Annotated in this window: 104 protein-coding genes, 2 tRNA genes, 3 other RNA genes, 2 pseudogenes, 1 riboswitch and 1 other annotated feature (2 of these 113 only partly in view); of the genes and pseudogenes, 65 read left to right on the top strand and 46 right to left on the bottom strand. The window is 51.8% G+C overall.

From position 1 onward, the window contains the following. The 5 genes from acnA to topA form a co-directional block, all read right to left on the bottom strand. Positions 1-1,518 carry the 5' portion of an aconitate hydratase AcnA gene (gene acnA, locus HV041_RS07590; protein WP_048211499.1) on the bottom strand. Its footprint begins 1,158 nt before the window's first position, so only the first 1,518 of its 2,676 coding nucleotides appear in the window; its start codon is at positions 1,516-1,518; its stop codon lies beyond the left edge, outside the window. Between the two features lie 298 nt (positions 1,519-1,816). Then, on the bottom strand, positions 1,817-1,987 hold the full coding sequence (locus HV041_RS07585) for a hypothetical protein (protein ID WP_165712368.1): 171 nt from the start codon (positions 1,985-1,987) through the stop codon (positions 1,817-1,819). Between the two features lie 3 nt (positions 1,988-1,990). Next, positions 1,991-2,131, bottom strand: coding sequence for a YmiA family putative membrane protein (locus HV041_RS07580; protein WP_213083770.1), 141 nt, complete (start codon positions 2,129-2,131; stop codon positions 1,991-1,993). Between the two features lie 311 nt (positions 2,132-2,442). Then, complete coding sequence (cysB, locus tag HV041_RS07575; protein WP_005126442.1) at positions 2,443-3,417, bottom strand: HTH-type transcriptional regulator CysB; 975 nt, start codon at positions 3,415-3,417, stop codon at positions 2,443-2,445. A 208-nt stretch (positions 3,418-3,625) separates the two neighbouring features. Continuing rightward, complete coding sequence (gene topA, locus HV041_RS07570) at positions 3,626-6,223, bottom strand: type I DNA topoisomerase (protein WP_121584712.1); 2,598 nt, start codon at positions 6,221-6,223, stop codon at positions 3,626-3,628. A 398-nt stretch (positions 6,224-6,621) separates the two neighbouring features. On the opposite strand from topA, the gene HV041_RS07565 reads away from it, so the two are divergent. Then, positions 6,622-6,873: a YciN family protein gene (locus HV041_RS07565; RefSeq protein ID WP_003020616.1), complete on the top strand. Its 252-nt coding sequence runs from the start codon at positions 6,622-6,624 to the stop codon at positions 6,871-6,873. 108 nt (positions 6,874-6,981) lie between these two features. On the opposite strand, the gene sohB is transcribed toward HV041_RS07565, so the two are convergent. Beyond that, on the bottom strand, positions 6,982-8,028 hold the full coding sequence (gene sohB, locus HV041_RS07560; RefSeq protein WP_121584713.1) for a protease SohB: 1,047 nt from the start codon (positions 8,026-8,028) through the stop codon (positions 6,982-6,984). 220 nt (positions 8,029-8,248) lie between these two features. On the opposite strand from sohB, the gene HV041_RS07555 reads away from it, so the two are divergent. Next, positions 8,249-9,010 carry a YciK family oxidoreductase gene (locus HV041_RS07555; RefSeq protein ID WP_121584714.1) on the top strand — a complete coding sequence of 254 codons (762 nt, stop codon included), beginning with the start codon at positions 8,249-8,251 and terminating at the stop codon, positions 9,008-9,010. Beyond that, a complete protein-coding gene (gene cobO / locus HV041_RS07550) occupies positions 9,007-9,597 on the top strand; it encodes a cob(I)yrinic acid a,c-diamide adenosyltransferase (RefSeq protein WP_048211495.1) in 591 nt (196 codons plus the stop codon). Before HV041_RS07555 ends, cobO begins: the two co-directional genes overlap by 4 nt. An 83-nt stretch (positions 9,598-9,680) precedes the next feature. On the opposite strand, the gene rluB is transcribed toward cobO, so the two are convergent. The 3 genes from rluB to rnm all read right to left on the bottom strand — a co-directional run bounded on the left by rluB (position 9,681) and on the right by rnm (position 12,152). Continuing rightward, complete coding sequence (rluB, locus tag HV041_RS07545; protein WP_003020625.1) at positions 9,681-10,556, bottom strand: 23S rRNA pseudouridine(2605) synthase RluB; 876 nt, start codon at positions 10,554-10,556, stop codon at positions 9,681-9,683. 100 nt (positions 10,557-10,656) lie between these two features. Further along, positions 10,657-11,277 (bottom strand): L-threonylcarbamoyladenylate synthase, encoded by a 621-nt coding sequence (locus HV041_RS07540; protein ID WP_121584715.1) that lies wholly within the window; start codon positions 11,275-11,277, stop codon positions 10,657-10,659. Beyond that, the gene (gene rnm, locus HV041_RS07535; protein WP_048211492.1) at positions 11,274-12,152 is read right to left on the bottom strand and encodes an RNase AM; all 879 of its coding nucleotides are present in this window, start codon (positions 12,150-12,152) and stop codon (positions 11,274-11,276) included. The genes HV041_RS07540 and rnm overlap by 4 nt, the downstream gene beginning before the upstream one ends. Before the next feature lie 135 nt (positions 12,153-12,287). Here rnm and trpL point away from each other — a divergent pair, with 135 nt between their 5' ends. The 6 genes from trpL (at position 12,288) to trpA (ending at position 18,956) form a co-directional block, all read left to right on the top strand. Next, entirely contained in the window at positions 12,288-12,332 is a 45-nt protein-coding gene (gene trpL, locus HV041_RS07530) for a trp operon leader peptide (protein ID WP_133087228.1), read from the top strand. Next, positions 12,309-12,403: a sequence feature (Trp leader region), on the top strand. It overlaps the preceding gene by 24 nt. Before the next feature lie 23 nt (positions 12,404-12,426). Beyond that, a complete protein-coding gene (locus tag HV041_RS07525; RefSeq protein WP_121584716.1) occupies positions 12,427-13,989 on the top strand; it encodes an anthranilate synthase component 1 in 1,563 nt (520 codons plus the stop codon). Continuing rightward, positions 13,989-15,584 carry a bifunctional anthranilate synthase glutamate amidotransferase component TrpG/anthranilate phosphoribosyltransferase TrpD gene (gene trpD, locus HV041_RS07520; protein WP_003020639.1) on the top strand — a complete coding sequence of 532 codons (1,596 nt, stop codon included), beginning with the start codon at positions 13,989-13,991 and terminating at the stop codon, positions 15,582-15,584. The genes HV041_RS07525 and trpD overlap by 1 nt, the downstream gene beginning before the upstream one ends. A gap of 3 nt (positions 15,585-15,587) precedes the next feature. Beyond that, entirely contained in the window at positions 15,588-16,946 is a 1,359-nt protein-coding gene (gene trpCF / locus HV041_RS07515) for a bifunctional indole-3-glycerol-phosphate synthase TrpC/phosphoribosylanthranilate isomerase TrpF (protein WP_121585489.1), read from the top strand. Between the two features lie 10 nt (positions 16,947-16,956). Continuing rightward, positions 16,957-18,150, top strand: a complete 1,194-nt coding sequence (trpB, locus tag HV041_RS07510) for a tryptophan synthase subunit beta (RefSeq protein WP_003020645.1) — start codon at positions 16,957-16,959, stop codon at positions 18,148-18,150. Continuing rightward, positions 18,150-18,956, top strand: coding sequence for a tryptophan synthase subunit alpha (trpA, locus tag HV041_RS07505; protein ID WP_115643334.1), 807 nt, complete (start codon positions 18,150-18,152; stop codon positions 18,954-18,956). Before trpB ends, trpA begins: the two co-directional genes overlap by 1 nt. A gap of 32 nt (positions 18,957-18,988) precedes the next feature. Here trpA and HV041_RS07500 read toward each other — a convergent pair whose 3' ends face one another. The 3 genes from HV041_RS07500 to ompW form a co-directional block, all read right to left on the bottom strand. Further along, on the bottom strand, positions 18,989-20,458 hold the full coding sequence (locus HV041_RS07500; protein ID WP_061068011.1) for a GGDEF domain-containing protein: 1,470 nt from the start codon (positions 20,456-20,458) through the stop codon (positions 18,989-18,991). A gap of 187 nt (positions 20,459-20,645) precedes the next feature. Beyond that, the gene (locus tag HV041_RS07495; protein ID WP_048211488.1) at positions 20,646-20,921 is read right to left on the bottom strand and encodes a hypothetical protein; all 276 of its coding nucleotides are present in this window, start codon (positions 20,919-20,921) and stop codon (positions 20,646-20,648) included. Between the two features lie 130 nt (positions 20,922-21,051). After that, positions 21,052-21,690, bottom strand: a complete 639-nt coding sequence (gene ompW, locus HV041_RS07490) for an outer membrane protein OmpW (RefSeq protein ID WP_048211487.1) — start codon at positions 21,688-21,690, stop codon at positions 21,052-21,054. A 281-nt stretch (positions 21,691-21,971) separates the two neighbouring features. On the opposite strand from ompW, the pseudogene HV041_RS25020 reads away from it, so the two are divergent. The 4 genes and pseudogenes from HV041_RS25020 to yciA form a co-directional block, all read left to right on the top strand. Beyond that, a pseudogene (locus HV041_RS25020) lies at positions 21,972-22,058 on the top strand (YkgJ family cysteine cluster protein); the annotation flags it as partial. Positions 22,059-22,086: 28 nt separating this feature from the next. After that, complete coding sequence (locus HV041_RS07485) at positions 22,087-22,830, top strand: YciC family protein (protein ID WP_040233207.1); 744 nt, start codon at positions 22,087-22,089, stop codon at positions 22,828-22,830. A 56-nt stretch (positions 22,831-22,886) separates the two neighbouring features. Beyond that, positions 22,887-23,426, top strand: a complete 540-nt coding sequence (locus HV041_RS07480; protein ID WP_005126421.1) for a septation protein A — start codon at positions 22,887-22,889, stop codon at positions 23,424-23,426. Positions 23,427-23,591: 165 nt separating this feature from the next. Further along, positions 23,592-23,993 (top strand): acyl-CoA thioester hydrolase YciA, encoded by a 402-nt coding sequence (yciA, locus tag HV041_RS07475; protein WP_048211486.1) that lies wholly within the window; start codon positions 23,592-23,594, stop codon positions 23,991-23,993. A gap of 68 nt (positions 23,994-24,061) precedes the next feature. On the opposite strand, the gene tonB is transcribed toward yciA, so the two are convergent. Next, positions 24,062-24,790 (bottom strand): TonB system transport protein TonB, encoded by a 729-nt coding sequence (gene tonB, locus HV041_RS07470; protein ID WP_199981850.1) that lies wholly within the window; start codon positions 24,788-24,790, stop codon positions 24,062-24,064. Between the two features lie 214 nt (positions 24,791-25,004). Between tonB and HV041_RS07465 the strand changes: the two genes are divergently transcribed. Beyond that, positions 25,005-25,301: a YciI family protein gene (locus HV041_RS07465; RefSeq protein ID WP_048211485.1), complete on the top strand. Its 297-nt coding sequence runs from the start codon at positions 25,005-25,007 to the stop codon at positions 25,299-25,301. Positions 25,302-25,353: 52 nt separating this feature from the next. Here HV041_RS07465 and HV041_RS07460 read toward each other — a convergent pair whose 3' ends face one another. Next, the gene (locus HV041_RS07460; RefSeq protein ID WP_005126414.1) at positions 25,354-25,527 is read right to left on the bottom strand and encodes a YciY family protein; all 174 of its coding nucleotides are present in this window, start codon (positions 25,525-25,527) and stop codon (positions 25,354-25,356) included. A 142-nt stretch (positions 25,528-25,669) separates the two neighbouring features. Here HV041_RS07460 and cls point away from each other — a divergent pair, with 142 nt between their 5' ends. After that, positions 25,670-27,130, top strand: a complete 1,461-nt coding sequence (gene cls / locus HV041_RS07455; RefSeq protein ID WP_040233209.1) for a cardiolipin synthase — start codon at positions 25,670-25,672, stop codon at positions 27,128-27,130. A 34-nt stretch (positions 27,131-27,164) separates the two neighbouring features. After that, positions 27,165-27,494, top strand: a complete 330-nt coding sequence (locus HV041_RS07450; protein ID WP_040233211.1) for an HI1450 family dsDNA-mimic protein — start codon at positions 27,165-27,167, stop codon at positions 27,492-27,494. Between the two features lie 37 nt (positions 27,495-27,531). Here the strand turns inward: HV041_RS07450 and HV041_RS07445 are convergent, their stop codons facing one another. The 7 genes from HV041_RS07445 to ychE all read right to left on the bottom strand — a co-directional run bounded on the left by HV041_RS07445 (position 27,532) and on the right by ychE (position 35,570). Next, entirely contained in the window at positions 27,532-28,368 is an 837-nt protein-coding gene (locus HV041_RS07445; RefSeq protein ID WP_048211483.1) for an ion transporter, read from the bottom strand. A gap of 47 nt (positions 28,369-28,415) precedes the next feature. Next, positions 28,416-29,420 carry a murein tripeptide/oligopeptide ABC transporter ATP-binding protein OppF gene (oppF, locus tag HV041_RS07440; protein ID WP_048211482.1) on the bottom strand — a complete coding sequence of 335 codons (1,005 nt, stop codon included), beginning with the start codon at positions 29,418-29,420 and terminating at the stop codon, positions 28,416-28,418. After that, positions 29,417-30,430, bottom strand: a complete 1,014-nt coding sequence (oppD, locus tag HV041_RS07435) for a murein tripeptide/oligopeptide ABC transporter ATP-binding protein OppD (RefSeq protein ID WP_005126407.1) — start codon at positions 30,428-30,430, stop codon at positions 29,417-29,419. Before oppD ends, oppF begins: the two co-directional genes overlap by 4 nt. An 11-nt stretch (positions 30,431-30,441) precedes the next feature. Next, positions 30,442-31,350 carry an oligopeptide ABC transporter permease OppC gene (gene oppC, locus HV041_RS07430; RefSeq protein ID WP_048211481.1) on the bottom strand — a complete coding sequence of 303 codons (909 nt, stop codon included), beginning with the start codon at positions 31,348-31,350 and terminating at the stop codon, positions 30,442-30,444. A 14-nt stretch (positions 31,351-31,364) separates the two neighbouring features. Continuing rightward, positions 31,365-32,285, bottom strand: a complete 921-nt coding sequence (gene oppB / locus HV041_RS07425; protein ID WP_005126405.1) for an oligopeptide ABC transporter permease OppB — start codon at positions 32,283-32,285, stop codon at positions 31,365-31,367. Between the two features lie 233 nt (positions 32,286-32,518). Next, positions 32,519-34,150, bottom strand: a complete 1,632-nt coding sequence (gene oppA / locus HV041_RS07420; RefSeq protein ID WP_048211480.1) for an oligopeptide ABC transporter substrate-binding protein OppA — start codon at positions 34,148-34,150, stop codon at positions 32,519-32,521. A 772-nt stretch (positions 34,151-34,922) separates the two neighbouring features. After that, positions 34,923-35,570, bottom strand: a complete 648-nt coding sequence (gene ychE, locus HV041_RS07415; protein WP_048211478.1) for an NAAT family transporter YchE — start codon at positions 35,568-35,570, stop codon at positions 34,923-34,925. Between the two features lie 486 nt (positions 35,571-36,056). On the opposite strand from ychE, the gene adhE reads away from it, so the two are divergent. Then, the gene (gene adhE / locus HV041_RS07410; RefSeq protein ID WP_048211477.1) at positions 36,057-38,735 is read left to right on the top strand and encodes a bifunctional acetaldehyde-CoA/alcohol dehydrogenase; all 2,679 of its coding nucleotides are present in this window, start codon (positions 36,057-36,059) and stop codon (positions 38,733-38,735) included. A gap of 221 nt (positions 38,736-38,956) precedes the next feature. On the opposite strand, the gene tdk is transcribed toward adhE, so the two are convergent. Then, positions 38,957-39,574 (bottom strand): thymidine kinase, encoded by a 618-nt coding sequence (gene tdk / locus HV041_RS07405; RefSeq protein WP_005126397.1) that lies wholly within the window; start codon positions 39,572-39,574, stop codon positions 38,957-38,959. A 645-nt stretch (positions 39,575-40,219) separates the two neighbouring features. Here tdk and hns point away from each other — a divergent pair. Beyond that, positions 40,220-40,633, top strand: a complete 414-nt coding sequence (gene hns, locus HV041_RS07400; protein WP_003020723.1) for a histone-like nucleoid-structuring protein H-NS — start codon at positions 40,220-40,222, stop codon at positions 40,631-40,633. Positions 40,634-40,771: 138 nt separating this feature from the next. On the opposite strand, the gene galU is transcribed toward hns, so the two are convergent. From galU to rssA, 3 genes are all read right to left on the bottom strand, one after another. Beyond that, positions 40,772-41,680 carry a UTP--glucose-1-phosphate uridylyltransferase GalU gene (galU, locus tag HV041_RS07395; protein WP_121584717.1) on the bottom strand — a complete coding sequence of 303 codons (909 nt, stop codon included), beginning with the start codon at positions 41,678-41,680 and terminating at the stop codon, positions 40,772-40,774. A gap of 204 nt (positions 41,681-41,884) precedes the next feature. Further along, positions 41,885-42,898, bottom strand: a complete 1,014-nt coding sequence (rssB, locus tag HV041_RS07390) for a two-component system response regulator RssB (protein WP_048211476.1) — start codon at positions 42,896-42,898, stop codon at positions 41,885-41,887. A gap of 90 nt (positions 42,899-42,988) precedes the next feature. Next, positions 42,989-43,897 (bottom strand): patatin-like phospholipase RssA, encoded by a 909-nt coding sequence (gene rssA, locus HV041_RS07385; RefSeq protein WP_048211475.1) that lies wholly within the window; start codon positions 43,895-43,897, stop codon positions 42,989-42,991. Between the two features lie 111 nt (positions 43,898-44,008). Here rssA and HV041_RS07380 point away from each other — a divergent pair, with 111 nt between their 5' ends. From HV041_RS07380 to HV041_RS07350, 7 genes are all read left to right on the top strand, one after another. Beyond that, entirely contained in the window at positions 44,009-44,464 is a 456-nt protein-coding gene (locus tag HV041_RS07380) for a YchJ family protein (protein ID WP_061068013.1), read from the top strand. Positions 44,465-44,519: 55 nt separating this feature from the next. Continuing rightward, positions 44,520-45,362, top strand: a complete 843-nt coding sequence (purU, locus tag HV041_RS07375) for a formyltetrahydrofolate deformylase (protein WP_048211473.1) — start codon at positions 44,520-44,522, stop codon at positions 45,360-45,362. 157 nt (positions 45,363-45,519) lie between these two features. Further along, positions 45,520-45,604, top strand: a tRNA-Tyr gene (locus HV041_RS07370). Between the two features lie 43 nt (positions 45,605-45,647). After that, positions 45,648-45,779, top strand: a non-coding RNA gene (locus HV041_RS07365) — RtT sRNA. A 34-nt stretch (positions 45,780-45,813) separates the two neighbouring features. Next, positions 45,814-45,898, top strand: a tRNA-Tyr gene (locus tag HV041_RS07360). 43 nt (positions 45,899-45,941) lie between these two features. Then, positions 45,942-46,072: non-coding RNA, RtT sRNA (locus HV041_RS07355), on the top strand. Between the two features lie 43 nt (positions 46,073-46,115). Continuing rightward, a non-coding RNA gene (locus tag HV041_RS07350) (RtT sRNA) lies at positions 46,116-46,246 on the top strand. A gap of 210 nt (positions 46,247-46,456) precedes the next feature. Here HV041_RS07350 and narI read toward each other — a convergent pair. The 5 genes from narI to HV041_RS07325 all read right to left on the bottom strand — a co-directional run bounded on the left by narI (position 46,457) and on the right by HV041_RS07325 (position 55,026). After that, on the bottom strand, positions 46,457-47,134 hold the full coding sequence (gene narI / locus HV041_RS07345) for a respiratory nitrate reductase subunit gamma (RefSeq protein WP_048211472.1): 678 nt from the start codon (positions 47,132-47,134) through the stop codon (positions 46,457-46,459). Further along, positions 47,134-47,844 (bottom strand): nitrate reductase molybdenum cofactor assembly chaperone, encoded by a 711-nt coding sequence (gene narJ, locus HV041_RS07340; RefSeq protein WP_048211471.1) that lies wholly within the window; start codon positions 47,842-47,844, stop codon positions 47,134-47,136. Before narJ ends, narI begins: the two co-directional genes overlap by 1 nt. Further along, positions 47,841-49,379 carry a nitrate reductase subunit beta gene (narH, locus tag HV041_RS07335; RefSeq protein WP_101742308.1) on the bottom strand — a complete coding sequence of 513 codons (1,539 nt, stop codon included), beginning with the start codon at positions 49,377-49,379 and terminating at the stop codon, positions 47,841-47,843. The genes narJ and narH overlap by 4 nt, the downstream gene beginning before the upstream one ends. Next, entirely contained in the window at positions 49,376-53,119 is a 3,744-nt protein-coding gene (locus tag HV041_RS07330; RefSeq protein ID WP_182294115.1) for a nitrate reductase subunit alpha, read from the bottom strand. The genes narH and HV041_RS07330 overlap by 4 nt, the downstream gene beginning before the upstream one ends. Before the next feature lie 515 nt (positions 53,120-53,634). After that, positions 53,635-55,026, bottom strand: a complete 1,392-nt coding sequence (locus HV041_RS07325; protein ID WP_061068016.1) for a NarK family nitrate/nitrite MFS transporter — start codon at positions 55,024-55,026, stop codon at positions 53,635-53,637. Positions 55,027-55,365: 339 nt separating this feature from the next. Between HV041_RS07325 and narX the strand changes: the two genes are divergently transcribed. Both narX and narL read left to right on the top strand, forming a co-directional pair. Further along, on the top strand, positions 55,366-57,162 hold the full coding sequence (narX, locus tag HV041_RS07320; RefSeq protein ID WP_182294114.1) for a nitrate/nitrite two-component system sensor histidine kinase NarX: 1,797 nt from the start codon (positions 55,366-55,368) through the stop codon (positions 57,160-57,162). Further along, on the top strand, positions 57,155-57,805 hold the full coding sequence (gene narL, locus HV041_RS07315) for a two-component system response regulator NarL (RefSeq protein ID WP_061068018.1): 651 nt from the start codon (positions 57,155-57,157) through the stop codon (positions 57,803-57,805). The genes narX and narL overlap by 8 nt, the downstream gene beginning before the upstream one ends. Positions 57,806-57,816: 11 nt before the next feature. Here narL and HV041_RS07310 read toward each other — a convergent pair whose 3' ends face one another. Continuing rightward, complete coding sequence (locus HV041_RS07310) at positions 57,817-59,202, bottom strand: YchO/YchP family invasin (protein ID WP_121584721.1); 1,386 nt, start codon at positions 59,200-59,202, stop codon at positions 57,817-57,819. A gap of 175 nt (positions 59,203-59,377) precedes the next feature. Here HV041_RS07310 and HV041_RS07305 point away from each other — a divergent pair, with 175 nt between their 5' ends. Both HV041_RS07305 and HV041_RS07300 read left to right on the top strand, forming a co-directional pair. Next, complete coding sequence (locus tag HV041_RS07305) at positions 59,378-59,731, top strand: DsrE/DsrF/TusD sulfur relay family protein (RefSeq protein WP_005126372.1); 354 nt, start codon at positions 59,378-59,380, stop codon at positions 59,729-59,731. Between the two features lie 263 nt (positions 59,732-59,994). Then, a complete protein-coding gene (locus HV041_RS07300; protein ID WP_042318612.1) occupies positions 59,995-60,240 on the top strand; it encodes a DUF1883 domain-containing protein in 246 nt (81 codons plus the stop codon). Between the two features lie 60 nt (positions 60,241-60,300). Here the strand turns inward: HV041_RS07300 and HV041_RS07295 are convergent, their stop codons facing one another. Next, positions 60,301-60,996, bottom strand: coding sequence for a gamma-glutamylcyclotransferase (locus HV041_RS07295; protein ID WP_101743259.1), 696 nt, complete (start codon positions 60,994-60,996; stop codon positions 60,301-60,303). 403 nt (positions 60,997-61,399) lie between these two features. Here HV041_RS07295 and chaA point away from each other — a divergent pair, with 403 nt between their 5' ends. After that, positions 61,400-62,500, top strand: a complete 1,101-nt coding sequence (chaA, locus tag HV041_RS07290; protein WP_121584722.1) for a sodium-potassium/proton antiporter ChaA — start codon at positions 61,400-61,402, stop codon at positions 62,498-62,500. 98 nt (positions 62,501-62,598) lie between these two features. On the opposite strand, the gene kdsA is transcribed toward chaA, so the two are convergent. From kdsA to hemA, 6 genes are read right to left on the bottom strand one after another with little or no spacing between them, the layout of a single operon-like run. Then, the gene (kdsA, locus tag HV041_RS07285; protein ID WP_003020772.1) at positions 62,599-63,453 is read right to left on the bottom strand and encodes a 3-deoxy-8-phosphooctulonate synthase; all 855 of its coding nucleotides are present in this window, start codon (positions 63,451-63,453) and stop codon (positions 62,599-62,601) included. Between the two features lie 35 nt (positions 63,454-63,488). Next, on the bottom strand, positions 63,489-64,298 hold the full coding sequence (gene sirB1, locus HV041_RS07280; protein WP_048211462.1) for an invasion regulator SirB1: 810 nt from the start codon (positions 64,296-64,298) through the stop codon (positions 63,489-63,491). 3 nt (positions 64,299-64,301) lie between these two features. Beyond that, a complete protein-coding gene (gene sirB2, locus HV041_RS07275; RefSeq protein WP_061068025.1) occupies positions 64,302-64,694 on the bottom strand; it encodes an invasion regulator SirB2 in 393 nt (130 codons plus the stop codon). Then, positions 64,691-65,524, bottom strand: a complete 834-nt coding sequence (gene prmC / locus HV041_RS07270; RefSeq protein WP_048211461.1) for a peptide chain release factor N(5)-glutamine methyltransferase — start codon at positions 65,522-65,524, stop codon at positions 64,691-64,693. Before prmC ends, sirB2 begins: the two co-directional genes overlap by 4 nt. Next, complete coding sequence (prfA, locus tag HV041_RS07265) at positions 65,524-66,606, bottom strand: peptide chain release factor 1 (protein WP_061068026.1); 1,083 nt, start codon at positions 66,604-66,606, stop codon at positions 65,524-65,526. Before prfA ends, prmC begins: the two co-directional genes overlap by 1 nt. Before the next feature lie 41 nt (positions 66,607-66,647). Then, positions 66,648-67,904, bottom strand: coding sequence for a glutamyl-tRNA reductase (hemA, locus tag HV041_RS07260; RefSeq protein WP_040233235.1), 1,257 nt, complete (start codon positions 67,902-67,904; stop codon positions 66,648-66,650). Positions 67,905-68,208: 304 nt separating this feature from the next. On the opposite strand from hemA, the gene lolB reads away from it, so the two are divergent. From lolB to HV041_RS07200, 12 genes are all read left to right on the top strand, one after another. Beyond that, positions 68,209-68,832 (top strand): lipoprotein insertase outer membrane protein LolB, encoded by a 624-nt coding sequence (lolB, locus tag HV041_RS07255; protein WP_048211459.1) that lies wholly within the window; start codon positions 68,209-68,211, stop codon positions 68,830-68,832. Then, positions 68,829-69,680, top strand: a complete 852-nt coding sequence (gene ispE / locus HV041_RS07250; RefSeq protein WP_116359973.1) for a 4-(cytidine 5'-diphospho)-2-C-methyl-D-erythritol kinase — start codon at positions 68,829-68,831, stop codon at positions 69,678-69,680. Before lolB ends, ispE begins: the two co-directional genes overlap by 4 nt. Before the next feature lie 264 nt (positions 69,681-69,944). Next, on the top strand, positions 69,945-70,892 hold the full coding sequence (gene prs / locus HV041_RS07245) for a ribose-phosphate diphosphokinase (RefSeq protein WP_001518537.1): 948 nt from the start codon (positions 69,945-69,947) through the stop codon (positions 70,890-70,892). A 124-nt stretch (positions 70,893-71,016) separates the two neighbouring features. Beyond that, on the top strand, positions 71,017-72,696 hold the full coding sequence (gene dauA, locus HV041_RS07240) for a C4-dicarboxylic acid transporter DauA (RefSeq protein WP_121584723.1): 1,680 nt from the start codon (positions 71,017-71,019) through the stop codon (positions 72,694-72,696). 108 nt (positions 72,697-72,804) lie between these two features. Then, complete coding sequence (locus HV041_RS07235) at positions 72,805-73,320, top strand: GNAT family N-acetyltransferase (RefSeq protein WP_048211456.1); 516 nt, start codon at positions 72,805-72,807, stop codon at positions 73,318-73,320. Positions 73,321-73,562: 242 nt separating this feature from the next. Then, positions 73,563-73,793: riboswitch (cobalamin riboswitch) on the top strand. A gap of 210 nt (positions 73,794-74,003) precedes the next feature. Continuing rightward, on the top strand, positions 74,004-75,056 hold the full coding sequence (locus HV041_RS07230; RefSeq protein ID WP_061068831.1) for an ABC transporter substrate-binding protein: 1,053 nt from the start codon (positions 74,004-74,006) through the stop codon (positions 75,054-75,056). Between the two features lie 65 nt (positions 75,057-75,121). Beyond that, positions 75,122-76,186: an iron ABC transporter permease gene (locus HV041_RS07225; protein ID WP_061068030.1), complete on the top strand. Its 1,065-nt coding sequence runs from the start codon at positions 75,122-75,124 to the stop codon at positions 76,184-76,186. Beyond that, positions 76,183-76,962 (top strand): ABC transporter ATP-binding protein, encoded by a 780-nt coding sequence (locus HV041_RS07220; protein WP_048211454.1) that lies wholly within the window; start codon positions 76,183-76,185, stop codon positions 76,960-76,962. The genes HV041_RS07225 and HV041_RS07220 overlap by 4 nt, the downstream gene beginning before the upstream one ends. Positions 76,963-76,980: 18 nt before the next feature. Beyond that, the gene (locus tag HV041_RS07215; RefSeq protein ID WP_048211453.1) at positions 76,981-77,421 is read left to right on the top strand and encodes a pseudoazurin; all 441 of its coding nucleotides are present in this window, start codon (positions 76,981-76,983) and stop codon (positions 77,419-77,421) included. A gap of 21 nt (positions 77,422-77,442) precedes the next feature. Continuing rightward, positions 77,443-77,997, top strand: coding sequence for a ubiquinol-cytochrome c reductase iron-sulfur subunit (gene petA, locus HV041_RS07210; protein ID WP_071887352.1), 555 nt, complete (start codon positions 77,443-77,445; stop codon positions 77,995-77,997). A 1-nt stretch (position 77,998) separates the two neighbouring features. Beyond that, positions 77,999-79,171, top strand: a complete 1,173-nt coding sequence (locus HV041_RS07205) for a cytochrome b N-terminal domain-containing protein (RefSeq protein WP_101742648.1) — start codon at positions 77,999-78,001, stop codon at positions 79,169-79,171. 4 nt (positions 79,172-79,175) lie between these two features. After that, positions 79,176-79,985 (top strand): cytochrome c1, encoded by an 810-nt coding sequence (locus HV041_RS07200; protein WP_121584724.1) that lies wholly within the window; start codon positions 79,176-79,178, stop codon positions 79,983-79,985. A 46-nt stretch (positions 79,986-80,031) separates the two neighbouring features. On the opposite strand, the gene ychH is transcribed toward HV041_RS07200, so the two are convergent. After that, positions 80,032-80,310 carry a stress-induced protein YchH gene (gene ychH, locus HV041_RS07195; protein WP_048211449.1) on the bottom strand — a complete coding sequence of 93 codons (279 nt, stop codon included), beginning with the start codon at positions 80,308-80,310 and terminating at the stop codon, positions 80,032-80,034. Positions 80,311-80,584: 274 nt separating this feature from the next. Between ychH and pth the strand changes: the two genes are divergently transcribed. Then, positions 80,585-81,169 carry an aminoacyl-tRNA hydrolase gene (pth, locus tag HV041_RS07190; RefSeq protein WP_003020814.1) on the top strand — a complete coding sequence of 195 codons (585 nt, stop codon included), beginning with the start codon at positions 80,585-80,587 and terminating at the stop codon, positions 81,167-81,169. A 115-nt stretch (positions 81,170-81,284) separates the two neighbouring features. Further along, the gene (gene ychF, locus HV041_RS07185) at positions 81,285-82,379 is read left to right on the top strand and encodes a redox-regulated ATPase YchF (RefSeq protein WP_005122324.1); all 1,095 of its coding nucleotides are present in this window, start codon (positions 81,285-81,287) and stop codon (positions 82,377-82,379) included. Between the two features lie 168 nt (positions 82,380-82,547). On the opposite strand, the gene HV041_RS25015 is transcribed toward ychF, so the two are convergent. Continuing rightward, positions 82,548-82,661: an integrase core domain-containing protein gene (locus tag HV041_RS25015; protein WP_238788755.1), complete on the bottom strand. Its 114-nt coding sequence runs from the start codon at positions 82,659-82,661 to the stop codon at positions 82,548-82,550. Further along, positions 82,647-82,987, bottom strand: a pseudogene (locus tag HV041_RS25010) (transposase); the annotation flags it as partial. The pseudogene HV041_RS25010 and the gene HV041_RS25015, both read right to left, overlap by 15 nt. Positions 82,988-83,208: 221 nt before the next feature. On the opposite strand from HV041_RS25010, the gene HV041_RS07175 reads away from it, so the two are divergent. From HV041_RS07175 to HV041_RS07095, 17 genes are all read left to right on the top strand, one after another. Further along, the gene (locus tag HV041_RS07175) at positions 83,209-83,739 is read left to right on the top strand and encodes a spore coat protein U domain-containing protein (RefSeq protein ID WP_048211446.1); all 531 of its coding nucleotides are present in this window, start codon (positions 83,209-83,211) and stop codon (positions 83,737-83,739) included. A 14-nt stretch (positions 83,740-83,753) separates the two neighbouring features. Continuing rightward, positions 83,754-84,476, top strand: a complete 723-nt coding sequence (locus HV041_RS07170; RefSeq protein WP_048211445.1) for a molecular chaperone — start codon at positions 83,754-83,756, stop codon at positions 84,474-84,476. Positions 84,477-84,531: 55 nt separating this feature from the next. Continuing rightward, entirely contained in the window at positions 84,532-86,817 is a 2,286-nt protein-coding gene (locus HV041_RS07165) for a fimbria/pilus outer membrane usher protein (RefSeq protein ID WP_121584725.1), read from the top strand. Between the two features lie 13 nt (positions 86,818-86,830). Beyond that, positions 86,831-87,799 carry a spore coat protein U domain-containing protein gene (locus tag HV041_RS07160; RefSeq protein ID WP_101742645.1) on the top strand — a complete coding sequence of 323 codons (969 nt, stop codon included), beginning with the start codon at positions 86,831-86,833 and terminating at the stop codon, positions 87,797-87,799. Between the two features lie 322 nt (positions 87,800-88,121). Continuing rightward, entirely contained in the window at positions 88,122-89,396 is a 1,275-nt protein-coding gene (locus HV041_RS07155) for a Glu/Leu/Phe/Val dehydrogenase (protein ID WP_005122303.1), read from the top strand. Positions 89,397-89,791: 395 nt separating this feature from the next. Next, a complete protein-coding gene (locus HV041_RS07150) occupies positions 89,792-91,651 on the top strand; it encodes an STY4199 family HEPN domain-containing protein (protein WP_165712364.1) in 1,860 nt (619 codons plus the stop codon). Between the two features lie 38 nt (positions 91,652-91,689). Beyond that, positions 91,690-93,801 (top strand): hypothetical protein, encoded by a 2,112-nt coding sequence (locus HV041_RS07145; protein WP_121584727.1) that lies wholly within the window; start codon positions 91,690-91,692, stop codon positions 93,799-93,801. A 276-nt stretch (positions 93,802-94,077) separates the two neighbouring features. Then, positions 94,078-95,148 carry a dihydroxyacetone kinase subunit DhaK gene (gene dhaK, locus HV041_RS07140; protein ID WP_005122294.1) on the top strand — a complete coding sequence of 357 codons (1,071 nt, stop codon included), beginning with the start codon at positions 94,078-94,080 and terminating at the stop codon, positions 95,146-95,148. Between the two features lie 11 nt (positions 95,149-95,159). Next, positions 95,160-95,792, top strand: a complete 633-nt coding sequence (gene dhaL, locus HV041_RS07135) for a dihydroxyacetone kinase subunit DhaL (protein WP_005122292.1) — start codon at positions 95,160-95,162, stop codon at positions 95,790-95,792. Positions 95,793-95,802: 10 nt separating this feature from the next. Next, positions 95,803-97,233, top strand: coding sequence for a dihydroxyacetone kinase phosphoryl donor subunit DhaM (dhaM, locus tag HV041_RS07130; protein ID WP_121584728.1), 1,431 nt, complete (start codon positions 95,803-95,805; stop codon positions 97,231-97,233). Positions 97,234-97,405: 172 nt separating this feature from the next. Then, positions 97,406-99,118, top strand: a complete 1,713-nt coding sequence (locus HV041_RS07125) for an alpha,alpha-trehalase (RefSeq protein WP_048211437.1) — start codon at positions 97,406-97,408, stop codon at positions 99,116-99,118. A gap of 208 nt (positions 99,119-99,326) precedes the next feature. Then, entirely contained in the window at positions 99,327-100,349 is a 1,023-nt protein-coding gene (locus HV041_RS07120; RefSeq protein WP_048211436.1) for an ABC transporter substrate-binding protein, read from the top strand. Then, on the top strand, positions 100,349-101,335 hold the full coding sequence (locus HV041_RS07115) for an iron ABC transporter permease (RefSeq protein WP_121584729.1): 987 nt from the start codon (positions 100,349-100,351) through the stop codon (positions 101,333-101,335). The genes HV041_RS07120 and HV041_RS07115 overlap by 1 nt, the downstream gene beginning before the upstream one ends. Continuing rightward, on the top strand, positions 101,332-102,093 hold the full coding sequence (locus HV041_RS07110; protein ID WP_121584730.1) for an ABC transporter ATP-binding protein: 762 nt from the start codon (positions 101,332-101,334) through the stop codon (positions 102,091-102,093). Before HV041_RS07115 ends, HV041_RS07110 begins: the two co-directional genes overlap by 4 nt. Positions 102,094-102,102: 9 nt before the next feature. Then, positions 102,103-102,915, top strand: coding sequence for a class I SAM-dependent methyltransferase (locus tag HV041_RS07105; protein ID WP_121584731.1), 813 nt, complete (start codon positions 102,103-102,105; stop codon positions 102,913-102,915). Next, on the top strand, positions 102,912-103,769 hold the full coding sequence (gene modD / locus HV041_RS07100; RefSeq protein WP_121584732.1) for a ModD protein: 858 nt from the start codon (positions 102,912-102,914) through the stop codon (positions 103,767-103,769). Before HV041_RS07105 ends, modD begins: the two co-directional genes overlap by 4 nt. Positions 103,770-103,792: 23 nt before the next feature. Further along, positions 103,793-105,763, top strand: coding sequence for a TonB-dependent receptor (locus HV041_RS07095; protein WP_121584733.1), 1,971 nt, complete (start codon positions 103,793-103,795; stop codon positions 105,761-105,763). Positions 105,764-105,804: 41 nt separating this feature from the next. Here the strand turns inward: HV041_RS07095 and HV041_RS07090 are convergent, their stop codons facing one another. Then, the gene (locus HV041_RS07090) at positions 105,805-106,059 is read right to left on the bottom strand and encodes a GlsB/YeaQ/YmgE family stress response membrane protein (RefSeq protein WP_048212573.1); all 255 of its coding nucleotides are present in this window, start codon (positions 106,057-106,059) and stop codon (positions 105,805-105,807) included. Positions 106,060-106,260: 201 nt separating this feature from the next. Here HV041_RS07090 and ycgR point away from each other — a divergent pair, with 201 nt between their 5' ends. Beyond that, entirely contained in the window at positions 106,261-106,995 is a 735-nt protein-coding gene (gene ycgR, locus HV041_RS07085; RefSeq protein ID WP_005122265.1) for a flagellar brake protein YcgR, read from the top strand. 11 nt (positions 106,996-107,006) lie between these two features. Here ycgR and emtA read toward each other — a convergent pair whose 3' ends face one another. After that, on the bottom strand, positions 107,007-107,618 hold the full coding sequence (gene emtA, locus HV041_RS07080) for a membrane-bound lytic murein transglycosylase EmtA (protein ID WP_040232326.1): 612 nt from the start codon (positions 107,616-107,618) through the stop codon (positions 107,007-107,009). A 98-nt stretch (positions 107,619-107,716) separates the two neighbouring features. On the opposite strand from emtA, the gene ldcA reads away from it, so the two are divergent. Next, the gene (ldcA, locus tag HV041_RS07075) at positions 107,717-108,631 is read left to right on the top strand and encodes a muramoyltetrapeptide carboxypeptidase (protein ID WP_182294113.1); all 915 of its coding nucleotides are present in this window, start codon (positions 107,717-107,719) and stop codon (positions 108,629-108,631) included. A gap of 97 nt (positions 108,632-108,728) precedes the next feature. After that, the gene (locus tag HV041_RS07070) at positions 108,729-110,462 is read left to right on the top strand and encodes a potassium/proton antiporter (protein WP_040232328.1); all 1,734 of its coding nucleotides are present in this window, start codon (positions 108,729-108,731) and stop codon (positions 110,460-110,462) included. A 51-nt stretch (positions 110,463-110,513) separates the two neighbouring features. On the opposite strand, the gene dadX is transcribed toward HV041_RS07070, so the two are convergent. Beyond that, positions 110,514-111,584: a catabolic alanine racemase DadX gene (gene dadX / locus HV041_RS07065; protein WP_061068048.1), complete on the bottom strand. Its 1,071-nt coding sequence runs from the start codon at positions 111,582-111,584 to the stop codon at positions 110,514-110,516. A 12-nt stretch (positions 111,585-111,596) separates the two neighbouring features. After that, positions 111,597-112,895 carry a D-amino acid dehydrogenase gene (locus tag HV041_RS07060; RefSeq protein WP_048211426.1) on the bottom strand — a complete coding sequence of 433 codons (1,299 nt, stop codon included), beginning with the start codon at positions 112,893-112,895 and terminating at the stop codon, positions 111,597-111,599. Positions 112,896-113,217: 322 nt separating this feature from the next. On the opposite strand from HV041_RS07060, the gene HV041_RS07055 reads away from it, so the two are divergent. Beyond that, positions 113,218-114,750, top strand: coding sequence for a SpoVR family protein (locus HV041_RS07055; protein ID WP_048211425.1), 1,533 nt, complete (start codon positions 113,218-113,220; stop codon positions 114,748-114,750). A 102-nt stretch (positions 114,751-114,852) separates the two neighbouring features. Here the strand turns inward: HV041_RS07055 and fadR are convergent, their stop codons facing one another. Then, positions 114,853-115,343 carry the 3' portion of a fatty acid metabolism transcriptional regulator FadR gene (gene fadR, locus HV041_RS07050; protein WP_005122254.1) on the bottom strand. 229 nt of this gene lie beyond the right edge of the window, so the window shows 491 of its 720 coding nt (coding positions 230-720); its start codon lies off the right edge, out of view; the stop codon is at positions 114,853-114,855.

Raw genomic sequence — 115,343 nt, 5'->3', positions numbered from 1 at the left:
GCCGATACAGGTAGTACAGCCATAACCAACAAGGTTAAAACCCAGCTCATCAAGATACGGCGTCAGTTTTGCCTGCGCCAGGTAATCAGAGACGACTTTTGACCCAGGCGCCAGCGACGCTTTCACCCACGGTTGGCGCTTCAGACCAAGCGTCACTGCTTTTTTCGCCAGCAACCCAGCCGCCATCAGGACGCTGGGGTTGGAGGTGTTGGTACATGACGTGATCGCTGCAATCACCACAGCACCATCCGGTAACTGATATTGATGACCGCTCATGACATAGTCGACCGGTTGACGATCTTTTTGCGAGCTATTCACTTCAAGTTCATTACTCGCGGCGAATGCTTTCGGCACATCACCCAATGCGACACGATCCTGTGGACGCTTCGGCCCGGCCAGACTGGCTTCCACAGTGCCCATGTCCAGTTCCAGTGAGCTGGTAAACACAGGCTCATCACCTGGGTTACGCCACATCCCCTGTGCTTTAGCATACGCACCGACTAATTCAACCTGCTCTTCACTACGCCCACTCAGACGCATGTACTCAAGAGTTACCCCGTCAATCGGGAAAAAGCCGCAGGTTGCGCCGTATTCCGGCGACATGTTAGCAATGGTCGCCCGGTCAGCGAGCGGCAGGCTGTCCAGCCCATCACCATAGAACTCAACAAATTTACCGACCACACCGTGTTTACGCAGCATCTGCGTGACGGTCAGTACCAGATCGGTAGCGGTGATCCCTTCGCGAAGTTTACCAACAAGTTTGAAGCCCACGACATCCGGAATCAGCATTGAAACCGGTTGCCCCAGCATGGCGGCCTCAGCTTCAATCCCTCCGACACCCCAGCCCAGCACACCGAGACCATTAATCATCGTGGTATGGGAATCGGTACCGACCAGCGTGTCCGGGTAAGCGATCCACTCGCCGTTTTGCAGCTCACTCCACACCGCTTTACCCAGGTATTCGAGGTTTACCTGGTGGCAAATTCCTGTTCCCGGTGGAACGACACTGAATCGGCTAAACGCCTGCTGCCCCCATTTAAGGAACACATAGCGCTCATGGTTGCGCTCCATTTCCAGTCGAACGTTCTCTTCAAAAGCATCATCGTCACCAAAACGATCGACCGTAACGGAGTGATCAATAACCAGATCAACAGGTGAAAGCGGGTTCACTTTTGCTGTATCCCCGCCAAGGCGTTTAACCGCTTCGCGCATGGCAGCCAGATCGACCACTGCCGGAACGCCGGTAAAGTCCTGCATGAGAACGCGAGCGGGTCGGTAGGCAATTTCGCGCTCGGCATGCGCCGTTTTCAACCATTGCGCCAGAGCATGAATATCCTCTTCGGTAACAGAGTCACCGTCCTGCCAGCGAAGCAGGTTTTCCAGCAATACTTTTAGTGATTTAGGTAAACGGGTGATATCACCCAGTGATTTGGCAGCCAGGGGCAAACTGTAGTAGCGGTAGGTTTTATCTTTAACCTGCAATGTGTCCTTACTGGCTTCTCGTAGGGTAGACGACATAGCTCCTCCTTAAATGACAGGGTTGGATCCCCTGATTTTCATCAGGGTTAGTATTAAAGATAACACAAACAAAATGTAACGCTTTGATAACAACTCAAATTGATAAACGAGGAGAACGACAAAAAGGTAACGAACTATGCAAGTGGCGGGGAATAAGATTAAAGTGCGGTAAATGAAAGGACCCGATACATCGATGCAACCGACAATACGCTGTTTAGATGGCGTACTGCGATTGCGATGTGATTATTCATACTGAATTCAATAAGCATGTTAATACTTATTATAAAACACGTATTGCTTATTGTTCTTGCTTATCATCTTCAATAAACAGATCAATAAATGCCCGTTGCTCAGGTGAAAGATCCCACGAAGCGGGAATATCCTGCTTTTTTTCTATACCGGTTTCATTCTCTTGCTCATTATTATGATGAGCAGGTGTAACAGTAGACTGCTGTTCCTGCGTGGACATCAATTACCCCCACACTTTCCAGACCACCAGAGCAACCACGATCCAGAACACGGCGGAGCCCAGAAACACGATGAACCATGCTTTACGTTTCATCGCGGGATCTCTGCGCGCAGGCTGGTTTCCAGAAGGCATTGCTAACCTCATACTATCGAAATCACTTATCATTTAGGCACCAAACAATCGGTACAATTAATCATCAGATAAGAGGAATCCTAATAAAAACATCCTGAAAAAGCCAGATAATTTTCGAACCCAGCTTTATAAATAACTTAATTGTTTGATCGGTTATAAATATTTGAAAGGGATTTTGGCAGGGTTACTCAGTTGAAACTACTTTGGAGAATATTTTCCATAAATAATATAGGGATAATAGACAAATAAAAAATCATGAGTACATTCAACCGCCCCGCTGGTATGGCTGGAGAACCAGGATACCAACGAGGCAACTTCCGTTATTATTTCTCTGGCAATTTAATATCTTTGAACATAGCTTCAATATCATCGTTGGAACGCAACGCCACCGCCGTATCCACCACATCGCGTGTCAGATGCGGTGCGAAACGCTGAATAAAATCATACATGTAGCTGCGTAAAAACGTGCTGCGACGAAAACCAATTTTAGTGGTGCTGTGACTGAAAATATCATGAGCATCAACACGCACCAGATCCGGATCAGAGATAGGATCTACCGCCATGCTGGCAATCACGCCCACGCCCAGCCCCAGTCGGACATAGGTCTTAATAACATCGGCATCAGTCGCGGTAAAGACAATACGCGGCTCCAGCCCCGCACGGTTGAACGCAGTGTCCAACTCCGAGCGTCCGGTAAATCCAAACGTGTAGGTCACCAGCGGATATTGCGCCAGCTCTTCAATGGATACGGAGGCTTTGCCTGCCAACGGATGGTCTGGCGTAACAACAATCGAACGGTTCCAGTGATAGCATGGCAGCATCACCAGATCATCGTACAAATGCAGTGCTTCCGTCGCGATGGCAAAATCAGCATTCCCTTTCGAAACAGCCTCGGCAATTTGCGTCGGCGATCCCTGATGCATATGCAACGAGACGCGAGGATAACGCTCAATAAAACCTTTAATCACGTTGGGCAGCGCGTAACGCGCCTGGGTGTGCGTGGTGGCGATATACAACGAGCCTTTGTCGGGCCAGGTATGTTCACCTGCAACCGACTTAATAGCATCCACTTTAGACAAGACTTCGCGGGCAATACGAATAACTTCCTGCCCTGCCGGAGTCACCTGCGTCAGGTGCTTACCGCTACGGGCAAAAATCTGGATGCCAAGCTCATCTTCCAGCATACGAACTTGCTTACTGATCCCTGGCTGGGAGGTATAGAGTCCTTCGGCCGTTGAGGAGACATTAAGGTTGTGATTTACCACCTCAACGATATAGCGAAGCTGCTGTAATTTCATGTTAAGCCATCCAGAATTATGCCATCAGAACATCGTTTAAAAGCAGACTCACACGCGCTGCTAATACGATTTAATAATAAAAAGCCTGCCAACTATAACCACTATATCATTTCTATGTACGCTGTATAGGGATGACAAAAAATAATACGCCAGAAACAAAAAGGGCCGCTTACGCGACCCTTTGAGGAGAAATTCAGCCGGAATGCTGTTATTTCTTCCCTTCTACCCATTTGCCATCAACGAAAAATGCAGACCACCCGGTTGCTTTACCGTCTTTTTCCGCAGCGACATACTGCTGCTTAGTTTTACGGCTAAAGCGAACCATCGACTTATTACCATCGGGGTCCGTCTGCGGCGCATCGGCCAGATAGCGCAGTTTTTCCGGCAAACGATCGCGGAAGCGATACAACTCTTCCACTAACGGCGCACGGGTTTCACGTGATTTCGGGAAGGTGTTCGCAGCCAGGAAAATACCTGCTGCACCATCACGCAACACGAAATACGCGTCCGATTTTTCACACGGCAGTTCCGGCAACGGAACAGGATCTTCTTTCGGCGGAGCCACTTCGCCGTTACGCAGGATCTTACGGGTGTTTTTACACTCGTCGTTAGTACATGCCATGTATTTACCGAAACGCCCCATTTTCAGGTGCATTTCAGAACCACATTTCTCGCACTCAACGACAGGACCGTCATAACCCTTAATGCGGAACTCGCCCTCTTCGATCTCGTAGCCGTCGCAGGTTGGGTTATTACCACACACATGCAATTTACGCTTAGGATCGATAAGATAACTGTCCATTGCCGTACCGCACTTCTGGCAGCGGCGTTTGGCGCGCAATGCGTTCGTTTCCGCGTCGTCGCCTTCCAGCACGTTCAATACTTCGTTTTCCGGCACCAGGTTAATGGTGGTTTTGCAACGCTCTTTCGGGGAAAGTGCGTAGCCGGAGCAACCAAGGAAAACGCCGGTGCTGGCGGTACGAATACCCATCTTGCGCCCACATGTCGGACAATCAATGCTGGTCAGCACCATCTGGTTCGGACGCATACCGCCTTCTTCAGGATCTTTCTCGGCTTTATCCAGTTGCTGAGTAAAATCGCTGAAGAAGTTGTCGAGCACACCTTTCCACTCGGCTTCGTGGTTCGCCACCTGGTCAAGGCTGTCTTCCATCTGCGCGGTGAAATCGTAGTTCATCAGTTCGCGGAAGTTTTCTTCCAGACGATCGGTGACGATTTCACCCATTTTTTCTGCGTAGAAACGACGGTTCTCCACGCGAACATAACCGCGATCCTGAATCGTAGAAATGATCGACGCATAGGTAGATGGACGACCAATGCCACGCTTTTCAAGCTCTTTAACCAGCGAAGCCTCACTGAAGCGCGCAGGCGGTTTAGTAAAGTGCTGTGCTGGCGTCAGTTCGATAAGCGTCAGCATATCGCCTTTTTCTACCGCCGGTAAGATGCGATCTTCATCACCCTTACGCAGTGCAGGCATTACTTTCGTCCAGCCATCGAAGCGCAGAATACGACCGCGCGCCTTCAGACGGAAATCACCCGCGCCCACGGTCAGCGTGGTGGAATCATATTTAGCAGGGGTCATCTGACAGGCAACAAACTGGCGCCAGATCAACTGATACAGTTTTTGCGCATCGGCTTCCATATCTTTCAGCGATTCCGCCTGTACGGCGACATCGGAAGGACGGATAGCTTCGTGCGCTTCCTGCGAGTTCTCTTTGCTGGCGTACTGGTTCGCGCTCTCCGGCAGATATTTTTTACCAAAATTATCGCTGATGTAATCGCGAACCATAGTCACTGCATCCTGGCTCAGGTTGGTTGAGTCAGTACGCATGTAAGTGATGTAACCCGCTTCATACAAGCGCTGCGCCATCATCATGGTTTTCTTCACACCGAAGCCCAGACGCGTGCTCGCAGCCTGCTGTAGCGTGGAGGTGATGAACGGCGCGCCCGGCTTGCTGCTGGTCGGCTTATCTTCACGTTCCAGAACGCTGTAGCGCGCTTTTTCCAGCAGGCTTACTGCCGCGAGTGTTTGCTCGCGATTAACCGGACGGAACGGTTTATCGTTCTGATGCGTCACTTCGAGCGGTAACGCATCGCCGCCTGGCGTCGTGGTATTGGCATCAATTTCCCAGAACTCTTCGGGTACAAATGCCTTGATTTCGCGTTCACGCTCAACCACCAGACGCACGGCAACCGACTGTACGCGGCCAGCAGACAGGCCACGGGCAATTTTTTTCCACAGCAGCGGCGACACCATATAGCCCACAACACGGTCCATAAAGCGGCGAGCCTGTTGCGCATTAACACGATCGATGTTCAACTCGCCCGGTTTTTCAAACGCCTGACGAATAGCATTTTTAGTAATTTCGTTAAACACCACGCGGCTGTAGCGGGTGTCGTCGCCACCGATAACTTCCCGCAGGTGCCAGGCAATGGCTTCCCCTTCGCGGTCAAGGTCGGTTGCGAGATAGATGTGGTCGGCTTTTTCAGCCAGTTGTTTCAGCTCAGAGACAACTTTCTCTTTACCAGGCAGCACTTCATAGCGCGCATCCCAGTTGTGCCACGGGTCAACGCCCATGCGGTTGACGAGAGCGCCACGTTCATCCTTTTTGGGCTTTTTAGCCGTTTTGGTGGAGGTTGAGTCGGCGCTCTTTTTAGTTGCTGAGCCACTAGTCGGCAAATCACGGATATGACCGACGCTGGATTTCACCACGTAGTCATTACCCAGATACTTGTTGATCGTTTTGGCTTTTGCCGGGGACTCAACGATGACAAGAGCTTTACCCATATTCACCTTTACCTAATTTGATTCTTCCAGAATGCGTCGCACGTTGATTCACCTTCCACTGGCGACGAGACATTGATATGGTCTCTGCGTCGGCGGATATCAACCCTTTAAACTGATTCGCGCTTGTAATGTAACTCTCATGTAACTGAGTTAACAGGCTTTTTTTCTCACAAACGCTCTAGCACGACGAAGTATTGGTCGAATGTCAAGCAAATCTGTTGCCAGATTGACGAAAGCGTCACACTGTACCTGATAAAATGCGTTACGCAACTTTATTAGCATGCAAAAACAAATCTCGCCAGTTGTAACACTGTCGTAAAACCTTCATTTATGTCAGGGAATATTTGCCCATAAGGCGGGCTCAGCGTAGACTAATGTCCTTGTTTAAGGAGTAAATCATGCATAAAGACACTCAACCCATCGATCGCGAGACACTGCTGATTGAAGCCAACAAAATCATTCGTGAGCATGAGGACACGCTGGCGGGGATTGTCGCCACCGGCGTTACGCAGCGAAACGGCGTGCTGGTTTTCAGCGGAGATTACTTTTTAGACGAGCAGGGGCTGCCGACGCCCAAAAGTACGGCTGTGTTTAATATGTTTAAACACCTGGCGCACGTACTTTCTGAAAAGTATCACTTGATCGATTAACGCGAGAAATCATTTGCCGGATGGCGGCGCTGCCTTCTCCGGCCTACGATGCTCTGAACCTGTAGGCCGGATAAGATGCGTGGGCATCGCCATCCGGCAATTGCAATTTTACATCAGGGGCTTCTGTCCCCGCTGCCACCAACGCATGAGTAAGCGGTCTGCACTTTCTGCCGCGCTGCCAGTGAAACGGTCCATCAGTTTTTTACGCTGCATATAGCGGACGTTCAGCACTTCACGGCCATCCATCAACCCCAGAATCACTTCGTCACTGGTATTGATCTCATCGACCAACCCGTTTGCCAACGCCTGTTGCCCGAACCAGTGTTCACCGGTGGCAACCTGCTCAATGTCCAGAGTTGGACGCATACGCTGCACAAAATGTTTAAACAGATGATGGGTTTCATTCAAATCTTCACGGAATTTCTGTCGCCCTTCTTCCGTGTTTTCACCAAGCAGTGTCAGCGTGCGTTTGTACTGTCCTGCCGTGTGCAGTTCGATATCAATATCCTTGCTTTTCAGGAAACGGTTAAAGTTTGGGATCTGCGCGACGACGCCAATAGAGCCGACAATGGCAAACGGCGCTGAGACAATTTTATCCGCCACGCAGGCCATCATATATCCGCCGCTGGCAGCGACTTTATCTACCGTGACGGTTAGCGGGATCTGCTTATCGCGCAGGCGTTGTAACTGCGAAGCGGCCAGACCATAGCCATGTACCACACCGCCGGGGCTTTCCAGACGCACAACCACCTGATCTTGCGGTTTCACCACTGCCAGTACCGCCGTGACCTCTTCCCGTAATGCGCTGACCTCGTGGGCGTCCATACTGCCCTTAAAATCAAGCACCCAGACGCGAGGTTTTTCTGATGACGAACTGTCCCCCAGTTTTGCTTTGGCTTTAGCGGTTTTGGCCTCCAGCTTGTGCTTCTTTTTCTGCGCTTTATGCCATAACTTCTGCTGATGACTATCCAACAATGCCATCGACAGATCTTCCTTCATCTCTTTATATTGATCGCTAAGATTAATAACGCGTAGTTCACCCCGCTGACGCTTACGTTGTGTCGCGTTTACAATCAGCATGACAATCACCGCAATAGCCACCACAACAGTGACAATTTTTGCCAAAAACAGCCCATATTCAGACAACAATTCCACGAGACCCACCTTGGTTAAACAACGCTACTTTCGCTCAGTGTACAACAGGCGTGTAAACCCGTCTTGCTTCATCCATCCGATGCTGAATCAGCAAAAAGCATGACAAAGTGTTCATTTTGCGGTGTTATTACCTTTGGCTGATTGAAAAACACCAGTGTTTAAGGCATAAAGCCGAAAAGTTATCGCGAACGAGATGGCCAGACGTCGCCGAGGAGTAGCCGTGCATTACCAACCTAAACAAGACCTGTTACAGGATCGCATTATTCTGGTCACCGGAGCCAGTGATGGCATCGGGCGTGAAGCCGCGCTTACCTATGCACGCTACGGCGCGACCGTTATCCTGCTTGGACGTAATGAAGAAAAATTGCGTCAGGTTGCCCGCGCCGTCGCCGATGAAAACGGAACACAACCACAATGGTTCACGCTGGATCTACTGACCTGTACCTCTGAAGAATGTCACCAGCTTGCGCAGCGCATTGCTGCACATTTCCCGCGTCTGGATGGCGTACTGCATAACGCCGGATTACTCGGCGATATTTGTCCAATGAGTGAACAAAACCCGCAAGTCTGGCAGGATGTGATGCAGGTAAATGTAAATGCCACTTTTATGCTGACTCAGGCATTGCTGCCGTTGTTACTCAAATCAGATTCAGGATCGCTGGTCTTCACCTCCTCCAGCGTCGGTCGTCAGGGACGGGCTAACTGGGGAGCGTACGCCACCTCGAAATTTGCTACTGAAGGAATGATGCAGGTACTGGCAGACGAATACCAGAATCGTCATTTGCGCGTAAATTCCATTAATCCAGGCGGCACGCGTACCGGCATGCGTGCCAGCGCATTCCCAACGGAAGATCCGCAAAAACTCAAAACCCCCGCCGATATTATGCCGCTTTACCTGTGGCTGATGGGCGATGACAGCCGCCGTAAAACCGGTATGACTTTTGATGCCCAGCCGGGCCGTAAACCAGGAATTGCCCAATGAGTGAAGAACGCTATCAGCAGCGCCAGCAGCGCGTAAAAGACCGGGTTGACGCGCGTGTTGCGGCCGCCAGGGACGAGCGCGGAATTATCATCGTTTTTACCGGTAATGGTAAAGGTAAAACTACAGCTGCGTTCGGTACAGCGACCCGCGCGGTGGGCCACGGCAAAAAAGTCGGTGTAGTGCAGTTCATTAAAGGTACATGGCCAAACGGCGAAAGAAACCTGCTCGAACCTCATGGTGTAGAATTTCAGGTGATGGCGACCGGGTTTACCTGGGAAACACAGAATCGTGAAGCTGACACCGCTGCCTGTCTGGCCGTATGGGAACACGGTAAGCGAATGTTGACCGAACCTGAGCTGGATATGGTTGTGCTGGATGAACTGACGTATATGGTGGCCTACGACTACCTACCGCTTGAAGAGGTGATCAACGCCTTAAACGCGCGCCCAGCCCAGCAGACGGTCATTATTACTGGTCGAGGATGCCATCGCGATATTCTGGAGTTAGCCGACACGGTCAGCGAGTTGCGTCCGGTCAAGCATGCTTTTGAGGCGGGCATTAAAGCCCAAATGGGGATTGATTACTAACAGCAGGCCGGATAAGGCGCTTGCGCCGCATCCGGCTCCACGCTAACGCCTGATGGCGCTTTGCTTATCAGGCCTGGTCATGATTAACCGTTGTTGCTGCGTCCGCCCGGGCGACGGCTGCTGCCGACCTGAGAGTGACGTTTCACCGCACGACGGATCTGATTCGCCTTCATACGGCGACGATCTTTCTCGACGGCCACTTTAGAGGTCGTTTCTGGCTTCAGCTCCACCAGTTCACGCAAATAGTTGGTCTGAGCAAGATCAAGCTCTGTCCAGCCACCACGCGGCAGGCCTTTCGGCAGCGGGATATCACCGTAGCGTACACGGATCAGACGGCTTACCTGCACACCTACCGCTTCCCACAGACGGCGAACCTCGCGGTTGCGGCCTTCAGTCAGCGTGACGTTATACCACTGGTTAATCCCTTCACCACCGCTGAACTTGATCGTTTTAAACGCAGCCGGACCATCTTCCAACTGTACGCCACGGCTCAGATCACGCAGTTTAGCATCGTCAACCTGACCGAATACTCGCACCGCGTACTCGCGTTCAACTTCACGGCTCGGGTGCATCAGACGGTTCGCCAGTTCACCATCAGTAGTAAACAGCAGCAGACCACAGGTGTTCACGTCCAGACGACCTACGGCAATCCAGCGCGCGTCGCGCAGTTTTGGCAGGCGATCAAATACGGTCGGACGACCTTCCGGGTCGTTACGGGTACACAGTTCACCTTCCGGCTTGTAATAAGCCAGAACGCGGCAGATTTGTTCTGCAGATTCTTTCACCGAAATCAGATGACCGTCGATACGGATTTTCAGACCCGGCGTCACTTCAACGCGATCGCCGAGCGTGGCAATTTTGCCATCAACGCTCACGCGACCCGCGGCAATTATGGATTCAATTTCACGGCGAGAACCGTGGCCAGCACGCGCCAGCACTTTTTGTAACTTTTCGCTCATAGAGCTTCCTTTAGGTGTCGCCTTCACAGGCGTCGAACAGGAGAATCAACGGCGCCAGTCAGCGCCATTTTAAGGCCGCGTAGTATAGCGGTTCGCGCCCTTATAAGAAAGGTTTAACGTCACCAACACCTTCGCGCAATACCACCGGGGAATCGTCGGTTAAATCGATGACCGTGGTCGGCTGTTGGCCAAGATATCCACCATGGATAATCAAATCCACCAGTTTCTCCAGACGGTCTTTAATTTCTTCCGGATCTGACTCAGTAAAATCACTGCCCGGCAGCATCAGTGATGTGGAGAGCATCGGCTCGCCCAGCGCTTCAAGCAGCGCCAGTGCAATTGGGTTCGAGGGTACACGAAGGCCGATAGTCTTACGTTTTTCCTGCAACAAGCGGCGCGGAACCTCTTTCGTCCCCTTAAGGATGAAGGTGTAATTGCCCGGCGTGTTGTTTTTAATTAATCGGAAGGCCACGTTGTCGACAAACGAATAGGTCGACAGTTCAGACAGGTCACGGCACATCAGCGTAAAGTTGTGCCCGTCCGGCAGGTGACGGATGCGACAAATGCGCTCCATTGCACCTTTATCTTCAATTTTACACCCCAACGCATAGCCGGAATCGGTTGGATAGACAATCACCCCACCTTTCCGCACGATATCAACGGCCTGGTTGATCAGTCGCTGCTGCGGGTTTTCGGGATGAATATAAAAAAACTGGCTCATACTTTCCTCTCTGTGGTCTCGGGCTGCTCCCAAAGTTGCCAGACGCCTTCTACGCCTGCGGGCAACCAGAGTTTACGCCCCAGTTCAATCCATGGGCAGGGTAGATGAAAATCAGACCCTTGCGATGCCCACAGTTGATGCTGACGCGCAAGCGTCGCCAGATGGGTGCGTTCATTGGGAGACTGCTGGCACTGTGCCACCTCCATCGCGTCACCGCGGTGCTCAGCAAAATGCGCAACCAGTCTTTTCAGCCACTTAGCGCTAAGATCGTACCGACCAGGATGAGCCAGAACTGCCTTACCGCCAGAATGATGAATGACATCAATAGCTTGTTCTATTGTACACCACTGTGGCGGAACGTAACCGGTTTTCCCACGAGCAAGATATTTTTTAAAGACATCCGCCATGGTTGTGGCTTTGCCACATTCCACCAGGAAACGCGCAAAATGCCCCCGCGTAACCGCCCCGCCATCAGCCAGTCGTAGAGCCCCTTCCCATGCGCCGGGAATGTGCGCTTTGTCGAGCCGTTCAGCAATCAGGCGCGCGCGCTGCTGGCGACGTTCCGTCTGTTGCGCCAGAAAGTCGCACATCACTGGATGCGCGATATCAATGTTCAGACCCACTATATGGATCTCATGGTTTTCCCAGACCGTTGATATCTCAACGCCAGAGATCAAATTTAACGCTAAACCTGAACGTGAAATTTCTTCTCTTGCCGCCGCAATGCCCGCCGTGGTGTCATGATCTGTGATCGCCAGTGTACCGACTCGCATCTCTACCGCACGGTGTACTAAGGCTTCTGGCGTTAATCGCCCATCAGAAGCAGTAGTATGGCTGTGCAGGTCATAAATCACTGCGTAATTCGTGTCGCTCAAGGCGGCTCCCGTTTCAATAAATGTCGTAACACGCCCATCATAACGGTTTCGACAAATATACTGAAATCAGGTGTTGACTTTATTCCACCGAACTAGTTAACTAGTACGCAAGTTCACATGAAGAAGGTATCTGAGATGAAAGCAACATTTATCCTGCACGGTTGGTGGCGCACTTCCTGATTTCGGGCAGTGTCTTACGTCTGCAATATGCAACCAGATACCCGGCCCGCCAAATGAGCGGGCTTTTTTTTGAACAAAATTAATGAGAATAACGATGCAAACACAAAAACCAACACTTGAACTGCTCGCCTGCGATGCCGCCTACCGTGAGAACCCGACGGCGCTGTTTCATCAGGTGTGTGGCGCACGACCGGCAACGCTGCTGCTGGAATCCGCCGATATCGACAGCAAGGACGATCTCAAGAGCCTGCTACTGGTCGACAGCGCATTGCGCATTACCGCTCTGGGTGACACTGTCACTATTCAGGCACTGTCGGCGAATGGCGCATCGCTGCTGCCCCTGCTGGACGCCGCCCTGCCCGCGGGCGTTGACAACGATAAACAGCCGAATGCTCGTCAGTTGACATTCCCCAGCGTAAGCCCGCTGCTGGATGAAGATGCCCGCTTATGTTCCCTTTCTGTATTTGATGCGTTCCGTTTACTGCAGGAACTGGTTAATGTTCCGGCGCAGGAACGTGAAGCGATGTTCTTCGGCGGTCTGTTTTCCTACGACCTGGTTGCCGGATTTGAAGATTTACCCCAGCTTGAGGCGGGTAACCAGTGCCCGGACTACTGCTTCTATCTGGCAGAAACGCTGATGGTTATCGACCACCAGAAAAAAAGCACCCGCATTCAGGCCAGCATCTTTACGCCAAATGACGAGGAAAAACTACGACTGAACGCCCGCCTGGCACAGTTGAGCCAACAGCTCACCGAACCCGCACCGCCGCTGCCCGTCACTGAAGTCCCGCAGATGCGCTGCGAATGCAATCAGAGCGATGAAGAGTTCGGCGCCGTAGTACGTGGCATGCAAAAAGCGATTCGCGCGGGCGAAATTTTCCAGGTGGTTCCATCTCGTCGTTTCTCGCTGCCCTGCCCGTCGCCGCTGGCAGCCTACTATGTGCTGAAGAAAAGCAACCCCAGCCCGTACATGTTTTTCATGCAGGACAACGAGTTCACACTGTTCGGCGCATCGCCGGAAAGCTCGTTGAAATACGATGCCACCAGCCGCCAGATTGAAATTTACCCGATTGCCGGGACCCGCCCACGCGGTCGTCGTGCAGACGGAACGCTTGACCGCGATCTCGACAGCCGTATCGAGCTGGAGATGCGTACCGACCATAAAGAGCTTTCAGAGCACCTGATGCTGGTTGACCTGGCGCGTAACGACCTGGCGCGCATCTGTACGCCGGGTAGCCGCTACGTTGCGGATCTCACCAAAGTGGATCGTTACTCCTTCGTTATGCACCTGGTTTCGCGCGTGGTCGGCGAATTACGTAGCGATCTGGATGTGCTGCATGCTTACCGCGCCTGTATGAACATGGGCACGCTGAGCGGCGCGCCGAAAGTTCGCGCTATGCAGCTTATCGCCGAGGCCGAAGGTCGACGCCGTGGAAGCTATGGCGGTGCCGTAGGTTACTTCACCGCCCATGGCGATCTGGATACCTGTATTGTGATTCGTTCCGCCCTCGTGGAAGACGGTATTGCTACCGTACAAGCCGGTGCCGGGATTGTTCTGGATTCTGTTCCGCAGTCTGAAGCCGATGAAACCCGTAATAAAGCGCGTGCGGTTCTGCGTGCTATCGCCACCGCACACCACGCACAGGAGACTTTCTGATGGCTGACATTCTGCTGCTCGATAATATTGACTCTTTTACCTATAACCTGGCGGATCAGCTACGTACTAATGGTCACAACGTGGTGATTTACCGCAACCATATTCCGGCCCAGACGTTGATTGACCGTTTAGCAACGATGAAAAATCCGGTGCTGATGCTCTCTCCAGGTCCTGGTGCGCCCAGTGAAGCGGGTTGCATGCCAGAACTGTTAACCCGCCTGCGCGGCAAGCTGCCGATCATTGGCATCTGTCTGGGTCATCAGGCGATTGTTGAGGCCTATGGCGGATATGTGGGCCAGGCTGGAGAAATCCTGCACGGCAAAGCGTCCAGCATTGAACACGACGGTCAGGCAATGTTTGCTGGTCTGGCGAATCCGCTGCCGGTGGCACGCTATCATTCGCTGGTTGGCAGCAACGTTCCGGCAGGATTAACCATCAACGCCCACTTTAACGGCATGGTGATGGCGGTGCGTCACGATACCGATCGCGTGTGCGGTTTCCAGTTCCATCCGGAATCCATTCTGACCACCCAGGGCGCGCGTCTGCTGGAACAAACGCTGGCCTGGGCGCAACAGAAGCTTGAACAGACCAATACGCTGCAACCTATTCTGGAGAAACTGTATCAGGCTCAGACGCTGTCCCAGCAGGAAAGCCACCAGTTGTTCTCTGCCGTGGTCCGCGGTGAACTGAAGCCGGAACAACTGGCAGCGGCGCTGGTGAGCATGAAAATTCGTGGCGAGCATCCGAATGAAATTGCCGGTGCGGCAACCGCGCTGCTGGAAAATGCCGCCCCGTTCCCACGCCCTGATTATCTGTTTGCCGATATTGTCGGTACCGGTGGTGATGGCAGCAACAGTATCAATATTTCCACCGCCAGCGCCTTTGTTGCAGCGGCTTGCGGACTGAAAGTTGCCAAACACGGTAACCGCAGCGTTTCCAGCAAATCGGGTTCTTCGGATCTGTTAGCGGCATTTGGCATCAATCTGGATATGAATGCCGATAAATCCCGCCAGGCGCTTGACGATCTCGGCGTGTGCTTCCTGTTTGCGCCGAAATACCACACCGGTTTTCGCCATGCGATGCCGGTACGCCAGCAGTTGAAAACTCGCACGCTGTTTAATGTGCTTGGGCCATTGATTAATCCGGCACATCCGCCGCTGGCGCTGATCGGCGTTTACAGCCCGGAGCTGGTGCTGCCGATTGCCGAAACGCTGCGCGTGCTCGGCTATCAGCGAGCAGCCGTAGTGCACAGTGGTGGCATGGACGAAGTTTCGCTGCATGCACCGACCATTGTGGCTGAGCTGCACGATGGGGAAATCAAGAGCTACCAGCTAACGGCGGAAGACTTTGGCCTGACGCCATATCATCAGGAACAGTTGGCTGGCGGCACGCCGGAAGAAAACCGTGACATTCTGAGTCGCTTGTTACAAGGTAAAGGTGAGGCCGCTCATGAGGCTGCTGTTGCCGCGAATGTCGCCATGTTAATGCGCCTGCACGGTGAAGAAGACTTAAAAGCCAACGCGCAAACCGTGATTAATGTGCTGCGCAGCGGTGCGGCTTACGACCGTGTTACTGCACTGGCAGCGAGAGGGTAAATGATGCAAACCGTTTTAGCGAAAATTGTCGCTGACAAGGCGATTTGGGTAGAAGCCCGCAAACAGCAACAACCGCTGACCAGCTTTCAAAATGATGTTCAACCCAGCACGCGTGATTTCTACGATGCGCTGCAAGGGACACGTACCGCTTTTATTCTGGAGTGCAAAAAAGCCTCTCCGTCAAAAGGCGTAATTCGTGATGACTTCGACCCGGCACAGATTGCGGGAGTATACAAACATTATGCGTCAGCAATTTCCGTGCTAACGGACGAGAAATATTTTCAGGGTAGCTTTGATTTTCTGCCCATCGTCAGTCGCATCGCACCACAGCCGATCCTGTGTAAAGACTTTATTATCGATCCTTACCAGATTTATCTGGCACGTTTCTACCAGGCGGACGCCTGCCTGCTGATGTTGTCGGTTTTAGATGATGAACAGTATCGTCAGCTCGCCGCCGTCGCCCACAGCCTGAAAATGGGCGTGCTGACCGAAGTTAGCAATGAAGAAGAGCTGGAGCGCGCCATTGCGCTGGGGGCGAAAGTCGTCGGTATTAACAACCGTGATTTGCGTGACCTGTCGATTGACCTCAACCGTACTCGCCAGCTTGCACCACGTTTGGGTCATGGCGTCACCGTCATCAGCGAATCCGGGATCAACACTTATGGTCAGGTTCGCGAACTCAGCCATTTCGCCAACGGATTTCTGATAGGCTCTGCGCTGATGTCCCATGATGACCTGCATACCGCCGTACGTCGTGTTTTGCTTGGCGAAAATAAAGTCTGCGGACTGACTCGTGCACAGGATGCAAAAGCAGCGTACGAATCTGGGGCCATTTATGGCGGCGTAATTTTTGTCCCGACCTCACCACGCGCTGTCAGCGTTGAGCAGGCGCGAGACGTTATGACGGGTGCGCCGCTACAGTATGTAGGCGTGTTCCGTAACACCGACATCGCAGACGTCCGCGAAAAAGTCACCGCACTGTCGCTGGCCGCCGTACAACTACATGGAAGCGAAGATCAGGCCTATATCGATGCTCTGCGCAATGTGCTACCCGCGCAGGTGCAAATCTGGAAGGCGCTAAGCGTCAGCGAGACATTGCCAGCCCGTGATTACCAGCATGTCGATAAATACGTTTTCGACAACGGTCAGGGCGGTAGCGGGCAACGCTTCGACTGGTCACTCTTAGGCGGACAATCGCTGGATAACGTTTTACTCGCTGGCGGACTCGGTGCAGATAACTGCGTCGACGCGGCTAAAACCGGCTGTGCCGGGCTCGATTTCAATTCTGGCGTAGAGTCACAGCCGGGCATCAAAGATGCGCGTCTTCTGGCTTCAGTCTTTCAGACGCTGCGCGCATATTAAGGAAAAGGACATGACAACATTACTCAATCCGTATTTTGGTGAATTTGGCGGTATGTATGTGCCACAGATTCTGATGCCTGCGCTGCGCCAACTGGAAGAAGCGTTCGTCAGTGCACAAAAAGACCCTGAGTTTCAGGCACAGTTTACAGACCTGCTGAAAAACTATGCTGGTCGCCCAACTGCGCTGACCAAATGCCAGAACATTACTCAAGGCACCAACACCACGTTGTACCTTAAACGTGAAGATTTGCTGCACGGCGGCGCGCACAAAACCAACCAGGTGCTGGGCCAGGCGTTGCTGGCGAAGCGTATGGGTAAAACCGAGATCATCGCCGAAACCGGCGCGGGTCAGCATGGTGTGGCGTCTGCCCTTGCCAGCGCCTTGCTGGGTTTAAAGTGCCGTATTTATATGGGTGCGAAAGACGTTGAACGCCAGTCGCCTAACGTTTTCCGTATGCGTCTGATGGGCGCTGAAGTGATCCCGGTTCACAGCGGTTCCGCGACGCTGAAAGATGCCTGTAATGAAGCGCTGCGCGACTGGTCTGGCAGCTATGACACTGCGCACTATATGCTCGGTACGGCGGCAGGTCCGCACCCCTTCCCGACCATTGTACGTGAATTCCAGCGCATGATCGGTGAAGAAACCAAAGCGCAGATCCTCGAAAAAGAGGGTCGCCTGCCGGACGCCGTGATCGCCTGCGTGGGCGGCGGTTCTAACGCCATCGGTATGTTCGCCGACTTTATTAATGAAACCAGCGTCGGTCTGATTGGCGTAGAGCCAGGCGGTCACGGGATTGAGTCTGGGGAACACGGCGCGCCGTTGAAACATGGTCGTGTCGGGATTTACTTCGGCATGAAGTCCCCGATGATGCAAACCGAAGAAGGACAGATTGAAGAGTCTTACTCTATTTCCGCCGGGCTGGACTTCCCGTCAGTCGGGCCACAGCACGCTTATCTGAACAGTATCGGACGTGCTGACTATGTATCGATTACTGATGATGAAGCGCTGGAAGCCTTCAAAACGCTGTGTCTGCATGAGGGGATTATCCCGGCGCTGGAGTCTTCCCATGCCCTGGCGCACGCGTTGAAAATGATGCGTGAAAATCCGGAAAAAGAGCAGTTACTGGTGGTTAATCTCTCCGGTCGCGGCGACAAAGACATTTTCACCGTACACGATATTCTGAAAGCGCGAGGGGAAATCTGATGGAACGTTACGAAAACCTGTTTGCACAGCTGAAGGACCGCAAAGAAGGCGCTTTTGTCCCCTTCGTGACCCTGGGCGATCCCTCTGTTGAACAGTCACTGAAAATCATTGATACGCTGATCGAAGCGGGTGCCGATGCGCTTGAGCTGGGTATTCCGTTCTCCGACCCGCTGGCCGACGGCCCAACCATTCAGGAAGCGACATTACGTGCGTTCGCGGCAGGCGTCACGCCGTCACAATGTTTTGAAATGTTGGCGTTGATTCGGCAAAAACACCCAACCATTCCAATTGGTTTACTGATGTATGCCAACCTGGTGTTCAGCAAGGGTATTGACGAATTTTACGCACAGTGTGAGAAGGTCGGCGTAGATTCGGTATTAGTCGCCGATGTGCCGGTTGAAGAGTCTGCGCCATTCAGAACGGCCGCATTACGTCATAATGTAGCGCCAATTTTCATTTGCCCGCCTAACGCTGACGAAGAACTGCTGCGTCGGATTGCCGCTCATGGCCGCGGTTATACCTATTTATTGTCACGCGCAGGCGTTACGGGTGCCGAAAATCGTGCGGCGTTACCGTTGCATCATCTGGTCGAAAAGCTGAAAGAATTCAATGCCCCGCCTTCTTTACAGGGCTTTGGTATCTCTGCACCGGAACAGGTGACAGGCGCCATTGAAGCAGGTGCTGCGGGGGCTATTTCCGGATCGGCGATTGTCAAAATCATTGAGAAAAATGTTGCAGCACCAGAGCAAATGCTGGCTGAGCTGAAAGCGTTTGTCAGCGCGATGAAAGCCGCCACCCAACAGTAAGCTAATTAAACCGCCAGTGACTTCTGGCGGTTTTACTCCCTGGCCTGCTTCATTTTGTACATGGCAGTATCCGCATTCTGGATTGCCGCATCCAGCTCCCCCTTCACCTCTGCAATCCCCCACGACACTGACAAGGGTATAGTGTTGCCGTCCACCACAAATACATGGCTGGTCACCTGTCCGCTTATACGCTGCGCAATCGCGATAGCATCACTGGCCTGAGAGCGAAACAGCAGGATCATAAATTCATCTCCGCCAGTGCGGATCACAAGATCGTGGCTGGTACGGGTGTTAGACAACATTCTGTTGGCGATAATTTGCAGCGCACGGTCCCCAGCAGCATGCCCCCAGGTATCATTGACAGCCTTGAACTTATTGCAATCCAGTAGCACTACCGAGCAATGTGATAAATCCCTGCGCTTGATGATGTCGAGAATTCGGCGATTAAAGCAGCCGGTCAGCGTATCAATATAAACTTTCAGGTCGCTTTCATTCAGCCATGATTTTAGCGAGAAAGTAATCATGATGAAAAAGAACGGCGCCAGCAGAATAACAATGCCGGCTTGCGTATCGCGCGCCATAAAACGGCCTAATGACAGCGAATAGTGCAGCGCATATTTTTCTGAGAAATTGCGCACCAAATAGCTGGATTGTCCCGCACATTTGCCGGATAAACAAAGGCTCTCTTTGTTGGTTAAATTCACTAACTCCACGTTCAATCCGGGAAGAATTTGATTATCAAACGCCTCGGCCAACGCTTCCTGCAGCTCGGGTTTCGAATGATCATAGACCAGATAGGCAACGATTTGGTCTGATATCTCTTTACCCGACAGATCGTAGATATAGCTCACCACGCTGTAGGCTTTTTCACCGGTAATTTTATCGGTATAGAAGTTTGTTGAACTGAGAGCTTTATTTTTGACATTTTTTTGCAGCAACCGGGTATAGAAATCGACGGGCGGATAGAAAAACTGCGTAATATCCATCGCCATTTCGGAGTCAGAAAAACTGAAATTGCGCGAGTCGGAAGCCATAAACCAGTAAAAATAATCTGAATGGCTGGCGATAATGTAACGATGCGCATCGAAGCTGCCTGGATTTAGCTCATTAACCATTCCACGAATGAACTCCGCCGCAGTATACATACACAGCGCATTATGGCTGGGTTGCTGAGCAATAATCGTCCCTGTCGCGGAATGAACCCGCTTTGGGTCGGCGTTAATTCCCCATTCATCTTTATTTCGCGGAACAAACTGCGCCATAACACCACACTGTTCGCCGGTTTTGATGTGGTAGTAACGCTCGCCAATCGCATCGGCAATTAGCTCATTATCGTTAAAAATGTCCAACATGTGAGCTTGCAGGCGGCTCACGCCTTCACTGGCGGTCGCCATACGCTGTTCATAAATGATAAACAGAAACAGCGAGGTAAATACCAACGTAATGAGCCCGGATACCAGCAGAGCCTGCCTGTTTCGGAGCTTATCCTGCACAATCTTCACGAGTCCACCCCGATAGTTAACAGTATTACCAAACCGGTTACCCGTTTATGTTGTTGCATAACAGCGTTGTATATGGATAAAGATGTTAACCATCCAGAGACTAATGAGTTGAAATAAGAAGCGCACTCGTGCACGAAAGTTACAGACTTATACAATAAAAGCACATTTTTGTTAACACAAATGCAAACTAATCATCACCTTCAATCGGATACCCTGCCCGACGGATGGCCTCACGGCAGTCGCTCACGCCTGCGGCATAGCCCGCTTCAATCTCGCAAACCGGGCTGGCGCTGCAGTAAGGTAGTGTGATTTGTGTGGCGATGACCTTTTCCAGGGCTTCCACCCTGCTCATGTAATTCAATAATTCGCGCGCAGCATACACGGCAAACTCTGTTGTATCATCGTCTATGGATGCTTCCATAAGGGAAATTTTTTGTTGTAACAGCTGACGGGTCAATATCATCGTCAATACCCTCAAAGCCAGTTTGCTTAAAGAGTAGCATTACATCGAAGGGGAGAAAGTCGGGAAGGGAAAAAGAGAGGAGAAAAGGCTGGCCGCGAAACGACCAGCCTATCAGACTGGAATCATTGACTTAAAAACGATAACCCGCAGAGAACATAAACACCCACGGATCGAGGCGTACGCTGTCACGCTGCTGGACGCCACCCATTTTATAGCTCGCGGTGGTGTCGATATCCATGTACCAGACTGACATGTTAATCAGCCAGTCGCGGTTGATCAGATAGTCCATACCGACCTGTCCTGCTGCACCCCAGGAGTCTTTCAGGCTCAGATCGGATAAACCTGCTTCTTTCCCGTTGTTGTTAAAACCTTCATCGAAGAAAGTCGTGTAGTTCACACCCACGCCAACGTAAGGACGCAGTTTGCTGCTGGAGTCGCCAAAGTACCACTGCGCCATTAACGTCGGCGGTAAATGATGAACGGTGGCAATATCACCGGTTGCCCCGGTGCCTATCTTATGGCGAAACGGCGTGGCTGCCAGTAATTCAACGCCAATATTGTCGGTTGCCATATAGGTGAATGTCAGGCCCAACTGCGTATTGTTGCTGACATCAAAGCCACCCAGGCTTCCCAGCGTACCACCCGCGCCTTCCGTCGGTCTGACGGTAGCCGAGCCTGCTCGAATAAAGAACTCTCCGGCCTCATGCGCAAATGCGTTACCAGAGAGAATAGTTGTTAAAGCCAATGCTGCAACTGTTAATTTTTTCATGTCCGCTCCATCGTTATGGTTATAAAAGCGGAACGAATATACCCACAATGGAGTAATAAGTGATCTAACCTGGATCACATTGAGTTTGATAATTTAACATTTATTGATCCAGATTAAGTTAGAACTTGCATTCAAAATCCTGGTTAAATTAATTCAGATCAATTTTGATATATTTTCACTATGCAAGTACCTTTAGCGCCAACACAAAGCGTTGGTTATTTGAACGTGATGCACAGAGAACAAACAACGATGTTGCAAGATGCTGAAGTCCTGGCCAAAAATTACCGGAGCTTTACAAAGATATGCCTTTCCATACATCGTACGATGCTGCCACTGTAGAGTTATCCAGGGTACAATTGCGCGCAAATGAACACCTGCAAAACTCAAGGAGAGTGCATGTCTATCACGGCGAAATCCGTTTACCGTGACACGGGAAACTTTTTCCGTAATCAATTCATTACCATCTTGCTGGTATCGTTATTGTGCGCGTTTATCACAGTGGTGCTAGGGCATGCCTTTTCTCCCAGCGACGCGCAAATCGCGCAACTGAGCGAAGGGGATCAGCTAACCAGCAGTGTGGGCCTGTTCGATCTGGTACAGAATATGACGCCGGAGCAGCAGCAAATTTTGCTACGCGCTTCTGCAGCATCGACGTTTTCAGGGCTGATTGGTAATGCCATCCTTGCAGGAGGCATCATCCTGATGATTCAATTGATTTCGGCGGGTCATCGGGTTAGCGCATTACGCGCCATTGGCGCCAGCGCGCCGGTATTACCTAAATTGTTTATTCTGATTTTTCTGACTACCCTGCTGGTACAGGTCGGTATTATGCTGGTTGTCGTACCTGGTATTCTGTTGGCTATCTTGCTGGCCCTCGCGCCGGTGATGGTCGTGCAGGATAAAATGGGCGTCTTTGCCGCTATGCGCAACAGTATGCGTCTGGCGTGGTCTAATATGCGACTGGTAGCGCCGGCAGTAATCGGTTGGTTACTGGCAAAAACGCTGCTGTTGCTTTTTGCGCCAAGTTTTGCAGTACTAACGCCAAACGTAGGCGCGGTATTGGCGAATACGCTGAGCAATATGATCTCTGCTGTGCTGCTGATCTATTTGTTCCGCCTGTATATGCTGATTCGTCAATAAACCCTGAACGCATGCCGGGTGTGTTACCCAATGCTTTTTGATTACGGACTCGAAGAATGAAGCAGTTTCTTGATTTTTTACCGCTGGTTGTCTTTTTTGCTTTTTATAAGCTTTATGACATCTACGCGGCAACCTCGGCGCTTATTGTCGCAACAGCTGTGGTGTTGATTTACAGTTGGGTTCGCTATCGCAAAGTCGAGAAGATGGCGTTAATCACCTTTGTTCTGGTTGCTGTCTTCGGTGGCCTGACTATTTTCTTCCACAACGATGAATTCATTAAGTGGAAGGTTACGGTGATTTACGGACTGTTTGCCGGTGCACTGCTGGTTAGCCAGTGGGTGATGAAAAAACCGTTGATTCAGCGCATGTTAGGAAAAGAGCTGACGCTGCCGCAGCCGGTATGGTCGAAGCTAAATCTGGCCTGGGCCGTCTTCTTCATCCTGTGTGGACTGGCCAATATCTACATTGCGTTTTGGCTGCCGCAGAACATTTGGGTCAACTTCAAAGTGTTCGGATTAACCGCCCTGACCTTATTCTTCACGTTGCTGAGCGGAATCTATATCTACCGCCATCTGCCGCAGGAAGATAAATCGTAATAAGTGTTCGCCAGATCTGCGGATCTGGCGAATTTTTACCCACCCACGCTCTTCGTGGCAGACAAGCTGGCTTACATCCCCTCCGCGCGCTGCATCCCCTCTGTTCTCCGCTCGTAAATTCTAGTAGCATCCCGCCTGTAATCTTTCTCTACAGTCGGTTCTACAATGACAACAACGAATAACACCCCCCAGGGTGAACTGGTTTTACGCACTCTGGCCATGCCTGCCGATACCAATGCTAACGGTGATATTTTTGGCGGCTGGCTGATGTCACAGATGGATATTGGTGGCGCTATTCAGGCCAAAGAGATCGCACATGGCCGCGTGGTGACGGTGCGAGTGGAAGGAATGAGCTTTTTGCGCCCGGTTGCCGTGGGTGATGTGGTCTGTTGCTACGCACGCTGCGTAAAACGCGGGACGACATCAATCAGCATTAATATTGAAGTCTGGGTGAAGAAAGTCGCTTCGGAACCTATTGGCCAGCGTTACAAAGCCACTGAAGCCCTGTTTATCTACGTCGCTGTAGATAAAGACGGGAAACCTCGTCCGATACCAACACAGGTCTGATAACCGCGTTGACACCGTTATCAGACCTGCTTGCCGGAGAAAGCCTGACGCCGACTCCGGCACGCCAGTTACTCAATCTGCGCCGTACCGTTCAGACGGAATACGATATTCACCACCAGGCCAGATCCCGGTTTGCCCGCTTCGTAACGCCATCTGCGCATCGCATTTTTCACTTCACGCTCAAACATGTTGGCAGGCTGTGCGGAAAGCACTTCAACATTCTCCACACGGCCATCTGATGTCACATCAAACTTGACCTTCACCCGACCTTCAATGCGCAAAGCCTGCGCGCGCGCCGGATACTGTGGCTGATTACGACTTAAGGCGCGTGGCCCAGACGGTGCGCTAACCGCAGGTTTACTGGTTGCCGGCGCGGTGGTGGTCGTTGCCGAACGAGCAGGCGCCGTGTTCTCAAACGGCGATACTGGACGCGACTCAACCGGTTTCACGTCACGTTTGGGCTGCTCTTCAACCTTTTTCACCGGTTTTGGCTTCGGTTTTGGTTTAGGTTTCGGTTTCTCAATCACCACCGGCGCCTCTTTTGGCGGTTCCGGTATCGGTTCAGGTTCCGGTTCAGGCTCAACGACAGGCTGCGGCGGTGGTTGAACTGCCTGAGGTGGCTCAAGATCGGCAGGTGCGACCATCGTGATGGAGATCGGCTGCGCGGGTGCAGGCAGTTCAATAACCTGATGTACCGAGGTATACAGTAGACCCGCCACTACAGCGCCGTGAATGCCGACGGAAAGTAACGTCGGCCAGGGAAAGCGACGAGGTAAATCAAGGGTCATTGCAGTCATAATCGTTTCAGTTATAAAACCAGGCCTCGATTTTAAATGCAAATAGCAATCATATTCAATAAGCCCATGACAGTAAGCCGCATTTAAAACGCAATTTCATGTAAAAAAACCATTATCTTAATATGGCCTTAACAAAGCTATTATCTTTACGTTGCAGTTGCCAGGGCTTTCCAATAACGTAAACGCGACTTTTACCGATCAAGGAGCTCTACCCGTGCTGTATGTTATTTATGCTCAAGATATCGCAGATTCTCTCGAGAAACGTCTTTCCGTGCGCCCTGCTCACCTGGCCCGTCTGCAACTCCTCCATGATGAAGGTCGTCTACTGACGGCGGGCCCCATGCCAGCTGTCGACAGTAACGATCCGGGTGCGGCGGGATTTACCGGATCGACGGTGATTGCGGAATTTGAATCTTTAGAGGCAGCGCAGGCGTGGGCAGATGCCGACCCGTATGTAGCTGCAGGCGTTTATGCGCAAGTTTCGGTCAAACCGTACAAAAAAGTATTTTAAGAAACAGAACGGACAGGAATACATTGGGCACCGCAACGGTGCCCTTTTTGGATCAAATGCTGTAGATCGCAAACAGCAACGAATTTCGTTGATGATTGAGAATGCATTTTCTGATGGAGTGGATACGCATGTTACGGCGCGATTGCCCTTCAAGCCAACGTGCTTTACGGCGGCTAGCCTGACGCAGCATCCGCCAGCGTCCCACTTCCGTTCTACTACGCTTCATGTTAACTACTCTTCCAGTCACAGAGCGGGCATTATACCCCCAGACCGCATGCAGACCAGTGGTTTTCCCGTGTTTTTATTTGCCAGATGACTCCTGATGCGTAAACTCTTAACAATACGCTTTCAAAAGGATTTTTAATTTTATGACAACCTTCTACACCGTGGTGAGTTGGCTGGTCATTCTGGGTTACTGGGTACTCATTGCTGGCGTAACGTTACGCATTCTGATGAAGCGACGCGCAGTACCCTCCGCAATGGCCTGGCTTTTGATCATCTATATACTGCCATTGGTAGGGATCATTGCTTATCTGTCCTTTGGTGAACTCCACCTGGGCAAACGCCGCGCCGAGCGCGCCAGAGCGATGTGGCCATCAACAGCCAAATGGCTGAACGATCTCAAAGCCTGCAAACATATATTCGCACAAGAAAACAGCAGCGTTGCCTCCTCATTATTTAAGTTATGCGAGCGTCGCCAGGGCATTGCCGGCGTTAAGGGCAATCAGCTACAGCTTCTCACCAACTCTGATGACGTGATGCAGGCGCTGATCCGCGATATTCAACTGGCGCGCCACAACATCGAAATGGTGTTCTACATATGGCAGCCAGGCGGTATGGCCGATCAGGTCGCGGAATCATTAATGGCCGCCGCCAGACGGGGGATTCACTGTCGTTTGATGCTGGACTCCGCCGGCAGCGTGGCGTTCTTCCGCAGCCCTTGGGCGGCGATGATGCGTAACGCAGGTATCGAGGTTGTAGAAGCGCTGAAGGTGAACCTGATGCGTGTATTTTTACGCCGTATGGACCTGCGTCAGCACCGCAAAATGATCATGATCGACAACTACATTGCGTATACCGGCAGCATGAACATGGTCGATCCGCGCTTCTTCAAACAAGATGCAGGCGTTGGGCAATGGGTTGATTTAATGGCAAGAATGGAAGGCCCGGTGGCCACTGCCATGGGGATCGTCTACTCATGCGACTGGGAAATTGAAACCGGTAAACGTATTTTACCGCCGCCTCCCGATGTCAACATCATGCCGTTTGAGCAGGCCAGCGGGCACACCATTCACACTATTGCCTCCGGGCCTGGCTTCCCTGAAGACTTGATCCATCAGGCCTTATTGACCGCCGCATATTCTGCTCGTGAATATTTAATCATGACCACCCCCTACTTCGTCCCCAGTGACGATCTGCTGCACGCCATCTGTACGGCAGCGCAGCGTGGTGTAGATGTCAGCATCATTCTTCCACGCAAGAATGACTCGATGCTGGTTGGCTGGGCAAGTCGGGCTTTTTTCACCGAGTTGCTGGCGGCAGGCGTGAAAATCTACCAGTTCGAAGGTGGGTTGTTACATACCAAGAGCGTGCTGGTCGATGGCGAATTAAGTCTGGTCGGTACTGTTAACCTGGATATGCGCAGCCTGTGGCTGAATTTTGAGATAACACTAGTGATTGACGATGCCGGATTCGGCGGTGACCTCGCTGCGGTACAGGATGATTATATTTCGCGTTCCCGCCTGCTAGATGCACGTTTGTGGGTAAAACGACCACTCTGGCAGCGTATCGCTGAGCGACTGTTTTACTTCTTTAGCCCGTTGCTGTAAAACGTGCCCATCAGACAGTAAACAGGTAGTCATTATGGATATGGATTTGAACAACCGCCTGACCGAAGACGAAACGCTCGAGCAGGCTTATGACATTTTTCTCGAACTGGCGGCGGACAATCTCGATCCGGCCGACATCCTTCTGTTCAATTTGCAGTTTGAAGAGCGTGGCGGTGCAGAGTTATTCGACCCTGCACAAGACTGGCAGGAGCACGTTGATTTTGACCTGAATCCTGACTTCTTCGCCGAAGTGGTGATTGGTCTGGCAGACTCAGAAGACGGCGAGATTAACGATATTTTTGCGCGTGTTCTGTTATGTCGCGAAAAAGATCATAAACTCTGCCACATCCTCTGGCGTGAATAATGAAAACAAAAAGCTGCTCTCGCAGCTTTTTTTATTTCTAGTCAGGCAATTTACTTCCGCAACGATTACAAAATTGCGCGCTGTGCTCATGCTGGCTTTGTTGGCACTGTGGACATTTGCGCTGATTTTGCCGGTGCTGAAACGCACTACTCATATGTGTTGTTATCAATCCTGTCGGGATTGCGATAACCGAATAACCAATCAGGATCAGCACTGACGCAACCATGCGGCCAAGCGGTGTATGCGGGGTAATATCACCATAGCCAACAGTTGTAACCGTAACGATTGCCCAATATACCGACGCATTCAGCGTAGTAAAACCATATTTCGGGCCTTCAATCAGGTACATCAGGGCGCCAAAGACAATCATCAGAATGGCAATAAACGAATAAAACAGCATCAACTGATGACGGGCACTTTTAATTGCGCTCCAGAACACACGCAGCGACGGCATAAATCGCAGCAGTTTGAGTATTCGCAGTACACGCAGCACGCGCATCGCTCGCCAGGCGAAAACATAACTCAGACTAATTTCCGGCCATAGCCACATCACATACAGTGGCAGAATTGTCGCGAGATCGATAATTCCCCAGAAGCTAAACACATATTTTGCAGGATTGGCCCAGCAGCACAATCTGAGCAGATATTCGATGGTAAAGACCAGCGTAATAAAGACTTCCAGCCAGACAAAAATATGCCATTCATCATAGGTTAAATGGTATTGCGTCCCGACCCCAGACTCAATGAAGATAACAATCACGCTCAGCAATGCGAACAGTGCGCACATGCCTTCAAAACGGCGCCCCGAGCGCGTGTCTAAATCAAATAATGTACGATAGAGAGTACGGCGAACAGAAGAGACTAAGCCTGACACATTTACCTCACCAAAAAGAAGGGCTGACAATGTGTCAGCCCTCTCGATTATAGCGGGTCTACTTTTAAGCAGGAAACCGCGTGTCGGAAACTCCCTTCAAGTACAGGACGCGTTTTCGCGCATTCTGGGCCGGCGATCGGACAACGTGTGCGGAACACACACCCCGAAGGCGGATTAATCGGGGAGGGTAACTCACCTTCCAGCAGTTGGATAACCTTGTTCCTCTCCATATCAGGATCGGGAATTGGCACCGCTGACATTAGTGCTTTGGTATAGGGATGCAGCGGATTATGGTACACCTCGTCATAGGTCCCCAACTCCACCGCATGTCCGAGATACATCACCAGCACACGATCGGAAATATGCTTAACCACTGCCAGGTCATGGGCAATGAAGATTAATGATAAGCCCATCTCACGCTGTAATTGCTGCAACAGGTTAACAACCTGCGCCTGAATCGACACATCCAGCGCGGATACAGGCTCATCACAAATTATCAGCTTCGGCTCAAGGATCAACGCGCGAGCAATACCAATACGCTGGCACTGCCCACCGGAAAACTCGTGCGGGTAGCGGTTAATCAGGTTAGGCAGTAACCCCACTTTCATCATCATCGCCTTTACGCGGTCACGGACTTCCTGCCCAGGCAGATTCGGGTGATAAGTCCGCAGCGGTTCGGCGATAATTTCACCGATGGTCATACGTGGGTTTAACGATGCCAGCGGATCCTGGAAAATCATCTGGATGTCACTGCGCACTGCCCGCCACTCATCGGGTTTCATGCCAAGCAAATCTTTGCCGAGCCAGGCGACTTTACCATCAGTCGCTTTTACCAGACCGATAATCGCACGCGCAAACGTCGATTTCCCGCAACCCGATTCCCCCACTACGCCTAATGTTTCTCCCTCATACAGACGTAGGGTCACGCCATCAACGGCTTTCAGCGTTTTCGACGGTTGCCAGAACCACTGTTTACCATCTTTGATGTCGAAATGGACTTTCAGATCGGCAATTTCGAGGAGTACTTTTCGTTGTTCGGTTACCGCATTCATACCAGTTCCTCCACCGGTTTAAAGCAGGCGCGCAGACGGCCCGGACTAAACTCTTCCAGTGGCGGAGCACTGTTACAGATTTCCATGGCATGCGGGCAACGGGGCTGGAACGGGCAGCCTTTCGGTAAACGCAACAGATTCGGCGGATTACCCGGGATAGTCAGCATTTCTTCCCCTTCGGCATCCAGACGCGGGACGGCATTAAGCAGGCCAATCGAATACGGATGAACCGGCTTATAAAAGACATCGCGCGCACTGCCATACTCCATCGTGCGTCCGGCATACATCACTAACACCTTGTCGCAAATACCAGCAACAACACCGAGGTCGTGAGTAATCATAATAATTGCGGTATTGAATTCACTTTTCAGTTCATTCAGCAGCGTCATGATTTGCGCCTGAACCGTGACATCCAGCGCAGTAGTGGGTTCATCGGCAATCAGTAACTTTGGCCTGCACAGAAGCGCCATGGCGATCATCACACGTTGCCGCATCCCGCCGGAGAATTCATGCGGATACATTTTCATTCGCTTACGCGCTTCCGGCATTTTCACCGCATCCAGCATCCTGACTGATTCTTCAAAGGCTTCCGCTTTGCTCATACCTTTATGTAGCATCAGAACTTCCATTAACTGTTCGCCAACCCGCATATACGGATTCAGAGAGGTCATGGGATCCTGGAAGATCATCGAGATTTGCTCGGCGCGTAGCTTGTTCAGCTCACGCTCCGGTAAGTTCAGGATCTCACGACCGTTGAATGTAGCGGAGCCGCCAATCCGGCCATTTGCGGCCAGCAGGCCCATCAAGGCAAATGCAGTCTGCGACTTACCTGAACCAGACTCACCAACAATACCCAGCGTTTCCCCGGCGCGTAGTGAAAAGTTTAAATCGTTTACTGCAGTAACATCACCATCTGGGGTGGCAAACGTCACACGCAGATCGGTAACGTTTAGCAGTGCGTTAGCCTGTTGTTGCGCGAGCGGCGCGGTTGAGGTCTCAATTACGCTCATGGCGGCACTCCTTAACGGTCTTTCGGGTCGAGGGCATCACGCAGGCCATCGCCAATAAAGTTAAAACAAAATAGCGTCACCACCAGGAACCCTGCCGGAAACAGCAGTAACCATGGTGATACTTCCATCGAGTTGGCACCATCGCTGAGCAGTGCGCCCCAGCTACTTAGCGGCTCTTGTGTGCCAAGTCCCAGGAAGCTCAGGAACGATTCAAACAGGATCATGCTGGGAACCAGCAATGAGGCGTAGACCACCACCACACCGAGTACGTTTGGCACAATGTGGCGCACAACAATACGCACGGTAGACACCCCACCGACCTGGGCTGCTTCAATAAACTCTTTGCGCTTCAGGCTCAGCGTCTGGCCACGAACGATACGCGCCATATCAAGCCAGGACACCATCCCAATCGCCACAAAGATTAACAGGATGTTTTGCCCAAAGAAGGTAACCAACAGAATAACGAAGAACATGAACGGGAAGGAGTTAAGGATTTCCAGCAGACGCATCATCACAGAGTCGATTTTGCCGCCCAGGTAACCCGACAGTGAACCGTACAGCGTGCCCACAATCACCGCCACCAGCGCCGCAGCAATCCCCACCATCAACGAGATCCGTCCACCAATAGCCACCCTCACCAGCAGATCACGGCCAGATGAGTCAGTGCCAAAATAGTGCCCAGACTCCGTATCAGGCGCGCTGGACATCATGCCCCAGTCAGTATCGAAGTAGGTAAACTGCGATAACATGGGTGCCAACGTCACAAACAGCGCAATAATCACCAGCACCACGAGGCTGGCTACTGCCGCTCGGTTATGCATAAAGCGTCGACGAGCGTCCTGCCACAGGCTGCGGCCTTCGACCTCCAGCTTCTCACTGAAATTCTCCAGCGCTTCGCTGTTTTTCTTACTTAACATCATAGCGAGCTCCAGTATCAGTAACGGATTTTCGGGTCGATTACGGCATACAGCACATCGACAATCGCGTTAAACACGATGGTCAGCGCGCCAACCAGAATAGTCAGGCTCAGTACCAGCGAGTAATCGCGGTTTAATGCGCCATTCACAAACAACTGCCCAATCCCTGGTAAACCATAGATAGTTTCAATAACCATCGAACCGGTAATAATGCCGACAAACGCGGGCCCCATATAGGACAACACCGGCAACAGCGCAGGTTTTAACGCATGGCGGAAAATAATCCGTCGCATCGGCAACCCTTTAGCACGCGCGGTCCGAATAAAGTTAGAGTGCAGCACTTCAATCATCGAGCCGCGGGTAATACGCGCAATACTGGCAATATAGGCCAGGGATAGCGCCACCATGGGCAGGATCATAAATTTCAGCGCCCCACCGTTCCAACCGCCACCGGGTAGCCATTTCAGTGTGATCGCAAATATCATGACTAATAAGGGGGCAACGACAAAACTGGGGATCACCACCCCGGTCATCGCCACCCCCATAACCGTATAATCCCAACGCGTGTTTTGCTTCAACGCGGCGATTACGCCCGCACTAACACCGATCACCACCGCCAGAATAAAGGCCGCAGCCCCCAGCTTCGCGGAAACCGGAAAGCTTGACGCGACCAGGTCATTAACGGTGTAGTCTTTATATTTAAAGGATGGTCCAAAATCACCGTGCGCCAGCTGTTTCAGATAGCTAAAGTACTGCGTTGAGATCGGATCATTAAGATGGTATTTCGCTTCAATATTCGCCAGAACTTCTGGCGGTAAGGCGCGCTCTCCGGTGAAAGGACTTCCCGGCGCAAGACGCATCATAAAGAATGAAATCGTAATAAGAATAAATAGTGTCGGAATCGCTTCCAGACAGCGGCGTAATATAAATTTCAACATTGCCCGTACCTTCTGGCGTGTGCCTTTATACCCGTCATACTTCAAGCTGCAGGTGCCTTGGCTTTGCTCGCTCACGCCAGTCACTTACTTAAGTAAGCTCCTGGCGATTCGCTGCGTTGCCGCCTTCCTGCAACGTGAATTATTTAGGGTATACCTCTCTTTGTCTAAAGAGGTATTTATAGTTCGAAGAAAAAGACACTGTAGGGCAACCTTAATCGCCCCACGTCTTGCCATTAATGCTTGATAATATACAAGTCTTTAACGTGGATATTATCCATCGGGTCTTTACCGGAGTATCCGCCTACCCAAGGTTTCACCAGACGGGCGTTGACGTAGTAGAACACCGGTACAATTGCAGAGTCTTTATCCAGCAGCTGTTCTGCTTGCGAATACAGTTCACTGCGCTGAGCATCATCAGTTGCTTTCAGGGTATCAGCAATCAACTTGTCAAATGCAGGGCTCTTATAGTGGACGGTGTTGTTGGAGCTATCGGACAGTACCATATTCAGGAAAGACGTCGGTTCGTTATAATCCGCACACCAGCCTGCGCGTGAAACATCATAGTTGCCCTGATGACGCGTATCGAGGAACGTCTTCCACTCCTGATTTTCCAGCTTCACATTCGCACCCAGATTTTTCTTCCAGATTGATGCCGCAGCGATAGCCAGCTTCTTGTGCAGATCGGAGGTGTTATACAGCAGATCAAAGGTCAACGGTTTTTCAGCGGTGAAGCCAGCTTCGGCCAGCAGTTTTTTCGCCTCTTCGTTACGTTTTTCCTGTGACCACTTGAACCACTCTGGCTCAACCAGTTTAGCGCCATCAGTATACGGCGGGGTAAAGCTATAGGCGGGCAGATCGCCCTGGTTTTTCACTTTGTTGACGATGATGTCACGATCCAGCGCCAGCTTCAGGGCGGTACGTACACGAACATCGTTGAACGGTGCTTTTTGGTTGTTAATTTCGTAATAGTAGGTGCACAGATAAGGATCAACGTGAACTTCGTTCGGGATCTCTTTTTTCAGTTTCTGGAATAACTCAATCGGCATGTTGTTATAGGTCATGTCGATTTCACCGCTGCGATAGCGGTTCACGTCAGTCACTTCAGAAGAAATTGGCAGGTATGTGACCTGGTTAATAATGGTTTTCGCGTTGTCCCAGTAGTGAGTATTACGCTCAAGTACAATACGCTCGTTGACAACCCAGTCTTTCAGTTTATAAGAGCCGTTAGAAACGATGTTAGCGGGCTGGGTCCATTTTTCACCGAATTTTTCCACCACGGCTTTAGGCACAGGGGAAAGAGAAGAGTGCACAAGGAGTTTGTAGAAATAAGGAACAGGTTCACTCAGAGTCACTTCAAAGGTATGGTCATCAATCGCTTTTACACCGAGATCGGTAACTGGCTTCTTACCAGCGATGATGTCATCAATATTGACAATATGTCCGTACTGTAAATAGCTGGCGTACGGTGAAGCAGTATTGGGGTTCGCCAGACGTTGCCAGCTATAGACGAAATCTTGTGCGGTAACAGGCGTTCCGTCAGACCATTTAGCGTCTTTACGCAGATGGAATGTCCAGACTTTAAAATCTTTATTTTCCCATTTATCAGCCACACCCGGCGATGGTTTGCCATCAACGTCACTGATTAATAAACCTTCAAATAAATCACGGCTAATGTTGGATTCCGGTACACCTTCGATTTTATGCGGATCGAGTGACTGAACTTCCGAACCATTATTACGCACCAGAGTCTGCTTCTCAGCCAACTGAACGCCTGCTGGTACCACTGCTGCTGTAGCAACATTTCCAGCGATTAGCGCAGTTAGGATCCCCGCAGCTACTAAACTTTTTTTAGTGATGTTAGTCATTGTGTTTGTACTCCCTCATTATTATGGCTGGTTTTATAACCAGACTGTTAATCCTGTCAGGATCCCTGTACGACACCGGAGATTTTCTGCCGTCAGGTGTTTTTTTGTTTACTGCTCGCTATCACCGACTTTATTTATTCTGGCGATTCGTTTGATCGCCTTGCGTCGATTATCTACGTGCCTCCCCTGCCGGAAGCACGCTATTACCCTGTTGAGAGAGATTAAATGAAAATTATTCTCATCAACGTGAAATCTTCTGCTAAATACCTGGCCGGAAAGTATCAAATGCGTTTCTTCACCGCCAATACATTTTACAGATTTGTTAACCAATTCTCTTTTATCGAAAAAAAAACGCACAACAAAAGCATTAATACAGCGATTTTTTAAAAATAAAATCAATTTATTCAATGCATTACGTGAGTCACCCGACTCATCGCCCTGTCCGGCATCGAAGAGACGTCAAAATGCACATAAATTTAACAATTGGTTATTAATTAGCACATTCATCTAAATTAGGTGCTGAAATAACTAATAACATTTCGATAATCCTTCAGCAAGCCCAAGAGTATGATGTTAATAAAATAACAATGCGGCCCTGGTTCATCTGTTCTGCTGAAAAGATAATTGTGTTGAAAATCAATACATAAAAATGCAGTGGCTATCAGCATCTTTTATTACTGCTATGGCGCGTTTCAACTTTAGTGAGAAGTATTACTGATAATGGCGGGAAACGGAGCCTGGAAGCAGCTCCGTTTATATTGATTCGGTGGATTCAGGCAAGTAAGCCCGGGAAAATGGATTTGATCCCGGTCACAATGAACTCAATGCCCAACGCCATGAGTAACAACCCCATAATACGCGTAATGACGTTGATGCCCGTTTGGCCCAGCAGGCGAACTAACCACGGCGCCATACGAAACAATCCCCAACAGCACAGCGCAAACAGCGCAATCGCCACGAAAAAGCCGAACAGATTAATAGCACTATGGTAACGCGTGCCCCAGACGATCGTTGAGCTTATTGCCCCCGGTCCCGCCATTAACGGCAGCGCTAACGGGACAACGCCAATGCTCTCGCGTATCGCCGTCTCCGACTTTTCCTGCTTGTTTTGCTTATCTTCCCCAAGTTTTCCGCTGATCATCGACATCGCGATAGTCACGACCAGGATACCACCGGCAATCCTGAACGAATCAATTGAGATACCAAACAATTGCAGAATTCCATCCCCCAGAAACAGAGAGATCCACAGAATGATAGCAACCGACAGGTTTGCCGTAAGGTTGGTTTTATTGCGTGCGGCAGCGGTCTGGTAGCTGGTCATGCTGATAAAGACAGGGATGATCCCTACCGGGTTGACCAATGCAAATAACCCAATGAAAAATTTAAAATAAACAGGAAAATCGAATAGCGTATGGATCACGGTTAGCTCCGAAGCGTTAGCCGGATAAAATGAGTCATAAAATTGATGAAATCCGCGCTGAAGATACGCCTTTTGTCAGCATACTTCACCTGCTATCTGCGTATATCTACGTAAATACGCTACCATTACTCAGTGTTATTAATATGTATTAAATATGCTAATGTTAACCTCATTCATTACATCAATTTTTTAACACTTACCAAGAAACGCTAAAAGGGCCTGCTGAAAGGTGTCAGCTTTGCGGAAATTTGATCCAGATCACGCAATTACTACTCAGAAGTGAGTAATCTTGCTTACGCCACTTGGAGGTAACGCGTTAGAGTTAAATGACGCTAACGCATAAGCTCTTTTAGTAAATCAAAGTAAAGTGGACGTTAATTAACCGTTTGATTTTCAAAACGTTATACAATTTTTCGTCGGTCTGTCTATACTCTCGTATCGAGCAGATGATTTACTAAAAAAGTTTAACATTATCAGGAGAGCATTATGGCTGTTACTAATGTCGCTGAACTTAACGCACTTGTAGAGCGCGTAAAAAAAGCCCAGCGTGAATATGCCAGTTTCACTCAAGAACAGGTTGACAAAATCTTCCGCGCCGCCGCTCTGGCAGCCGCAGACGCTCGAATCCCTCTCGCGAAAATGGCCGTTGCCGAATCCGGCATGGGCATCGTTGAAGACAAAGTGATCAAAAACCACTTTGCTTCCGAATACATTTACAATGCTTATAAAGATGAAAAGACCTGTGGTGTTCTGTCTGAAGACGACACTTTCGGTACTATCACTATCGCTGAACCGATTGGTATCATCTGCGGTATCGTTCCGACCACTAACCCGACATCTACCGCTATCTTCAAATCGCTGATCAGCCTGAAGACGCGTAACGCAATCATCTTCTCTCCACATCCGCGTGCTAAAGATGCCACTAACAAAGCGGCTGACATCGTTCTGCAGGCTGCTATCGCTGCGGGTGCACCGAAAGATCTGATCGGCTGGATCGATCAACCTTCCGTTGAACTGTCTAATGCGCTGATGCATCACCCGGACATTAACCTGATCCTTGCGACCGGCGGCCCAGGCATGGTTAAAGCAGCATACAGCTCCGGTAAACCAGCAATCGGTGTAGGTGCAGGTAACACCCCGGTTGTTATTGACGAAACTGCGGATATTAAGCGCGCGGTTGCTTCTGTTCTGATGTCTAAAACCTTCGATAACGGCGTAATCTGTGCTTCTGAACAGTCCGTTGTTGTTGTTGACTCTGTATACGATGCAGTTCGTGAACGTTTCGCTAGCCACGGCGGCTACATGCTGCAGGGTAAAGAGCTGAAAGCTGTTCAGGACGTTATCCTGAAAAATGGCGCACTGAACGCCGCTATCGTTGGTCAGCCGGCATATAAAATTGCTGAACTGGCAGGCTTCTCGGTTCCGGAAACAACTAAGATCCTGATCGGTGAAGTGAAAGTTGTTGATGAAAGCGAGCCGTTTGCTCACGAAAAACTGTCCCCGACGCTGGCGATGTACCGTGCGAAAGATTTCGAAGATGCGGTAGACAAAGCAGAGAAACTGGTTGCGATGGGTGGTATCGGCCACACTTCTTGCCTGTACACTGACCAGGACAACCAACCAGAACGCGTTGCTTACTTCGGTCAGATGATGAAAACTGCGCGTATCCTGATTAACACCCCGGCTTCACAGGGTGGTATCGGCGACCTGTACAACTTTAAGCTCGCACCTTCCCTGACTCTGGGTTGTGGTTCCTGGGGTGGTAACTCCATCTCTGAAAACGTTGGTCCTAAGCACCTGATCAACAAGAAAACCGTTGCTAAGCGAGCTGAAAACATGTTGTGGCACAAACTTCCGAAATCTATCTACTTCCGTCGTGGCTCACTGCCAATCGCGCTGGATGAAGTGATTACCGATGGTCACAAACGTGCTCTGATCGTGACCGACCGCTTCCTGTTTAACAACGGTTATGCAGACCAGATCACCTCCGTTCTGAAAGCAGCCGGCGTTGAAACCGAAGTGTTCTTTGAGGTTGAAGCTGACCCGACTCTTAGCGTTGTTCGTAAAGGTGCTGAGCTGGCTAACTCCTTCAAGCCTGACGTTATCATCGCACTGGGCGGTGGTTCCCCGATGGACGCCGCGAAAATCATGTGGGTGATGTACGAACATCCGGAAACCCATTTCGAAGAGCTGGCGCTGCGCTTTATGGACATCCGTAAACGTATCTATAAGTTCCCGAAAATGGGCGTGAAAGCGAAAATGATCGCCGTCACCACCACTTCCGGTACCGGTTCTGAAGTGACTCCGTTTGCGGTTGTTACCGACGATGCAACGGGTCAGAAATACCCGCTGGCTGACTACGCATTGACCCCAGACATGGCAATTGTCGATGCCAACCTGGTTATGGATATGCCGAAATCACTGTGTGCATTCGGTGGTCTGGATGCGGTGACTCACGCTCTGGAAGCTTACGTTTCCGTACTGGCATCTGAATTCTCTGACGGTCAGGCTCTGCAAGCGCTGAAACTGCTGAAAGAAAACCTGCCTGCGTCCTACCATGAAGGTTCTAAGAACCCGGTAGCGCGTGAGCGTGTTCACAGTGCAGCGACCATCGCCGGTATTGCGTTTGCTAACGCCTTCCTGGGTGTATGTCACTCAATGGCGCACAAGCTGGGTTCTCAGTTCCACATTCCTCACGGTCTGGCGAACGCCCTGCTGATCAGCAACGTCATTCGTTATAACGCGAACGACAACCCGACTAAACAGACTGCTTTCAGCCAGTATGATCGTCCGCAAGCGCGTCGTCGCTACGCAGAAATCGCAGACCATCTGGGTTTAAGCGCACCGGGCGACCGTACTGCGGCTAAAATCCAGAAACTGCTGGCATGGCTGGAAGAAATCAAAGCTGAACTGGGTATTCCAAAATCTATCCGTGAAGCTGGCGTTCAGGAAGCTGACTTCCTGGCACACGTCGACAAACTGTCCGAAGATGCGTTTGACGACCAGTGCACCGGTGCTAACCCGCGTTACCCGCTGATTTCTGAACTGAAACAGATCCTGCTGGATACTTACTACGGTCGTGAGTATAGCGAAGGTGAAACTGCGGCTAAAACTGAGCCAGCAGCAGCGCCTAAAGCTGAGAAAAAAGCGAAAAAATCCGCTTAATGCACTCACATAAGCTTTAGTATCTTCATAAACGGCCCTTTGGGGCCGTTTTTTTTGCCATACTCAGCGAAAATCAGACTATGCAGACGCCCGCCATCGGGGTGAAAAGGCGTAAGGGAAATAAGTGTGAGAGTGACACCAGAAGGCAATACCGCAGGGTAGCGCTTCTGGCTAAAGCAGAGACCTACCCTGCGATTTTAACTCAGCAGGAGAACAGAGGGTTAATCGTGGCTGTGACGTTCCTGAATGGCCGTCAGAGAGCCTTCAGACTGTGCTTCCTTATAATGCTTACGACACACCGATACATAGCGTTCATTTCCGCCTATAACGACCTGCTCACCTTCGTTATAAGGTCTTCCGGCCTGATCAAGGCGTAATACCATGCTGGCCTTACGGCCACAGAAACAAATCGTTTTTAATTCAACCAGCTTATCTGACCATGCAAGTAGGTATTCACTTCCGCCGAATAGCTCACCGCGAAAATCGGTGCGTAAGCCGTAACACAACACGGGAATATCCAGCTGATCAACAACCTCTGATAATTCATAAACCTGCTGTCGCGTCAGAAACTGAGACTCATCAACCAGCACGCAGTGAATTCGTTGCTGCGCGTTCTCCGCACGAATCTCCTCGAACAATGATGAATTTTGGTTAAACAATTTTGCAGGTGACGACAGGCCTATACGTGAACTTACTTTTCCCGCGCCAAAACGGTCATCAATTTCCGCTGTATATACAACGGCACGCATCCCACGTTCCTGATAATTGTATGAAGATTGCAGCAATGCCGTCGACTTGCCTGCATTCATTGCAGAATAGTAAAAATAAAGCTGTGCCATTGTGTATCGGCCCTCACCGGGGAAAATAAATATGGGCAGGATTGTATCATATTTCACAAACATGTCGGTGCAGCGTGACATCCAGGATGTATAAAAGAACGTGCGAACATCGCCCTGTTTAGTCTAAATACCTCGCAGCGCGGAAGTGTCCTTGAGTACTTTCTCAAGGGCACGATAGAGTTAAAGCACGCAGCCAAAGCACAAACAACCAGAAGTATGATGTGTATATACACATTCTTTCACAAATAGTGCTCCTGAAATTCATCAACGTCACTTATCAACACCGTGCAATAAAGAAACCCTGCCCTTATTGTTATTGCATCTAACGATAGCCACCTTGTAATAGGGGATTCCCGTAAGCAAAACTAATACAAAAGGTTGAAATCACTGCAAAGAGATACTATTTGTACACCATGAAATGTGACCTGAATCTTGAATTTTTACTCGCTGCCGCCGGGAAGCCCGCATACCAATAAGCCTTTTTTATGCCCGACATCGTCGTAAAATTAAGACAGAACAATTAATACAGACACTAAATAAAGAGCAATTTTGAATTCCTTACATTCCTGGCTATTGCACAACTGAATTTATCGCTCTATTATTAGCTCAACAAACCACCCCCAATATAAGTTTGAGATTACTACAATGAGCGAAGCACTTAAAATTCTGAACAACATCCGTACTCTTCGTGCGCAGGCGAGAGAATGTACTCTGGAAACGCTTGAAGAAATGCTGGAAAAATTAGAAGTTGTAGTTAGCGAGCGTCGCGAAGAAGAAAGCGCTGCCGCTGCTGAAGTTGAAGAGCGCACTCGTAAACTGCAACAATATCGTGAAATGCTGATTGCTGATGGTATTGATCCGAACGAACTGCTGAATAGCATGGCTGCTGTTAAGTCCGGCACCAAAGCTAAACGCGCAGCACGTCCGGCTAAATATAGCTACGTTGATGAAAACGGTGAAACTAAAACCTGGACTGGCCAGGGTCGTACACCGGCTGTGATCAAAAAAGCGATGGAAGAACAAGGTAAACAACTGGATGATTTCCTGATCAAGGAATAATTCAGAAATAGTTTGCTTAAAATCCCGCCACTGGCGGGATTTTTTTTACCCGTACTGCGCCCATCACCCTACCCAAATTAGGTATAAAAAAACGGCGCTGGATTAGCAGCGCCGTTCTGTCCTTATAATACCGCGAGGTTACTTCTTAATACCCATCTCATCTTCAAGCCATGCTTTAAATTCAGCGCCAAGCGTATTATGGCGAATACCATATTCAACGAACGCCTGCATATAGCCCAGCTTATTGCCACAGTCATGGCTTTTGCCCTTCATGTGATAGGCTTCTACCGTTTCTTTTTCGATCAGCATATCGATAGCATCGGTCAGCTGAATTTCATCACCTGCTCCCGGAGGTGTTTTTGCCAGCAGAGGCCAGATATCCGCACTGAGAACATAACGCCCCACAACGGCCAGATTAGAGGGCGCAACGTCTGCTTTCGGTTTTTCTACCACGCCAACCATCGGTACGCTTTCACCAGGCGTTAATTCAACGCCCTTGCAATCAACAACACCATAAGCCGTTACGTCTGCTACAGGCTCAACCATAATCTGGCTGCTGCCTGTTTCTTCAAAACGGTGGATCATTTCAGCAAGGTTGTCACGGGATAAATCGGATTCGTATTCGTCAAGAATAACATCCGGCAGGATGACCGCAACGGGTTCATCGCCAACAACCGGATGGGCACACAATACCGCGTGCCCCAGACCTTTTGCCAGCCCCTGACGCACCTGCATAATAGTGACATGCGGAGGGCAAATAGATTGCACTTCTTCCAGAAGCTGACGTTTTACGCGTTTTTCCAGCATCGCTTCAAGTTCAAAGCTGGTATCAAAGTGGTTTTCAATTGAATTCTTAGACGAGTGAGTCACGAGTACAATTTCAGTGATGCCCGCAGCAATACATTCGTTTACGACGTACTGAATTAATGGCTTATCAACCAACGGTAGCATCTCTTTCGGGATTGCCTTCGTAGCCGGTAACATCCTGGTTCCTAATCCCGCAACCGGGATAACGGCCTTTTTGACTTTTGAATTTAGGGCAGCCATTTAAAACTCTCCTGGACTGTTCATATATTGAACGTGTTCATCAATCTGTTTCGCATCCGAGTATATCAGTACCGCAGTAAGCTTCTGGTCTGAAAAGGACGCACGTCGGTATAATTAAGATAAATACGAATAAATCTGCCGCTGATAGTAGCACTCACAGCGTAAGGGAGGTAAACCAATTTCATTCACTCCCCTCTCGATTGTTCATTCCGCAGACAACATCAGGCGCAGGCGACCGCCTGCCCCCCAAATTTGGCACTGCCAGGATTCACAGCGATGACTTAGCTGATTCAAATACGTATTACCTAACGTGCCCAGCGGAACACCATTACTGATTTGTACGTGATGTGAACCGGTATTTAATGTCGCATTCAGCCCAGCCGATACCAGAATCAGATTTTTTAATCCACTATGGTAATACCCCACCAGCAGTGGAAACTGTCCGGGTAAATTAGCCTGACGCAGTAAATGATTCACCTGTTTCAATAACGCACCGAGCTCAGGCAAACGTTGATTCTGATGGGTGAGCTGTTCTTGCAGCAAACCATTAAACAGCGCGCGCAGTAATAATGCAGCCAGGACACCATTATCCCCGGCCCTTGTCACATCCAGACAATAGAAGGCGAGATCGTGGTCCGACAATGGAGCAATATCCAGCACCAGTCCAGGTTGATCAGCGGCGACCAACTGGCGGTAGTTGACCCGACAATGCGAGATGACCTGCGACACGGGGGGCTGCAATTCTTGCAACAGTTTTGCAGCAGCTGCAGGATCGCCCACCATCGCATCCCAGTCACGAAACAGGCGCTCTTCTTCTTCCACGCGAGAATTAAACATATTGGGATAAAGACACGCAAAAACGGTTTCTCGCAGGCGGTTAAGGTCCTTCACAGGCTTTAAAAGGACATCATCCACACCGAGTCGTAATGCTTTGGCAATATCGGCCATATTTTCCGTTGCGGAGATCACCAGAATAGGCGTCTGATCGCCACGATTACGCAGATACTCAACCAGTTTAAGGCCGTTCATTCTCGGCATAGCGAGATCGCAAATCATCAGGTCGGGGGTGAAGCGCCCCAGTAACTCCAGCGCATCAAGCCCGTCTCCCGCTACTGCTGTTGTCGCTCCCAAAGAGGAAAACCATGAATCCAGAAGCGAGCGAAATACCGGCTCATCTTCAACGATAAGAATCTGTTTTCCGACCAATGGCTGCGTCATATTCTCCCCCCTGACTGGCTTTAGTAAATAGTGGCATGCTATTGCAACTCACGCCTGTCAGAATTTGCTTAAGTGTTGATGAAAAATGCGTTAAACGTTGGTTTTTACCAGGGGCAGAAGCTCATCCATTTTCTTCTCGACCGCTAACTGCCCGGCAGCAATAGCAGCACTGGCGCGATGGAAATCCAGCGTAGATATTTGCGGACAAAACGGCTGAATCAGAATATCAGGTGGATCTCCAGCCATACGGTTGCGCTTGAGACGGTTTTCCAGAACCTGAATCGAGGTCGTCATGATCTCCATCGCCGTAGGTGCCGTGACTGCACGCCGGGCCGTAATGTTGCTCAAACGTTCTTTCAGGCGGGCATGCCATGACAGCTCATCATCATCGTTCGATTCGGTTTCACTATTGACGTTGAAGGAGAGCAGATCCTGTTGCATCAGGTGCGCATCATGTTGCAGGTCGACTGCAATAACGATATCGGCCCCCAACGCACGCGTCAGGGAGACGGGTACAGGGTTCACCACCGCGCCATCAACCAGCCAATAACCATTATGCGCCACAGGTGACATCAGGCCAGGAATACTGCAGGAGGCACGGACGGCAAGATGCAAATCACCTTCGGTAAACCAGAGTTCACGGCCCGTACTTAGATTGGTTGCGACAGTAGCAAAACGACGTGAGCATTGTTCGATAGATTCTACCGGCATGACATTCCGATACTGATTGAATACCCGTTCGCCGCGCAATAATCCGCCCCTGCGCCACGAGAGATCCATCAGGCGTAAAACATCCCAGTAACTGAAGGAGCAAACCCACTGTTCAAGCGCGGGGAGTTTGTTACATGCGTAGGCGGCTCCGACCAGTGAGCCAATGGAACACCCTGCCACAATATCAATATCAATGCCCATGTGTTTCAGGGCTTTGATCACACCAATATGCGACCAGCCGCGTGCTGCGCCGGAACCTAGCGCCAGCCCAATTTTTATTTTTCTCATTATACCTACAGACTTCCCCTGGCTTGCAGACGTAGCAACATCGCCACGGCTCAGTTAACATAGTGCCACCCTGGCGTTTTTACGCCGTTTTTTTATTCCAGGGAGTACTTTGTGTCTCAGCTTTGTCCCTGTGGTAGCGCTGTCGAGTATAGCCTATGTTGCTACCGTTATGTGTCCGGTGCACAAGTAGCACCTACGCCGTCACATCTCATGCGTTCTCGTTACTGTGCTTTTGTGATGAAAGACGCAGATTACCTCATCAAAACCTGGCATCCAGATTGTCATGCCGCCGATTTCCGGGATGACATTATTGCAGGATTTACCCATACCGAATGGCTGGGACTGACCGTTTTTGAACAGCAGACGGCAGAAACCGACAATATCGGCTATGTCAGTTTTGTCGCACGGTTTTCTGAACAGGGAAAAACAGGCGCAATTATCGAACGCTCTCGTTTTTTAAAAGAAAACGGTCAGTGGTACTATATCGATGGTACACGCCCGCAAATTGGACGAAACGATACCTGCCCTTGTGGCTCCGGTAAAAAATTTAAAAAGTGCTGCGGCTAATCAACGCCCGACAGTATCAATTATGCAAACATTCTCAACAGGATCTCCGCTGCAAATGCATTCATTACAACGAAAAGTGCTGCGTACAATTTGCCCGGACCAAAAAGGTCTGATCGCGCGCATTACTAACATCTGTTACAAGCACGAACTGAACATCGTGCAAAACAATGAGTTCGTGGACCACCGTACCGGGCGTTTTTTCATGCGCACCGAGCTGGAAGGCATTTTTAACGATGTCACACTGCTGACCGATCTGGACAGCGCGCTACCAGAAGGTTCCATTCGCGAGCTTACGCCTGCGGGACGGCGCCGCATCGTTATTTTAGTCACCAAAGAAGCCCACTGTTTGGGCGATCTGTTAATGAAGGCCAATTACGGCGGACTGGATGTTGAAATTGCCGCGGTTATCGGCAACCACGACACGCTGCGTTCCCTGGTTGAGCGTTTTGATATTCCTTTTGAGCTGGTCAGCCACGAAGGATTAACGCGTGACGAACATGACCAGAAAATGGCCGATGCTATCGACGCACATCAGCCAGACTATGTCGTGCTGGCAAAATATATGCGTGTCCTGACGCCGACATTTGTTTCTCGCTTCCCGAATAAGATTATCAATATCCACCACTCATTCCTGCCAGCGTTTATTGGTGCTCGCCCGTACCATCAGGCCTATGACCGCGGTGTGAAGATCATCGGTGCGACGGCGCATTATGTGAATGATAACCTCGATGAAGGTCCGATCATCATGCAGGACGTGATTCATGTGGATCATACCTATACCGCAGAGGATATGATGCGTGCCGGTCGTGACGTTGAAAAAAACGTATTAAGCCGCGCGCTTTATCAGGTTCTCGCGCAGCGTGTCTTTGTTTACGGTAACCGAACGATTATTCTGTAATCGATTGATAATTTTATTGGTTACCTTTACATCTTTACGCGTAAAAATCAGGCAACCAGTTCTTTTTTATCAACGGAATGCTTTACAGGGGCGCATCATTTGATATGATGCGCCCCGCTTCCAAAGGAAGCAGGCCAGTAACATAGCATTACCCCGTGGTGGGGTTCCCGAGCGGCCAAAGGGAGCAGACTGTAAATCTGCCGTCATCGACTTCGAAGGTTCGAATCCTTCCCCCACCACCATTATTCACTACAGTGATGTAGTAACCCCAATAAGCTATGCTGAAGTTTGCACTTACTGGGAAGGGTGAGAATCTTCGATTAAGGTTCGACTCGAGCGAAAGCGAGAGAACGTTGCCAGCGGCAACGGCCCGAAGGGTGAGGAGCGAAGCGACGAATAATCCTTCCCCCACCACCATCCTCAAGCTTTACCTACAATTTGAATTACCCCTGGTGGGGTTCCCGAGCGGCCAAAGGGAGCAGACTGTAAATCTGCCGTCATCGACTTCGAAGGTTCGAATCCTTCCCCCACCACCATCTTCTCTTGTAAGACTTTACTAAATCATATCTCAATGCCTTATATTCTACCCAGTCGGGAAGGATGAGAAGCTTCGACTAAGGTTCGATTCGAGCGTAGCGAGAAAGCGTTGCCGCAGGCAACGACCCGAAGGGCGAAGCGCGCAGCGCTGAGTCATCCTTCCCCCACCACCATCTTCTCCTGTAAGACTTTACTAAATCATATCTCAATGCTTTATATTCTACCCTGCCGGGAAGGATGAGAAGCTTCGACTAAGGTTCGATTCGAGCGTAGCGAGAAAGCGTTGCCGCAGGCAACGACCCGAAGGGCGAAGCGCACAGCGCTGAGTCATCCTTCCCCCACCACCATTACTTCATATATCACCAACACCAAGTCCATCTGCAATACCCCATATTCTGCCCTCAATACGTGCCAGCAATTTGCCTGAGGCGCTACGCTTATCAGGCCTACAGAGAACTGACGTCTGTGTAGGCTGGATAAGGCGGTTACGCCGCCATCCGGCGTGCAGAATACAAAAAACCCCGCCGTAGCGGGGTTTGGTGCGTTACAACGCGAAATTAATGACGGGCGCGCACAATCTGATATTTACGTGTCAGATACTCGACTGGCACGCTCCAGATATGTACCAGACGCGAGAATGGGAACAACAGGAACAGCGTCATACCCAGCACAAGGTGCACACGGAAAATAAATGCCACGCCATCCAGATACTGAGACGCCCCGCCGTGGAAGGTCACCACTGATTGTGCCCAGTTCACCAGCTTCATCATTTCGCTACCGTCCATATGCTGAGCCGAGAACGGAATGGTCAGCAGGCCCAGTGCACACTGGATAACCAGAACAGACAACACCAGAATGTCGGCTCCCGTGGTCGTTGCACGCACGCGTGGACTAAACAGACGACGTTTCAGCAGCAGTACGCCCCCCACCAGGCACATCACACCACTGGCACCACCGGCAAACATCGCCATCTTTTGCTTCACTTCAAGCGGTAACCACGCTTCGTACATCCAGTGTGGCGTCAGCATCCCCAGGAAATGACCCGCGAAGATGCCAAGGATCCCAATGTGAAACAGGTTTGACGCAAGGTTCATCCCTTTGCGATCCAGCATCTGGCTGGAAGCCGCACGCCAGGTATACTGACCGTAGTCGTAACGTAACCAGCTGCCAATCAGAAAGACAGAACCCGCAATATACGGATAGATGTCAAAGAAGAACGTATTCAGGAAGTGCATTAGTTCTGTCCTCCGGTGGTGATGTTCAGGTACTGCGGCGCAACGGCCCCGGCAAAACGACGCTGGTGAGCAGAAATTTCAGACTCACCACATCCCTGGTCGGCAAAGAATTTCACCTGCTCTTCTTCCCAAACAGCATCCAGTGCCTGCGGCGTGTCGTCACGAACTTCATCCGCAATTTTTTCGGCCACTTTGTCACCGTCGATAGCGGTATTCGCCAGTTTTAACAGCAGATCGAACAGCACCGCGTAACGGCTTTCGCGCTGTTGCAGACGCGCACTGAGCAGCGCCAGAATCGGGGCGATATCCTGCAAGCCACCTAACGCTTCGCTTTTTGGCAACTGTGCGAGGTACTCCAGATACAGCGGTAAGTGATCTGGCAATTCGCGGCTATCGAGTTGTAGCCCGTGCTGTTCATACTGCGCCATCAGGTCAACCATCGCCTGTCCACGATCGCGGGATTCACCGTGAACATGTTCAAACAGCAGTAGCGAAGTCGCACGACCACGGTCGAACAGTTCGCTATAGCTTGCCTGTGCATCCAGCATGTCCTGCGCAGTTAAATCGCGCAGGAAAACGCCCAGAGTCTGGGCATCCTCTTTGTCCAGGTTTTCAGATGACGCGAGTGCATCGAAAAGTTCCTGCTGATGCTGCCACAAGGCAGCATCCGGGTACTCGAGCAGACGCGAAACAATGACGAGTTCAATCATTGGTGCGGCTCCGTTTTGCTGGTCACATCGACAGCATCGATGCGGCGACTGTTGAACAGATTGAATTTAGTATCAGAACCGTGGCAACCATCACCGAAGGTGAAACCACAACCGCTCTTCTCCGGGAATGCTTCACGCGCCAGTTCGCGATGGCTGCTCGGGATCACAAAACGATCTTCATAGTTAGCAATCGCCAGGTAACGATACATCTCTTGTGCCTGAGCTTCGGTCAGCCCGACTTCTTCCAGCGCGCGGGTATCAACTTTACCGTCTACGGTTTCTGCGCGTTTGTAGTGACGCATCGCCAGCATACGTTTCAACGCCCGCAGTACCGGCTGGGTATCACCCGCAGTCAGCAGGTTCGCCAGGTACTGAACCGGGATACGCAGGCTGTCCACGTCTGGCAGAATACCGTTGCTACCCAGTTCACCCGCGTCAGCAGCGGACTGAATCGGAGATAAAGGTGGCACATACCAGACCATCGGCAACGTGCGGTATTCGGGATGCAGCGGCAGCGCCAGCTTCCAGTCCATCGCCATTTTGTATACCGGAGACTGCTGGGCCGCGTCGATTACACTCAGCGGAATGCCATCTTTCAGTGCCTGTTCAATCACCGCTGGATCGTTTGGATCGAGGAATACGTCCAGCTGACTCTGATACAGATCTTTCTCGTTCTCGGTGCTTGCCGCGCTTTCAATCGCATCTGCGTCATACAGCAGCACGCCGAGATAACGAATACGACCTACGCAGGTTTCAGAGCAAACGGTCGGCTGACCGGCTTCGATACGCGGATAGCAGAAAATGCACTTCTCAGATTTCCCGCTCTTCCAGTTGAAGTAGATCTTCTTATACGGGCAACCGGTGATGCACATACGCCAGCCACGGCACTTGTCCTGGTCAATCAGCACGATGCCATCTTCTTCACGTTTGTAGATGGCGCCACTTGGGCAGGTCGCCACGCACGCCGGGTTCAGGCAGTGCTCGCACAGACGGGGCAGATACATCATGAAGGTGTTTTCGAACTGGCCGTACATCGCCTTCTGTATATTTTCGAAGTTCTGGTCTTTCGCCAGTTTCTCGAACTCGCCGCCCAGGTCATCTTCCCAGTTCGGACCTTTGGTGATTTTGTCCATACGCTGACCGGTAATCAGCGAGCGCGGACGGGCGATCGGCTGCGCCTTGCTATCAGCAGGTGCGTTGTGCAGCGTCTGGTAGTCGAAATCAAACGGCTCGTAGTAATCATCAATGCCCGGCAGATGCGGGTTAGCAAAGATTTTACCCAGCAGCAGCGCTTTGTTACCCATGCGCGGCACCAGCTTGCCGTTGATTTTACGGATCCAACCGCCCTTCCATTTTTCCTGGTTTTCCCAGTCAGTCGGGAACCCCGTACCGGGCTTCGTTTCAACGTTATTGAACCAGGCATATTCGGCACCTTCACGGCTGGTCCAGACGTTTTTGCAGGTTACTGAACAGGTGTGGCAACCGATGCACTTATCGAGATTCAGCACCATGCCGACTTGTGAACGAATTTTCATTTTACGCTCTCCTGTACCTGGTCATTGCCTTCACCATCCAACCAGTCAATGTTCTTCATCTTACGTACCACAACGAACTCATCACGGTTCGACCCTACGGTGCCGTAGTAGTTAAAGCCGTAGGCCAGATGTGCATAGCCGCCGATCATGTGGGTCGGTTTCGGCGTAATACGCGTTACCGAGTTATGGATCCCGCCACGCTGCTGGGTAATTTCTGAACCTGGCAGGTTCACAATACGTTCCTGCGCGTGGTACATCATGGTCATCCCGGCCGGCACACGCTGGCTGACAACGGCACGGGCGGTTAAGGCACCGTTGCTGTTGAAAACTTCGATCCAGTCGTTATCTTCGATACCCAGTTCTTTCGCATCAACTTCACTCATCCACACGATCGGACCACCGCGTCCCAGCGTCAGCATCAGCAAGTTGTCGCTGTAGGTGGAGTGGATACCCCATTTCTGGTGCGGCGTCAGGAAGTTAAGTGCTTTTTCCGGATTACCGTTAGACTTCTCGCCCATCACCTCTTTCACCGAACGGGTGTCGATTGGCGGACGATAAACCAGCAGGCTTTCACCGAAGTCGCGCATCCACTGATGATCCTGATACAACTGCTGGCGACCAGAAAGCGTGCGCCAAGGGATCAGCTCGTGAACGTTGGTATAACCGGCGTTATAAGACACATGTTCATCTTCCAGACCTGACCAGGTCGGGCTGGAGATAATTTTGCGCGGCTGCGCCTGAATATCACGGAAGCGAATCTTCTCATCTTCTTTGTTCAGCGCCAGATGCGTATGATCACGTCCGGTAAATTCACTCAGCGCTTCCCAGGCTTTCACGGCAACCTGACCATTTGTTTCCGGTGCCAGGGTGAGGATCATCTCAGCGGCATCAATAGCCGTGTTTAGACAAGGCTGTCCTTTCGCCGGGCCTTCCGCCTTGGTGTAATTGAGCTTACGCAGCAAGTCCATTTCACTCTGGGTGTTCCAGGCAATCCCTTTACCACCGTTACCGATTTTTTCCATCAACGGACCGATAGAGGTGAAGCGCTCGTAAGTTGCCGGGTAATCACGCTCAACGGTCATGATGTGCGGTGCGGTTTTGCCCGGAATCAGGTCGCATTCGCCTTTTTTCCAGTCCTTCACGTCTAACGGCTGCGCCAGTTCGGCGGCAGAGTCGTGCTGGATTGGCAGCGTCACCACGTCGGTTTCTTTCCCGAGGTGGCCTACGCAGACTTCAGAGAATTTCTTCGCGATGCCTTTGTAGATTTCCCAGTCGCTTTTCGACTCCCAGGCTGGATCAACAGCGGCAGACAGCGGATGAATAAACGGATGCATATCCGAAGTATTCATATCGTCTTTTTCATACCAGGTAGCCGTTGGCAGCACGATGTCGGAATACAGACAGGTGCTCGACAGACGGAAGTCCAGCGTCACCACCAGATCCAGTTTGCCGTCCAGCCCGTTATCCTGCCATTCCACTTCTTCTGGCTTCACGCCTCCCTGTTTACCCAGGTCCAGTCCCTGAATACCGTGCTCGGTACCCAGCAGGTACTTCAGCATGTATTCATGACCTTTACCGGAAGAACCGAGCAGGTTAGAACGCCAAATAAACAGGTTACGCGGATGGTTTTTACCGTTTTCTGGTTGTTCTGCCGCAAAGCGAATAGAACCTTCTTTCAGAGATTTAACGGTGTAATCGACGGGTGTCATCCCAGCTTTTTCCGCCTCACGCGCAATGTACAGCGGGTTAGTACCCAACTGCGGTGCGGACGGCAACCAGCCCATACGCTCGGCGCGCACGTTAAAGTCAATCAAATGGCCGCTGTAGCGGGATTTATCCGCCAGCGGAGACAGCAGTTCCTGCGCGGTGACCGTCTCATAGCGCCACTGGCTGGAGTGGTTATAGAAGTAGGAGGTGCTGTTCATGTGACGCGCCGGACGCTGCCAGTCGAGGGCAAACGCCAGGGGCTGCCAGCCGGTCTGCGGACGCAGTTTTTCCTGGCCCACATAGTGGGCCCAGCCGCCACCGCTCTGACCAACGCAGCCGCAGAAAATCAGCATGTTGATAAGGCCACGATAGTTCATATCGAGGTGGTACCAGTGGTTCAGACCCGCACCGACGATAATCATCGAACGACCGTGCGTCTTGTCGGCATTATCCGCAAATTCACGGGCGATGCGCACGATTTGAGAACGTGAAACACCGGTGATTTTTTCTGCCCACGCCGGGGTATACGCTTTTACGTCATCGTAGCTGGTCGCGCAGTTTTCATCATTCAGACCACGCTCAAGGCCGTAGTTAGCCATGGTCAGATCGTAAACGGTGGTCACCAGAGCCGTAGAGCCATCGGCCAGTTGCAGTCGTTTCACCGGCAGTTTATGCAGCAGAACGTTTTCCAGTTCGACTTTATTGAAGTGTTCAGTTCCTTCGCCACCGAAGTACGGAAAACCGACTTCAGCGATGTCATCCTGACTACCCAGCAGGCTCAGTTGCAGTTCGGTTTCGGCACCAGACGTACCGTCACGCTGCTCCAGGTTCCATTTGCCTTTTTCACCCCAGCGGAAACCAATTGAACCGTTTGGCGCAACCATTTCGCCGTTGCTGTTAATCGCGACAGTTTTCCATTCCGGGTTGTTTTCCTGGCCCAGAGAATCGACCAAATCTGCCGCACGCAGCATACGCCCAGCGGCATAGTAACCGTCACGCTCTTCAAGCATGACCAACATTGGCATGTCGGTGTAACGGCGCACGTAATCGGTAAAGTACTGGCTTGGGTTGTCGAGATGGAACTCACGCAGCATAACGTGGCCCATCGCCAGCGCCATCGCCGCATCGGTCCCCTGCTTCGGTGCCAGCCACAGGTCGCAAAGCTTGGCGATTTCTGCGTAGTCCGGCGTAATCGCGACAGTTTTGGTACCTTTGTAGCGAACTTCTGTGAAGAAGTGCGCATCCGGGGTACGGGTCTGCGGTACGTTAGAACCCCAGGCGATGATGTAACTGGAGTTGTACCAGTCAGCAGATTCAGGTACGTCTGTCTGCTCACCCCAGGTCTGCGGAGACGCAGGCGGTAAGTCGCAATACCAGTCGTAGAAGCTCAGGCAAGTACCGCCGATCAGCGACAGGTAGCGCGCGCCAGAAGCATAAGAAACCATCGACATTGCCGGGATCGGTGAGAAACCAGCAACGCGGTCAGGACCATAGGTTTTCACGGTATAGACGTTAGATGCCGCAATCAGTTCGTTTACTTCCTGCCAGGAAGAACGGACAAACCCGCCACGGCCACGCGCTTGTTTGAAGCTTTTTGCTTTATCGGCGTCTTCGATGATGGAGGCCGAGGCGTCAACGGGATCGCTGTGCAGTCTTTTCGCTTCACGCCACATCTTCATCAGACGTTTGCGCATCAGCGGATATTTGAGGCGATTTGCGCTGTAGAGATACCAGGAATAGCTCGCGCCACGCGGGCAGCCGCGAGGTTCGTGGTTTGGCAGATCAGGACGAGTACGCGGGTAGTCAGTTTGCTGGGTTTCCCAGGTTACCAGACCATTTTTCACGTAGATTTTCCAGCTGCATGAGCCGGTACAGTTTACGCCGTGGGTTGAACGCACGACTTTGTCATGCTGCCAACGCTGGCGGTATCCATCCTCCCAGTCCCTGTTGGTGTTGAGAAGCTGGCCGTGCCCATCGGCAAAGGTTTCGCCCTTCTGTTTGAAGTAGCGAAACCGGTCCAGGAATTTACTCATCGGTTTTCTCCTGTAGGAGCCTGACGGCTCTCTGATAAATCGACATTGCTTGATTGGGAGTGAAGGTAACGCTCTGAAAGGGCGTGATAATTGATAACGATCAAGGCAGACAGGGATGAAAAATGAGGGTTGGTTTTTACATACCCCCAAAGTGGGATATTAATATTTAACGTAATAAATTGAATTTAAAGGATTTTAAATAATTCACTTATCATGCAAATGTTAAATTCTTTATAAGTGGGTATTAAGGGGTATCCCCCCTGCTTAGCATATTGCGTACGCCGTTCTCACAGGCTGTTGTCATGCCACAATACAAAAGTATGTTGTAACTAATTACAGGCAAAAAAAAGCGCGGTATAACGCCGCGCAATGGATAATCAACCTACACTTCATCCTTCAAACTGCTTCTGCGTTGGCTGCGCTCGTTCTCCCCAGTCACTTACTTCAGTAAGCTCCTGGGGATTTCTCACTTGCCGCCTTGATGCAGTTAGAATGATTTTGTGTATACCTCTTTTTTACTTTTTAGAATGACGTCCGTATACCACCCAGGTGATGACCACGCAGGCGACATAGAAGATCAGAAATACTTTCATCGCACCGACCGGAGAACCGGTTAATGCCAGGGACGTACCAAATGCTTTCGGGATAAAGAAGCCGCCGATCGCACCAATAGCAGAGATAAAGCCCAACGCTGCCGCAGTGTCGGTTGCCGCCTCGCGCATCGCTTTCTCTTCTGAACCGCCTTCAGCTTTCACTCTGTCCATCGTCAGCTTACGGAAGATGACAGAGATCATCTGGAAGGTTGAACCACTCCCCAGCCCGGCCGTCAGGAACAGCGCCAGGAACACGGCGAAGAAGGCAATGAAGTTGCCGCCGACACCGTTTGATGGCAGCGTCAGGAACAATAAGGCACTGAAAATAGCCATCAGCACGAAGTTCACCAGCGTGACGCGGGTCCCGCCCAGACGGTCAGAGATTGCGCCGCCCGCAGAACGCGCCAAAGCGCCAATGAACGGACCAAAGAAGGCGTAATGCAGGATCTGCACCTCAGGGAACTGCGTTTTTGACAGCATCGCGAAACCTGCGGAGAAGCCGATGAAAGAGCCGAAGGTTGCCAGATACAGCAGGCTCATAATCCACAAATGCCCGCGTTTCAGCACCGGCAATTGCTCTTTCAGCGAGGCTTTTGAGGTTGCCAGTTCGTTCATACCGAACCATGCGGCCAGCGTGAAAATAGCGAGGAACGGCACCCAAATCCATGCGGCGTTTGCCAGATACAACTGCGTGCCATCCGGTTGTTCAACGCCGTGGCTGCCAAAAGCGGCGAAGATGGACAGTGAGACCACCAGCGGCGCAACCAACTGCATCACGCTGACGCCCATGTTGCCCAGGCCGCCGTTCAACCCCAGCGCGCCGCCCTGTTTCTGTTTTGGAAAGAAGAAGCTGATATTTGCCATGCTGGAAGCAAAGTTCGCACCGGCAAAACCGCACAGCAGGGAGATAATAATAAAGGTACTGAACGGCGTGGTGGTATCCTGCACAGCAAAGCCTAACCACACGCAGGGGATTATCAGGATACCTGTGCTGAACGCTGTCCAGCGTCGCCCACCAAACAGGGGAACCATAAAGGAGTACGGTACGCGCAGCAGCGCGCCGGAAACTGAAGGCAATGCCGTCAGCATAAACAGCTGCTCAGTGGTGAAATTGAATCCCACTTTCGGTAAGTTCACCGCCACTGCGCTAAATAACATCCATACGCAAAACGCCAGCAGCAGACAAGGGACTGAAATCCACAGGTTACGGCTGGCAACTCGTTGACCACGCTGTTCCCAGAAGGCGGGATCTTCCGGCCGCCATTCCGTGATTACAGCTCCAGATGCCCTTTCCGGGGCAGATGAGTGACTCATAGACACCTCTGATACTTGTTTCGATGCCTGCAACATTAGGGTTTACAGCCGGGGGTAAGTTGATATAAATCAAAGGAAAAGGTGTCATTATTAACGCCTAAAATTTATCATTACCCTAAATGAGTACATAACTTCGGTAAAAAAGATGTGGTTTTTCACGCTTCTGTCGCACCCTACTCCCCGACGTCCGGGATCTCTCCCCCTGCCGGCAATTAAGGGGTAGCCCGTTTGAGGTATGGGTATACTCCAGTGTATCGCTGAGAATAGCGGCACTGCCTGCAGCAGAATCGTCATTCAATAAGGTTTTCTGCTCACTGAGAACCCGAAGGAAGAAGTCACATGTTTAAACGTTGTCTTTCCCCGCTTACGCTGGTTAACCAGGTGGCGCTGATTGTTTTGCTGTCTACCGCGCTTGGCGTGGCGGGTATGGCTGTCTCCGGCTGGCTGGTTCAAGGCATTCAGGATAGCGCTCACGCGATCAATAAAGCCGGCTCGCTACGTATGCAGAGCTACCGTTTGCTGGCTGCCGTACCGCTGGACGCCAGCGATCAACCGCTGCTGGATGAAATGGAACAAACGGCGTTTAGCCCTGAACTGACTCGTGCCGCGCAGCGCGACGGCCAGCAGACCCAGTTAAAGGCATTGCAGGATTACTGGCACACCGAACTGGCACCTGGGCTTAAACATGCACAAACGGGGGATGCGGTCGCCGACGACGTTTCACGCTTTGTGACCGGACTGGATAAGTTGGTTACCGCCTTTGACCATACCACGGAGTTGCGTATTGAACGCGTTGTTATGCTGCATCGCCTGATGGCAGTATTTATGGCTCTGCTGCTGGTCTTTACGATTATCTGGCTGCGCGTACGTCTGCTGCAGCCGTGGAAACAACTGCTGGCGATGGCCCGCGCCGTCAGCCAGCGTGATTTTACGCAACGTGCGCATATCAGCGGACGTAATGAGATGGCGGCACTGGGTTCGGCGCTGAACAATATGTCCGAAGAACTGGCCGAAAGTTATGCCGTACTGGAACAGCGGGTGCAGGAAAAAACCGCGGGTCTGGAACATAAAAACCAGATCCTCTCTTTCCTGTGGCAAGCCAACCGCCGTCTGCACTCACAGATACCGTTGTGTGAGCGGCTTTCACCGGTACTCAACGGGTTGCAAAATTTAACGCTGCTGCACGATATTGAGTTGCGGGTTTATGACCTGGAAGATGAAGATAATCATCAGGAATTTACCTGCCAGTCGAGTGCCAGTTGCGATGAAAAAGGTTGTCATCTGTGTCCACGAGGCACACTGCCCGCCATTGATGGTGGTACTACGCTGAAATGGCGGCTGACCGATGCGCATACCCAGTACGGTATTCTGCTCGCCACCTTGCCGTACGGGCGTCATCTCAGTCACGATCAGCAGCAACTGGTCGATACTCTGGTTGAACAACTCACCGCAACACTGGCGCTGGACAGACACCAGGAACGTCAGCAGCAGTTGATCGTGATGGAAGAGCGTGCCACCATTGCTCGCGAACTCCATGATTCTATTGCACAATCGCTCTCCTGTATGAAGATGCAGGTCAGTTGTTTGCAGATGCAGGGCGACGCGCTCCCGGAAAACAGTCGTGAGTTGCTAAGTCAGATTCGTAACGAGCTAAATGCTTCATGGGCACAGCTACGTGAATTGTTGACGACCTTCCGTTTGCAGTTGACTGAGCCTGGGTTGCGGCCCGCGCTGGAAGCCAGCTGCCAGGAATACAGCGCTCGCTTTGGTTTTTCGGTGAAGCTGGATTATCAGTTGCCGCCGCGCCTGGTCCCTTCACATCAGGCGATCCACCTGCTGCAGATTGCCCGTGAGGCCCTGAGTAATGCGCTTAAACACTCTCAGGCCAATGAAGTCATCGTGGCGGTGGTGCAAAATGGCAAACAGGTCAAACTGACAGTGCAAGATAACGGCTGCGGCGTACCAGAAAACGCCGAACGCAGTAACCACTACGGCATGATTATAATGCGCGACCGTGCGCAGAGCTTGCGCGGCGATTGCCGTGTACGCCGTCGCGAGACGGGCGGTACTGAAGTTGCTGTCACTTTTATTCCCGAAACAAACTTCACAGAAGTCCAAGGAGATACCCATGAGTAATCTGGAACCGGCAACCATCCTGTTGATCGACGATCATCCGATGCTGCGCACCGGTGTAAAACAGCTTGTCAGCATGGCGTCCGATATCACCGTGGTCGGCGAAGCCAGTAATGGCGAGCAGGGTATCGAGCTGGCTGAATCACTTGATCCCGATCTGATCCTTCTTGATCTCAACATGCCGGGAATGAACGGTCTGGAAACGCTTGATAAGCTACGAGAGAAATCTCTGTCCGGACGCATCGTCGTTTTCAGTGTTTCCAACCATGAAGAAGACGTCGTGACTGCCCTGAAACGCGGTGCTGACGGCTATCTGTTGAAAGACATGGAGCCAGAAGATCTACTGAAGGCGTTGCAACAGGCTGCCGCCGGCGAAATGGTACTGAGCGAAGCCTTAACCCCGGTTCTGGCCGCCAGCCTGCGCGCTAACCGTGCGACCTCCGATCGTGATGTAACTCAGTTGACGCCACGTGAACGCGATATTCTTAAGCTCATCGCCCAGGGTCTGCCTAACAAGATGATTGCTCGCCGCCTCGATATCACCGAAAGCACGGTAAAAGTGCATGTAAAGCATATGCTGAAGAAAATGAAGCTTAAATCACGCGTTGAAGCCGCGGTATGGGTGCACCAGGAACGCATCTTCTGATAACGCGAGTATTAACGAGGATCATTTCCCGAAACGGCATTAAACGGTTCGGGCAGTGATAGCGTGATCTCATTGGAAGAGACACGCTGGCCCTGCTCGTCTTCCACGACGACCGACAGCCGCCAACGGTTGGTTGCTCCTTCACTGCTATCCCACTTCGGCATAATAACCGTCCAGCCTTGCGCACTACGAGGATGGCTTCCGGCCGTTAAACTCAATGCTTTCGTGTCTCCCTGCCATGTCAGATGACGGATGCCATACTGACTACGCACCTGTAATTTCAACGCTACCGTCTCGCCGGGTTTCAGATCCCACGGCGGTGTTGTCAGAAATACAGATAAGGTTTTACGCTGGCGATACTCCAGCGTTGGCACGCTGTTACGCTGAGGATCGTCATAACGACTCCCGCGCAGCGATCGGCTGTTTGCGACTTCACTCACCATTAACTGTTTTTTTAACGGAACGCCAAAACGATAATTGAGGGTCAATCCCAGATTATTTTGGCTTACCCCGCTTTCGCCCTGTTTATGCTGCGCGGTCACCGTAATCAGCGGCACTGGCGTATAGCTCAGTCCCAGGTTTACCGCCACCGGATTGCGGTAGCCCGTTCCCGAATGGAAAAGGTCTACCCGATCGCCAAAATATTGCTCGACGCTGACGCTGGTATTGAGATGCTCATAAAAGGGTAACCGCATCAATGCAGTAAGGTCGTAGCCCCGCGCCATCCTTTGCTCCTGTGTCGAAGAACGATTCTGCCACGAGGAAAACGGCTGGTAGTAGTTGGCGGATAGCCGCAGATACTCTCCCCACGCCTCGGCACCGAACCCGCCACGTGGCAGATTCTCATCCAGCAGGTTGTCATAAAAGGTGTTGTAACCCACTAACCAACCGTCACGTACCCAGCGCTGCCCAATCCCCGCATTACTGACCAGGCCTTCGTCCTGCTGCGTCAGTCCCAGCTGGCTCCAGGTGAGATAGCGTTGATTGTCCTGCCACGGGATAAACCAGCTTCCTCGACTGCCGGCAAAGCTACCTTCATTATCCACCTGCAACCCAACGCTGGCATTCCCCCACGGAGAAAGCCAGGATTCCAGTTGCTGATTCACCTGCTCACTGACTGTGTCACGCACCTGGCCAAACGCGAACTGCTTCGCTTGCTCGCCAGTATCAAGGCCGTTATCGGTCATGCTGGCTTCCCCAAACGCTTTAACCATTTCGGCAAAGTGCTTTTCGCCTGCCCGCGACTCCGGCGCCATACCGAGATCGGGCAAGCCATCACTATTGTTATCGAAAGGGTTCTCCGCCTGGTGAATAAAAGACGATTGCGCGCTGGCAGTACCGCCTGCAAACGGCAAGAGTGAGAATACTGCGAGAGATAAATAAATATTACGGCTCAAATCGTTAGTGGTTTCTTACATCAATTAGCCACAGCGGCATACTTATCTTAAACCATAACGTCTTCAGCATTGATTTTCAGCCCTTCCTTCCTTTTTCGGCATTATCCTGGCATCGGGAAATAGGTGTAACATACGTGTCAGTTATTAACGCTCACATGCAGCAACAGGAGTAAAAATGCAAAAGATAGTGATCATCGCGAACGGTGCAGCCTATGGAAGCGAGTCGTTATTCAACAGTCTGCGTCTGGCCATCGCTCTGCGCGAGCAGGAGGGCAGCCTCGACCTGCGTCTGTTTTTAATGTCGGATGCCGTCACTGCAGGGCTGCGCGGGCAGAAACCGGGGGAAGGTTATAATATTCAGCAAATGCTGGAAATCCTGACAGCACAAAACGTTCCGGTAAAACTCTGCAAAACCTGTACCGATGGCCGCGGGATCACCGCTCTGCCGTTAATTGATGGCGTTGAAGTCGGTACGCTGGTGGAACTGGCTCAGTGGACGCTGGCAGCAGATAAGGTTTTGACCTTCTGATGCCAACACTTTCAGGCAAGCGTACTGAAAGTGCCGGTAATTTCCCGATTTAATCTCAGATGGGCGCGGTTTCGTTAAACGTAAGCTCGCCCTTTCAACCCTTTTAAGGGATTTTGTCATTTTTGTTTAATCGTTATGCCATTTTTTGATCAAAATCAGCATCCTGCCCCCTCCCCTTTGGTGTTATGCAATGAGTGAAATGTGAACAACATCACGCAGCACTTTCGACAGAAAGTACGTTGTTTTCAAGAACGGGGTGAAAAATGGCATTAGTGAAGGCAAGTTTGAAATTATTTGGTGGAGATACGGTGGTGGTACGCTGTTCGGAGCGTTGTCACATCCATCTGATGAGCGAGAAAAATCACGTCAAAGACACGCAGACCGACATTTTAAGCGTGCAGAATCGTGATAACGCATGGCTGACTGTACCGTATACCGGCGTCTGGAACGTGCTGATCGACAGCCACAGCCAGTCTCTGGAGCATTCAATCAGTTATATTGCAGCCTGATGATGTACTGCCCGAAAGCATCTACGCTTATCGGGCACACAACAGATAACCTGGCAACGCCTAGGCAAATCCCGGTCGCATGACGCCTTCCGGCAGGTTCTCTCCCAACAATCTTTTGACCGTAATCACCAGATCGTTAAGACAGTCATCCTGCATCCCCAACTTCACCAATTCCTGTTCCAGCGAGAACAGATATTGCGCGTTAGTTCCCAATGGCCCACTGGCAGAAGCAATAAGCGGCGCGATAACCTGAGCACGGGTATCGGACTCAAACAATGGATGTCGCGGATCCATAATAAAGACCAGCGCACTCACCGTTCGGCCATCATCCAGCGTGAGCTGACACCACGTTGGCAGGTAGCAACCCGTGATCATTTCACGCTTCCACAGCAGGGACAGCTCTTGCTCCAGCGATGCATCCGGTAAACGGTATGCCACACCCGTAGTGCGCCCCCCCTCTTTCAGGGCCAACATCCGTCCCGGCTGACACGCCGTTCCTCGCCCTGCCGTCAGGCGCAAACAAAATGCGCGATGCCAGCCGACTAACGTCCCGGTACAGGACTCTTCAAACTCTAACGCCGGGTTCCACATCAACGATCCATAACCAAAGATCCACACCGGTCCATCATCTGGACGGCAGGCAAGCGTGGCGGCCAGTGAGGCTGCCCGTTGTTCCGCCGACCAGAGTAGTGATTCTTCAATATCACCAAATGCCGTCTTACAGTCAGCATTCAATAAAAAATCACGCGTTAACACCTTACACCTCCGCCACTGCGACTTCCCTGCGACAACTTTTTTGACGCCTTCCAGGCTTTTTTACTGCTCATTTTGAAACCAATACCAGGACAATAGGCAATTCATCGACTGCATGCAAGGCAACAAAGGCTCAACGGCACTTTATATCCTCTTTTTATGTCCCGGTCTGGCGCGACCGTCAGCATCTCATCGTGTGATATTTTGATTGATTTAGAAATCTAACATCTTGTTATTTAAATGCTCTCTAAACAAGACACACCATTTTGCTCACTTTGATGCAAAAAATGGTCCATGCCGTAAAATTACGTAAAATCAGATCGGAAATACCGAAAGATCTGTTATTTTTTACATTCTTTAATACATTTATAATTATAAGCACCTGCAGAGATGGAGAATTAATTACATGACACATGCACATGAGGCGGTAAAAACCCGCCACAAGGAGACCTCACTCGCCTTTCCGATTTTGGCGCTGGTAGTACTGTTCTTTTGGGGGAGCAGTCAGTCACTACCAGTGGTCATCGGCATTAACGCACTAGCCCTTATTGGTATATTAAGTAGCGCATTCAGCGTTGTCCGTCATGCAGACGTATTAGCTCACCGACTTGGTGAACCCTATGGCTCGCTGATTCTCAGCCTTTCGGTGGTTATTCTCGAAGTCAGTTTAATTTCCGCATTAATGGCAACTGGTGACGCCGCACCCACGCTAATGCGCGATACGCTCTATTCAATCATTATGATCGTAACCGGTGGGCTGGTCGGGTTTTCATTACTGTTGGGTGGCCGCAAATTTGCCACCCAGTATATGAACCTGTTCGGTATTAAGCAGTATTTAATTGCTCTATTCCCGCTGGCCATTATCGTGCTGGTATTCCCGATGGCATTACCGGGAGCGAATTTCACCACCGCACAGGCACTGCTGGTAGCCTTAATTTCAGCAGCAATGTACGGCGTATTTTTGCTGATCCAGACTAAAACACACCAGAGCCTGTTCATTTACGAGCATGAAGATGAAGGCGACGATGACGACCCGCATCACGGTAAGCCGTCAGCACACAGCAATATGTGGCACGCCGCCTGGCTTATCATTCATCTGATCGCCGTTATTGCCGTAACCAAGATGAACGCCAGCCCACTGGAGACCTTGCTGACTGAACTGAATGCCCCAGTGGCCTTTACCGGTTTCCTGGTTGCGTTACTCATCCTCTCTCCTGAAGGGCTGGGCGCGCTGAAAGCGGTTCTGAGCAATCAGGTACAGCGGGCGATGAATTTGTTCTTCGGTTCAGTATTAGCCACTATTTCACTGACCGTACCAGTGGTGACACTGATCGCATGGGCAACCGGGAATGATTTGGTGTTTGCGCTGGGCGCACCAGAGATGATCGTGATGGTTTCTTCACTGGTACTGTGCCATATCTCTTTCTCCACCGGACGCACCAATGTGCTTAACGGTGCGGCACATCTGGCGCTGTTTATCGCCTATCTGATGACGATATTTGCCTGATGAAAAAAGCCGGACACCAACACAACTTGTCGGGTCCGGCTTCTTATTTCCTTTTGTATACCTGATAAGCGCAAGCTCTATCAGGCACACAAAATGAATTAGTTCTCGGTATCCAGCTCGTCGAAGCTTTTCACCAGGTCATCAATCGCTTTAATCTGCGTCAGGAACTGTTCCAGTTTCGCCAGCGGCAGCGCGGATGGGCCATCGCATTTCGCATTGGCTGGATCCGGATGCGCTTCAATAAACAGACCTGCCAGACCTACCGCCATACCGGCGCGAGCCAGTTCGGTAACCTGCGCACGACGACCGCCGCTTGCTGCGCCAAACGGATCACGGCATTGCAGCGCATGGGTAACGTCAAAAATCACTGGTGAGTTGCCGGAGACTTTCTTCATCACGCTGAAGCCCAGCATGTCTACAACCAGGTTGTCATAACCAAAGTTAGCGCCACGGTCGCACAAAATAACCTTATCGTTACCACCTTCATGGAATTTATCCACGATGTTGCCCATCTGACCCGGGCTTACGAATTGCGGTTTTTTCACGTTAATAACAGCGCCCGTTTTCGCCATCGCTTCTACCAGGTCGGTCTGACGAGCAAGGAATGCCGGCAGCTGAATCACATCCACCACATCGGCAACAGGCTGTGCCTGGCTGGCTTCATGAACGTCGGTGATCACTTTTACGCCAAACGTCTGCTTCAGTTCCTGGAAGATTTTCATCCCTTCTTCAAGACCTGGCCCACGGTAAGAGTGGATGGAAGAACGGTTGGCTTTATCAAAGGAGGCTTTGAACACGTAAGGGATACCCAGCTTTTGAGTAACGGTTACGTAGTGCTCACAAATGCGCATCGCCAGATCGCGGGATTCCAGCACGTTCATTCCGCCAAACAGCACGAACGGCAGGTCATTTGCCACGTTGATGTCGCCAATGCTAACCACTTTTTGTTTCATAGGATCGCCTTAAACGGTAGGTAAAGTGTTATTAATCAATGCAATACAATTTGCTTGTGCGAAATAGTATTAATCTGCGCACGGATCATTTCGCTGATCGGGTCTTCCGGACACTGCTCAACGAAATAACTTAAATCAGTCAGCGCAACATGTTCACATTCCAGCTGCGCGTAGATTAATCCGCGATCGCGTATTTCATACGGATCCTCAGGATTAAACTGCAGTAATGCTTCGCTGGCTCGCAGCGCCAGTTCCATTTGTCGCTCTTCCATTAGCGATGATTTCAGCGTGTCGAGCAGTTTGCGGATCACTTCCGCGTTATCCGCTTCGTCAAGATCCTCGTTGAACAGTTCGGCAACCGGGCTAATGTTACCCTTCAGCCACACTTCCAACGTGTGTTCATTTAACGTTTCGCCATTGAACGGATTGATTAGCCACATTTCACCATCGAGCGATTCAATACGCAGGATGAGTTGTGTCGGGAAAATCACCGGTACCAACGGCAGATCCAGTCGGTTAGCAATCCACAATAAGATGGCACCGAGTGAAACCGCACTGCCCTGACGATTTTTCAGAACCTGGTCGAGCCATAGTGCATCAGAAAGACGATAGACGCCGTGGGTGTCCGTAAAACCCCATTCGCCGTAAAAAAGTGCCAGCAGTTTATCCAGTTGCTCATCCTGAGACAGGAGCTGGCTAATTTCTTCTTGCGCCAGACCAACCAGACGTTCCAGTTCGTCATAGACAGTTTGTGTTGGAAAATCCAGACGGATAGACTCCGACGCCAGGATCATCCCATCACACAACGGCGCTTTATTAAATTCGAAATCAGCTAACGACCTCATGACTTACCCCAGTAACGGTATTTTTGTGGTGGCGAGTTTAATGATGATGTACAGCACCACCAGCGCCAGCGGAAATGCGATTAATCTCGCCTGCTGACTGCGCGCCCGACGGTAATCGAGCGCAATAAAACCCAAAACGATGTAAATGATAACCCCAAACAGCTTTTCAGTCAGCCATGTCCCCTGCTCGGTGAATGGCAGGATGTGCGTTTTAGCGATCAACGCCACGCCGCTGAGGAGTAAAACGGTATCAATGATCGGTGGCAGAATACGCGTCCAGCGCGATGATGCAAGACGTGTATTGGTAGAACGCCACCAAAAACGCAACGTGAGTAGCCCGACAGAAAGCACGATGCTAACGAGATGAATAGTAAGTAGTGTGCTGAACGAATTCATGATGGGATGCGCCCGAGCGTAATCCGCTCGTTGCCGCCATAGTCACGACAGGTTTCAACCGCCTGGTAACCTGCGCGGGTAAACGCGTCGCGTACCGCCTCACCCTGTTGCCAGCCATGTTCCAGCAACAGATAACCGCCGGGCGTTAGCATGTGTCGAGACTGATCAATGATATGCACGATATCCGCCATACCCTGCTCGCCCGCTACCAGTGCCGATAGCGGCTCAAAACGTACATCGCCCTGCGCCAGGTGAGGATCCTGCTCGTCGATGTACGGCGGGTTACTGACGATCATCTCAAACTGCTGCCCCTGCAAAGCACTGAACCAGTCACTTTGCAACACATGCACATTGTCGATAGCCAGATTTTGTCGATTGCGGTTTGCCAGGTTTACGGCATCCGGCATGCGGTCAACTGCTGTCACCGTGCAATCCGGACGCTCAGACGCCAGCGCCAGCGCGATGGCGCCCGTACCGGTTCCCAAGTCGAGAATACGGCACGGCGAGGCAGGCAAACGCGCCAGTGCCTGTTCAACCAGGCACTCGGTATCCGGGCGTGGAATAAGCGTAGCCGGAGACACAAACAGCGGCAGCGACCAGAACTCGCGCACGCCGGTCAGATGTGCCACCGGCTCACCCCGCTGACGGCGTTCCAGTAATGTACCGAGCCGTTGATGCTGCGCCTCGGTTAACACCGTTTCGCCGAACGCCAGAATAAAGGTACGCCCTTTACCGGTGACAAACTCGAGTAAAATCTCGGCGTCACGGCGCGGGCTTTCACTGGTCTGTAGCTGGCTTATTGCTTCACGCAGCCATTGCTGATAGTCCATTAATCTTGCTCGGACAACGCCGCCAACTGGTCGGCCTGGTATTCCTGGACGATTGGCTCAATGAGCATATCCAGTTTACCTTCCATCGCTTCATCCAGACGGTAAAGTGTCAGGTTGATGCGGTGATCGGTCACACGCCCCTGCGGGAAGTTATAGGTACGGTTGCGATCGCTGCGATCGCCACTGCCCAACAGGTTGCGACGTTCAGAGGCTTCCGCCTGCTGACGCCTGGCCACTTCGGCGGCACGAATACGCGCGCCCAGCACTGACATCGCTTTCGCTTTGTTTTTATGCTGTGAACGTTCGTCCTGACACTCCACCACAATGCCGGTCGGCAAGTGGGTAATACGGATAGCGGAGTCGGTGGTGTTAACGTGCTGACCCCCAGCGCCGGATGAGCGGAAGGTATCAATACGCAGATCGGCTGGGTTGATATCCGGCAGTTCTGCTTCCGGCAGTTCCGGCATCACCGCGACCGTACAAGCGGAAGTATGGATACGCCCTTGAGATTCGGTCGCCGGTACGCGCTGTACGCGATGACCGCCGGACTCAAATTTCAGCCGACCATACACGCCATCACCGCTGACTTTGGCAATAATTTCTTTGTAGCCACCATGTTCGCCTTCGTTGGCGCTCATGATCTCTACCCGCCAGCGACGCGATTCAGCGTAACGGCTGTACATGCGGAACAGATCGCCCGCAAACAGCGCCGCTTCATCACCACCGGTTCCCGCACGCACTTCGAGGAAGGCGTTACGTTCATCATCAGGATCGGTTGGCAGCAGCAGAACCTGCAGATGCTGTTCCAGCTGTTCACATTTCTCTTTTGCTTCGCGCAGTTCATCCTGCGCCATTTCACGCATTTCAGGATCGTCGAGCATCATCTGTGCCGTTTCGATATCTTCCTGAACCTGTTGCCAGTCCGTAAAACAACGGGAAACATCACTTAATTGCGCATATTCGCGCGACAATGCACGAAAGCGTTCCTGGTCTGCGATAGTTCCCGCATCACCGAGCAGCGCCTGAACTTCTTCATGGCGTTCATGCAGGGCTTCCAGTTTGGCAACGATAGAAGGCTTCATAGGCGTAAATGCACCCTGTAAAAAATGAGATTGGTGTACTGCTACTCCAGCCCGAGGCTGTCGCGCAGAATATTCAGGCGTTCACTGTCCCCGTCACGGGCGGCCTGTTGAAGTGATTTGGTTGGTGCGTGGATCAGGCGGTTAGTCAGCTTCCACGCCAGGTCCTGCATAATGGCTTGCGCATCACCGCCCTGTTCCAGAGCAGCCAACGCTTTAGCGGTCAGTTCATCACGGATTTGTTCAGACTGACTGCGATAATCGCGGATGGTCTCGCTTGCGCTTTGTGCTCGCAGCCAGGCCATAAACTCGCTGGTTTCCTGCGCAACGATGGTTTCCGCTTCCACGGCGGCCGCTTTGCGCTGCGCCAGGTTATGCGAAATGATGCTTTGCAGGTCGTCAACACTGTACAAATAGGCGTTGGACAGTTTGCCCACTTCCGGTTCAACATCGCGTGGTACCGCAATATCGACCAGCAGCATAGGCTGATTACGGCGATTTTTTAGCGCACGTTCGACCATCCCCTTGCCAATAATAGGCAGCGGGCTGGCGGTAGAGCTGATAATAATATCGGCATCCTGTAAGCGGGCATCAATATCGCTCAGAGAAATCACCTCGGCGCCGACTTCATCGGCCAGCACCTGCGCACGCTCACGTGTGCGGTTAGCGATGATCATCTTCTTCACTTTATGCTCACGCAGATGTCGCGCCACCAGCTCGATGGTCTCGCCGGCACCCACTAACAACACGGTTACCGTGGAAAGGGATTCAAAGATCTGCCGCGCCAGGGTACAGGCAGCAAACGCGACGGACACCGCGCTGGCACCGATATCCGTTTCTGTGCGTACACGCTTCGCGACAGAGAATGATTTCTGGAACATACGTTCCAGCGCACTGGCGTTCAGATGGCCTTTTTGCGAGTCCGCAAAGGCTTTTTTCACCTGCCCCAGAATTTGTGGCTCGCCAAGCACCAGCGAATCCAGACCGCTGGCGACACGCATCAGATGGCTGACGGCGTCGTTGTCCTGGTGCCAGTAGAGGCTACTGCGCAGGTCTTCTTCGTTCAGATTGTGGTACTCACACAGCCAGCGAATCAGCGCTTCCTGCAGGTTATCCTGCTCTTCTACGCTGAGATACAGCTCTGTGCGGTTACACGTCGACAACACTACCCCGCCCTGCACCATTGGCTGCGCAAGCAGGCTGTCCAGCGCCTGATCGAGCGTATCCGGCGAAAACGTTACGCGTTCTCGCAGCGATACAGGTGCCGTTTTATGGTTAATACCAAGCGCTAAAAGGGTCATGTGTGCGGGAATAGTACCAGCGTTGATAAGGTTAGACTGGGTGCATCATACAGGATGCGTGCAGCCAATAAAAGAGACTGCCCCCTTTTGGAGTAATAGCTTACGGTTTAAATTAAGATAACGTGACCGTAGACGATATTCACGGTCGGCGCTAGCATTAAGGGTTATAACTGCAACCGCTGGCATGATTTTGCCGGATGGCGAAAAACGCGTCTTTTCCGACCTGCGGATTCAGTTTGTAGGCCTGATAAGCGCCGCGCCATCAGGCAATTAATGCACCGTATTACAAGGATTTGTCATCATTATGACCCTGCCTGATTTTCGCCTGATTCGCCTGCTGCCGCTGGCGGCCCTGGTTCTTACTGCCTGTACGCTCAACGCGCCGAAAGGTCCCGGCAAAAGCCCCGACTCTCCGCAGTGGCGCCAGCACCAGCAGGAAGTGCGCGCCCTGAACCAATATCAGACACGCGGTGCGTTTGCCTATATTTCCGACCAGCAGAAAGTGTATGCCCGCTTTTTCTGGCAGCAAACTGGCCAGGATCGCTATCGCCTTCTGCTAACCAATCCGTTGGGCAGTACCGAACTGGAACTGAACGCGCAACCGGGCAACGTGGAACTCGTCGACAACAAAGGGAAGCACTACACCGCTGACGACGCCGAAGAGATGATTGGTAAACTGACCGGCATGCCTATTCCATTGAACAGCTTGCGCCAGTGGATCCTGGGTCTGCCGGGAGACGCCACCGATTATAAACTTGACGACCAATATCGTCTGAGCGAAGTGAATTACAGTAAAGATGGCAAAAGCTGGAAAGTCGTGTACAGCGCCTACGACAGCAAAACGCAGCCGGCGATGCCTGCAAATATGGAGCTGTCCGACGGCTCCCAGCGCATTAAGCTGAAAATGGATAACTGGATTGTGAAATGATGACCCGTTGGCCCTCTCCGGCAAAATTGAATTTATTTCTATACATCACCGGGCAGCGTGCGGACGGTTATCACACGCTGCAGACGTTGTTCCAGTTTCTGGATTACGGCGATACGATAGATATTGCGCTGCGCAGCGACGGTGAAATTCACCTGTTAACGCCCGTTGATGGGGTTGAGCATGAAGACAACCTGATCGTTCGCGCAGCGCGTTTGCTAATGACAACGGCGTCTGAAAGCAATCGTCTTCCCAAAGGGAGCGGCGCGGACATCAGTATCGACAAACGCCTGCCGATGGGCGGCGGCCTCGGTGGTGGCTCATCGAATGCCGCCACCGTTTTAGTGGCGCTGAATCAGCTGTGGCAGTGTGGGTTGTCTGTAGATGAACTGGCAATACTGGGCTTAACGCTGGGCGCCGACGTACCGGTATTCGTACGCGGTCACGCAGCCTTTGCTGAAGGCGTAGGAGAAATTCTGACGCCGGTCAATCCAGCAGAAAAATGGTACCTGGTCGCCCATCCGGGAGTCAGTATTCCAACGCCGGTGATTTTTAACGATCCTGACCTCCCCCGTAACACGCCAAAAAGGTCAATAGAAACGTTACTAAAATGTGAATTCGGCAATGATTGCGAGGTTATCGCAAGAAAACGTTTTCGCGAGGTTGATGCGGCGCTTTCCTGGCTGTTAGAATACGCGCCGTCGCGCCTGACTGGTACAGGGGCTTGTGTCTTTGCTGAATTTGACACTGAGTCTCGTGCTCGCCAGGTGCTTGAGCAAGCCCCGGATTGGCTCAAAGGCTTTGTGGCGAAAGGTGTCAACCTCTCCCCATTGCACAGAGCGCTACTCTAAATCATTTGGGTTTCAGGAAGATGGCGAGATGACGAATCGCCAGACACATACAAAAGTATGTGACTGGTGTGAGAAATTGATGCCAGCACGTGAAACGCGGCTGATGACGAGTAAGCCGGGCAAGCTGAGTTGCGGTGACAACGTCACCCTGTTCCAGACGTTGCATCGCGCTCTTTAATACACCGCCTGGAGAGGATACTGCCTGGCCCGCACAGTTTTCGGCAGATTCTTTCCACCAATGGACGCATGCCTGAGGTTCTTCTCGTGCCTGATATGAAGCTTTTTGCTGGTAACGCCACCCCGGAACTAGCACAACGTATTGCCAACCGCCTGTACACTTCACTCGGCGACGCCGCTGTAGGTCGCTTTAGCGACGGCGAAGTCAGCGTACAAATTAATGAAAATGTACGCGGTGGTGATATTTTCATCATCCAGTCCACTTGTGCCCCTACTAACGACAACCTGATGGAATTGGTCGTTATGGTTGATGCGCTGCGCCGTGCTTCCGCAGGCCGTATCACCGCCGTTATCCCTTACTTCGGCTATGCACGTCAGGATCGTCGCGTACGTTCTGCTCGTGTTCCGATTACCGCTAAAGTCGTCGCGGACTTCCTGTCCAGCGTTGGCGTTGACCGCGTCCTCACCGTTGACCTGCATGCTGAACAGATCCAGGGCTTCTTTGATGTGCCGGTTGATAACGTATTCGGTAGCCCGATTCTGTTAGAAGACATGCTGCAGTTGAATCTGGACAACCCGATTGTGGTTTCTCCAGACATTGGTGGCGTCGTGCGTGCCCGCGCTATCGCTAAACTGCTGAACGATACCGATATGGCTATCATCGATAAACGTCGCCCGCGTGCGAACGTTTCTCAGGTGATGCACATCATTGGTGACGTTGCGGGCCGTGACTGCGTGCTGGTTGATGACATGATCGATACCGGCGGTACGCTGTGTAAAGCTGCTGAAGCGCTGAAAGAGCGTGGTGCTAAACGCGTATTTGCTTATGCAACTCACCCGATCTTCTCAGGTAATGCGGCAAACAACCTGCGCAACTCAGTAATTGATGAAGTCGTTGTCTGTGACACCATTCCACTGACCGACGAAATCAAAGCACTGCCAAACGTGCGTACGTTGACTCTGTCGGGTATGCTGGCCGAAGCGATTCGTCGTATCAGCAACGAAGAATCCATCTCTGCTATGTTCGAGCATTAATCGAACCCGGCTCAAAAACCCGCTGCGGCGGGTTTTTTTATCTGTAATATTTATTTGTATGACTTTTGCCTCCTTCACCTGCCATTCAATTGACAGATGATGCGCCCATGGATGAAACATTATTGTGAACAGATTATTTTCCTCACATGTGATGCCTTTCCGCGCCCTCATCGACGCTTGTTGGAAAGAAAAATATACCGTTTCTCGCTTTACCCGCGACCTGATCGCCGGGATAACGGTTGGGATAATTGCCATTCCGCTGGCGATGGCGCTGGCAATCGGTAGTGGCGTTGCACCACAGTACGGCCTGTACACCTCTGCCGTGGCTGGAATTGTTATCGCCCTCACCGGGGGCTCACGCTTTAGCGTATCAGGCCCAACTGCCGCCTTCGTGGTGATTTTGTATCCGGTGTCGCAACAGTTTGGACTGGCAGGTCTGCTGGTCGCCACGCTAATGTCCGGGATATTCCTGATCCTTTTCGGCCTCGCTCGATTTGGCCGCCTGATCGAATACATTCCGGTGTCCGTTACGTTAGGTTTTACCTCGGGTATTGGTATCACCATCGGTACCATGCAGATTAAAGATTTTCTCGGCCTGCAAATGACCCACGTGCCAGAGCACTATTTGCAGAAGGTGGGTGCGCTATTTATGGCCTTGCCGACCATCAACGTGGGTGATGCCGCCATTGGCGTAGTGACGCTGGGGATCCTGATTTTCTGGCCGCGTCTGGGTATCCGATTACCGGGCCACCTTCCCGCACTACTGGCAGGCTGTGCGGTAATGGGTATCGTGAACCTGACCGGCGGCCATGTCGCCACCATTGGTTCTCAGTTCCACTATATTCTGGCTGACGGCTCGCAGGGCAATGGTATCCCACAACTACTGCCGCAGTTGGTATTACCGTGGAATATGCCGGAATCAAACTTTACCCTGAGCTGGAGTTCGTTACAGGCGCTGTTACCGGCAGCCTTCTCGATGGCGATGCTCGGGGCGATCGAATCTCTGCTGTGCGCCGTCGTACTTGATGGGATGACCGGCACCAAACACAAAGCTAACAGTGAGCTGATTGGTCAGGGACTGGGCAACATCGTGGCACCGTTCTTTGGCGGTATCACCGCCACGGCGGCAATTGCCCGTTCTGCGGCAAACGTCCGCGCGGGTGCAACCTCGCCAATCTCTGCGGTTATCCATGCAATTCTGGTGATCCTTGCCCTGCTGGTGCTTGCACCGCTGCTTTCCTGGTTACCGCTTTCCGCCATGGCTGCCCTGCTGCTAATGGTGGCATGGAACATGAGTGAAGCGCATAAAGTCGTGGATCTGCTGCGTCATGCGCCAAAAGACGACATCATCGTTATGCTGATGTGTATGTCGCTGACGGTGCTGTTCGATATGGTTATCGCCATCAGCGTCGGTATCGTTCTCGCTTCTTTGCTGTTTATGCGTCGTATTGCGCGCATGACGCGTCTGGCGCCGGTCAACGTAGACGTACCGGACGATGTGCTGGTGTTGCGCGTCATTGGCCCGCTATTCTTTGCCGCGGCGGAAGGATTATTTACCGATCTCGAGTCGCGTATTGCAGGTAAACGCATCGTAGTCTTGAAGTGGGACGCGGTCCCGGTACTGGATGCCGGTGGTCTGGACGCTTTCCAGCGCTTTGTGAAAAAACTGCCCGAAGGCTGCGAACTGCGGGTTTCTAACCTGGAATTCCAGCCGCTGCGCACCATGGCGCGCGCCGGTATTCAGCCGATCCCCGGTCGTCTGGCATTCTTCCCGAACCGTGATGCCGCGCTGGCAGATATTTAATCATACGATGTTACCGGCTTGCGCAGGCTTGCCGGTAACACTTCTCTTCTGTAAACGCGTCTGAGTTGCTATTATCCAGTTCCCCTGGTTCTGATGATATCTGCAACGATGAACGCTGATACTACATTTATATTCCGTGAAATAACTGAGGCTGATATTTCGTCCGTTCAGTCGTTTATTATCCACCATTTAAATCTCTATTTTAACGCTAACCGACCAGCACCTGAACCGCATGCAGATGTATTAAATCTGCGCTCACACTACCTCCATCAACCGCGAAATCTGTTGCTCGGCGCATGGAATAACCGACAGCAACTTATCGCTACGCTGGCGGTTTGCCAGTACGATGACCGAATACCTGCACTGCGCGGACGCTATCAATTATCCTCAACCGCGGAAATTTGTCGCTGCTACGTCTCACAGGAATATCGTCGGCAAGGCATAGGCAGCCAACTTGTCCTGCTGGCGGAACAATTTTGCGACCGACAACAATATAAAATACGCTATCTGCACACCCACCACTTTTTACCTGGTGGCTATCAATTTTGGTTGCGAAATCACTTTACCGTCTTTTTTGATGAAGGTGGCGAACAGCAAATCGTACACATGGAAAAATATCAATAAAAATGTGACGCCGCGCAAATAATTAAATATCACAGTAAATTTCGTTATTAAGCGTGGTCAGCTCGGCAAAGAAAACATTAATTGATCAACATCAAACAATTCTCATTTAGTTTATCGGTATTTGTGTTTTTCACATAACTAATGTCACAAACACCAAAGCAACGAATTGATTTTATTGAATTTAAAAATAAAAGCGGTATCAACCCTACTTATTCAAGCGGTTGACGGGGCTATTCGATACCGATAAAGTCCCCACCGACAGTATTTCAGAATCTATTTATCATTTTGAAACGGAATATGGTGCGGATTATTTTAATCTTATGCCATAGCTGCCCCCGCAACTGTAAGCGGAAACTGAATATCACTGTGTCGTGGATTATCCACGACAGGTCACTGTAAAGAACGCCTTTATGGGAAGGCCGATATTCAGATTGCCGCGAGCCAGGAGACCTGCTGTCAAGGTTGTATACATTGAGTGGACGGGATGGTCCATGGGGTGATTTATTTGACGAATGAATAATATAATTTCTGAACAAATTGGCAACAATATGTTTTATTTTCATATTATCTTGCCCGCAGTTCACGATTAGATGTCATCTATCGTCATGTGCCTGTCCCGAATTTATGGAACGAAATGAACCATGACCAGACGTTCAGATTCTGGCATGAACGGGACAACGCTAATGCACGCAAAAATAACTTCTGCTTATTGCAAACTTTCACTTCTGGCACTGACTGGCGCAGCACTCTTCCTGACCAGCAATATGGCTTCTGCGGCAAAAACAGAATATCCATTAACGATCAAAAACTGTGGTAGGGATATTACGTTTAATCATGCGCCAAAACGCGTGACTACCGTTGGACAAAACAGTACTGAAATCCTCTATTCCCTGGGTCTGGCCGATCGTGTTGTTGGAACATCACTGTGGTTTGGCCCGGTACCTGAACAGTACAAAGCAGTGAATGACAAGATTGCAGTCATTGCGCAAAACATCCCGAGTTTCGAAGGGATTATTGCGAAAAAACCGGATCTGGTGGCCAGTCAGTTTGAATGGCAGATTGGCCCTGCGGGCACAGTTGCCTCTTACGAACAATTTAGCGAATTACACGTTCCGGTTTATACCGCCCCAGCCGATTGTGCCAAAGACAACGAAGACGGCGGCGACGGCGTGCGTAAGAGCATGTTTGATATCGCCATGGTCTATCAGGAAATTGCCGACCTGGCGAAAATTTTTGATGTACAGGACAAAGGCGATGAACTGATTGCCAGCCTGAAAGCACGTGAAGCCGCTGCGAAAGCTAAGATTGCCGGCATGGACAACCACGTATCTGCCGTCTTTTGGTTCTCCAGCGCCGACCTGCAGCTTGACCCCTATGTCGCCGGGAAATTTGGCCCCGCGGCGTGGATAGCGCAATCTCTTGGGGTGAAAAATGTCATTGATTCCGCCGAGGAGTGGCCAACAGTAGGTTGGGAAACCATTGCCAAAGCCAATCCATCGGTCATCGTCCTCGGCGAGATGGGCCGTCGCCGCTTCCCGGCCGATGACTGGAAAGTCAAAATGGAATACCTCACGTCCGATCCTGTTACCCGGCTGATCCCGGCAGTGAAAGAAAACCACCTGCCGGTGATCGACGTGCAAACCATGAACGCGGGTATCAGAACCATTGACGGACTGGAAAAACTCGCCGATGCGCTGGTGCAATATGGTCTGGCGCACCCTCAGACGACTCACTAACTCTCGTCGCGCGTTATGCCTTATACGGGCATAGCGCCCTTTCGTATTCCGGGAAGTCGTAAACAATGAGCGAATTACGCAGGACGCGTCATGCCATGAGCCAGCTTGCATGCAGGACGCTGTTCCACGCGCTGTGGGTCAGCATGGTGATGTGCGGCGTCCTTCTGGCGGGCATTTCAATCGGTGAGACGGTTATCCCGTGGCAGCATGTCAGCCATACGCTGGCAAACCGCTTGTTTGATACACAGTATGCGGTGGATGCGCTTGATGCCGGGATTATCTGGAACTACCGCCTGACCCGCGCGCTGGTTTCCGCCTGTTGCGGAGCCTGCCTGGCGGTTTCAGGCGTGGTTCTCCAGTCGCTGCTGCGCAATGCGCTGGCCGAACCTTACCTGCTGGGTATTTCTGCCGGAGCCTCAACGGGCGCGGTGCTCATCGCCCTGACCGGACTTGGCGCAGGGATCATTTCCATGTCGCTTGGCGCGTTTATTGGCGCGCTGACGGCATTTCTGTTTGTCGCACTATTGGCGATGGCGGCAAGGGGCAAAAGCGGCTCGGCCACCACGCAAATCATTCTCGCCGGGATTGCCAGTTCGCAGCTGTTCAATGCCATTACCTCGCTCATCATTACGCGCTCAGCCAATGCCGAACAGGCTCGGGGCATCATGTTCTGGCTGCTGGGCAATCTCAGCGGGGTACGCTGGCCGGATGTCGTGCTGGCCATCCCTACTGCGCTGATTGGCATCGTCGTTTGCTTTTGCTACGCCCGCCATCTGGATGCTTTCTCGTTTGGCGCGGAATCAGCGGCATCGTTGGGCATTCCCGTTAAACGCACCCGTGGCGTACTGATTGCCGCCGTAACAGGGATGACGGCCATAATGGTATCAATCGTCGGCGCCATTGGCTTTGTCGGACTGGTCATCCCCCATGCTGCGCGGTTACTGGTGGGAAATCAGCACCATCGCCTATTGCCCGTCAGCGCTCTTATTGGTGCCATTTTCCTTATCGTCGCGGATGTTATTTCACGCACCTTACTTCCAGGACAGGTCTTGCCGATCGGCGTGATTACCGCACTGGTCGGCGCACCTGCATTTGCCATCATTTTGATACGAGGGAATCCGGGGAAATGACCGCTAATCCTGTGGTAAACGCCCAGCATCTGTACTGGGAGGTCAAAGGCAAAGCCATCGTCAATGATGTCTCTTTTCAGGTCTCGCGCGGCGAGTTTGTCGGCATTATCGGCCCCAATGGTTCCGGGAAAACGTCGCTGATTTCGCTCCTGGCGGGTTTACTGAAACCGTCTTCCGGGCACGTTACGTTAAACCATCAGGATATTCGACGCTATTCACGCCGCCATCTGGCGCAGAAGGTGGCACTGGTTGAACAACAGGCTGAAACCAGTGAGCGTCTTACCGCCATTCAGGCGGTTTCTCTTGGTCGCACGCCATGGCTGAGCCTGCTGTCGCCGTGGTCGAGGAAAGACGACGATATTGTGCAGACGATGCTGGAGAAAGTCGCTCTACAAAACATGCAGCATCGCTGCTGGCATACCTTCTCCGGCGGAGAGCGTCAACGTCTGCACATCGCCAGAGCGCTGGCACAACAGCCGCAGGTACTGCTGATGGATGAGCCGACAAACCATCTTGATATCCAGCATCAGATTGGCCTGCTCAATCTGGTTAAACGTGAAAAACTCACCGTCATCGCTGCCCTACACGACCTGAATCATGCGGCGATGTTCTGCGATCGCATCATGGTGATGAAAGCCGGACAGCTGGCGATGCAGGGGCGTCCTGCCGCCATTTTTACCCGTGAAAATCTTAATAGCTGGTTTGGGATCGACGCGATTGTCGAACACGCCCCCGACGAAGAGAACTGTTTTATCCGTTACCAACGCCCCGCGTAAACACCGAAAGGAACCGCAATGAAATGTGTTAAGCAAAGTTTGCAAATCTTATGCCTGTTAGCCTTCACCTCGACGGCTTTTGCACAAACCTACGAAGTGCTGATGAAAAACCGCGGTACAGGCGGCCCGATGGTTTATGAGCCGGACTATCTGGCGATCCAGCCAGGTGATAGCGTGAAGTTTATCCGCAAACATAAGAGCCACAATGCCGCGTCGATTGCCGAACTCTCTCCCGCCGGATACCCCGGCTTTATCGGCAAAATCGATGAAGAGATTGAAGTGAAATACGACAACGCAGGTTTCTACGGCATCAAATGTTCACCGCACTACGCGCAGGGCATGATCATGCTGATTAAAGTCGGCGACGCCGTTTTACCCGACAGCTACCGCGCGTTCAAAGCCCCTGGTCTTGCCGATAAGCGTTTTCAGGAAATTTATACCCGCATCGATAAACAGTAACGCCGTCACAAAGGGAGAATAATGGTGGTGGACAAAAAAACGCTTAGCGAAACAATCCAAACTCAGCGGCGCGATTGCCTGTGCAAGCTGACGAAATTTGTCGGCGCAGCGGGCGTGACTGCCGCCGTCTGGCCACTCATTTCCGCGCTGGGTCCGGATGATAAAACGGTGGCGGAAAATGAACCTGTTGATGTCTCCCTCGCAGGCGTAACAGCAGGCCAGACGGTGAAGCGTATCTGGCAGGGAAAACTGATCCTGATTCGCCACCGCACGACGGAGGAGATTGCCGCGGCGCGGCAAGCTGATCTGCGTCTACTGGCCGATCCACAGGCGGATAGCGAGCGGGTGGCAGCGGCACATCCACAGTGGCTGGTAGTACAAGGTTACTGCCCCCACGCGGGTTGTGTACCCAATGCCAACCCCAACGGACAGGGCTGGGTCTGCCCGTGTCATGGTTCCGAGTTTGACACCTCCGGGCGCGTAACACGAGGCCCGGCCACGGCGAATCTGGCCATCCCTGACTTTAGCGTGTCGGCTGACGGCCTGAGTCTGCGTATTGGTACGAAGGATGCCTGAGATGAAATCCGCTTATCCGTCCTCCCCCTGGTATCACCTGCAGTTTCGTCTTCCTGTCCCCCGCTCAGTCGCTGGCGTGTGGATCTTTGCTATTGGTCTCATATTGCTGGTCATGCTCGGCGTGCAAATGCTCTCCGGTATCGTGCTGGCTATGTTCTATGTGCCTACAGCGGGATCCGCTTTTGACTCTATTGTTCATATTCTGCGCGCAGTCAGACACGGTGAGCTGGTGCGCAATCTGCATGCTATTGGCGCGTCGCTTTTTTTCTTCGCCTGTTATCTGCATATTTTCCGGGCAATGTATTACAACGTCTACCGCAAACCCTATCTGAAGATGTGGGCAATCAGCGTGACGCTGTATGTGCTGTTGATGATCACCGCGTTTCTCGGCTATAGCCTGATTTGGGGGCAAAAAAGCTACTGGGCCGCTACGGTCATCACCAGTTTCGCCCGGGCGATACCGTTTATTGGCGATACGCTATATACCTTTTTGGTCGGTGGCTATATGCCCGGCACGCCGACATTAGGCCGTTTTTATGTCCTTCACTTTATCATCCCCTTCGCCATTGTCGCGGTTACGATATGGCACATCCGTACCGTCCAGTCGGCTTTTGCCCACGCGCGGAAGAAAACATTTTCGCCCAAGGAGTCTCAGCGTGTGTTGTTCGATTTTCGCATCACCGAAAACGATGCAATCAAACTCACCCTCTTTCTAATGCTGTTCGCCTGGTTTCTGTTTTTCGCGCCGCACTATCTCAGCAGCGCCGATAACTTTATTCCGGCAGACCCGACACTCACACCGGCTATCGTCGCGCCTGAATGGTATTTCCTGCCTTTCTTCTCCATTCTGCGCTGCTTCCCCAATGAACTGGCAGGCATCACTGCGATGTGCGCTGCGGTACTGATTTTCTATTTTCTCCCGTGGCTGGATACGTCACACGCACGGTTTCGTAATAACAGTCGGCTGGTTAAAGCCATTTTTTGGCTGTGGGTCGCCAATGCGCTCTTTCTGGGTTGGTTGGGCTCAAAAGCATTGGTCGGGCCGGACTTAATTGATGGTTTTAGCGATGACGATGGCTGGACACGCGCGGCGTCTCAGCTTTCAACCGTTATTTATTTTGCATGGTTTCTGCTTGTGCTGCCGTGCCGACGTTTACTGGAACGACAGGACTGACATCATGGCGCGATTTTTACCCACAGCAACTCTGACTCTGGCTCTTTTATTGAGCAACGCGATTTGCGCACAGCTACCCACCGCGCAGACATGGTCGTTTAGCGGCGTGAACGGTAAACACGATAGCGAACAACTGCGACGCGGGCTGCAGGTCTATGAAGAGAAATGCCGGGCCTGCCACGGTATGAAATATCTCACTTTCAAAACGTTAACTAAAGCTGGAGGGCCGCAACTCAGTGAGGCGGAGGCCAAAACACTGGCCAGCGGCTACGTCTTCGCGACAATTGAAGACGACGGTCAACCCGGCGAACGGGAAGGCAATCTGAACGATGTTTTCGCGTCACCTTATCTGAATGACCAGGAAGCAAAATACCTTAATAATGGCGCGCTGCCGGTTGACCTGAGCTATATCGTTCGAGCGCGAACCTACGACCGTGGGTTTCCGCGATTTTTACTGGATGCGTTCACCCCCTACACCGAGCAAGGCGCTGATTATGTTTATGCGCTGCTGACCGGGTATGCAACCGATGACCCGGAGATGAAAACCAACCGTTTTTTCCCAGGCGGGATGATTAATATGCCCAAACCGCTGGCTGACAATGACATCACCTGGGCTATGCAAACGCATGCTCCCCAAACGGAAGAACAGTACGCACGAGATGTCACCGCGTTTCTGGCATGGGCCGCTGACCCGCAGCTTGAGAGCAGAAAACATCAGGGAGCGGTCGTTATGGGATATCTGGCGAGTATGTTGGCGCTATTAGCACTGTTACAGCGCATGCGATCCCGCTCGCGCAGCAACGAGAAAAACTAACGACCAGTCAGCGTAACGCTGGCTGGTCTGCAGGTTATGTCAGCACTTAGCTGTGGCGTTGGCTATCATTACGACGGCAGCGTTTGTCGTAATGGCGAACCCACCAGTAGCGGTCACTGATTTGTTCATGTCCGCCGACGCGGGCACCCGCCAGCCAGAGGACGCCACCAACAAAAATACTGAGCACGGCACCATGTGCAAAAAACTGTGGCAGATTAAATTGCGGTAACTGGTTTAAAATAGAGTAACCAACACCACCAACCATCACCACCAACCCTAAAGCCATGAGCACGTTACCGAGTAACGAAGCGTTTTTGCGTTTCATGTGTCACCTCCGGAACTTTGGGTTGTTACAGGGAATACCCCTAATCCTTATGTGTAAAGTATAGACAACACTGCCATTAGCAAGTGCGCCTGTGATCACAAATACAAACACCAACGCAACAAAACTTTACAAATAAGCTACTGAACACCCTCAATTTCCAATAGTCCACTTCTGCAATTATTCAGTTTTCGGTGCGACCCACGCAGTTTTTTGTCAAGCGCGTCGGCAAACAGTAAACTACACGCCGGTTATAGACACACTCAGGACAAATTACGTGGCGATTAAATTGATTGTCGGCCTGGCGAATCCCGGCGCAGAGTATGCGGCAACGCGACATAATGCAGGCGCATGGTACGTCGATTTACTGGCAGAGAGACTCCGTGCCCCCCTGCGCGATGAGCCGAAATTCTTCGGTTACACCTCCAGAGTCACGCTTGAAGGTGAAGATGTCCGCCTGCTGGTACCGACCACATTTATGAATCTGAGCGGCAAAGCCGTTGGCGCAATGGCCAGCTTTTATCGCATTAACCCTGATGAAATTCTGGTCGCCCACGATGAATTAGATCTGCCGCCCGGCGTCGCCAAATTTAAGCTCGGCGGCGGTCATGGCGGACATAACGGCCTGAAAGACATCATCAGCAAGTTAGGCAATAACCCTAACTTTCATCGTTTACGCGTTGGAATCGGCCATCCGGGCGATAAAAATAAAGTTGTCGGTTTTGTTTTAGGCAAACCGCCTGTTTCAGAACAGAAGTTAATTGATGAAGCCATTGACGAAGCGGCACGTTGTACCGAGATTTTATTCAAAGATGGACTCACCAAAGCAACGAGCCGGTTACACACCTTTAAAGCGCAATAAGCAGCGATGTGCGGCATTTTTCTCGCGTGCTGTGTATAATAGGCAAAGTTATTTACATTTCTACAATCTGTTTTCCATAACAGGTTGAATATCAAAAGATTAAGGTGATTTAAACATGGGATTCAAATGCGGTATCGTCGGTTTGCCAAACGTAGGCAAATCCACCCTGTTCAACGCGCTCACAAAAGCGGGTATTGAAGCGGCAAACTTCCCGTTCTGTACTATCGAGCCGAACACGGGTGTTGTCCCGATGCCCGATCCTCGTCTGGATCAACTGGCCGAAATCGTCAAACCGCAGCGTATCCTGCCCACCACAATGGAATTTGTGGATATCGCGGGTCTGGTAAAAGGCGCATCCAAAGGTGAAGGCCTGGGTAACCAGTTCCTGACCAACATTCGTGAAACCGAAGCTATCGGTCACGTTGTTCGCTGCTTCGAAAACGACAACATTATCCACGTGAACAATAAAGTGGATCCGGCTGACGATATCGACGTTATCAACACCGAACTGGCACTGTCCGATCTCGACACCTGCGAGCGTGCTATCCACCGTGTACAGAAGAAAGCCAAAGGCGGTGATAAAGACGCTAAAGCTGAACTGGCTGCACTGGAAAAATGCCTGCCGCAGTTGGAAAACGCCGGTATGCTGCGAGCGCTGAAAAACCTGACTGATGAAGACAAAGCAGCCATCAAATACCTGAGCTTCCTGACGCTGAAGCCAACCATGTATATCGCCAACGTGAACGAAGACGGTTTTGAAAACAATCCGTACCTCGATAAAGTTCGCGAAATCGCCGACGCTGAAGGGTCTGTCGTGGTTGCCGTTTGTGCCGCTGTTGAAGCTGACATCGCTGAACTCGACGATGCTGATCGTGACGAATTTATGGCTGAACTGGGTCTGGAAGAGCCGGGCCTGAACCGCGTTATCCGCGCAGGCTACGAACTGCTGAACCTGCAGACCTACTTCACCGCGGGTGTGAAAGAAGTCCGTGCATGGACCATCCCTGTCGGCGCAACGGCCCCGCAGGCAGCTGGTAAGATCCACACCGACTTCGAGAAAGGCTTTATCCGCGCACAAACCATCGCGTTTGAAGACTTCATCACCTATAAAGGTGAGCAAGGCGCGAAAGAAGCCGGCAAGATGCGTGCAGAAGGTAAAGATTACATCGTTAAAGATGGCGATGTGATGAACTTCCTGTTCAACGTTTAAGTTGCTTCTGCTGTCTGATCAGGCTTTCCGGAGCTTTATCAGATCAATGAACGCGAAAAAAATCCACGCAGCTGCGTGGATTTTTGTTTTCATAACGACCGTGCCAGCACCTTAGAAACACAGCTAAAATTGAGCACGCTGGTGAGTGCAATTGTAAGCACACCTGTTTTAGTCCCACGCATTTTTTGAAATTTCCGGTTTTTCAAACATCAGCCGGTACTCTTCCGGCGTCAGGTTGTTCAGGGATTCATGAGGCCGCTCGTTGTTATAGCGTTCTGCCAGCTCAGTCAGCGCATGGATCACTGGTTCTTCACGTCCGGTATTGGGCTGATAAAAATACACCGTCCTGCTCAACGATAACGTCCTGCAGGCCTGGCGTAAACTCATGGCAAATTGTGCCGTCAGATAGCTGACGAGCTCACGCTTTATCGCTGGTTTTAAAGCTTTTTTTCGATGACGTCTTTTAACGTGAGATTTTCCAGACTCAGGTCGGCAAACATTTGTTTCAAACGTCGATTCTCATCCTCAAGGTCTTTGAATTTTTTAATATCGGCCGCTTCTATCCCGCCATACTTTGCCTTCCAGTTGTAATAGCTGGCCTCCGAAATAGCGACCCCACGGCATACTTTTGAGTAGCATAAAAAAGAAACGACATACTCACCCGTTGGTATTATTTTTTTGTCGACGACATCACCTTTTCTCTAAGTAAAATTCATGAGATCAACTGGCGTACGTCTAATACTTATTCTAGGGTTAACTCATGTCTTCTTGTGTCACATTATTGTTTTTTTAAAGCAAAAAATGTGGTTATTTGAAAAAGGTGAAGGATATGGCTCTAGTCTTCGACAAACGCTTAATTCTTTTTTGCGGCGCCTTTTCCATTATTCCGGCGGCAAACGCAGCGTCTACAAGCGGGACATTTCAGGTACTGATGACGATACAAAAAGCGTGTACCGTCACTGCGGGGTCGGCTTCAAATATTACTCTCGGTCCCGTGAATACCACTGCGACAAATACCAGCGCAAGCAACACAATTTCAATTAATTGCTCAAAAACCACCCCCTACTTTATTGGCCTGGCACCTTCAGCGGCCAACGGCGGGACACCCACGGGGTCCGGAGCCATGTCCTCTGTCGCAAATGCAGCAAACAATACCGATAAAGTGCCTTACCAGCTGAACCAAACATCAGCAACAGGACCGGTCTGGGGGAATACGGCCACCGCCACCACGGTAGGAAATGGTGTTGCATCCCAGGGAACTGGGCTTCTACAGAGTTTTACCGTATATGCCACCGCGCCAAGCGCGAACTTCACACCTGACGACTATGCCGACACCGTAACGGTAAACGTTAACTACTAAATTCAGGAACACAGATGACAGTAAAACTGCCTGTACAGCAGTATGCCTGCGCATGCCTGTTAGGAGCGGCTATGAGCGTAAATTCGGCGACAGCCAGCGGATTGCAGGTTGCCCCAGTTACATTAACGCTGCAAGCGTCGCAAAATGCCGATGGGATCTGGCTAAGCAATGCCGGAGAAAACGTGCTGAATGCCCAGGTTCGGGTCTTTCGCTGGAGCCAAAGCGCTTATGGCGATAAGCTGTCTCCCTCTCAGGGGCTGGTTATCAGCCCGCCGATGCTGGCGTTAGCCCCTGGTGAACGCCAGTTGATTCGTGTTATTCGCACCGGCCCGCCATCGACACATACCGAAGATGCCTATCGGTTATCAATTGACGAATTACCGCCAGCAAAATTACAAAAAAATAAACTTCAGTTTGTGCTGCATTATTCCGTACCAGTGTTTATTCAACCAACGGCGCAGGCTGAAACCCAGGCCAAATTGCAATGGAAATTACAGCAACTTGACGGCAAAAAATTTCTTGAAGTCAGTAATCAGGGAAATGGTCATGCGCAATTATCAGCGGCAACCTTTATAAACCATAATGGTGCGAAAAAGGTCATTACGCCGGGACTATTAGGCTATGTTCTTCCGGGCTCAACAATGCGGTGGATATTATCCACGTCCGCCAGCGATACCCATTATGGCGGTAAAGTTGAAGTAACAGTTAATGGCCAAAAAACAGTACAAGATCTCTAAGAGATCCTGGCTTCTGGTGAAATGTTGCTTACTCAATGGAGCATTATTATCTGGAATGGTTTCAGCTCACGCGGTCAATAATAACCAGACAAACAGTGGAATTATTGGCGACGCAACACCTCTTGCGGGCATCGATTTATATCTTGACGTGACCCTGAATGGAAACCCTGTCGGCTTGGTTCATTTTGGCTATGAGAATGAAAAACTCTATGCTGGCGCCAATACCCTACGACAGTTGGGTTTTCGCTTACCGCAAAATACGGCTGCCACCGTCAGCCTGAACGATATTGCCCAACTGAGCATTGACTACAACGTCGAACAACAAACTCTGGCGCTCACTGTGCCGCTCAGTTCCCTTGATCTTGCCACCACGCAGGTGAACCCGACCGGCGAAGCGACACCAATAGCATCAAACTCACGTGGGGCGTTACTCAATTACGATGTCTATGCTCAGCAGGGAGATGAAACCAGCGCCAACACATTTAGCGAGTTGCGCGCGTTTAATGGCTTAGGGGTGTTAAGCACAACCCAACTGACTCAATATTCCACCGCGCCCAACGCAGATAATGCCTTCTACCGCATGGACACCCGCTGGCGCACGTCATTTCCGGAAAATATGTTGGCGATAAACGTTGGCGATACCCTGACAAGCTCGCTCACCTGGTCCCGACCGACCCGCATTGGCGGCATCCAGATAGGAACCGATTTTAGTTTACAGCCGTACATGCCAACCACCCCGCTTCCCTCCTATCTTGGTTCTGCCACGCTTCCTTCAAACGTTGAGTTGTACGTCAATGGGATTAAGTACTACAACGGGGAGGTTCCGGCCGGAAGTTTTCAAATCAACACCATGCCTAATATCAGCGGCGCAGGGACCGGTCAGGTGATGATGACCGACGCGCTGGGCAGAACGACAGTACAAAATTTCTCGTTCTACAACGATCAGCAACTCCTGCGAGAAGGGCTAACAGCCTGGTCAGCGGAATTAGGCGCAGTAAGAGAGAATTACGGTTACGCCTCATTTGATTATGCCAGTGCCCCTGTGTTTAGCGGGACCTGGCGTCGGGGATTCAGTAACACCTTTACTGCAGGTACGCACGCGGAAACCAGTGATGGGCTGATTAACGCAGGTTTTAGCAATGACTGGGTTCCCAGCCCGCGCAGCGGCACAGTGTCCACCGCATTGGCAGCCAGTACGGACTCAGGGAAAAGTGGATTTTTGTACAGTGTTGGTTACCGTTGGTCAGGTGAACAGTTTAATTTCAGCACCAGCACAACGGCGACGTCAGGTGACTACCGTGATGTCGCGACCCATTATGGTGAGCCGCCGCCCTCGCTGAGCAGCAATACGGTAATAGGTTATGCAATGGCGTCAGCCGGCAATGTCAGCCTGAGTTACCTGCAGTTTCGCTATCCGCACGATAGCGCGGTACGCTACGCCAACGCCAGTTGGTTCAATTCCGTCACCGAAAACATCTCACTCAATGCCGGATTTAACCAGAATATTGACGACACCCGCGATCGCAGCGTTTACCTGATGGTGACGGTCACCACCAGCGGTAATCTGAGCGCCAGCAGTACCGTACAACATACCAATAATGAAACCGGCTACCAGATCAATGCCAGCCAAACGCCACCGGGTGACGGCGGCTGGGGATGGAACGTCGCTGCCAGCCAGCAAGCCTCCCGGCAAAGCGGCCAGGGAGAAGTCGGGTATTTGGGCCGTTTCGGAAAAGCCTACACCGGATTTAGCCGCCTGCCCGACAACCACTACGGTTATGCTGGTGCGACCGGTTCCCTGGTTGCGATGGGGGGAGGTTTGTTCGCGGCTCGGGAAATCAACAATGGTTTTGCCGTCGTATCAACAGACGGCATTCCGGACGTGCCAGTCAAGCTGCAAAACAACCTTGTCGGTCGCAGCGACGATCAGGGTCTGCTGCTGGTCACGTCACTCAATAGCTATCAAAACAATCAAATCAGTATTGACCCCATGGATCTACCCGCCAATATGCGGATCGCCCGCGTTGAAGCCAATGCAACGCCGGCGGATCGCTCCGGAACCCTGGTCAGTTTTGGTATCACTCCCGTACGCGCCGCGCAGGTTACTCTCGTTAATGAACAGGGTAAGGCCATTTCTGAGGGCAGCATGGCATATATCACTAACGGCGCAGGCCAGTCATCCGTCGTCGGATTCGATGGAATGGCCTGGTTTGACAGCCTGGAACAGCACAACAGGTTACGCGTTGACACAGATACCGGTAGCTGTAACGCACAATTCGATTATCCCGCCAATGCAAAGGGGATTGTACAAATAGGCCCGCTGGAATGTCGGTCACAATAGCAGGAGTTCATTCATGAAATTAAGACAGTTGCTGTTTATCGCTGCACTCCTCGTCTGTCCAGGGATAAGTCATGCGGTCACCTGCTCCGTCAGTAACGTCCAACCAATTAGTTTTGGTGCAGTGGACCCGTTGTCATCATCAGGCGCAACGACCTCAATGACCTTTACCTGGACTTGTGCAAAAGAAGTGACCGACGTACTGGCGGGGATTAACCTCTGTTTTAATATTGGCGCATCGGGCGTCAGCGGTCAGGTGGCAACACGGAATATGTCGTTAAGCGGAACACCTGCCAGAACGTTGAGCTATCAGCTATATCAGGACGCCGGGCACAGTAAAATCTGGGGGAGTCAGTATCAGAGCGGAACCTCGGTTCCCATGGTACAACTTAACTTGCTCAATTTGCTCCCAGTGACCGGTTCACTGACAGTATCCGCCCAGCTCGTCACGCCGCAAACTTCTGCAGTCCCCGGAAGCTATCAGGACAGCTATACGGCAGCCACGGCGCTTATCACCCTCAACCCTGGATTAGTTATTCCGCCCACCACGTGCGGTGATACCGTTGCCGCCAGACTTCCCTTCAGCGTATCAGCCACTGTCAGCAAACAGTGCAATATCACATCGGCCACTAACATTAGTTTTACCCCGGTGAAGGCAACTCAGCGCAATGCGACAGCATCAAATACCATCGGGGTGGCATGCACCAATAACACCCCTTATACCATTGGACTGCAACCCTCCAACGGCAATACTGCAGGCAACGGTGTGATGAGCGGAACGGGGGCAAACAGCGATAAAGTGCCCTATCAGCTCAGCTCAACGCCAGGGCCTTCCGGCACAGTGTGGGGCAACACCCCGCTCAATACCGTTACAGGCACTGGCACCGGCTCCGCTACGCCATATTCGGTGTATGCTACCGTTCCCAGCGCGAACTACACCCCCGACAACTATGCGGACACCGTCACTATCTCAGTGACCTACTGACGCGCCGCTAAAATGCAATCAAGAAAACACAAATAATTATCATATTGTTTACTTTTAGAGGTGCATCATAAATCTGACAAATAGTCATTCTCATGCACGATGCATATTAAATGCCTGAATTGCTACTTGATCGCAAACATTCGCAAAATCAATAGATAATTATTCACTTAATGCTTAATTCACATATTTTTTATATGGCTATTAGAGGGCTGAAGGACAGGCCGTTTCTTGAAAAAAATGTTAAATTTAAGTTTGTATGGTGAGATCCACTGTATACCACGGCCAAATTAAGAACATATTACTTTTATAACTAAGGTTTATCATGGATAAGTTATCTTACGCTTCAGATAGCAGCACATCTGCCTGGAATACCTACCTGCAACAAATCGAGCGTGTGGCCCCTTACCTGGGCGAACTTTCCCATTGGGTGGATACCCTGCGCCACCCGAAACGCGCGCTAATTGTCGATATTCCGGTGCAGATGGATGACGGCACTATTCGCCATTTCGAAGGATATCGTGTACAGCACAACCTCTCCCGCGGCCCGGGAAAAGGCGGTGTGCGTTATCATCCTGATGTTGATCTTAATGAAGTGATGGCCCTTTCCGCCTGGATGACCATCAAATGTGCCGCACTGAACCTGCCGTACGGCGGTGCCAAAGGTGGCGTTCGCGTCGACCCATTCTCGCTGTCCGAAGGTGAACTGGAGCGTTTAACCCGCCGCTATACCAGCGAAATCGGCATTATCATTGGGCCGCAAAAAGATATTCCAGCGCCGGATGTCGGCACCAACGGCAAAGTGATGGCATGGATGATGGATACCTACTCCATGAACCACGGCACCACCGTAACCAGCGTGGTCACCGGTAAACCTATCCACCTTGGCGGTTCGTTGGGTCGTGATAAAGCAACGGGTCGTGGCGTGTTCGTCAGCGGTCTGGAAGTGGCTCGTCGTGCCAATATCGACGTTGAAGGCGCGCGCGTAGCGGTACAAGGCTTTGGTAATGTCGGCAGTGAAGCGGCTCGCCTGTTCGCCAGTGCTGGCGCACGCGTCGTTGCCATTCAGGATCACACTGCCACCCTGTTTAACACCACCGGGATCGACATGACCGCGTTGACCGCCTGGCAGTTGGAGCACAAACAGATTGCCGGTTTCCCGGGGGCGGAAACTATCGCCAGCGAAGCCTTCTGGAGCGTGGAGATGGATATCCTGATCCCTGCCGCGCTGGAAGGGCAGATTACCCGTCAACGTGCAGAAATACTGACCTGCAAACTGGTGCTTGAGGGCGCTAACGGCCCAACTTACCCGGATGCCGATGATATGCTGGCAAGCCGCGGTATCATCGTGGTACCTGACGTCGTATGTAACGCAGGCGGCGTCACCGTCAGCTACTTCGAATGGGTTCAGGACATGGCCAGCTTCTTCTGGAGCGAAGAAGAGATCAACAATCGCATGGATAAAATCATGACCGATGCGATGGTTCATGTGTGGGAGAAAGCGGCGGAGAAATCCTGCTCATTGCGCACTGCTGCCTATATTGTGGCCTGCGAGCGTATCCTGCTGGCACGTAAGGACCGTGGTATTTATCCGGGATAATACGACGGCAGATACGTCAACGTTTTGAACGACGATAAACGCCAGTCGTGAGTTACGCCAATAATGCGGCATTATTTGTGGCATTATTGGCGTGTAGTCGCCTGATTCATCCGCCCCGCTTTCTGCGTTTTACTTACCCAATATCTGCGCGGTTTGTTAGCCAATAAACATTAAATCCCATCGCAGCAACCATAATTTGCGTTAAGAACCCATAGCAACGCATTATTGGCCGCAATGTCTACTACCAATATTACGCCCGCCATATATATTGACGAACTGATTAAAAATCCCGAATAATTGTCGAATTATGGCATTCTGGCTGCTGGGAAAGTTGCCTGACACTGTGCGATTAGATCGGGCCGGGAAAACTCAGCGAATAACCATGTGAGAATATAATGGTCGATCATTCATCTGCTTCTGAGCACAACGATTTTACTCGTTGCCTGTCTCTTTTCGACAGCGCATTTCCACAAATCTTATCCCTGCTGGGCATGCCAGCCCCCACGCAACTCTCGCCTGATACGTTTTATGATTCACTTGATAAAGCCCGAGAGAAATTGGGCAACTGGAACAGTGTAGCGGCCCGCTTTAACTATAACGAGCAGGAAATGGCGAGCTTTCTTGCGGCACTACGCACCTTGAACAAATGGCTCGGCAGAAATACAGATGGCCAGCCTGCCGACAGAAATCTGACCATTGCCGCGTTGCGTTTTTTGTGGCAGCTCGAATATTTGCGAGAAAAACAGCCTCAATTAACTTACTCAACGACGCTGAATAACGAAGACGAAGAAAAGCAGTTACGTAGTTTGCAGCAGGTACGGGCATTAGAGTTGACCATTCGTAGTTTAATTAATGAAGCGTACAATAACCAACAAGCCCTACTTGAGCACCTAAACAAATTATTTGGTCAGGAACGTGTAAAAAAATGGCTGAACGTTGCCGATCGTGATGACGTATTGAGCGGTACTCTTTTCAGTGAACTCGCCTCACTGTTTATTGATAAAGACGAATATCCCATCCACTATTCTCCACTTTATCAATATACCCCGTTGCTCAGCTTTGTTAACGATAAACGTCGAACACTGAATACCTTTCTTGACGATATTCGCGTAATTCGCAACCGTCTGGCGCATCATAAGCGGGTCACCTCCGTCCAAACAACATTGGTGAATTACTATTACCGAGAAATTACTGAGCCGGTACAGGAGGCCTTCGATGAAGGCCGGGTAAAAGTTAACCCTGATCGCTTTTTTGATGACAGCAATGCTGAAGTTGCTCGCTATTTCGAACGGACCAGCCAAAAAATTGACGATCTCGGTGGCGACGTTCAGGGAATAAAAGATGATCTGGTGGCTCAGGCTCAGGATATTGACGTAATCAAAACGGGTACGAACATCATTCGCAAGCGAGTAGCCTGGGTGCTGGGCGGTATCGTTGTCCTTATTGTTGGCTCGGTACTGACTTTCGGCACCTCAACCAAGACGCTGGTGAATACGGAGTCCATCCGTAGCGATCTCGGGGAAGTGGGTAAAACGGTTGCCGGTGCGAAAAAAGAAACCAGTAACGATCCGCGTAAAGAACTGGCGAATATCGGCATTGCCTGGGATGAAAAAAATCTTCGCGCCGCTATTGACCGCGGTGATACCCAGGTTGTCAACCTGTTTCTTGCCGGAGGCATGCGCTGGAAACTGTATTATGCCGAAGCCGCATTACAGGAAGATCGCGAGGAAACGTTGAATGCCCTATTACAATCAGCATCGTTGATGGATGAAAAAAACGGTTGCCTCAGAATGGCCGGTAAATTACGTCAGCCAGCGAACCACAATGGCACGCTGACCCCCATACAGATTCGTTATTTAAAAACATTCTGTTCTTCTGTCAAGGATGTTCAGGGTATTAAAGCGGAACTGGACAGAGCGCTTAATTTTGAGAAAGCCCAGAAGAAAGCTTACGATGAAGAAATGGCCAAAAATGAACCTGCGGGTCGCTGTGAACGCCGTCTGATGGCCGATAATGCGCGTGACTTACTGGCTGACGCGGCGCAGTTTTCACTGCTAAGACCTACCACCTATTCACTCCACGATGTGTTATTGAAAGAACTGAATACGCGTCTGATGTTCGGCACACTCAACGGGGCAGAGTTAAAAAGTCTGGTTAAGAACTACTGCGTAAAACAAGAAAACCATGAACCCAATATTGCGATTGACGATAACTGGAGTCGCTCGCAACGGGTCATTTATAACGTCGTCAAATAATGAGCGATACAACAACGCATTCATCGGAAGAGAATTATATGTTCGCATTCAACAATGCATGGCCGCAGTTTACTTTCGAGTTCAATCCGTCGCAGCGTGATGCACCGGCTGGCAGCCTGCTGATCGGATTGGGCGACGGGAATGATACTGAAAGCCAAAAGGGTGTCGCGCTCAATAACAAAGGATACCGTGCAGGTCACTACAATTCGGTGAGTAAGCTGGTGGCAAATGCCGACGATCGTCAATGGACTATATGGCGCAGTAAACTCTCAAGTGTCCAGGGAATACAACGAATCGTTATCGAAGATTTCTCTCTGGATACCTGTTTTACGCTGTTGCTGTTTTTGAACCATCTTGATGCTGCTGGTTCGCTGTCGCTATCAACACACCCGTGGCTGGAATACGTCGCCGCATGGGAAAGCGGTATTTATCTGGACGGGGATGATACGACGCGTTCTGCCGCTTGTTTGTTATCCGCACTCGCGCATAGCAGCCTGTACGAGCAATCCATGGATGATACTGACGTTGTTCGCCGCAACATGCTGGCCTGCCTGCGTCTGTTGAGCGATATGATAATAGCCAACCCAGACCCCACCGCTGGCATTTTGCCCATGCACACGCAATGTTATGCAAGTGCGGTCGCAAGTCTGGCGTATGAGCAACAGATTTACCAACACGTTATCAAGCGTTCGGTGACCTGCCAGCTCCTGCTGGACCTCGGCACAGGCCGGCGGCAAACGGTGGTTGATGCACTGTTTATCACCGAAACGCTCCCTTCCGGGATGCTGAAAATTCTCGCGCGCTGCGACAAAGAACGCAGTTGGACGCACAATGGATTTGGGCTGCTGGCCATTTATCGCCCGCGAGAAGTGGGCACGGGCAATGATATCGTTATTTCGCTCAACCCCATTCAGGGGACGCGCCTTGATGCCCTGTGGTCCGCTCTGGAACAGCGTGAAGATGCGGCCTGGCAAGGGTTACGCCCGCACGATACTCCGCGTTTTCTCGAAAGCTATCGCCTGGCCGGAAGCGATAAACTAATCCCAGGAGCACCGAACCAACCCTGGTACGACGATCAAGGCAGAATGACGCTAATTGCGGCACCGAAGCAGCTTGCGCCCGGAGAGCCAGGCTCGAAACTGACCTGGCAACAAGACGTTTTACCCACAATCTGGGAAAATTATTTTACCCGGTACCTTGATAACGCCATTGTGCCAATAGCTTTACCCGAACCTGATTGCCGCACAAAGGGTAAATGCATTCGTGTCTATCAGCATCGCATCCCGGAGGGCGGTGATATTACGATAGTCCCGCTGATGCGTATGATCGATACCCCCACTTTCCATGCCTGGCTGGCAGCACAGAGCGATAGCACGCGCGTCGTCCGGAGCCCTGCGGATCTCCCCCCCGCCAGCGAGTACAGCAGCCAGTGGTACAGCAATATTCTGGTCGTCGCTCACCGTCATGGCGTCACATTCTTCTGTCGCGAAGAAGAGGATAAACATCTGGCAATACTGATTAAAGCGGCCAGTTCAGTAGCGGATGTCAGCCATGAGTATGAAAATTTTCTGGCGAACTCTGCCCAACAGATTGAACAGTGGCTCAAGGATCTGCTCGAATCGCAGCAAATTCACAACCGAAAGGGAAAAATTCGTCGTTTATCTGACTGGTCCGAAATGATGCTGGAAACCAAGGCCCGGGCGCTAAAAGCCATAAATAAAGGTGCTTTGGTCGGCAACGATGCCCTGCATAACCAGCTGAGTGACGATCTCTCGCGGCAGTGGGGATTATCGGAACAGCGCCAGGAGCTCATGGCGCAGATAGAGCAATTGGATCAGCTCATGCGCCAGGCGATTAGTCAGCGTCAGGAAAAACGTCAACGTATTTACGGCGCACTGTTTTCCGCTTTAGCACTCGGCGCGGCGGCTAACCATATTTGGGAACCGATTAAAGAGATAAAAACAACAAACCTTTATGAATGGCAACTCATGCTATTCAAAGAGCAGCCAGCCCCGGCAATGGACAAATTACAGGCGATTGCCGCAGATGCCGCACGATATGAAGTCTATACCCTGGCTATTCTGCTAATTTTTGGTTTTATTGGTTTTATCTTGTTCTGGTTTTTCGATTTTAATGGCAAGGAAGAGTAAGGAATAACGTTTTATTCACGATGCCGTCAGCATAAACCTTGCCGCATCTCTCACTTCCGCTGTTTTATGCACCAATACGTTTCAATACGGAACATTACCAGATACTAATGTTCCGTATTGAAACGCCAATCACATCAATTTTCTTTTGACTACCCGTGTGCAAAATTACCTTATCGGCAGCGAGAGGTCGCCGTGGCGCTGTACAAACCGATACCCTACATCAGATGTCTGCCTGATATGTGCAGCCATCTCAGGACTGTCTGCGGAGCATAAACAATGAAAAAATTGATCAACCGTGTTGAAGACGTACTGAACGAACAACTCGCCGGGCTGGCAAAAGCCTATCCTTCTCTGGCACTGCATCAGGACCCGGTGTATGTCACTCGCGCGGATGCGCCAGTGATGGGCAAAGTGGCGCTGCTTTCCGGTGGTGGTAGCGGCCATGAGCCAATGCACTGCGGCTACATTGGTCAGGGTATGCTCTCCGGTGCCTGTCCGGGTGAAATTTTCACCTCGCCAACGCCGGATAAAATGTTTGAATGCGCCATGCAAATTGACGGCGGCGAAGGCGTACTGCTGGTAATCAAAAATTACACCGGCGACATTCTTAACTTCGAAACGGCAGCCGAGCTATTGCATGAAAGCGGCGTCAAAGTCACCACGATGGTCGTGGATGATGACGTGGCGGTGAAAGACAGTCTGTATACCGCCGGTCGTCGCGGTGTGGCAAATACTGTATTGATTGAAAAACTGGTCGGTGCGGCCGCAGAACGCGGTGACTCACTGGATGCCTGCGCGGCGTTGGGGCGCCAGTTGAACAATCAGGGTCATTCCATCGGGATTGCCATTGGTGCCTGTACCGTTCCGGCGGCCGGTCAACCGTCATTCACCCTGCAGGACAATGAAATGGAGTTTGGCGTCGGTATCCACGGCGAACCCGGCATTGACCGCCGTCCATTCTCTTCGCTTGATCAAACTGTGGATGAAATGTTTGATACCCTGCTGGAAAACGGCAATTACAGTCGTACGCTGCGTCACTGGGATCACCTTCAGGGCGCATGGCAGGAAGGAAAAGAAAGCAAACGCGCGCTACAAAGCGGCGATCGCGTTATTGCGCTGGTCAATAATCTCGGTGCGACACCGCTGTCTGAACTCTTCGGCGTGTATAACCGCCTTGAAAGCCGTTGCCAGGATGCCGGCATTATCATCGAACGTAACCTGATTGGCTCTTACTGCACCTCTCTGGACATGACCGGTTTCTCAATCACCCTGCTACAAGTGGATGACGAAACGCTGAGCTTATGGGATGCACCGGTTCACACCCCTGCACTCAACTGGGGTAAATAAGGAGATTCATGATGTCCCTCACCAGAACACAAATTGTTAACTGGCTCTATCGTTGCGGCGAAATATTCACCACCGAAAGCGATTTTCTTACCGGCCTTGACCGGGAAATCGGCGATGCCGACCACGGTCTGAATATGCACCGCGGCTTCAGTAAAGTGGTCGAAAAGCTCCCGTCCATTGCGGATAAAGACATCGGTTTTATTTTGAAAAATACCGGGATGGTACTGCTCTCAAGCGTCGGTGGTGCCAGTGGCCCGCTGTTCGGCACCTTTTTCATCCGCGCCGCGCAGGTCACTCAGGCCCATCAAAGCCTGACGGTTGACGAGTTGTATCAGATGATGCGTGATGGCGCGGAAGGTGTCATTAGTCGTGGTAAAGCCGAACCGGGTGACAAAACCATGTGCGACGTTTGGGTGCCTGTCGTCGAATCTTTGCGCCAGTCCAGCGAGCAAAAGCTGAGCGTACAGGCTGCTCTGGAGGCGGCAAGCGCCCAGGCAGAAGCCGCAGCGCAAAGCACCATCACGATGCAGGCGCGCAAAGGCCGCGCCAGCTACCTTGGTGAGCGCAGCATTGGGCATCAGGATCCCGGCGCAACGTCCGTTATGTTTATGATGCAAATGTTGGCTCAGGCTTCCAGAGAGTAAGGATAAAACGATGGTAAACCTGGTTATTGTGTCTCACAGCGCCCAACTGGGCGAAGGCGTCGGTGCGTTAGCCCGACAGATGTTAATGGGTGATGGTTGTAAACTCGCTATTGCCGCAGGCATTGACGATCCTGAGAACCCCATTGGCACCGACCCCATCAAAGTGATGGAGGCCATTGAGTCAGTGGCAGACACGGATCACGTGCTGGTGATGATGGATATTGGCAGCGCGTTACTGAGTGCGGAAACTGCGTTGGATCTGCTCGATCCGGCAATCGCCGCCAAGGTGCGTCTGTGCGCTGCCCCGCTGGTTGAAGGTACGCTGGCGGCAACCGTCAGTGCTGCGGCAGGCGCTGATATCGATCGGGTCATCAATGATGCCATGAATGCCCTCGACGCCAAGCGTGAGCAACTGGGTTTACCTTCGTCGTCTGTTGCGAAGACAGCACCCGCTGAATTCTCACCCGATGCCGATGCTCGTTCGGTTGCCGTGACCGTAAGAAACCCCAACGGTATACATGTTCGCCCGGCATCGCGGCTGGTCTCCACATTGTCTGGCTTTAATGCCGACATGTGGCTGGAAAAAAACGGCAAATGCGTCGTCCCTGACAGCCTGAATCAGATAGCACTGCTGCAGGTGCGCTGTAATGACACGCTGCGTCTGATTGCTAAAGGTGAACAGGCAGACGCGGCGCTGGCTGCGTTTACACAGCTGGCGGCTGAGAATTTTGGCGAGTCCGTCGAAGAAGCACGCGCTGAAAGCATCGCAGTACCGGTGCCAGCGCTGGCAACGGGTACGGCATTTTGCTATACGCCGTTCTCACCGCAAGTCACCCATCGCCCGACCGCGGATATGCAGGACGAGCAGCAGCGGCTAAAAGCGGCCATTCAACGCACACTCGACGACCTGAGTGATTTAACCGCGCTGGCAGAGGAGAAGTATTCCGCTGATATCGCCGCCATTTTCTCTGGTCATCACACGCTGCTCGACGATCCTGAGCTTTTCGATATGGCCTGTGATTTGATGCGTGAAGAGCAGTGTAGCGCAGCATATGCCTGGCATAACGTACTGCGCGATCTGAGTCAGCAGTATCTGCAACTCGACGATCCTTATTTACAGGCGCGATACATTGATATTGAGGATTTGCTGTCCCGTACGCTGCAACATTTGACCGGCGAAAGTGCCCGTATCCCCGCGTCTATTCGACCGACCATTCTGGTCGCCGATGTCATCTATCCGTCTACCGTGCTGCAACTCGACCCGCTCACGATCAAAGGGATCTGCCTGCGCGCCGGTAGCGAAGCCTCCCACTCGGCGATTATCGCCCGCGAGATGGGCTTGTGCTGGGTATGCCAACAAGGCGCAACCCTCGATGCTATCAAGATGGGTGACGCTCTGACTCTGGACGGTGTAGCAAATCGGGTGATCCTCGCGGGCTGATACCCACAGCCCACCCTTTATCTGTAAAAGGTGGGCTATTTCACTCCCTCCGTCAGGAAATGTCTGTTTAATCGCAAAATGGGGGGCCGATCACGCGCAACGGTCGATCCTGAACTAAGGTTTTCTCATGGTAGATGCCGCAACTTCGGCACGCCGCTAAGGAGATTAACCGATGATAACACCCGCAATTCGCCATCCTGGCCTGCTCTCAGTGGCGATAAAACTGACGCTCGCAAGCACCTTTTTTGCTCTGGCCTCTTTTACTGCGAACGCTGAGGATTCACCTGTCGCTACGCCTTCTCCTCCTGATATTCTGCTTGGTCCATTGTTCAATGATGTACAGACAGCAAAGCTATTTCCCGATCAGAAAACTTTTGCCGACGCAGTGCCCAACAGCGATCCACTGATGATCCTTGCCGATTATCGGATGCAGAAAAATCAGTCCGGCTTTGATTTACGCCATTTTGTGGAAGTGAATTTTACGTTGCCAAAAGAGGGTGAGAAATACGTGCCCCCGGCCGGGCAATCACTCCGCGAGCATATTGACGGACTGTGGCCGGTACTCACTCGCTCAACCACCGATGTCGAAAAATGGGACTCTCTGCTGCCGCTACCAGAACCCTATGTAGTGCCGGGCGGGCGTTTTCGTGAGATTTATTACTGGGATAGCTATTTTACTATGCTGGGGCTTGCCGAGAGCAATCGCTGGGACAAGGTTTCTGATATGGTGGCCAACTTCGCTTATGAGATTGATTCCTGGGGGCACATTCCTAACGGCAACCGAAGCTACTACCTGAGCCGTTCACAGCCACCGTTCTTTGCCTTTATGGTTGAACTGCTGGCGCAGCATGACGGTAACGACGCGCTGAAAAAATACCTCCCGCAGATGCAAAAAGAGTACAGCTACTGGATGGAAGGAGGCGAAACACTTCAGCCCGGTCAACAGCATAAACGTGTGGTCAAACTGGCTGATGGCACCCTTTTAAACCGCTACTGGGATGACCGGGATACGCCAAGACCTGAATCCTGGGTTGAGGATATTGCCACCGCGAAAAGCAATCCGAACCGCCCTGCCACTGAAATTTATCGCGACCTGCGCTCAGCCGCCGCATCCGGCTGGGACTTTAGTTCACGCTGGATGGATAACCCCAACCAGCTAAGTACCCTGCGCACCACCAGCATTGTGCCTGTCGATCTCAATGCCTTGTTATACAAGATGGAGAAAATGATCGCTCTCGCCAGCAAAGCCGCAGGTGACGATGCCAAAGCAGCGCAGTACGAGGGCTTTGCCAATGCCCGCCAAAAAGGGATTGAAACCTGGTTGTGGAATGACAAAGAAGGCTGGTATGCCGACTATGATCTGAAGAGCCACAAAGTCCGTAATCAGTTAACTGCCGCCGCGCTGTTCCCTTTATTTGTGAATGCGGCGGCAAAAGATCGCGCCGGCAAGGTGGCCGCAGCAACTCAGGCGCATCTGTTGCAACCTGGCGGCCTTGCAACCACGTCGGTGAAAAGCGGCCAGCAGTGGGATGCTCCCAACGGCTGGGCGCCGTTACAGTGGGTCGCCGCCTCGGGATTACAGAACTATGGCCAAAATGATGTCGCTATGGATGTCACCTGGCGATTCCTCACCAATGTGCAGCACACGTACGATCGTGAGAAAAAATTGGTTGAGAAGTATGACGTGAGCAGCACAGGAACCGGCGGCGGCGGTGGCGAATACCCGCTACAGGATGGTTTCGGCTGGACCAACGGCGTAACGTTAAAAATGCTCGATCTGATATGCGCTAAAGATAAACCCTGCGACAGCGTACCGGCAACGCGCCCCGCCCCCGCCAGTAACACGCCTTCCGAGGCCAAAAAGCAGACTCAACCGACGTCCTAATCTTCTTCTGGTGTCTTCAGTCTCCTCTAAATCCGCGCCATGTCGCGGATTTTTTGGTGCCATGTATCTCCATTTCAGGTGTATCCATTGCATCTAGCCCTTATGGGGTAGCCCCTGTTTTCATCCGTGTGAAATTGATTCTGAACATGTTTTTATTCGCTGTATATGTAAATATATAGCGATTTTATCACTGTTCAGGAGCAACATAATGCCACTGACAAGAAGGATGTTTGCCCAGCTCGTGGCATCTGCGCTGCTGTTACGCCATTTTCCGGCCCTTGCCCAAACACCGCTTACCGTTGCTGTCGGTTCACCGCCGTCACCCGAGGCAATCCAGCGCGTCGTCAGCGCCGGAGCACCTGCTGATATGCTATTGCTGGCTGTCGCACCGGAAAAACTGGTGGGATTTTCATCATTTGATTTTTCTCACCAGGCCGCAGTGCCATTCCATCATGACATTTTGGCGTTACCGAAATTGGGAAGACTGGCAGGACGCGCCAGCACCCTGTCACTGGAGGCCTTGTTAGCGCTGAAACCCGATCTGGTGGTTGACTGCGGCAATGCTGATGAAACCTGGCTTTCTCAAGCCCGGCAGGTCAACGCGCAAACGCACGTTCCGTGGCTGCTGATTAACGGCGAGCTCCGACAAACCCCGGCACAACTGCAAGCCGCAGGGGCTGCGCTGGGTACCGCAACACGGGCCTCGGCACAGGCCGCACTTGCCCGTCGATTTATTGATGACGCAGATGCGTTTTCGCACTCCCCCGCAGCAAAACTGCGCTTTTATGCCGCACGCGGTGCCAGAGGACTGGAAACCGGTTTACAGGGTTCACTGCATACCGAAGCACCAGAGTTACTGGGATTACACAATGTCGCGCAAATCCCGGGACGACATGGATTGACCCAGGTATCCATGGAAAATCTGTTGAGCTGGCAGCCCGATATTATTCTGGTTCAGGATGCAGTCACCGCACAGTACCTGCGAGAAGATCCCGTCTGGCAAGGGGTTAAAGCCGTTGCTGAGCAACGTATTCTGTTTCTCAGCGGACTGCCGTTTGGCTGGCTGGACGCCCCGCCGGGCATCAACCGGTTGCTGGGATTACGTCGCCTGCACGCCTGGCTTGACCCCAAAATTGAAACCCACTTTAAGACCGATATGCAGCGCTACGCAGAGTTGTTCTGGCACACCTCATTAAGCGATGCACAGTTTCAAAAGCTGGTGACACCCTGATGAGAATGACTACGCTGAGTGCTCTGATGATCGCAGCCATTGCCGTGTGTGTCATCGTCGCAACGGTTTCAGGTGCATATCGCCTGGATGCCCAGCAGGTGATAAACCTCATTGCTGACCATCCGGGCGTGCCGCCCCAGGACAAAATCGTCTTCTGGCAGATTCGATTGCCACGCATTCTGGCTGCATTGCTGCTGGGCGCGGCACTGGCGGGCGCAGGGACCACTTATCAGGGTATGTTCCGTAACCCACTGGTGTCGCCGGATATTCTCGGCGTGGCAGCCGGGGCGGGTTTAGGGGCCTGTACCGCCATCCTGCTCGGTTTACCGATCCTGTTTATTCAACTGTATGCGTTTGTCGGCGGCCTGTTCGTGGTGGCGGGCGTGTGGCTCATCACCCAGCGGGTAAAACGCCACGATCCGGTACTCACCCTTGTACTGGTCGGCATTGCGCTGGGTACGGTGTGCGGCGCAGGGATTTCGCTCATCAAAACGCTGGCTGACCCGTATACCCAGCTACCGTCGATTACCTTCTGGCTACTCGGTGGTCTGTCGACCATCACCGCCCATGACCTGTGGTTGTCCGCACCGCTGATCGTGGCCGGTTTGGTGCCGCTGTTGCTGCTACGCTGGCGTATGAATTTACTCACCCTCTCGGATGATGAAGCCCGTTCTCTGGGCATCAACGTTTCCCGGCTACGGCTCTGGCTGATTATCTGCGCCACGCTTATCACCGCCTGTACTGTGGCGATTGCCGGAATTATTGGCTGGATTGGGCTGGTGGTGCCACACATTGGCAGACTGCTTTGTGGGAACAACCACCAACGGCTACTGCCTGTTTCAATGGGGATCGGCGCTATTTTACTGCTGCTGACAGATACCCTTGCCCGCACTCTGAGCAGCACGGAAATCCCGCTGGGGATCCTGACCGCGTTTATTGGTGCCCCCTTCTTCCTGTTACTTCTGCTCCGGGGAGGCCGACAATGACGCTGCTGAGCGTACAACATGCATCTCTCGGCTACCATTCCCGGCACCCAGTATTACGCGATGTCTCGTTTAGCGTCGCGCCAGGGTCAATTTGTTGCCTGATTGGCGCCAATGGCAGTGGGAAAACCACGCTGATGCGTACCATTCTTGGCGTTCTTCAACCGCTTGCTGGCCAGATTACGCTTGATGGTATCGCGGTGAATCATCTCAGCGACCGGGAACGCGCTGCCGCCATCGCCTGGGTTCCTCAGGCACATGACGGTGCGTTTGCCTTCACGGCTCTGGACTTGGTGATGATGGGACTGGCCCCGCAAATGGCGGCATTTGCCGTTCCCGGCGGCAAAGAACGCGACATCGCCCTTGAACAACTGGACGTGCTGGCAATCCCGCATCTCGCGCCCCGGCGCTGGAACACCCTGAGCGGTGGCGAACGTCAACTGGTGTTGATTGCCCGTGCGCTGGCACAGCGTCCACGTCTTTTACTGCTGGATGAACCTGCTTCCAGCCTCGATTTTGGTCACCAGATCCGACTGCTCGACACCCTGGTCACGCTGAAAAATTCGGGCATGGCGCTGCTGATGTCGACCCACCATCCGTTGCATGCACGGGCCATTGCCGACAGCGTGGTGCGCGTCGAGCCAGATGGTCTGGTGTCACAGGGGGGGCCTGAACACCAACTGGCTGCTGAACGTCTGGCCACGCTGTATCGGGTCACGCCCTCACAAATAGCCCATCACCTCTTTGGCTCACACGATTAAGGAATCACGATGCTCATTGACGACATTGATTTTGCTGACCTGTACCGCAAACAGTTACTTCAGGCGAAGCGAACCGAGAAAAAACCAGAACACTGGGACAAACGCGCGGAAAAAATGGCAGAAAATTGCGCCTCATTAACCGACAACTACCTGCTCCAGTTATTGAGCAAGATTGACCTGAAAGGTGCTGAATCACTGTTTGATATGGGTTGCGGCCCCGGAACGGTTGCGCTGGCGCTGGCCAAAAAAATGCCGATCGTTTACGGCGTAGACTACAGCCAGGGAATGCTGAGCGTTGCCGCTCGCCGTGCCGGGCAGATGGGCGCGCGCCATGTACAGTGGGTGCAGCGCGCATGGGAAGCACACTGGGACGACTTGCCCCAGTGTGATATTGCCGTCGCCTCACGTTCAACGCTGGTTGCCGATATGCGCCAGGCCATGACCAAACTGAATAATCAGGCACGGTTACGGGTTTACACCACCCATCTCGTCAGTTCCTCATTTGTATCGCCCACGATTCAGCGCGCGTTAGGGCGCGAGGTGATTGAGCTTCCCAACTATATCTATGCACTGAATGTTTTGTATCAGATGGGCATTCACGCACATGTTGATTTTATCCGTGGACCAAACTGTCAGCAGGACAACAGCACCTGGACACATTTTCTGGAGAACGTACGCTGGAGCATGGGGGAACTGAGCACCGACGAAATTGAGCGTCTGGAGCACTGGTACCATCAGCAGGACCCCGGCACCATCGCTCCCGCCAGTCGCGACTGGGCGCTTATCTGGTGGGACAGCGTACCGCGGGAGGCGCTGCAATGATCTACTTCTCACAGGCGCAAGTCGATGCGCTGCTGCTGGAGGATATTCAGGGCGGCGATTTAACAACCCGCGCGTTAGGTATCGGCGCACAGCCAGGAAATATGGGTTTTTATCACCGCCAGGGCGGGTGTGTAAGCGGAACCACTGTTGCCAGACAAATGCTGACATCACTGGGTTTGACCGTTACCGACCTTGTGCCCGATGGCGAACGGGCGCGTACCGGACAGTTACTTCTACGCGCGCACGGTAACGCGGCGGCACTACACCAGGGCTGGAAAGCGGTACAGAACGTGCTGGAGTGGAGTTGCGGTGTCTCACGCTATCTCGACGATATGCTAAGCATCCTGCGTCAGCGCTATCCTGATGGCCAGATTGCCTGCACCCGCAAAACTATCCCTGGCACCCGTATGCTGGCTACCCAGGCGATCCTTGCTGCCGGAGGCATTATCCACCGGGGCGGGTGCGCCGAAACCGTTCTGCTGTTTGCGAATCATCGCCGCTTTCTTGCCGATCCGAAAGACTGGGCCGCGGCAATCGCGCAACTACGCGCCCATGCGCCAGAAAAAAAGATTGTGGTCGAAGCAGATACCCCCAATGAGGCACTGGACGCGCTACATGCTGCCCCTGATGTACTGCAACTCGATAAGTTTACCCCCGAGCAGGCAGCAGACATCGCTCGCCTGGCACCTTCTCTGGCTCCCCATTGCACGCTGGCGCTGACTGGCGGCATTACCCTCGCCTCACTGGCGAGTTATCTCGACTGTGGCATCAGACTCTTTATCACCTCCGCGCCTTACTACGCCCCACCGGCGGATATCAAAGTTAGCCTGAGCCCGGACGCACGTGGCATATAACATTTATAAATGGACTATAAATAATGAATTTCAACAAAAGTTGTCTTTACACAGCCCTGTCGTTTGCTTTCGCGCAAGGTGCTTTTGCTGGGCAGGAAAGCGAAACCATGACCGTCTGGTCTAGTCCGGCCTCCGCCGCCACCACTACGGTTCTCGGCCAGGAAACGATGCAGCAACTGGATAAACAAAACGTGGCACAGGCGCTAAGCGTCGTTCCCGGCGTCGTGCTGCAAAAATCCGGTAACCGTAATGAGCAACAAGTGAAGGTCCGCGGTTTTGACAGCCGTCAGGTCCCGGTCTTTTTCGACGGTGTTCCGGTGTACATCCCCTACGATGGCAACCTTGATTTAGGTCGTTTTCTGACATCCGATATCGCTTCTGTCGAGGTCTCTAAAGGCTACTCATCCTTGCTACAGGGGCCGAACCAGATGGGTGGCGCTATCAACATCACGACCAAGAAGCCCACCAAACCGATTGAGGGCTCTCTGGGCTATCGTCAGGGCTGGAGCCGTAGCAAAGACAATGCCCATGATATGCACGCGTCGTTCGGTGCCAGCAACGATCTCGGATATATCCAGCTCAGTGGTAGCCAGCTAAAACAGGATTTCCTCGGATTACCTCATGGTGTTGATAACCCGGTAGCGGGCAGCAATGGCAAGATTACCAACTCGTCAGCCGATGATAAACGCGGCATCGTGAAACTGGGATTCACGCCGCGCGGCGATGATGAGTATGTTCTGACCTACATTAATCAGGACGGCGAAAAAGATAACCCGCCATATGCCGGAACCAGCAGCCAGAAATCACGTTATTGGCAATGGCCGCAGTATGATAAAGAAAGTTATTACTATCAGGGCACCACGCATTTGGGCGATCGCTTTACATTGAAAAGCCGTCTGTATCGCGACACCTTTGAAAATACACTGATGATGTACAATTCCCTTGCCGATCTGAAAAATAAGAAAGGCAGCTACAGCCATTATTCTGACTATAGCGACGGCGCAGGTTTGCAGCTTTCCGCTGATATGCGGGAGAACGACCTGCTCTCTTTCGCCGTGAACTGGAAAGACGATGTTCATCGCGAAAAAGGGGCTCCAAATGCCGCTTATGACCGCTACGAAGATCGCACCTGGTCTGTTGCCAGTGAATATCAGTGGGCGGCTGCGGATAATGTCGATGTGGTGGCGGGTATCAGCTACGACTGGCGTGACAGCGTAGAGGGGATGAAGCACGAGAAAAACGGCAGCGTTACCCATTATGATGACAACGATCAGTCCGCCTTTAACTGGCAGGTAATGACCAAATATCACTTTGAAAATTCTGACACATTAGCGCTGTCCTACTCTGACAGAACGCGCTTCCCCACACTGAAAGAGCGCTACACCACGTCAAAACCGGCTTATAACCAGATAGCGCTGGTCAACCCGCAGCTAAAACCGGAACGCGCCCGTAGCGTCGATCTCACGTGGAACGGTTCGTTCACCCAAAACTGGGGATTCGAAGCCAGCGTGTATTACAACCGCATTACCGATGCGATTCTGTCGCACAATATTGATGCCGACACAATTCAGAACCAAAACAGTGGTCGGGTGGATTACACCGGCCTGGATGCCGGCGTCAAAGGTAAGGTCTTTGACATGCTGGATGTGGGGCTAAGCTACGGTCTTATCCATGCTGACGTTAAACGCAGCGACATCGGCAAGATTACCGATCTGCCGACGCAAACTCTCACCGCCTGGATGACGCTGAAACCGTGGGAACCACTCAGCATTACGCTATCCGAAGAAGCCCGCTCTTCAAGCTATAGCAATTCTGATGGCTCACAAAAAGCGGCCGGATTCGCCATTACCCACCTCCGGGCAGATTACACCATCGGACATGGCTTTAGCGTTAACGCTTCGGTCAACAACCTGTTTGATACACAGTACGTCTACAGCGAAGGGTTTATCGAAGAAGGGCGTAATTACTGGGCGGGGATTGAATACCAGTTCTGACTAAACTACGCAGAGAAACGGCCCCCGCAGGGGCCGTTCGATTAATCTCGTCGTACCAGTCGGAAAACACCCAGTACCACAATCGCGCCGACCACGGCCACCAGGAAGCTGTGGAGATTAAACCCACTGACATCGCCGCCGATACCAAACATCGTTGCCAGCCACCCACCGACCACAGCACCGACAATACCGAGAATGCAGGTCAGAATAAATCCGCCGCCATCACGCCCCGGCATAATCAGCTTGGCGATAACCCCCGCAATCAGACCAAAAATAATCCAGGCAATAATTCCCATTTTCAGGCCCTCTTTCCAGTGAACGCATACGCAAGACATTCTTGCGCCAGCACGTTAAGTATAGGCAAGCCATCGCTACCTGCTGTTTGCACTCAGACTTAATTCATTGGCTGGGGTAAAAAATTTCATCCATTTGTATTAAGTTCCGTCTCGCGATGCCGATAACCCAACGATAAGCCAGGTATCCAGGAGTCATTAGGTGTGAGTAACTACAATGAGCAGTTCCTGAAGCAAAACCCGCTCGCAGTATTAGGGGTACTCCGGGACTTAAATTCACAACAGGTTCCACTGCGTATCTCCTGGTCAGGAGGTCAGTTCATCAGCAAAATTCTTGCTGTCAGCCCGGACGAATTGATCATGGATTTTGGCAGTCAGGAATATGAAAACCAGGCCGTGCAACGCGCCAGCCAGATCTCAATTATCGCCGAAACGCAGGGTGCCAAGGTGGAGTTTACCCTCCCGCAACTGACAAAAGGCGAGTACCAACGATTGCCAGCCTTTGTCTCATCGTTGCCACCTTCGCTGTGGTTTGTCCAGCGCCGGGAATACTTTCGCATCGGTGCGCCGCTGCACCCACCCTATCACTGCAAGGCGAAGATGCCGGACAACAGTCTCCTGCATTTTCGCTTATTCGATTTGTCTCTTGGCGGCATGGGCGCGCTATTAGAAGGAGCAGCACCGGAGGGGCTGGTCGAAGGTATGCGCTTCTCGCAGGTTGAACTGAATATGGAACAATGGGGCGTGTACCACGTTGATGCCCAACTCATCTCGATTACCGAGCGAAAAGTGATCGACGGGAAAAATGAGACCATCACCACTCCCCGCCTGAGCTTTCGTTTTCTCAACGTCGGCCCGGCGGTGGAGCGGAATTTACAGCGGATTATTTTTTCACTTGAGCGCGAGGCTCGGGAAAAATCGAATAAAGTGCGCGAGTAATATCACGCGCGTTACATCGCATCCAGCGCTCGCTGAAGTTTCCAGATATAACGTGGAGCCTGCGGCGCAGGATGGTTATCGACAACATGCTCAAAAAACTCATCCGCACTCAGATCGTTGATTTTGCTGATGGCTTTTTTCCTGTCAGAGGAGAACGTCCGCAGCAGCGCCCCGGCACCGTTCGCGTATGACACCACCAGCGCATATTGCATCACCTGTGGGTCTTCAATTCCCGCCAGCGGGCCGGTTTCAAGAATGCTCAGATACGCCGCCCCCATGGAGATATTGCGCTCTGGATTTTTCAGCTCACTGGTCGACGGCTCACCGCTCCATCCCATGCGACGATAAACATCCCGCCCGGAGGTGGAGGCTTTAAGCTGCATCAGACCGATGGCATTAGATTTACTGACTGCATTGGGGTTACCCCCTGATTCAATAGCGATAATCGCCGTAATCAATTGTGGGCTAACGCCCCAGGCGGCACCGGCTTTTTCACTGATAGGCATCCATTGCATCGCGCGTTTAACCGGAACTTCTGCATTCCATGGCGGATTTTTGTAATCCTGTTTTGAACTACAGCCCGCAAGTATTACAACCAAAAAAGCAAACCATCTCAATTTCACGTCATCTATCCTTATAGCCGGAACCTGTCGCTGAGGTGACAACGACATACCTACGCGGCATGATATACATTTGGTTTTAGTTGTAGCAAGGAAATGCCATGTCCCGGTTTCACTTAATTGCCCCGTCGGGCTACTGTATCAACCAGCAGGCAGCATTACGTGGGCTTGCGCGTCTTACTGAGGCCGGTCATCAGGTCGATAACACTGCCGTCATTTCTCGCCGTTGTCAGCGTTTTGCCGGTACCGAAGCCGAGCGTCTGGCGGATGTGAACTCACTCGTTGAGCTAAAAATGCCTGATACTATTGTGATGGCGGTGCGCGGCGGCTACGGTGCGAGCCGTTTGCTGGCAGATATTGACTGGCAGGCGCTGGCCGTTCGTCAGCAACAAAACCCGTTGCTGCTGTGTGGACACAGCGATTTCACGGCCATTCAGTGTGGTCTGCTGACTCAGAGTAATGTGATTAGCTTCAGCGGCCCGATGCTGGCGGCTAACTTCGGTGCCGAGGAAATGAACGCCTTTACCGAGCACCATTTTTGGCAGGCTTTGCGCAATGCCGAATTTACTCTCGACTGGCAAGGGCATGGCCCGGATTGCGCTACTGAAGGCACGCTGTGGGGAGGCAATCTGGCAATGCTCATTTCGCTGATGGGAACGCCGTGGATGCCCGCCATTGAGAACGGTATTCTGGTGCTGGAAGACATCAACGAGCACCCGTTTCGCATCGAGCGCATGCTGCTGCAACTTTATCATGCTGGGATCCTCGCCCGCCAGAACGCCATCATTCTCGGCAGTTTTAGCGGTAGTGCGCCTAATGACTATGATGCCGGTTACAGTCTTGATTCAGTCTGTGCGTTTTTGCGTGCCAAATTATCCGTTCCACTGTTAAGCGGTCTCGATTTTGGCCACGAACAACGCACCGTCACCTTACCTTTAGGGGCCAAAGCCGTGCTGAAAAATGATAAAAACGGCAGTCAACTCACAATCTCCGGTCATCCGGTGCTTAAATCGTAAAAAAAGCCTGCTTCAGGGCTAAGTAAAACGCTGTTTCTGTCGTTATTATGTTAGGGTTTATTAATACGAAACAGCGTAATTCAGGAGTAACCGAACGTTGGATGCCGCAGCAATCATTAGCCTTTTTATTTTGGGTTCCGTTCTCGTCACCTGCAGTATCTTGCTTAGTTCATTCTCATCACGTCTTGGTATCCCGATTCTGGTGATTTTCCTCGCTATTGGCATGTTAGCGGGCGTGGACGGTGTTGGCGGTATTCCTTTTGATAACTACCCTTTTGCCTACATGGTGAGTAACCTGGCGCTGGCGGTTATTCTGCTCGACGGTGGGATGCGCACCCAGGCCAGCTCATTTCGTGTAGCGCTAGGCCCGGCGTTATCGCTGGCGACCGTGGGTGTGCTGATTACCTCTGGCCTCACCGGCATGATGGCGGCATGGCTGTTTCATCTGGATCTCATTGAAGGGTTGCTGATTGGTGCGATTGTCGGCTCAACCGATGCTGCAGCGGTCTTCTCCCTGCTCGGCGGTAAAGGACTCAACGAACGTGTGGGCTCGACGCTGGAAATTGAGTCAGGTAGCAATGACCCAATGGCCGTATTTCTGACCATTACGCTTATCGAAATGATCCAGAACCACGAGACCGGTTTAAGCTGGATGTTTGCGGTACATATTATCCAGCAGTTTGGCTTAGGTATCGCTATCGGTCTCGGCGGTGGATATCTGCTCCAGCAGATGATTAACCGTATTTCACTGCCTGCCGGGCTTTATCCACTGCTGGCCCTGAGCGGTGGGATCCTGATTTTTGCCCTGACTACCGCGCTGGAAGGCAGTGGTATTCTGGCGGTTTATCTGTGTGGTTTCCTGCTGGGTAATCGCCCGATCCGCAACCGGTTTGGTATTCTGCAAAACTTCGACGGTCTGGCCTGGCTGGCGCAAATCGCCATGTTTCTGGTGCTTGGACTGCTGGTTACGCCGTCCGACCTGCTGCCTATCGCGATTCCGGCGCTGATTTTGTCCGCCTGGATGATTTTCTTCGCGCGTCCGTTGTCAGTGTTCGCCGGATTGCTGCCATTTCGTGGTTTCAATCTGCGTGAGCGCATTTTCATCAGTTGGGTGGGTTTGCGCGGCGCGGTACCCATCATCCTCGCCGTCTTCCCAATGATGGCGGGCCTGGAAAACGCGCGCCTGTTCTTTAACGTCGCGTTCTTTGTGGTACTGATCTCGCTGCTGTTCCAGGGAACGTCGCTGTCGTGGGCCGCCAAAAAAGCCAAAGTGGTGGTCCCGCCCGTTGGCTGGCCGGTTTCTCGTATAGGTCTGGATATTCATCCGGATAATCCCTGGGAGCAGTTTGTTTATCAGCTTAGCGCGGATAAGTGGTGCGTAGGTGCCGCGCTGCGCGACCTGCATATGCCGGAAGAAACGCGAATTGCCGCCCTGTTTCGTGACAACGTGCTGTTTCACCCCTCCGGCAGCACGCGTCTGCGCGAAGGCGACGTATTGTGTGTTATTGGCCGCGAACGCGACCTGCCCGCCTTAGGTAAGCTGTTCAGCCAGTCGCCGCCAGTGTCGTTAGACCAGCGTTTCTTTGGTGATTTTATTCTTGAAGCCAGCGCGAAATATGCCGATGTGGCACTGATTTATGGCCTGGAAGATGGCACCGGGTATCGCGATAAGCAGCAAACGCTGGGTGAAATTGTCCAGCAACTGTTGGGGGCTGCGCCGGTCGTCGGTGACCAGGTGGAATTTGCTGGCATGATCTGGACGGTAGCCGAGAAAGAAGATAATGCCGTGCTGAAAGTGGGTGTCCGTGTGGCAGAAGATGAGGATGAGTAACGCGGATGTTTTTTGCCGGGTGAAGGCTGCGCCTTACCCGGCCTACAAAAGTTACACCGTCACAACCGGTACGCGCAGCGCCAAAGAACACATTAATTCATAACCCACCGTGCCCGCCGCTGTCGCCACATCGTCGATTTTAATCTCTTTACCCCACAGCTCCACTGGCGTCCCGATCCCCGCCTGCGGGCACGGCGTCAGGTCTACCGCCAGCATATCCATGGATACCGTGCCGACCGTCCCGGTACGTACGCCATCCACCAGCACAGGCGTGCCGCTTGGCGCATGGCGCGGATAACCATCGGCATAGCCTGTCGCCACAATGCCAATGCGCTGCTCGCCGCTGGCGGTGTAGCGTCCACCGTAGCCCACCCGATCTCCGGCTTTCAGCGTCTGTATGCCGATTATCTCGCTGCTCAGGGTCATTACTGGTTTCAGGCCGGTATTGGCGATGTCCCGCCATTGCCCCGACGGTGATGCGCCATACAAAATAATACCCGGGCGAACCCAGTCATAATGCGCTTGTGGGTGCCACAGCGTCGCAGCCGAATTCGACAGCGAACGTCGACACTCCAGCCCTTCCGTTGCCTGCGCAATACGCGCCATCGCGTCCTTAATGCCATCCGGATGTTCAGCATCCGCAAAATGCGACATCAGCGTCATCTCACCTACGTTAGGCATTGCCCGTAACTGTTGCCAGACGGTGGCAACGCGCTCTGGTAAGAAACCCAGCCGGTTCATGCCGCTATTCACCTTGAGGTAAATATCCAGCGGCGCGTTCAGGCGGGCATTTTGCAACGCTTTGAGCTGCCAGTTACTGTGGACACAAGTGGTCAGACGATATGTGTCATACACCGTCAGGTCTTCGGCATGGAAAAAACCCTCCAGCATTAAAATCGGTCCTTTCCATCCCCGCTCCCGCAGGGTGATCGCCTCCTCGAGATTGAGCATCGCGAAACCATCGGTCGTTCCCAGTGCATTCCAGACACGTTCTATACCGTGTCCGTAGGCATTAGCTTTTACGACCGACCAGACGCGGGAGTCCGGCGCAGCCTGACGCGTAATGGTCAGGTTTTGTTTCAACGCCTGCAGGTCAATGCTGGCCAGTATCGGGCGGGTCATCTCGCGTCCTTATTAGTTATGTACGCCATGTAAATGCCGCGGGCGAGACGGGGTAAATCCCGGACTGTAACGCGCCACGCTCAGATCGTCATAAGGTATGGCAGGCGTGCGACCAGAGAGGATATCGCTCAGCAACTGACCGGATCCACACGCCATCGTCCAGCCCAATGTGCCATGACCCGTATTGAGCAGCAGATTCTTAAAGCGGGTACGCCCCACCACTGGCGTTCCGTCTGGCGTCATCGGACGCAGCCCGGTCCAGAAGGTCGCCTGTTCCACATGCCCACCGCGTGGAAAGAGATCGCGCACCACCATCTCCAGCGTTTCACGGCGTGGTTGTAGTAGCTCAGTATTAAAACCAACAATCTCTGCCATACCGCCAACACGAATACGCTCATCAAAACGGGTAATGGCGATTTTGTAGGTTTCATCAAGAATAGTGGAAACCGGCGCACCATCATCTTCTGCCACCGGAATGGTTAATGAGTAGCCTTTGAGCGGATACACCGGAATATCAACGATCCCTTTGAGCATCGCCGTGGAGTACGAGCCAAAGGCCATCACATAGGCATCGGCTTTGACTATCTCTTCTCCGCACTGAACGCCATAAATCTGCTCGCCATCGCTCAGCAGCTTATCGACCGGAGTGTTAAAACGGAATTTTACCCCCGCCTGCTCGGCCATTTGCGCCAGACGCTGGGTAAACAGCTGACAGTCACCGGTTTCGTCATTCGGTAACCGTAACCCGCCTGTCAGTTTGTGCGCGACCTCTGCCAGCGCAGGTTCGACTTCCGCCAGGCGACTTGCTTCCAGCAGTTGATAGGGTACGCCCGCATCTTCGAGCACGGCGATGTCGCGGGTGGCGTTCTCATATTGTTGAGCGGTACGGAAAAGTTGCAGGGTTCCGCCCTGACGTCCTTCATACTCGATACCGGTAGAGGCACGTAACGCTTTCAGGCAATCACGGCTGTATTCCGCCAGGCGCACCATCCGCCCCTTGTTTTCCATGTAGTGGCTGGTATCGCAGTTGCGCAGCATTTGCCACATCCATTTCAACTGGAACTGCGTCCCGTCGAGGCGTACTGCCAACGGCGCGTGGCGCTGAAACATCCATTTAATCGCTTTTAGCGGTACGCCTGGGGCCGCCCACGGCGCGGCATAACCAGGGGAGATTTGCCCGGCGTTCGCCGCACTGGTTTCCAGTGCCGGCCCCGGCTCACGATCGATGACGGTGACATCGTGTCCAGCCTGACTTAAATACCAGGCGCTGGTCACGCCAACGACGCCACTTCCCAGTATGACAACTCGCATAGCCACTCCGTTAACAGTAAAAGAACAATCTTCTAATTACATCTTGATAACTCAGTTGAAAATATTATTCAACATATGGCTTTTTTATGGTGACGTATCTCACACATAGCAGTGATTGCAGGGAAGTCTCTGCTTTGGCATCTCCTGCTGTGCGTTATTTTTATCCAGCATAAAATTTTGTCACCTGGCCGTTTTTCGACGCTTCGCTGACGTGAAATCGCAAAGAAAAAATTTCTCCTGCAGCACGTTTTTTAACACCATGATCTATGCTTGAAATGAGGTACTCCAGACAGAGAGTGCCGCCAACAATGAGGGTGCGCGAATGGCTACGATTGATTCCATGAACAAGGACAGCACACGGTTAAGCGATGGACCCGACTGGACGTTTGATCTGCTGGATGTCTATCTGGCAGAGATAGACCGCGTGGCGAAACTCTACAGGCTGGATACCTACCCGCACCAAATCGAGGTGATCACCTCCGAGCAAATGATGGACGCCTATTCCAGCGTTGGGATGCCGATCAACTATCCGCACTGGTCGTTTGGTAAAAAGTTTATTGAAACCGAACGCTTGTACAAGCATGGTCAGCAGGGGCTGGCCTATGAGATTGTTATTAACTCCAACCCGTGTATCGCGTACCTGATGGAAGAGAACACCATCACCATGCAGGCACTGGTCATGGCGCATGCCTGCTATGGACATAACTCTTTCTTCAAGAATAACTACCTGTTCCGCAGTTGGACGGACGCCAGTTCCATCGTCGATTACCTGATCTTCGCGCGAAACTACATTACCCAGTGTGAAGAGCGTTACGGGGTGGATGAAGTCGAAAAGCTTCTCGACTCCTGCCATGCGTTGATGAACTACGGCGTGGACCGCTATAAACGCCCGCAAAAGATCTCACTACAGGAAGAGAAGGCCCGGCAGAAAAGCCGTGAAGAGTATCTGCAAAGTCAGGTGAATATGCTGTGGCGTACGTTGCCGAAGAAAGAGGAAGAGAAGACGATCTCTACCGCGCGTCGTTATCCTTCTGAGCCGCAGGAAAACCTGCTGTATTTTATGGAGAAAAACGCCCCACTGCTGGAGTCCTGGCAACGCGAAGTTCTGCGCATTGTGCGTAAGGTGAGCCAGTATTTTTATCCGCAGAAACAGACTCAGGTGATGAATGAGGGATGGGCAACTTTCTGGCACTACACCATCCTCAATCACCTTTATGATGAAGGCAAAGTCACCGAGCGCTTTATGCTGGAGTTTCTGCATAGCCATACCAACGTGGTATTCCAGCCACCGTATAACAGTCCATGGTATAGCGGGATAAACCCGTATGCGCTTGGCTTTGCTATGTTCCAGGATATCAAACGTATTTGTCAGTCGCCCACCGAGGAGGACAAATACTGGTTCCCAAATATTGCGGGTTCCGACTGGCTGGAAACGCTGCATTTCGCGATGCGTGATTTTAAAGATGAGAGCTTTATCAGCCAGTTCCTGTCACCAAAAGTGATGCGCGATTTCCGCCTGTTCACGGTGCTGGATGATGACCGCCATAATTACCTGGAAATTTCAGCGATTCACAATGAAGAGGGGTATCGCGAGATCCGTAACAGGCTGTCATCGCAATATAACCTGAGCAATCTGGAGCCGAATATTCAGATCTGGAATGTCGATCTGCGCGGCGACCGTTCACTGACCTTGCGTTATATCCCACATAACCGCGCGCCGTTGGATAAAGGACGCAAAGAGGTGCTTAAGCATGTGCACCGGCTATGGGGTTTTGATGTGATGCTGGAGCAGCAGAATGAAGATGGCAGCGTTGAGCTGCTGGAGCGTTGCCCGCCAAGGATGAACGGCCTGTAACGCTTATTGCCGGAGGCGGTGTAAATACCTTATCCGGCCTACGACGTAGACGCATTGTAGGCCGGATAAGACGCTTTGGCGTCACCATCCGGCATTGCGCGATTAGCGTCCCTGAATAGCTAAATCGCCCGGTAAATTCTTCTGCATACGGTGCCAAATCTCACCACTGTCGTGACCATAGCGGCGCACCGTTTCATAGACCAAATCATGAGCGCCCTGCTCACACAGCTCTGACAGCTTACGGTAGAAGTTCAACGCCAGGCCGCGCGCTTCCGGGTTGGCAAAGTAATGACGGCCAATACGCGTATAAAGTCCTTTCATACCGTTGAGGATCAAACCGTAAATCGGATTGCCCGATGCAAATGCCAGACCACGGAAAATGTTGTAGTCCAGATCGGCAAACGCGTCAGCATGGTCAGCAACCTGATTCGCCGTGGCCAAAACGTCCTGGGCTTTATCAGGATGTTGGCGGAATGCGGTGCGAATAAAGATCGTCGAGATGTTAGTACGCACAGACAGCAGATTATCAATCAACTGCGGAACACTTTCGTGATCGAGACGCGCCAGCGTTTCCAGGATATTCAGTCCGGAGG

Origin of the sequence: Citrobacter sp. RHBSTW-00029 (assembly GCF_014104295.1) — a bacterium.
GTDB classification, from domain to species: Bacteria; Pseudomonadota; Gammaproteobacteria; order Enterobacterales; family Enterobacteriaceae; genus Citrobacter; species Citrobacter youngae.
Note: the sequence above shows the minus strand (reverse complement) of the source record. Positions and strands in the feature narration are given on the sequence as shown.

Bases quoted from the DNA above. Each gene is read 5' to 3' on its own strand.
- ychF (WP_005122324.1), top strand. From the start codon at position 81,285: ATGGGATTCAAATGCGGTATCGTCGGTTTGCCAAACGTAGGCAAATCC.
- HV041_RS07105 (WP_121584731.1), top strand. From the start codon at position 102,103: ATGCTCATTGACGACATTGATTTTGCTGACCTGTACCGCAAACAGTTA.
- HV041_RS07155 (WP_005122303.1), top strand. From the start codon at position 88,122: ATGGATAAGTTATCTTACGCTTCAGATAGCAGCACATCTGCCTGGAAT.
- HV041_RS07200 (WP_121584724.1), top strand. From the start codon at position 79,176: ATGGCGCGATTTTTACCCACAGCAACTCTGACTCTGGCTCTTTTATTG.
- HV041_RS07095 (WP_121584733.1), top strand. From the start codon at position 103,793: ATGAATTTCAACAAAAGTTGTCTTTACACAGCCCTGTCGTTTGCTTTC.
- oppD (WP_005126407.1), bottom strand. From the start codon at position 30,430: ATGAGCGTAATTGAGACCTCAACCGCGCCGCTCGCGCAACAACAGGCT.
- HV041_RS07540 (WP_121584715.1), bottom strand. From the start codon at position 11,277: ATGAGCCAGTTTTTTTATATTCATCCCGAAAACCCGCAGCAGCGACTG.
- tonB (WP_199981850.1), bottom strand. From the start codon at position 24,790: ATGACTGCAATGACCCTTGATTTACCTCGTCGCTTTCCCTGGCCGACG.
- HV041_RS07120 (WP_048211436.1), top strand. From the start codon at position 99,327: ATGCCACTGACAAGAAGGATGTTTGCCCAGCTCGTGGCATCTGCGCTG.
- hemA (WP_040233235.1), bottom strand. From the start codon at position 67,904: ATGACCCTTTTAGCGCTTGGTATTAACCATAAAACGGCACCTGTATCG.
- HV041_RS07485 (WP_040233207.1), top strand. From the start codon at position 22,087: ATGTCTATCACGGCGAAATCCGTTTACCGTGACACGGGAAACTTTTTC.
- ldcA (WP_182294113.1), top strand. From the start codon at position 107,717: ATGTCCCGGTTTCACTTAATTGCCCCGTCGGGCTACTGTATCAACCAG.
- HV041_RS07170 (WP_048211445.1), top strand. From the start codon at position 83,754: ATGACAGTAAAACTGCCTGTACAGCAGTATGCCTGCGCATGCCTGTTA.
- dadX (WP_061068048.1), bottom strand. From the start codon at position 111,584: ATGACCCGCCCGATACTGGCCAGCATTGACCTGCAGGCGTTGAAACAA.
- yciA (WP_048211486.1), top strand. From the start codon at position 23,592: ATGACAACAACGAATAACACCCCCCAGGGTGAACTGGTTTTACGCACT.
- narX (WP_182294114.1), top strand. From the start codon at position 55,366: ATGTTTAAACGTTGTCTTTCCCCGCTTACGCTGGTTAACCAGGTGGCG.
- lolB (WP_048211459.1), top strand. From the start codon at position 68,209: ATGACCCTGCCTGATTTTCGCCTGATTCGCCTGCTGCCGCTGGCGGCC.
- prfA (WP_061068026.1), bottom strand. From the start codon at position 66,606: ATGAAGCCTTCTATCGTTGCCAAACTGGAAGCCCTGCATGAACGCCAT.
- modD (WP_121584732.1), top strand. From the start codon at position 102,912: ATGATCTACTTCTCACAGGCGCAAGTCGATGCGCTGCTGCTGGAGGAT.
- trpD (WP_003020639.1), top strand. From the start codon at position 13,989: ATGGCTGACATTCTGCTGCTCGATAATATTGACTCTTTTACCTATAAC.
- rluB (WP_003020625.1), bottom strand. From the start codon at position 10,556: ATGAGCGAAAAGTTACAAAAAGTGCTGGCGCGTGCTGGCCACGGTTCT.
- HV041_RS07495 (WP_048211488.1), bottom strand. From the start codon at position 20,921: ATGATATTGACCCGTCAGCTGTTACAACAAAAAATTTCCCTTATGGAA.
- rssB (WP_048211476.1), bottom strand. From the start codon at position 42,898: ATGACGCAGCCATTGGTCGGAAAACAGATTCTTATCGTTGAAGATGAG.
- oppC (WP_048211481.1), bottom strand. From the start codon at position 31,350: ATGATGTTAAGTAAGAAAAACAGCGAAGCGCTGGAGAATTTCAGTGAG.
- HV041_RS07585 (WP_165712368.1), bottom strand. From the start codon at position 1,987: ATGTCCACGCAGGAACAGCAGTCTACTGTTACACCTGCTCATCATAAT.
- HV041_RS07230 (WP_061068831.1), top strand. From the start codon at position 74,004: ATGCACGCAAAAATAACTTCTGCTTATTGCAAACTTTCACTTCTGGCA.
- HV041_RS07215 (WP_048211453.1), top strand. From the start codon at position 76,981: ATGAAATGTGTTAAGCAAAGTTTGCAAATCTTATGCCTGTTAGCCTTC.
- HV041_RS07300 (WP_042318612.1), top strand. From the start codon at position 59,995: ATGGCATTAGTGAAGGCAAGTTTGAAATTATTTGGTGGAGATACGGTG.
- HV041_RS07205 (WP_101742648.1), top strand. From the start codon at position 77,999: ATGAAATCCGCTTATCCGTCCTCCCCCTGGTATCACCTGCAGTTTCGT.
- cls (WP_040233209.1), top strand. From the start codon at position 25,670: ATGACAACCTTCTACACCGTGGTGAGTTGGCTGGTCATTCTGGGTTAC.
- sirB2 (WP_061068025.1), bottom strand. From the start codon at position 64,694: ATGAATTCGTTCAGCACACTACTTACTATTCATCTCGTTAGCATCGTG.
- adhE (WP_048211477.1), top strand. From the start codon at position 36,057: ATGGCTGTTACTAATGTCGCTGAACTTAACGCACTTGTAGAGCGCGTA.
- purU (WP_048211473.1), top strand. From the start codon at position 44,520: ATGCATTCATTACAACGAAAAGTGCTGCGTACAATTTGCCCGGACCAA.
- HV041_RS07220 (WP_048211454.1), top strand. From the start codon at position 76,183: ATGACCGCTAATCCTGTGGTAAACGCCCAGCATCTGTACTGGGAGGTC.
- HV041_RS07480 (WP_005126421.1), top strand. From the start codon at position 22,887: ATGAAGCAGTTTCTTGATTTTTTACCGCTGGTTGTCTTTTTTGCTTTT.
- HV041_RS07460 (WP_005126414.1), bottom strand. From the start codon at position 25,527: ATGAAGCGTAGTAGAACGGAAGTGGGACGCTGGCGGATGCTGCGTCAG.
- chaA (WP_121584722.1), top strand. From the start codon at position 61,400: ATGACACATGCACATGAGGCGGTAAAAACCCGCCACAAGGAGACCTCA.
- prmC (WP_048211461.1), bottom strand. From the start codon at position 65,524: ATGGACTATCAGCAATGGCTGCGTGAAGCAATAAGCCAGCTACAGACC.
- HV041_RS07055 (WP_048211425.1), top strand. From the start codon at position 113,218: ATGGCTACGATTGATTCCATGAACAAGGACAGCACACGGTTAAGCGAT.
- HV041_RS07125 (WP_048211437.1), top strand. From the start codon at position 97,406: ATGATAACACCCGCAATTCGCCATCCTGGCCTGCTCTCAGTGGCGATA.
- HV041_RS07580 (WP_213083770.1), bottom strand. From the start codon at position 2,131: ATGAGGTTAGCAATGCCTTCTGGAAACCAGCCTGCGCGCAGAGATCCC.
- trpB (WP_003020645.1), top strand. From the start codon at position 16,957: ATGACAACATTACTCAATCCGTATTTTGGTGAATTTGGCGGTATGTAT.
- HV041_RS07225 (WP_061068030.1), top strand. From the start codon at position 75,122: ATGAGCGAATTACGCAGGACGCGTCATGCCATGAGCCAGCTTGCATGC.
- trpA (WP_115643334.1), top strand. From the start codon at position 18,150: ATGGAACGTTACGAAAACCTGTTTGCACAGCTGAAGGACCGCAAAGAA.
- oppF (WP_048211482.1), bottom strand. From the start codon at position 29,420: ATGAATGCGGTAACCGAACAACGAAAAGTACTCCTCGAAATTGCCGAT.
- petA (WP_071887352.1), top strand. From the start codon at position 77,443: ATGGTGGTGGACAAAAAAACGCTTAGCGAAACAATCCAAACTCAGCGG.
- tdk (WP_005126397.1), bottom strand. From the start codon at position 39,574: ATGGCACAGCTTTATTTTTACTATTCTGCAATGAATGCAGGCAAGTCG.
- HV041_RS07115 (WP_121584729.1), top strand. From the start codon at position 100,349: ATGAGAATGACTACGCTGAGTGCTCTGATGATCGCAGCCATTGCCGTG.
- HV041_RS07565 (WP_003020616.1), top strand. From the start codon at position 6,622: ATGCATAAAGACACTCAACCCATCGATCGCGAGACACTGCTGATTGAA.
- sirB1 (WP_048211462.1), bottom strand. From the start codon at position 64,298: ATGAGGTCGTTAGCTGATTTCGAATTTAATAAAGCGCCGTTGTGTGAT.
- HV041_RS07330 (WP_182294115.1), bottom strand. From the start codon at position 53,119: ATGAGTAAATTCCTGGACCGGTTTCGCTACTTCAAACAGAAGGGCGAA.
- galU (WP_121584717.1), bottom strand. From the start codon at position 41,680: ATGGCTGCCCTAAATTCAAAAGTCAAAAAGGCCGTTATCCCGGTTGCG.
- narL (WP_061068018.1), top strand. From the start codon at position 57,155: ATGAGTAATCTGGAACCGGCAACCATCCTGTTGATCGACGATCATCCG.
- kdsA (WP_003020772.1), bottom strand. From the start codon at position 63,453: ATGAAACAAAAAGTGGTTAGCATTGGCGACATCAACGTGGCAAATGAC.
- ompW (WP_048211487.1), bottom strand. From the start codon at position 21,690: ATGAAAAAATTAACAGTTGCAGCATTGGCTTTAACAACTATTCTCTCT.
- oppB (WP_005126405.1), bottom strand. From the start codon at position 32,285: ATGTTGAAATTTATATTACGCCGCTGTCTGGAAGCGATTCCGACACTA.
- HV041_RS07235 (WP_048211456.1), top strand. From the start codon at position 72,805: ATGAACGCTGATACTACATTTATATTCCGTGAAATAACTGAGGCTGAT.
- narJ (WP_048211471.1), bottom strand. From the start codon at position 47,844: ATGATTGAACTCGTCATTGTTTCGCGTCTGCTCGAGTACCCGGATGCT.
- cysB (WP_005126442.1), bottom strand. From the start codon at position 3,417: ATGAAATTACAGCAGCTTCGCTATATCGTTGAGGTGGTAAATCACAAC.
- topA (WP_121584712.1), bottom strand. From the start codon at position 6,223: ATGGGTAAAGCTCTTGTCATCGTTGAGTCCCCGGCAAAAGCCAAAACG.
- narH (WP_101742308.1), bottom strand. From the start codon at position 49,379: ATGAAAATTCGTTCACAAGTCGGCATGGTGCTGAATCTCGATAAGTGC.
- dhaL (WP_005122292.1), top strand. From the start codon at position 95,160: ATGTCCCTCACCAGAACACAAATTGTTAACTGGCTCTATCGTTGCGGC.
- HV041_RS07060 (WP_048211426.1), bottom strand. From the start codon at position 112,895: ATGCGAGTTGTCATACTGGGAAGTGGCGTCGTTGGCGTGACCAGCGCC.
- HV041_RS07160 (WP_101742645.1), top strand. From the start codon at position 86,831: ATGAAATTAAGACAGTTGCTGTTTATCGCTGCACTCCTCGTCTGTCCA.
- ispE (WP_116359973.1), top strand. From the start codon at position 68,829: ATGATGACCCGTTGGCCCTCTCCGGCAAAATTGAATTTATTTCTATAC.
- HV041_RS07175 (WP_048211446.1), top strand. From the start codon at position 83,209: ATGGCTCTAGTCTTCGACAAACGCTTAATTCTTTTTTGCGGCGCCTTT.
- HV041_RS07145 (WP_121584727.1), top strand. From the start codon at position 91,690: ATGTTCGCATTCAACAATGCATGGCCGCAGTTTACTTTCGAGTTCAAT.
- dhaM (WP_121584728.1), top strand. From the start codon at position 95,803: ATGGTAAACCTGGTTATTGTGTCTCACAGCGCCCAACTGGGCGAAGGC.
- HV041_RS07305 (WP_005126372.1), top strand. From the start codon at position 59,378: ATGCAAAAGATAGTGATCATCGCGAACGGTGCAGCCTATGGAAGCGAG.
- HV041_RS07090 (WP_048212573.1), bottom strand. From the start codon at position 106,059: ATGGGAATTATTGCCTGGATTATTTTTGGTCTGATTGCGGGGGTTATC.
- dhaK (WP_005122294.1), top strand. From the start codon at position 94,078: ATGAAAAAATTGATCAACCGTGTTGAAGACGTACTGAACGAACAACTC.
- HV041_RS07165 (WP_121584725.1), top strand. From the start codon at position 84,532: ATGGTTTCAGCTCACGCGGTCAATAATAACCAGACAAACAGTGGAATT.
- oppA (WP_048211480.1), bottom strand. From the start codon at position 34,150: ATGACTAACATCACTAAAAAAAGTTTAGTAGCTGCGGGGATCCTAACT.
- HV041_RS07110 (WP_121584730.1), top strand. From the start codon at position 101,332: ATGACGCTGCTGAGCGTACAACATGCATCTCTCGGCTACCATTCCCGG.
- HV041_RS07150 (WP_165712364.1), top strand. From the start codon at position 89,792: ATGGTCGATCATTCATCTGCTTCTGAGCACAACGATTTTACTCGTTGC.
- HV041_RS07325 (WP_061068016.1), bottom strand. From the start codon at position 55,026: ATGAGTCACTCATCTGCCCCGGAAAGGGCATCTGGAGCTGTAATCACG.
- HV041_RS07450 (WP_040233211.1), top strand. From the start codon at position 27,165: ATGGATATGGATTTGAACAACCGCCTGACCGAAGACGAAACGCTCGAG.
- cobO (WP_048211495.1), top strand. From the start codon at position 9,007: ATGAGTGAAGAACGCTATCAGCAGCGCCAGCAGCGCGTAAAAGACCGG.
- ychH (WP_048211449.1), bottom strand. From the start codon at position 80,310: ATGAAACGCAAAAACGCTTCGTTACTCGGTAACGTGCTCATGGCTTTA.
- narI (WP_048211472.1), bottom strand. From the start codon at position 47,134: ATGCACTTCCTGAATACGTTCTTCTTTGACATCTATCCGTATATTGCG.
- trpCF (WP_121585489.1), top strand. From the start codon at position 15,588: ATGCAAACCGTTTTAGCGAAAATTGTCGCTGACAAGGCGATTTGGGTA.
- HV041_RS07525 (WP_121584716.1), top strand. From the start codon at position 12,427: ATGCAAACACAAAAACCAACACTTGAACTGCTCGCCTGCGATGCCGCC.
- hns (WP_003020723.1), top strand. From the start codon at position 40,220: ATGAGCGAAGCACTTAAAATTCTGAACAACATCCGTACTCTTCGTGCG.
- rssA (WP_048211475.1), bottom strand. From the start codon at position 43,897: ATGAGAAAAATAAAAATTGGGCTGGCGCTAGGTTCCGGCGCAGCACGC.